This window comes from Pseudoalteromonas sp. H71 (assembly GCF_001468485.1).
Lineage (GTDB): Bacteria > Pseudomonadota > Gammaproteobacteria > Enterobacterales > Alteromonadaceae > Pseudoalteromonas.
The window spans coordinates 1-93554 of the sequence record NZ_LODI01000035.1; the positions used below are offsets into that span (position 1 = coordinate 1).

At 38.5% G+C, this 93554-nt stretch carries 81 protein-coding genes and 5 pseudogenes; 49 read left to right on the forward strand and 37 right to left on the reverse strand.

What is annotated here, in order from left to right:
- Positions 1-11: 11 nt before the first annotated feature.
- Positions 12-272: pseudogene (locus tag ATS71_RS13425) on the reverse strand (transposase); the annotation flags it as partial.
- 70 nt (positions 273-342) lie between these two features.
- Between ATS71_RS13425 and ATS71_RS13430 the strand changes: the two are divergent.
- Positions 343-684 (forward strand): annotated as a pseudogene (locus tag ATS71_RS13430) (PLP-dependent transferase); the annotation flags it as partial.
- 68 nt (positions 685-752) lie between these two features.
- A pseudogene (locus ATS71_RS19120) lies at positions 753-872 on the forward strand (NADPH-dependent oxidoreductase); the annotation flags it as partial.
- A gap of 36 nt (positions 873-908) precedes the next feature.
- Here the strand turns inward: ATS71_RS19120 and ATS71_RS13435 are convergent.
- From ATS71_RS13435 to ATS71_RS13445, 3 genes are read right to left on the reverse strand one after another with little or no spacing between them, the layout of a single operon-like run.
- Positions 909-2615 carry a sensor domain-containing protein gene (locus ATS71_RS13435; RefSeq protein WP_058405282.1) on the reverse strand — a complete coding sequence of 569 codons (1707 nt, stop codon included), beginning with the start codon at positions 2613-2615 and terminating at the stop codon, positions 909-911.
- Positions 2612-3595 (reverse strand): ATP-binding protein, encoded by a 984-nt coding sequence (locus tag ATS71_RS13440; RefSeq protein WP_058405283.1) that lies wholly within the window; start codon positions 3593-3595, stop codon positions 2612-2614. The genes ATS71_RS13435 and ATS71_RS13440 overlap by 4 nt, the downstream gene beginning before the upstream one ends.
- Positions 3596-3597: 2 nt before the next feature.
- Positions 3598-4029 carry an STAS domain-containing protein gene (locus tag ATS71_RS13445; protein ID WP_058405284.1) on the reverse strand — a complete coding sequence of 144 codons (432 nt, stop codon included), beginning with the start codon at positions 4027-4029 and terminating at the stop codon, positions 3598-3600.
- Between the two features lie 385 nt (positions 4030-4414).
- On the opposite strand from ATS71_RS13445, the gene ATS71_RS18510 reads away from it, so the two are divergent.
- Positions 4415-4573, forward strand: coding sequence for a hypothetical protein (locus ATS71_RS18510; RefSeq protein ID WP_235591490.1), 159 nt, complete (start codon positions 4415-4417; stop codon positions 4571-4573).
- 17 nt (positions 4574-4590) lie between these two features.
- On the opposite strand, the gene ATS71_RS18515 is transcribed toward ATS71_RS18510, so the two are convergent.
- From ATS71_RS18515 to hisG, 10 genes are all read right to left on the reverse strand, one after another.
- A complete protein-coding gene (locus ATS71_RS18515; RefSeq protein ID WP_082653630.1) occupies positions 4591-4779 on the reverse strand; it encodes a DUF1289 domain-containing protein in 189 nt (62 codons plus the stop codon).
- Positions 4780-4793: 14 nt separating this feature from the next.
- Positions 4794-5309, reverse strand: coding sequence for a hypothetical protein (locus ATS71_RS13450; protein WP_058405285.1), 516 nt, complete (start codon positions 5307-5309; stop codon positions 4794-4796).
- A 142-nt stretch (positions 5310-5451) separates the two neighbouring features.
- Positions 5452-6066, reverse strand: coding sequence for a bifunctional phosphoribosyl-AMP cyclohydrolase/phosphoribosyl-ATP diphosphatase HisIE (hisIE, locus tag ATS71_RS13455; RefSeq protein ID WP_058405286.1), 615 nt, complete (start codon positions 6064-6066; stop codon positions 5452-5454).
- Positions 6057-6836: an imidazole glycerol phosphate synthase subunit HisF gene (hisF, locus tag ATS71_RS13460; protein ID WP_058405287.1), complete on the reverse strand. Its 780-nt coding sequence runs from the start codon at positions 6834-6836 to the stop codon at positions 6057-6059. The genes hisIE and hisF overlap by 10 nt, the downstream gene beginning before the upstream one ends.
- Positions 6818-7552 carry a 1-(5-phosphoribosyl)-5-[(5-phosphoribosylamino)methylideneamino] imidazole-4-carboxamide isomerase gene (locus ATS71_RS13465; protein ID WP_006793444.1) on the reverse strand — a complete coding sequence of 245 codons (735 nt, stop codon included), beginning with the start codon at positions 7550-7552 and terminating at the stop codon, positions 6818-6820. Before ATS71_RS13465 ends, hisF begins: the two co-directional genes overlap by 19 nt.
- Positions 7553-7585: 33 nt before the next feature.
- On the reverse strand, positions 7586-8176 hold the full coding sequence (gene hisH, locus ATS71_RS13470) for an imidazole glycerol phosphate synthase subunit HisH (protein WP_058405288.1): 591 nt from the start codon (positions 8174-8176) through the stop codon (positions 7586-7588).
- On the reverse strand, positions 8173-9234 hold the full coding sequence (gene hisB / locus ATS71_RS13475; protein ID WP_058405289.1) for a bifunctional histidinol-phosphatase/imidazoleglycerol-phosphate dehydratase HisB: 1062 nt from the start codon (positions 9232-9234) through the stop codon (positions 8173-8175). Before hisB ends, hisH begins: the two co-directional genes overlap by 4 nt.
- Positions 9231-10340 carry a histidinol-phosphate transaminase gene (gene hisC, locus ATS71_RS13480; protein ID WP_058405290.1) on the reverse strand — a complete coding sequence of 370 codons (1110 nt, stop codon included), beginning with the start codon at positions 10338-10340 and terminating at the stop codon, positions 9231-9233. Before hisC ends, hisB begins: the two co-directional genes overlap by 4 nt.
- Positions 10330-11631, reverse strand: coding sequence for a histidinol dehydrogenase (gene hisD, locus ATS71_RS13485; RefSeq protein ID WP_058405291.1), 1302 nt, complete (start codon positions 11629-11631; stop codon positions 10330-10332). The genes hisC and hisD overlap by 11 nt, the downstream gene beginning before the upstream one ends.
- Before the next feature lie 5 nt (positions 11632-11636).
- Entirely contained in the window at positions 11637-12536 is a 900-nt protein-coding gene (gene hisG, locus ATS71_RS13490; RefSeq protein WP_058405292.1) for an ATP phosphoribosyltransferase, read from the reverse strand.
- Positions 12537-12946: 410 nt separating this feature from the next.
- Here hisG and ATS71_RS13495 point away from each other — a divergent pair, with 410 nt between their 5' ends.
- Positions 12947-13195 (forward strand): hypothetical protein, encoded by a 249-nt coding sequence (locus tag ATS71_RS13495; protein WP_058405293.1) that lies wholly within the window; start codon positions 12947-12949, stop codon positions 13193-13195.
- Between the two features lie 22 nt (positions 13196-13217).
- Here the strand turns inward: ATS71_RS13495 and ATS71_RS13500 are convergent, their stop codons facing one another.
- The gene (locus tag ATS71_RS13500) at positions 13218-14168 is read right to left on the reverse strand and encodes a GlxA family transcriptional regulator (RefSeq protein ID WP_058405294.1); all 951 of its coding nucleotides are present in this window, start codon (positions 14166-14168) and stop codon (positions 13218-13220) included.
- Positions 14169-14364: 196 nt separating this feature from the next.
- Between ATS71_RS13500 and ATS71_RS13505 the strand changes: the two genes are divergently transcribed.
- From ATS71_RS13505 to ATS71_RS13520, 4 genes are all read left to right on the forward strand, one after another.
- Complete coding sequence (locus ATS71_RS13505) at positions 14365-14982, forward strand: transglutaminase-like domain-containing protein (protein WP_058405434.1); 618 nt, start codon at positions 14365-14367, stop codon at positions 14980-14982.
- Between the two features lie 200 nt (positions 14983-15182).
- On the forward strand, positions 15183-17099 hold the full coding sequence (locus ATS71_RS13510) for an ATP-dependent DNA helicase (RefSeq protein WP_058405295.1): 1917 nt from the start codon (positions 15183-15185) through the stop codon (positions 17097-17099).
- 9 nt (positions 17100-17108) lie between these two features.
- Positions 17109-17810: a tRNA (adenosine(37)-N6)-threonylcarbamoyltransferase complex dimerization subunit type 1 TsaB gene (gene tsaB, locus ATS71_RS13515; protein WP_058405296.1), complete on the forward strand. Its 702-nt coding sequence runs from the start codon at positions 17109-17111 to the stop codon at positions 17808-17810.
- 76 nt (positions 17811-17886) lie between these two features.
- The gene (locus ATS71_RS13520) at positions 17887-18216 is read left to right on the forward strand and encodes a hypothetical protein (protein WP_058405297.1); all 330 of its coding nucleotides are present in this window, start codon (positions 17887-17889) and stop codon (positions 18214-18216) included.
- A 64-nt stretch (positions 18217-18280) separates the two neighbouring features.
- Here ATS71_RS13520 and ATS71_RS13525 read toward each other — a convergent pair whose 3' ends face one another.
- On the reverse strand, positions 18281-19570 hold the full coding sequence (locus ATS71_RS13525) for an alkaline phosphatase (protein WP_058405298.1): 1290 nt from the start codon (positions 19568-19570) through the stop codon (positions 18281-18283).
- A gap of 360 nt (positions 19571-19930) precedes the next feature.
- On the opposite strand from ATS71_RS13525, the pseudogene ATS71_RS13530 reads away from it, so the two are divergent.
- The 3 genes and pseudogenes from ATS71_RS13530 to rnd all read left to right on the forward strand — a co-directional run bounded on the left by ATS71_RS13530 (position 19931) and on the right by rnd (position 23722).
- A pseudogene (locus tag ATS71_RS13530) lies at positions 19931-20772 on the forward strand (alpha/beta hydrolase).
- A gap of 115 nt (positions 20773-20887) precedes the next feature.
- Positions 20888-22540 carry a long-chain-fatty-acid--CoA ligase FadD gene (gene fadD / locus ATS71_RS13535; protein ID WP_058405299.1) on the forward strand — a complete coding sequence of 551 codons (1653 nt, stop codon included), beginning with the start codon at positions 20888-20890 and terminating at the stop codon, positions 22538-22540.
- Positions 22541-22591: 51 nt separating this feature from the next.
- Complete coding sequence (rnd, locus tag ATS71_RS13540; protein WP_058405300.1) at positions 22592-23722, forward strand: ribonuclease D; 1131 nt, start codon at positions 22592-22594, stop codon at positions 23720-23722.
- Between the two features lie 61 nt (positions 23723-23783).
- On the opposite strand, the gene minE is transcribed toward rnd, so the two are convergent.
- From minE to minC, 3 genes are read right to left on the reverse strand one after another with little or no spacing between them, the layout of a single operon-like run.
- A complete protein-coding gene (minE, locus tag ATS71_RS13545) occupies positions 23784-24047 on the reverse strand; it encodes a cell division topological specificity factor MinE (RefSeq protein WP_006793461.1) in 264 nt (87 codons plus the stop codon).
- Between the two features lies 1 nt (position 24048).
- Positions 24049-24858, reverse strand: a complete 810-nt coding sequence (minD, locus tag ATS71_RS13550) for a septum site-determining protein MinD (protein ID WP_006793462.1) — start codon at positions 24856-24858, stop codon at positions 24049-24051.
- Between the two features lie 5 nt (positions 24859-24863).
- Positions 24864-25568, reverse strand: a complete 705-nt coding sequence (gene minC / locus ATS71_RS13555; RefSeq protein WP_058405301.1) for a septum site-determining protein MinC — start codon at positions 25566-25568, stop codon at positions 24864-24866.
- 142 nt (positions 25569-25710) lie between these two features.
- Between minC and ATS71_RS13560 the strand changes: the two genes are divergently transcribed.
- Positions 25711-25992 (forward strand): YcgL domain-containing protein, encoded by a 282-nt coding sequence (locus ATS71_RS13560; protein WP_058405302.1) that lies wholly within the window; start codon positions 25711-25713, stop codon positions 25990-25992.
- A complete protein-coding gene (locus tag ATS71_RS13565; RefSeq protein ID WP_058405303.1) occupies positions 25985-27001 on the forward strand; it encodes a lytic murein transglycosylase in 1017 nt (338 codons plus the stop codon). Before ATS71_RS13560 ends, ATS71_RS13565 begins: the two co-directional genes overlap by 8 nt.
- Positions 27002-27035: 34 nt before the next feature.
- Here ATS71_RS13565 and ATS71_RS13570 read toward each other — a convergent pair whose 3' ends face one another.
- The 4 genes and pseudogenes from ATS71_RS13570 to ATS71_RS13580 form a co-directional block, all read right to left on the reverse strand.
- Positions 27036-27581 carry a GbsR/MarR family transcriptional regulator gene (locus ATS71_RS13570; RefSeq protein ID WP_058405304.1) on the reverse strand — a complete coding sequence of 182 codons (546 nt, stop codon included), beginning with the start codon at positions 27579-27581 and terminating at the stop codon, positions 27036-27038.
- A 187-nt stretch (positions 27582-27768) separates the two neighbouring features.
- Positions 27769-29846: TonB-dependent receptor (locus tag ATS71_RS13575; protein ID WP_235591491.1), on the reverse strand; the 2078-nt coding region annotated here is incomplete at its 5' end.
- 1 nt (position 29847) lies between these two features.
- Positions 29848-30180 (reverse strand): annotated as a pseudogene (locus tag ATS71_RS19125) (TonB-dependent receptor plug domain-containing protein); the annotation flags it as partial.
- A 383-nt stretch (positions 30181-30563) separates the two neighbouring features.
- Entirely contained in the window at positions 30564-31841 is a 1278-nt protein-coding gene (locus ATS71_RS13580) for a Xaa-Pro dipeptidase (protein WP_058405306.1), read from the reverse strand.
- Positions 31842-31984: 143 nt separating this feature from the next.
- Between ATS71_RS13580 and ATS71_RS13585 the strand changes: the two genes are divergently transcribed.
- The 18 genes from ATS71_RS13585 to ATS71_RS13670 all read left to right on the forward strand — a co-directional run bounded on the left by ATS71_RS13585 (position 31985) and on the right by ATS71_RS13670 (position 56395).
- Positions 31985-33814 (forward strand): DUF885 domain-containing protein, encoded by a 1830-nt coding sequence (locus ATS71_RS13585; RefSeq protein ID WP_058405307.1) that lies wholly within the window; start codon positions 31985-31987, stop codon positions 33812-33814.
- Between the two features lie 96 nt (positions 33815-33910).
- Positions 33911-34423: a YcgN family cysteine cluster protein gene (locus tag ATS71_RS13590; protein ID WP_058405308.1), complete on the forward strand. Its 513-nt coding sequence runs from the start codon at positions 33911-33913 to the stop codon at positions 34421-34423.
- Complete coding sequence (locus tag ATS71_RS13595) at positions 34423-34938, forward strand: RNA methyltransferase (RefSeq protein ID WP_058405309.1); 516 nt, start codon at positions 34423-34425, stop codon at positions 34936-34938. Before ATS71_RS13590 ends, ATS71_RS13595 begins: the two co-directional genes overlap by 1 nt.
- Before the next feature lie 156 nt (positions 34939-35094).
- On the forward strand, positions 35095-36000 hold the full coding sequence (locus ATS71_RS13600) for a substrate-binding periplasmic protein (RefSeq protein WP_058405310.1): 906 nt from the start codon (positions 35095-35097) through the stop codon (positions 35998-36000).
- An 85-nt stretch (positions 36001-36085) separates the two neighbouring features.
- Positions 36086-37336, forward strand: coding sequence for an L-fucose:H+ symporter permease (gene fucP / locus ATS71_RS13605; protein ID WP_058405311.1), 1251 nt, complete (start codon positions 36086-36088; stop codon positions 37334-37336).
- Positions 37337-37598: 262 nt separating this feature from the next.
- Positions 37599-39488 carry a methyl-accepting chemotaxis protein gene (locus ATS71_RS13610; protein ID WP_058405312.1) on the forward strand — a complete coding sequence of 630 codons (1890 nt, stop codon included), beginning with the start codon at positions 37599-37601 and terminating at the stop codon, positions 39486-39488.
- A gap of 2 nt (positions 39489-39490) precedes the next feature.
- The gene (locus tag ATS71_RS13615; protein ID WP_058405313.1) at positions 39491-40579 is read left to right on the forward strand and encodes a GGDEF domain-containing protein; all 1089 of its coding nucleotides are present in this window, start codon (positions 39491-39493) and stop codon (positions 40577-40579) included.
- Positions 40580-40587: 8 nt separating this feature from the next.
- A complete protein-coding gene (locus ATS71_RS13620; RefSeq protein ID WP_058405314.1) occupies positions 40588-41202 on the forward strand; it encodes a DsbA family protein in 615 nt (204 codons plus the stop codon).
- Between the two features lie 222 nt (positions 41203-41424).
- Positions 41425-42177, forward strand: a complete 753-nt coding sequence (locus ATS71_RS13625) for a DUF3450 domain-containing protein (RefSeq protein WP_058405315.1) — start codon at positions 41425-41427, stop codon at positions 42175-42177.
- A gap of 10 nt (positions 42178-42187) precedes the next feature.
- Entirely contained in the window at positions 42188-43555 is a 1368-nt protein-coding gene (locus ATS71_RS13630) for a MotA/TolQ/ExbB proton channel family protein (RefSeq protein ID WP_058405316.1), read from the forward strand.
- Positions 43556-43558: 3 nt separating this feature from the next.
- Positions 43559-44086: a MotA/TolQ/ExbB proton channel family protein gene (locus ATS71_RS13635; protein ID WP_058405317.1), complete on the forward strand. Its 528-nt coding sequence runs from the start codon at positions 43559-43561 to the stop codon at positions 44084-44086.
- 52 nt (positions 44087-44138) lie between these two features.
- Positions 44139-44549: an ExbD/TolR family protein gene (locus ATS71_RS13640; protein ID WP_006793481.1), complete on the forward strand. Its 411-nt coding sequence runs from the start codon at positions 44139-44141 to the stop codon at positions 44547-44549.
- 9 nt (positions 44550-44558) lie between these two features.
- On the forward strand, positions 44559-45136 hold a 578-nt coding region (locus ATS71_RS13645; protein ID WP_235591492.1), incomplete at its 3' end, for an energy transducer TonB.
- 58 nt (positions 45137-45194) lie between these two features.
- Entirely contained in the window at positions 45195-46523 is a 1329-nt protein-coding gene (locus ATS71_RS13650; RefSeq protein ID WP_058405319.1) for a CDC27 family protein, read from the forward strand.
- A gap of 305 nt (positions 46524-46828) precedes the next feature.
- Entirely contained in the window at positions 46829-50917 is a 4089-nt protein-coding gene (locus ATS71_RS13655; RefSeq protein ID WP_058405320.1) for a hypothetical protein, read from the forward strand.
- A gap of 63 nt (positions 50918-50980) precedes the next feature.
- Positions 50981-53683, forward strand: a complete 2703-nt coding sequence (locus ATS71_RS13660; RefSeq protein WP_058405321.1) for a TonB-dependent receptor domain-containing protein — start codon at positions 50981-50983, stop codon at positions 53681-53683.
- Positions 53684-53893: 210 nt separating this feature from the next.
- Complete coding sequence (gene asd / locus ATS71_RS13665) at positions 53894-55033, forward strand: aspartate-semialdehyde dehydrogenase (protein WP_058405322.1); 1140 nt, start codon at positions 53894-53896, stop codon at positions 55031-55033.
- A gap of 246 nt (positions 55034-55279) precedes the next feature.
- Entirely contained in the window at positions 55280-56395 is a 1116-nt protein-coding gene (locus ATS71_RS13670) for a DUF748 domain-containing protein (RefSeq protein WP_058405323.1), read from the forward strand.
- Positions 56396-56447: 52 nt separating this feature from the next.
- Here the strand turns inward: ATS71_RS13670 and ATS71_RS13675 are convergent, their stop codons facing one another.
- Positions 56448-57251 carry an ion transporter gene (locus ATS71_RS13675; protein ID WP_058405324.1) on the reverse strand — a complete coding sequence of 268 codons (804 nt, stop codon included), beginning with the start codon at positions 57249-57251 and terminating at the stop codon, positions 56448-56450.
- Positions 57252-57352: 101 nt separating this feature from the next.
- On the opposite strand from ATS71_RS13675, the gene ATS71_RS13680 reads away from it, so the two are divergent.
- The 6 genes from ATS71_RS13680 to ATS71_RS13705 all read left to right on the forward strand — a co-directional run bounded on the left by ATS71_RS13680 (position 57353) and on the right by ATS71_RS13705 (position 65819).
- The gene (locus ATS71_RS13680) at positions 57353-57565 is read left to right on the forward strand and encodes a hypothetical protein (protein ID WP_058405325.1); all 213 of its coding nucleotides are present in this window, start codon (positions 57353-57355) and stop codon (positions 57563-57565) included.
- 9 nt (positions 57566-57574) lie between these two features.
- On the forward strand, positions 57575-57856 hold the full coding sequence (locus ATS71_RS13685) for a hypothetical protein (RefSeq protein WP_058405326.1): 282 nt from the start codon (positions 57575-57577) through the stop codon (positions 57854-57856).
- A 68-nt stretch (positions 57857-57924) separates the two neighbouring features.
- Entirely contained in the window at positions 57925-58116 is a 192-nt protein-coding gene (locus ATS71_RS13690) for a YwbE family protein (protein ID WP_006793492.1), read from the forward strand.
- Positions 58116-58631 carry a DUF4240 domain-containing protein gene (locus ATS71_RS13695; RefSeq protein WP_058405327.1) on the forward strand — a complete coding sequence of 172 codons (516 nt, stop codon included), beginning with the start codon at positions 58116-58118 and terminating at the stop codon, positions 58629-58631. The genes ATS71_RS13690 and ATS71_RS13695 overlap by 1 nt, the downstream gene beginning before the upstream one ends.
- A 278-nt stretch (positions 58632-58909) precedes the next feature.
- Positions 58910-65221 carry a M4 family metallopeptidase gene (locus ATS71_RS13700; protein WP_058405328.1) on the forward strand — a complete coding sequence of 2104 codons (6312 nt, stop codon included), beginning with the start codon at positions 58910-58912 and terminating at the stop codon, positions 65219-65221.
- Between the two features lie 130 nt (positions 65222-65351).
- A complete protein-coding gene (locus ATS71_RS13705; RefSeq protein WP_058405329.1) occupies positions 65352-65819 on the forward strand; it encodes a hypothetical protein in 468 nt (155 codons plus the stop codon).
- Here the strand turns inward: ATS71_RS13705 and ATS71_RS13710 are convergent.
- The 3 genes from ATS71_RS13710 to ATS71_RS13720 form a co-directional block, all read right to left on the reverse strand.
- On the reverse strand, positions 65814-67076 hold the full coding sequence (locus ATS71_RS13710) for a Y-family DNA polymerase (protein WP_058405330.1): 1263 nt from the start codon (positions 67074-67076) through the stop codon (positions 65814-65816). The two genes, ATS71_RS13705 and ATS71_RS13710, sit on opposite strands and share 6 nt — an antisense overlap.
- Positions 67064-67477 carry a translesion error-prone DNA polymerase V autoproteolytic subunit gene (gene umuD, locus ATS71_RS13715; RefSeq protein WP_010556176.1) on the reverse strand — a complete coding sequence of 138 codons (414 nt, stop codon included), beginning with the start codon at positions 67475-67477 and terminating at the stop codon, positions 67064-67066. The genes ATS71_RS13710 and umuD overlap by 13 nt, the downstream gene beginning before the upstream one ends.
- An 83-nt stretch (positions 67478-67560) precedes the next feature.
- Positions 67561-67980, reverse strand: coding sequence for a MarR family winged helix-turn-helix transcriptional regulator (locus ATS71_RS13720; RefSeq protein ID WP_058405435.1), 420 nt, complete (start codon positions 67978-67980; stop codon positions 67561-67563).
- A 122-nt stretch (positions 67981-68102) separates the two neighbouring features.
- On the opposite strand from ATS71_RS13720, the gene ATS71_RS13725 reads away from it, so the two are divergent.
- Complete coding sequence (locus tag ATS71_RS13725) at positions 68103-68846, forward strand: siderophore-interacting protein (protein ID WP_058405331.1); 744 nt, start codon at positions 68103-68105, stop codon at positions 68844-68846.
- Between the two features lie 329 nt (positions 68847-69175).
- A complete protein-coding gene (locus ATS71_RS13730) occupies positions 69176-70168 on the forward strand; it encodes a patatin-like phospholipase family protein (RefSeq protein WP_058405332.1) in 993 nt (330 codons plus the stop codon).
- A gap of 278 nt (positions 70169-70446) precedes the next feature.
- On the opposite strand, the gene ATS71_RS13735 is transcribed toward ATS71_RS13730, so the two are convergent.
- From ATS71_RS13735 to ATS71_RS13755, 5 genes are all read right to left on the reverse strand, one after another.
- Entirely contained in the window at positions 70447-70920 is a 474-nt protein-coding gene (locus tag ATS71_RS13735; protein WP_058405333.1) for a YfbM family protein, read from the reverse strand.
- A 123-nt stretch (positions 70921-71043) separates the two neighbouring features.
- Positions 71044-71592 (reverse strand): hypothetical protein, encoded by a 549-nt coding sequence (locus ATS71_RS13740; protein ID WP_058405334.1) that lies wholly within the window; start codon positions 71590-71592, stop codon positions 71044-71046.
- Between the two features lie 109 nt (positions 71593-71701).
- On the reverse strand, positions 71702-72097 hold the full coding sequence (locus tag ATS71_RS13745; protein ID WP_152995686.1) for a hypothetical protein: 396 nt from the start codon (positions 72095-72097) through the stop codon (positions 71702-71704).
- 154 nt (positions 72098-72251) lie between these two features.
- Positions 72252-72539, reverse strand: coding sequence for a hypothetical protein (locus ATS71_RS13750; protein WP_058405336.1), 288 nt, complete (start codon positions 72537-72539; stop codon positions 72252-72254).
- A gap of 469 nt (positions 72540-73008) precedes the next feature.
- Positions 73009-73440, reverse strand: a complete 432-nt coding sequence (locus ATS71_RS13755; RefSeq protein WP_058405337.1) for an Lrp/AsnC family transcriptional regulator — start codon at positions 73438-73440, stop codon at positions 73009-73011.
- A gap of 166 nt (positions 73441-73606) precedes the next feature.
- Between ATS71_RS13755 and ATS71_RS13760 the strand changes: the two genes are divergently transcribed.
- The 5 genes from ATS71_RS13760 (at position 73607) to ATS71_RS13780 (ending at position 78955) form a co-directional block, all read left to right on the forward strand.
- On the forward strand, positions 73607-74677 hold the full coding sequence (locus ATS71_RS13760; RefSeq protein ID WP_058405338.1) for an ornithine cyclodeaminase: 1071 nt from the start codon (positions 73607-73609) through the stop codon (positions 74675-74677).
- Positions 74674-75585: a citrulline utilization hydrolase CtlX gene (gene ctlX / locus ATS71_RS13765; protein ID WP_058405339.1), complete on the forward strand. Its 912-nt coding sequence runs from the start codon at positions 74674-74676 to the stop codon at positions 75583-75585. Before ATS71_RS13760 ends, ctlX begins: the two co-directional genes overlap by 4 nt.
- Before the next feature lie 120 nt (positions 75586-75705).
- Positions 75706-77112, forward strand: coding sequence for an alanine/glycine:cation symporter family protein (locus ATS71_RS13770; protein WP_058405340.1), 1407 nt, complete (start codon positions 75706-75708; stop codon positions 77110-77112).
- Between the two features lie 137 nt (positions 77113-77249).
- Positions 77250-78293, forward strand: coding sequence for a patatin-like phospholipase family protein (locus ATS71_RS13775; RefSeq protein WP_058405341.1), 1044 nt, complete (start codon positions 77250-77252; stop codon positions 78291-78293).
- Complete coding sequence (locus ATS71_RS13780; protein WP_201020876.1) at positions 78278-78955, forward strand: DUF4145 domain-containing protein; 678 nt, start codon at positions 78278-78280, stop codon at positions 78953-78955. Before ATS71_RS13775 ends, ATS71_RS13780 begins: the two co-directional genes overlap by 16 nt.
- Before the next feature lie 158 nt (positions 78956-79113).
- On the opposite strand, the gene ATS71_RS13785 is transcribed toward ATS71_RS13780, so the two are convergent.
- Entirely contained in the window at positions 79114-79677 is a 564-nt protein-coding gene (locus tag ATS71_RS13785) for a YSC84-related protein (protein WP_058405342.1), read from the reverse strand.
- Between the two features lie 139 nt (positions 79678-79816).
- On the opposite strand from ATS71_RS13785, the gene ATS71_RS13790 reads away from it, so the two are divergent.
- Together ATS71_RS13790 and ATS71_RS13795 are read left to right on the forward strand one after the other, a co-directional pair.
- Positions 79817-81022, forward strand: a complete 1206-nt coding sequence (locus tag ATS71_RS13790; RefSeq protein ID WP_058405343.1) for a tyrosine-type recombinase/integrase — start codon at positions 79817-79819, stop codon at positions 81020-81022.
- Positions 81022-82221 carry a cation:proton antiporter gene (locus tag ATS71_RS13795; RefSeq protein WP_058405344.1) on the forward strand — a complete coding sequence of 400 codons (1200 nt, stop codon included), beginning with the start codon at positions 81022-81024 and terminating at the stop codon, positions 82219-82221. The genes ATS71_RS13790 and ATS71_RS13795 overlap by 1 nt, the downstream gene beginning before the upstream one ends.
- Before the next feature lie 64 nt (positions 82222-82285).
- Here the strand turns inward: ATS71_RS13795 and ydiJ are convergent, their stop codons facing one another.
- Entirely contained in the window at positions 82286-85333 is a 3048-nt protein-coding gene (gene ydiJ, locus ATS71_RS13800; protein ID WP_058405345.1) for a D-2-hydroxyglutarate dehydrogenase YdiJ, read from the reverse strand.
- A 144-nt stretch (positions 85334-85477) separates the two neighbouring features.
- On the opposite strand from ydiJ, the gene ATS71_RS13805 reads away from it, so the two are divergent.
- Complete coding sequence (locus ATS71_RS13805; RefSeq protein ID WP_058405346.1) at positions 85478-85690, forward strand: PGPGW domain-containing protein; 213 nt, start codon at positions 85478-85480, stop codon at positions 85688-85690.
- Between the two features lie 63 nt (positions 85691-85753).
- Here ATS71_RS13805 and ppsA read toward each other — a convergent pair whose 3' ends face one another.
- Positions 85754-88129 carry a phosphoenolpyruvate synthase gene (ppsA, locus tag ATS71_RS13810; protein ID WP_058405347.1) on the reverse strand — a complete coding sequence of 792 codons (2376 nt, stop codon included), beginning with the start codon at positions 88127-88129 and terminating at the stop codon, positions 85754-85756.
- Positions 88130-88283: 154 nt separating this feature from the next.
- On the opposite strand from ppsA, the gene ppsR reads away from it, so the two are divergent.
- Complete coding sequence (gene ppsR, locus ATS71_RS13815) at positions 88284-89093, forward strand: posphoenolpyruvate synthetase regulatory kinase/phosphorylase PpsR (protein WP_058405348.1); 810 nt, start codon at positions 88284-88286, stop codon at positions 89091-89093.
- 62 nt (positions 89094-89155) lie between these two features.
- On the opposite strand, the gene ATS71_RS13820 is transcribed toward ppsR, so the two are convergent.
- Positions 89156-90505, reverse strand: a complete 1350-nt coding sequence (locus ATS71_RS13820; RefSeq protein WP_058405349.1) for a class II 3-deoxy-7-phosphoheptulonate synthase — start codon at positions 90503-90505, stop codon at positions 89156-89158.
- 583 nt (positions 90506-91088) lie between these two features.
- On the opposite strand from ATS71_RS13820, the gene ATS71_RS13825 reads away from it, so the two are divergent.
- On the forward strand, positions 91089-91964 hold the full coding sequence (locus ATS71_RS13825) for a DNA replication terminus site-binding protein (protein ID WP_058405437.1): 876 nt from the start codon (positions 91089-91091) through the stop codon (positions 91962-91964).
- 64 nt (positions 91965-92028) lie between these two features.
- Here ATS71_RS13825 and ATS71_RS13830 read toward each other — a convergent pair whose 3' ends face one another.
- Complete coding sequence (locus ATS71_RS13830; RefSeq protein WP_006793243.1) at positions 92029-93243, reverse strand: hypothetical protein; 1215 nt, start codon at positions 93241-93243, stop codon at positions 92029-92031.
- Between the last annotated feature and the right edge of the window lie 311 nt (positions 93244-93554).

A 93554-nucleotide genomic window follows, 5' to 3' on the forward strand; every position in this document is an offset into this window, starting at 1 on the left:
AGCCTTTACCACTTTTTTGCCATTGCCTCTTGAATGACCTCGGATTTTAGCCGCTCTTCAGCATACATTTTCTTTAAACGGCGATTTTCATCTTCAAGCTCTTTCATTCGTGTCATTAAAGACGCATCCATACCGCCGTATTTAGCGCGCCATTTATAAAAGGTTGAATTGCCCATGCCATGTTCGCGGCACAGCTCAGGAATAGGCACGCCGCTTTCTGCTTGTTTTAAAATGGCAAGGATTTGGTTGTCTGTAAAATGTGCTTTTTTCATAATTTTCTCCTGTGTTTACAATAAGAGAAAATTCTACGCTTGGCTTCTATTATTTTTCGGGGGGATTACCGTGCTTTGGGTTAATTATGCGGGATTAAAATCAAGCCCGTATAACGAAATGAGCCAAAAAATTACCAATGGTAAAGCGTCAGGTATTTTAAGTTTTGGTATTGCCGGTGGCCTTGAAGCCGGTACGCGGTTTATTGATGCTCTAAACATGATTTTACGTTTGGTAAATATTGGCGATGCTAAATCGCTTGCTTGCCACCCAGCATCTACCACTCACCGCCAATTAAATGATGAAGAGCTGGCCAATGCTGGCGTTAGCCGCGATTTAATTCGTTTATCGGTGGGTATTGAAAACATTGACGATATTATTGCCGATGTAAGCCAAGCGCTCGATAAGGCCTAAATCGTACAGTAAATACCTCAAACTTTTTTGAGGTATTTATTTTTGCAATTAAAAAGGAGTGCCGATACATGAAATTTTTAATTTTTCTCGGTTCGGTTAGAAAAAGTACCCCACCTAAACCTGCGCGTTTAGGGGAAAGGGTAGCGAAAGCATGTGAGCGATATTTGCTTGAGCATTACTCTGAGCACTAAACGTAGTAGTCAACTAATTTAAAAGTATTACCTCTACAATCCATTGTTTGCACTGGCTTTAGGATTAGAACTAACTTCATAGAACCCTTTTGGCCTAAGCTGTATTTCGTTAATCAATTCTGCTAAAAGTTGCGGTTTATGGATAAAGAAACCTTGGGCAAAATCTACTTTCATTTTTTTGAGTTCTTCCACGATGTCATTGCTAGAGGCGAATTCAGCAACAGTTTTTAAACCTATCTTGTGGGCAAAATCATTTATTGAGCATACCATTGCATGAGAAAAACTATCATCATTTATATCTTTTACAAACATACCATCAATTTTTATATAATCAACGCGAAGACTTTTTAAGTATTGGTAAGAAGAAAGGCCTGTTCCAAAATCATCTAATGAAAATGTATATCCATTTTCTTTAAGCGAGCTAATAAAGTTTTGAGTTTTCTCAATGTTTGAAATTACTGCTGTTTCTGTAATTTCAAACGTAACTTGTTTAGGGTTGACCTGATATCTATGAGACATACATATTATGAATTCAGCTAACGTCATGTCTGAGAGCGATTGACCGGATAAATTAATTGAAACATTAACTTTTGAATTAATTTTTGAAAAGGTTTCTGCGATTACCCAACGATCTATTTTTGCCATTATTCTAGCTCTCTCAGCAACTGGTATAAATAGGTTAGGAGGAATATTTGTACCGTCTTCAGATTTTAACCTAAGCAAAATTTCATAATGTTGGTGTTCCGAATTGCAAACCAGAGGTGATATTTCTTGTGCAACAAGATAAAAACTATTGTTAGCAATAGCAAAATTAATTGTATTTAAAAGATTGGTATCTTGTAGATAACTTTCAAATTCACCATAGTAACTATCAATAATATGAATTCGTTCTTCATTATCTCCTTTTGCTAATCGGCAAGCTGTATCTGCAGCATTAATAACTTGGCTAACATTGTCATACTTGCTAGGGTCAATAGGGGCTATTCCCGCGGATAAACTAACACCAAGTACTTTCCCTGAGCTTATTAAGTTAATATTTTCAACTTTTTGCAGTATTACATGAACTATGTCCTTCGCGCGATTTAGGGAACAATTTCTGATCAACAATGCAAATTCATCCCCGCCAATTCGAGCAATATCATCCGAATCTCTTACACAGCTGACAAGGGAAGTTGCTACTCGTTTTAAAACCTCATCACCATAAGCATGTCCTGCAATATCATTAATGAGTTTAAATCTATCTAAATCTATAAATACAACGACCGCGTTGTCGTTTATATTACTTTTTTGGTATGTTGTTTCTAATATTTTTTCAAAACTTTGACGATTCAATAATTGCGTTAAGTGATCATGTGACGTTTTATGAATTAATGCTTTTGTTTCAGTTCGGTCTTCTATTATGAATAACGTACCCTTTAGCATTTTCTGACAGGTAACATAAATGTTTAGGTTATGTTGTTCGCTGTCGCAAGGGAGCGCAAACTTTCTTCGCTTACCTGCCACAATTAAATTCTCATACTTGTCAACCAGAACTGGAATATTCATAAAGCTATCTTTATAATTTTGATCTATAACATCTGATGGACTTTGACTTGTTAAGCCAAGAAACTGGGTAGCGGAGGCGTTAATAATCTCAATTTCGTGAGAATCTGAAAGCACAACAACACCAAATGGGATGGCAGAAATAATTCCTGTCAGCTGCTCGTGTAGAGTCGTAAATTGATCAAATTGAATAGTCATAAAATCTTATCTCTTATAACAATTAATGTCGCATCATCATCTGGTAAAGCGGCTTCATTAAATAGTAAACATGCACTACGTTCTAAAGAACTAGCTTCTCTAATTTCTTTGAGATCTTGAGGCAGTATTATTCCGTCAGAATATAGAAAAAGAGTCATGTTCATAGGACGGTTAACTCTTATATTGTGGATTTTTGAAGGAAGTGTTAAACCTACACTGCCGTCATTTACTGGAAATGCTAATTGAGAGTCCGAAATAATTTTGATACCTAAATCTCCAACAACACAATATTCCAACCAATCAGGTGAGATACGTAATAATGCAATCTGCACAGGGCGATAGGGATAATTGTCTTTGAGGCTCGAGTGGCATAGGCTAATAATGGTCTTCAAATCATCAGTATAATGTTCTTTGACTATATTGAGTGCGCACTGCGATGAATTCGATGCATTGATGCCTTTTCCCGATCCATCAATTAAACAAACAAAAAGTTTATCGCTATGATATTGTTTCAGAAAATATTTATCCCCGTTGACACTGTTCCCAATAGCAGGAAAGGATATCGATACTTTCTCTAATTGATTTTCGGGAGTTGTTAGATAGTGCCGTAATGTAATTGAAAGGCCACTGGGATCATTTTTGTTGACTATAAATTCTTCAACGCACCTTTTAGCTGACCCTAGACCCTTACCTATACTTGGCTCTGAGTGAGTGCTAAATCCATCTACCATAGCTTTTTCAAGATCTGTAATGCCTGGTCCATTGTCTTTTATGGTAACTTGAATACCTCTGCCTCGCTCTATAACTGTCAAAGTAGCGACGCCCGGTAAAGCATAGCGAACTACATTTGTAGTAATTTCTGCAACAGCGATTGTTATCATACCAGCTTCAAATTCATTAAAGCCCAATTCAAAAGCTAATTTGCGTGCTTCTTGAGCAACATAATAAGCATCAACAGGCTCTTCGATAGCAATGTCCATTTTTATTTAGCAATAACATTTACTAACTCTAGGCCAGATGAGCTATAGAAAAAAGTCAATGCAGATTTTAAATCTTTAACCGTATCAAATTGGTCAAATTCCACGCCAGCAGTAACCATAGTTCGTGCTATATTCCCTTTTATCCCACAAAAAACAATTTTCACGCCTATAAGTTCAAGCACTTTTCCTAATCGAACCAAATGTGTGGCCACAGCAGTGTCAATCGCATCAACATTACTGAGGTCAACAATGGCTACGCTATAAGTTTCTTTTTCACATCGAAGTGTCAATGACTCTGTAATTTGTGCCATTCTGCCAGAGTCAATAGATCCAAAAAATCCAGTGTATAGACATTTTTCTGCAATTTCACACGCTATCATAGGAACTTCACCTATTATGTGCCTACGACTAATTGCGACATTTTCTTTAGACATTTTATGTTCCTTTTAAAATATAAAACTAATTTACTCAATGTCTAAACTATAATTTATAAAGGCAAAGAGTGATTAAAAACGTAATTTAATATTGTTAGTGAAATATGCTAAAGATTAACGTTTTTAAATTATGTTTCTTTTTTAAACCGTAAATATTCTGGGCTGGTGTTTTCTTAATAATAGTTTATGAAATAGATTAAGCAAAAAAATTCTTGTATTTTCGATCTTTTACGTAAGTCTTCAAATTGTAGTGGCACACTAACTTTAAATATAAGTGGCTCAATTTGTAATTGACCAAGGCCATTAAGATAATAAGTCAACAGTAGGTAAATGTGGTACTCAATTAAATCAAGTATTTAATAGCCTAGCACCACCCGTTTCCCCCATGATGCCTGAGCAAACATCGTGGGATAGCTATTTTTCGCGCACCTTTAATCAATTAATGTGGTGGGCTGAGGGCTCCAGCAAACAACGTGAAGCGTTAGATCCTAAGCAATTAAGCAAAGATTTTAAACGAGACCCATCACAACGTAATGCGCCCTAACAGTTGATAAATTTATGCTAGTCTTTGTTTGCGTCTTCGCGGGGGGAGGCCAATATTGCTTGCTTTTGTTCGTCAGTTAAAATAATCCAGTCGAATATTTCGTCGCTAGTGCGCCCGCACCCAGTGCAGTAGCCATTCATTCTATAACATTCACCGATACAGTCTGTTTTTAAATGAGTGGATTGTTTACTGGGTGTTTGGCGCATACATTCTCTCGTTATTATTTAGTGGCGACGGGCTTTCCTACTTCTAAATAGGTCGACCAAGTTTTAATTTTTGATAACGTCTTACTGGTATAAACAGAAATAACCGGCGACTTATCATCAAGTACAAAGGTGGTATGCAGCGACGTTTCTGACTCTTTTTGTGTTTCTAACCAGTTGTTTGTTTTAGTTAAACATTGGCGAGTGAGTTCAACTGCTTGTTGATGCATAGCTACCGCTTGTTGTTGATCTTTGTAGCTTTCTTGGCATTGATAGGTCACAGTTTTATTGTTAAAACTAGTCACTTGGCAGTTATCGCCAAATACATTGTACTTTGCAGTCCACACATCTAAATATGAGTTTTGTACTTTGGTGTCTTTTAATGCATCAAAGCGATTATCGAATTCGGTTATTAAGCCATCCATTTTTTCACAGGGCGTTAAGCTGTCTAATTTGGCTTTTTGTTCGCTGGTTAAACTGCTACAGCCAGATAAAATAAGGCCCGTGAGTATAAGCGTTAGATAAGTTTTCATAGTGCGCTATCCTTTTGTAATTGCTACCAAGGATACTTAAGGTAGAGAATAAATGCTATTGAGAGTCTGAATTAAAAAAGAAAAATTATGGCTTGTTATAACGATGTACGCCACATAATGGCGCACACAGTAATCGTTGTATTTACTTATGACGACCTTGTAGGCAAGCAACTACATCAGTGAGTTCTAACCCTTGGCGTTGTAATAGTACAACAAGGTGATACAACAAATCGGCCGATTCGTTGGTAAGCTCATCGTTATCGTGTTTCATTGCGGCAAGGGCAACTTCTACGCCTTCTTCACCTACTTTTTGACAACTACGGCTTAAGTCTTTAGCAAACAATGAAGCGGTGTAGCTTTTTGATGGGTCATCATTTTTACGCTCAACAATGACATCTTCTAATTGTGCTAAAAAGCTTAAGCTTGGTTTAGCATCATCGCCAAAGCAGCTTTGTGTGCCTAAGTGGCACGTTGGGCCCTCAGGGTTTGCCAGTACTAAAATTGAGTCGTAGTCACAATCGGTATGAACCGACACCACATTTAAGTAGTTTGCTGATGACTCGCCTTTAGTCCATAAGCGCGATTTAGAACGCGAATAAAAGGTTACTTTGTTGCTTTCAAGCGTTACCTTTAGTGCTTCGCTGTTCATAAAGCCTTGCATTAAAATAACACCAGAGCGAGCATCTTGAACAATAGCAGGGATCATTTCGCTTTTAGCAAAATCAACTTGAGTTTGGTTTTGTTGTGTTAATTGCATAATCTTGCTGCCACTTGGTTATCGGTTAAAAATTGTTTTAGTTCGCCAATGTTAATCACATTTTTGTGAAAAACACTGGCTGCTAATGCGCCATCTACTTCGCTTTGTTTAAATACGTCTACAAAGTCTTGCATGCTGCCTGCACCGCCAGAGGCGATAAGTGGGATATTACATAATGCACGCATTTTACTTAGTTGCTCGTTGTCGTAACCGTTGCGAACACCATCTTGGTTCATACAATTTAAAACGATTTCGCCTGCACCTAAGTCTTGTACGCGTTTAACCCATTCTTCGGTTTTATAACGGGTGCGGCTTGATGCATTAGGATCGCCGGTTAATTGATACACTAAGTATTCGCCGGTTACTTCATCGTAAAAGCTGTCAATACCTACAACAACACATTGCTTACCAAATTCATCGTGTAGCTCTTTTATGAGTTCAGGGCGTGCAATAGCAGGGCTGTTGATACTTATTTTATCGGCACCACGCTCTAAAACCCGTGCTGCATCGGCTACCGATTTAATACCGCCAGCCACACAAAATGGAATATCAATGTGGCGGGCAATGCTCTCTACCCAGTTAACATCAAGTAAGCGTTTTTCAACACTTGCGCTGATCTCGTAAAAAACCAGTTCATCAGCACCAGCATCGCTGTATGCTTTTGCCATTGTTAAAATATCACCAACAACTTCATGGCCTTTAAATTTAACGCCTTTTACTACTTGGCCGTCTTTAACATCTAAACACGGAATTATGCGTTTTGATAACATGCCAACGCCTCCTCAACACTAAATGCGCCATCAAGCAGTGACTTACCTAAAATAACGCCGCCTACGCCAAGCTCTTTAAGTTTTTTAATGTCATCAAGTGAACTTACGCCACCAGAAGCTTGTACTTTAATGGTGCTGTTGTGACGAGTTAAATCTTCATACAATTCAAACGATGGGCCTGTCATGGTGCCATCTTTACTGATGTCCGTACATAAAAAGTCAATAACGCCCAAGCTTACATAAAAATCAACAAGCTCAAGTAAACCAAACTCAGATTCACTTAACCAACCGTGCGTAGCAGGTGCCCAGCCAGTGGCTGTTTTATTTACATCAAGGGCAATAACAAAGTGCTCTGCGCCAAATTGTTCAATCCAGGCTTTTACTTGCTCACGTTTTTCTACCGCCATTGAGCCAATAACAACTTGGTTAGCGCCGGCTTTTAGCCAATCACTTACATCTTGCTCTGAGCGAATACCGCCGCCCACTTGGTACGGTACGTTAAGCGCTTTAGTTGCGGCTTGAATATGTTGCCACTGCTTTTTACTTGGATCGCGTGCGCCCTCTAAATCTACAAGGTGTAGCTTACCTGCGCCGCTGTCGGCGTATTCTTTTAAACGTGCACCAAGCTCAAAAGGGTAAAACTGAGCGGTGTCGTATTTACCTTGGTATAAACGAACAATTTGATTTTGTAATACGTCTAATGCTGGAATAATCACAAATAATCTCTTTATTGTTAGTTAATGGGCAGTTTATAACTGCCAATCAACAAAATTTTGTAATAAACGGGTGCCTACTTTTGCACTGCGCTCAGGGTGAAATTGCATGCCAGCGTAGTTGTCTTTAGCAACAATAGCTGAAAAGGTTTGGCCGTACTCGCCACTTACAAGTGTTGCGTCGTTTACAGTGTGCGCAAAGCTATGTACAAAGTACACTTGCTCGTCTTGTGTTAGCCCTTTAGTAAGTGCATGCTCTTTATTAATACTTAAGTTATTCCAACCCATGTGCGGCGACGTTAAACTGCCAACATCGAGGGCTTTTACTTGCCCAGGTATTTTACCTAAGCACTGTACGTTACCTTCTTCTGTGCTTTCGCACAGTAACTGCATACCTAAACAAATTCCCATCAGTGGGCGCTGGTATTCGTTTATAGCTTGTTGCCAGCCGTTATCTACTAGGCGTTTCATGGCAACAGATGCATGGCCAACGCCAGGTAATATTGCCCGCTCAAAGCCTTTTAATTGCTCTGGCGAGGTAATGACTGTCGGCGTTTGCCCTAAGCGTTCAAAGGCAAAACGTACTGAATTTATATTGGCACAACCTGTATTTATTATGGCAATCATAAACATCCCTTAGAGCTGGCTGTTTGTTGGGTCGTGTCTTGTGCTACTGCCATACGAAGGGCACGTGAAAACGCTTTAAATAAGCCTTCTACTTGGTGATGACAGTTACCGTCGCTCACCGATAAAATAAGGCTAATAGCAGCATTATCGCTTAAGCTTTTGAAAAAGTGCTCAACCATTTGTACGTCTAAATCGCCTGCTTTTTCGCGGCTAAAGTTAGCGTTTAATACAAATGATGCACGGCCCGATAAATCAATTTGTGCCTCTGCTTTACATTCATCCATTGGCAGTGCAAAACCATAGCGCGCTATTTGCGATTTAGTACCAAGCGCTTGCTTAAGCGCAACACCTAGGGCAATGCCAATGTCTTCAACAAGGTGGTGCTCGTCTATGTGTAAATCGCCTTTGGCTTTAATGTTTAAACCAATGTTGGCGTGCGTGCGAATTTGATCAAGCATGTGATCAAAAAAGCCAAGGCCAGTATCTATGCTGCCATTTTTAGTTTGATCTAGGTTTATGGCTACATCAATTTGGGTTTCTTTGGTGTTACGCGTAACACGGCCTTCGCGGTTGGCTGTGGTTAGCTTGGTAACAATGGCAGGCCAGCTGCCATCGTACAAAATGCCTTCACAACATAAATTTTGTGCAAGGCCAATATCTGTTTGGCGATCGCCAATTACATATGAACGTGCTAAATCAACTTTGCCAGAGCGCATAAGCTCAGTTAATAAACCTGTTTTAGGTTTACGGCAATCACAGTTTTGCTCGTCAAAGTGTGGACAAATTAATACCTCGTCAAAGCTAATGCCTTGGCTTTGCATAATATCCATCATTTTATCTTGTGCTATATCAAAGTCAGCAGTCGGGAAGCTGTCTGTGCCTAAGCCATCTTGATTCGATACCATTACTAAACGGTAACCGGCGGCTTGTAATTGTAATAAAGCCGGAATTACACCTGGTAAAAAGGCAAGTTTTTCTAGGCTGTCTACCTGTTTGTCGGTAATTGGCTCTTCAATTATGGTGCCGTCGCGGTCAATAAATAAATAGGGGTTACTCATGATACTTCGTTTCCTGCTAATGGTGTTGTGGTAGTCGGCGTTTGTAAGCCATCTAACCAAATTTTAACTTGTTCGAGCTCTTGTTCACTACCAATTGAAATTCGTAGCCAATCGTCTTCACCGTATAGGGTAAACGCGCGCATTACTAAACCTTGCTCAAGGGCTACTTTAAAGTAGTTTTTGTTGGCTAATTTTAAGGTAACAAAGTTACCTTCACCAGTGAGGATTTTTAATGCAGCGGGGGAGGCGTTTAACCACTGTACAAGTTTGGCTTTTAAGCTATTTAAAATAGTCACTTGGCGGCGCATTGATGTAATTGCATCAGGTGCAATTGCCTGAGCTGCAATACTTGCCACCACACCCGATACCGGATACGGCGCAATCACTTTACGAATTGGCGCAAGTACACTTTCTTGTGCAAGTGTAAAACCCGTTCTAAGGCCTGCAAGTGCAAACGCTTTAGATAATGTGCGTAGTACCACTACATTACTAAATTCGTTTATAAGTGCTGTGGCGCTTTGCTCTGGGCAAAATTCAATATAGGCTTCATCAACAATGACGAGTGCTTTTCCCGCAAGCGCTGTTGCAATTGCTTTTACTTTATTAAGCGGTGTTAGGCTACCTGTTGGGTTATTTGGATTACAAATAAACACCAGTTTCGAGTTGCCCGCAGCCTTTACTATTTCATCTACACTACCATCAAGTAATAGCGCTTGCGTTAGGCTATTAATGGCAACGTTATGAGTATCAGCCGTAACTTTGTACATACCGTATGTTGGTAAAAATAACGCAATGCTGTCTTTAGCTGGTTCACAATAAGTGCGAACTAAAAGCTCAATGCCTTCATCGGCGCCGCGCGTCATTAATACGTTTTCGCTTTCAAGATCTGTATAAGCAGCGTAGCGGTCAATCACTAGTTGCGGTTGGGGATCTGGGTAGCGATTTAAATCTTCAATACTCAGTTCAAGGTTTTTAGCATAAGGGCTTTCGTTGGCATTTAACCACGTTGTCCCTGATAGCTTTTCACTTTTAGCAGAGCTATAGGCAGCAAGTGCTGCAATATTTTGTGGTAATAAGCTTGTCGCTTGTGCGCTCTCATTGCTCATTTTTAATTGCCTCTAAACGAATTGAAACCGCATTTGCGTGTGCATCAAGGCCTTCTGCATCTGCAAGTGGTAAAATAGCTTTTGACAGCTGTGTTAAGCCACTTTTACTAATAGTTTGCACTGTGTACGTACGGAAAAAATCAAGCAAGTTTAAACTCGAGTAAGTTGCACTGTAACCGTAGGTAGGTAAAACGTGGTTAGTACCCGATGCATAATCGCCCGCTGACTCTGGCGTGTAGTCGCCTACAAATACTGAGCCTGCATTTTTTACTTTATCTAAATAAGGTGTTGAATCTGCTAATTGCAAAATTAAGTGCTCAGGGCCGTATTGCGCTGATACGTCAAATGCTTGTTCAACAGAGTCTACTAAAATAAGTGATGAATTAGCCAGTGCTTGCTCGGCTGTCTCTTTTCGGCTTAAGTTTGCAAGTTGGCGAGTAAGGGCCTTTTGCGTTTGCTCAATGATACTTTCGCTGTTACACAATAAAATAACTTGCGAGTCAGCGCCGTGCTCAGCTTGTGAGAGTAAATCTGCTGCTATAAATTCAGGATTTGCTCGCTCATCTGCTATTACTAATACTTCAGACGGGCCTGCTGGCATATCGATTGCCATACCAGGAATTGTTTGCGCAACAAGCTGTTTTGCCATCGTTACAAAGCTATTACCTGGGCCAAAAATTTTGTTCACTTTAGGCACTGATTCAGTGCCGTAGGCCATTGCGGCTATTGCGCCTGCGCCACCACTTTCAATTAAAGTTGTAATGCCACATAACTTAGCTGCATATAATATCGCAGGGTTAATGCTTTCATTACCTTGCACAGGGGTTGCAAGTACGACAGTTTTAGCACCACTTAATTGTGCAAGTACACCTTGCATAATAACCGATGATGGCAGTGGAGCACTGCCACCTGGTACATAAATACCCACAGCTTCGATGGCTTGATATTTCAGTTCACATACAACACCAGGTTGGGTTGATAACTTAATATCTTTAGGCAATTGCGCTTCGTGAAAACGTTTAACGTTTGCATAAGCGGTGTCAATTGCGTATTTAAGCTCTGCGCTTAGTGCTTGCTCTGATGCATTTATTTCATCAAGCGGTACACGTAAACGAGGGTTAGCTCTATTATCAAACTTTTTAGCCATATCAAGTAAGGCTTTATCGCCTTGCTCTTTAACATCGCTCATAATTGTTTGGCATATTGCTTCAACCTTTGCGCTGGCAGAAACCGCAGGGCGCATTAGCGCCGCTGCTTGTACTTGTGAAGATTCCTCATTCCAACGAAGCATGGTACTTACTCCATCATTTTTTCAATTGGCATTACTAAAATAGAGTTAGCGCCTAGGGCTTTAAGCTGCTCCATTGTTTCCCAAAATAATGTTTCGCTGCTTACCATGTGAAGCGCTACGTACTCTTCATTACCAGCAAGTGCTAGTAGGGTAGGTTGGCCTGAGCCTGGTAAAATTTCGCAAATTTCATCAAGTTTAGTTTTTGGCGCGTGTAGCATAATGTATTTGCTTTCTTTAGCTTGTTTAACACCACGAAGGCGCGGCATAAGCTTATTGATTAGCGCTAGTTTGTCTTCATCTTGAAGGTCTTTATTTTGAATTAAACAGGCGTTTGATTCTAAAATTGTTTCACCTTGCATCAAACCGTTCGCTTCAAGTGTTGCACCAGTAGATACTAAATCACAAATTGCATCAGAAAGACCGGCACGAGGGGCTACTTCTACTGACCCTGTAAGCATTACAGTGCTTGCATTAATGCCTTCGCGCTTTAACCACTGCGTTAAAATTTCTGGGTAGGTTGTAGCAATACGCTTACCTTCAAACCAGCTCTTATCACGTGGGCCAAGCTCTTGTGGCCATGCAAGTGCAAGGCGGCAGTAACCAAAATCTAGTTTAGCTAGTTTGCTAACTTCGCTTGGTACACCTTGGCGTTCACGTTCTGCTTGTACTTCTACTAGTACGTTTTCGCCAACAATACCTAAATCACATACACCGTCCATTACCAAGCCCGGAATATCGTCATCGCGCACACGTAGTACGTCAATTGGCATATTAGTTGAGTGTGCAATTAAGCGTTGCTCACGTAGGTTTAATTTAACACCTAGTTGCTTTAGTAAATCTTGACAATCTTTAGACAGGCGACCGCCTTTTTGGATGGCGATACGTAGACGATTTGTGTTACTCATTATTCATTTTCCTTTAATTTAAAAACTAAAAACCCCGAGGGGAACCTCAGGGCGAAAATGAATCAATATGTTTTGAATCGCCAGAGGTTCCTTTTAGGAATAACCTCTCAGCGAAAGACCTGACAGGTTATTCCGGTGAATGGTGGTGATGATGTACTGTTGTCAGGTTTAAGCGCATTTTAATAATCCTATTTTGCTTAGCGCTGTTTAGTGAGCGTTAAGCTTTAATCTGTTTCAATAATTTTCAAAGCTATAAAAACATATTATCTATGCTTATAGCAAGTTTTTTTTAGCTTAATTAAAGCATAAGTTATAACTGCCGATACTATGGATATAACGACATAAGTTTGTATTATATCAATTGTTTGATTTTTGCTCACAACTAAGCGATTGCCTTTAAGGATGTATGTATGGATATGATGATACCTTACTTGGGTAGAATTACCCGATTGTCACTTGAGTCAAAAGGTGCATTTTATATCGCGGGTGTGCAAAGCAGTGCTGCTAGCGAAAAAATAGAACGTGAAAACAAAAAAAAACGTGAATTACAAAAGAAGAAAAAACTCAGTGTCATAGAAGATCAAACCAAGCCACAAGTCAAAAAAAACAGTGTTACCCAAGACGATGATGGGATAGAACACTTAGATACATGGGCTTAGATTATCATTTAAACTAAGTAACTCAATCATTCTTACGCCACTTTGCAGGGGTTAACCCTGTACTTTTTTTAAATAACCGAGAGAAAAAACTACTGTTTTCATATCCTACTTCCTCTGATATTTCGTTCACTGTTTTATCTGTTGCTAATAACTGCTTTTTGGCTTTATCTATTCGTACTTCTTGCACATATTTATTGATTGATATTCCTGTTGCTTGCGTAAATCGTCTTTTTAAATTGCGTTCACTAAAATTAAATTGTTTTGCCAGCTCATTTATGGTGATTAACCCACTTGAATGGTTATGAATCCAATCTTGTATCTCATTAATTTTTTCGTCTTTATGATTATTAAATTGAGGCAAAATAAGATTTAACTTACCAGAGTCAGAAATAAGCAAATGAGTAGCGCATTGTTGAGAGAAGCGATCGCCTTTGTCTTTAGCAACAACACCTAAAAGCACGCTAATACCCGCCTCAAAAGAGCCTGTTGTATAGATATTCCCCATTTTTAAATACGATTTATGACTAATAAATTCACAATCAGGAAATAATCCACTGAGTGGTTTAACTAAACTCCAGTGAGTAGCTATCACCGTTTTGTTTAATTTACCTGTTGCTGCTAAAAAATATGAGCCAGTACTTAAACTAAGAATAGACGTATTACTCTGTATTTTTGGTTTTAGCCACTCAATAATTAGGTCAGTGCCCAATGGCATATTTTTTAATTTAGAGCCTTCTATAGGCGGAATAATCACCAAATCATAGGATTTGTCAGAAAGCGAATTATCGGCAACAACCAGTGAATTACTCGAGCTTGTTATAGGTGCACCATCGGTCGTTATTATTTCTATGTTATAACTTTGAGGCAATGAGTAATGCGAGTCGAGTAGAGAAACAATAGTAAAAAAATCTTTTGCTAAAAATACGCTAACGGCCCAGCAGCCTTCGTAGGCAATAATTGCTATATTCTTCATAATTTCATTTGGCCTAATCGGACTGTTATAAATACCTGTGCAGACATATTATTTTAATTTTTGTAGAAGTAACATTAAAACATACTTTAAAGACTAACTTATCTTTAAAGTTGTTGTTTTAAAATGTTTTTTACTATTGAAAGATATAGTTTAAATATAAGCAATTACAATAAATATATTTATTAAGGTGGCAGGTTTGAAGCAGTACTTACAAAATGATACTTTTTTTAATCAAAATCATCATGAAATAAGCAGCTGGTTAAAAATGGTAAAAGGCAGCGGTGAACGCGCTAAGGCCGTTTCAATTTATTACCTTGTAAGAGACGGAATTAAATATGATCCCTTTACACTTTTAGATGGTGCAAAGTCACTCAGCAGCGATTATTGCTTAGACAACAAAGCAGCATACTGTATTCCCAAAGCATCATTACAAATAGCATTAAGTCGGGCTTGTAACATTCCTTCGCGATTGGGCTTAGCTGATGTGCGTAATCATTTAAGTACCCCTAAATTAGATGAGTTACTAAAAAATGAGGTATTTACAATGCATGCCTATGTAGAACAGTTTATTGAAGGGAAATGGGTTAAATCAACCCCAGCCTTTAACAAGGAACTATGCGACTTAGTTAATATAAAACCGCTAGAATTTGACGGATTAAATCACTCTTTATTCCATCAATTTACCACTGATGGTAAAAAGCATATGGAATATTTAAAAGATCATGGTCACTATGCTGCAATGCCAACAGCGTTTATTAACCAAAACTGTGAGTTTTATTACCCACATTTAAATCTTAATTTCAACAATATTTAATAATACATAAACGAAAAGGGCTCAAACATACGCTCATTTGTTTGGGTAAAGCATAACCTGATTTTGAATAGGAAAGATTAACAGACAATGTTATTCAATTATGTTCAAAACCTAGACTAGTTTTATACCTTGCATAGGCTTGTATTTACTTGCCCTTGGTTAAAGCCTTACGTAAAATCACACTATTATTATTTTGAAAAGTGATTGCTGTTATCAAACAACTGTTTAGTGCAACCGGCCCTTTGGCGTTATCTTTTGATGGCTATACTCCGCGCCAACCACAAATTGATATGGCTGTCGCAGTTGCTCAAGCATTAAAAAACAGTTCACAACTCGTTGTTGAGGCGGGCACAGGAACAGGTAAAACTTTCGCTTATTTAGCGCCAGCCCTAAAATCTAAAGGTAGAACAATTATTTCTACCGGCTCTAAAGCACTTCAAGAGCAGTTGTATCATCGTGATCTACCTCAATTGGTTAAAGCGCTCAGCGCGACAAAAAAAACGGCATTGCTAAAAGGGCGTGCTAACTACTTATGCACATACCGTTTAAATCAACATGTTGCGCATGTACCAACAGACGATCCCGATGTAATGCATCAATTGGCTATGGTTGCAAAATTTGCAAGCGAAACACAATCAGGCGATTTAGCTGATTGTATTGGTATAGAAGACGACGCCAAAGTTTTACCTTATGTGAATTCAACTGCCGATAATTGTTTAGGCAAAGAATGCCCAGACTTTCAAGAGTGTTACATACGTAAAGCGCGTTTAACTGCTGCAGAGGCGGATGTAGTTGTTATTAATCACCATTTATTTTTTGCAGACATGGCAGTTAAAGAAAGTGGCTTTGCCGAATTGATGCCCACAGCCGACGCCTATATTTTTGATGAGGCCCACCAACTAAGTGAAATTGCCAGCGACTACTTTGGTGAAAGTGTGAGTACTAAAAAGCTGGTGGACTTAATTACTGATTTACGCGCTATATACAGAGCTGAAATTCCTGACATGTTACAACTCGGTAAAAGCTTAGATAAATTAGAAACCAGTGTTGCCGACTTACGTTTACAGTTTGGTGTAGATGGTAGCCGAGGAGATTGGCGAGAAAAGCTGAGTGATAAGCAAATATGTGCAGCACTGCATCGCGTTATCAGCGATTTGGACTTTGTTTATCAAGTGCTAAAACTGTGCTTAGACAGAAGCGATAAAATAGAACATCCATTCGAACGGGCTTTAGCATTTAAAGGGCAGTTAGAACGGGTTTTTGATACCGCACAAACTGGTTTTAGTTATTGGTATGAGACAACACGACGCTTTTTAACTATAAATATCACACCACTCAATGTGTCTGTAAAATTTGCGCAAATGATGCAAGATACCGGTGCTGCGTTTGTGTTCACCTCAGCGACGCTGTCGGTCGATAATAAGCTTACCCACTTTAATGCCAGCTTAGGCTTAAAGCCAGAGCAAAGCATGATGGTCGACAGTCCGTTCGACTACCCAAATCAAGCATTATTGTGTTTACCCAGGTACTTACCAGAATCACATGCTGATAATATGCCTCATGCTATTGTTAAATTAACCCTTGAGCTTATAAAGTCAGCACAAGGGCGCTGTTTTGTGCTTTTTACAAGTTACCGTATGATGCATTTAGTCGCTGAGGGGCTTACAACACAAATTGACTACCCCGTTTACATGCAAGGGCAAATGTCTAAGCGAATTATTTTAGAAAAATTTACCCGACATGGTAATGCCGTTTTATTAGGTACGGCATCATTTTGGGAAGGGGTGGATGTGAGAGGCAGTACGCTTAGCTGTGTTATTATTGATAAATTGCCTTTTGCAGCACCTGACGACCCCTTGCTACAAGCTAAAATGCAGGATTGCCAAATGCAGGGCAAAGATCCATTTGCACACATTCAATTACCGCAAGCAGTTATTGCATTAAAGCAAGGTGTAGGGCGTTTAATACGCGACAGCAAAGACAAAGGCGTACTTGTTATATGTGATAACCGATTAGTGACTCGACAATATGGCCAAGTGTTCTTAAAAAGCTTGCCTGCAATGCGTCGTACGCGAAGCTTAGAAGTCGCTAATACATTTTTACAACAAATTAATTAGAGTAATAAAATGATCAAAAGTAATATTCTTGCCCTTGATGCTTCAACAGAAGCACTATCACTTGTTTTACATTATAAGGGAGAGACATTTCATCATTTTGAAGAGTGCCCACAGCAGCACAGTCAAAAAATTCTACCTTTGATTGATGAGTTATTGACCAAAGCAAACTGTAAATTAAAAGAACTGGATGTTATTGGTTTTGGGCAAGGCCCCGGCAGCTTTACTGGCGTAAGAATAAGTGTGGCCATAGCTCAAGGGTTAGCGTATTCAACTAATTTACCTCTTGTAGGGGTTTCTACACTGGCAGTTATGGCACAGCAAGCCTATGAGCAAAACAACAACACACTTGTTTTTCCTAGCATAGATGCGCGCATGGGTGAAATTTACTTTGCACAATACAAATTACATAATGGTTTAATGGAATTAGTTAATAACGAGTGCGTTATTAAGCCTGCTCTATTAACTAGTGAGTATATAACAACCAATGAGGCATCAGTTGCAGTAGGCACTGGCTTTAAAACTTACCCTGATGCATTGTCAAACTTTGAAAACATTACGATTAATACAGATATAACATTACCAGATGCACGCTATATGCTTGCCTTTGTTGATGCAGCATTTATTGCAGGCAAGGGCGTTCGAGCAAGTGATGCCCAACCAAAGTATGTTCGTGATACTGTAACATGGAAAAAGTTACCGGGGCGCGAGTAATGCCGTGTTAGGTTAATTTGCAAATTGGCTATTTTTAAATCATAATTTTAGATATGTTCAAGGGTGGAGAAGCGTGATGACGCTGCCTATAGGCTCAGGTTTTTTTACAGGTGATATTCCAGGCAGAATAATCCCTGCGAAGGGAGTGACTGCAAAACCACAAGGTTTGGTTGAACAGGGTTCTGTTCAAAAAACAAATACTGATTATGTAAAAAGCAGTAAAGAGGGCGTTGAGCTTGCTAACCAATTGTTTAAAAGTACCGCCAAGAGTAACGACTACAGCCAAACAATTTACGACCAACCGACTGCAAAAAATAGTAAAGCAATTTCTACTTATACTGAATTTGCAAACTTAGAACGCAGAGCAGAAGTCCAAAACTTAATTGGGGTAGACATTTACGCTTGAACGTAGTTAATCTCCAATAATAAAAAACCCNAACAATGTTCGGGTTTTTTGTTTTACTAACTGTTTAGTGTTTAATGAAATTGATTAACTTATCTGCGATGTCGGTGTTGTTTTGAGAACCAATAAATTGCTCACTCCCTTTGCCATAAGCAAAAACTTGAACATCTACTGCGGTATGTCCACCTGTTGTCCATCCTGTGAAGCTTGTATCACTTATAATACTTTTAACTGCTAAGTTAAGTGCTTTGTCGCCCATAGATTTAGCTTGTTCAAGCTTTATTTTATTTTCAGGGGTAAATTCGATATTTGTATATTTATTCCACACCGATTTTAGATCATCAGAGTCAAGTAACTGTTGAGTAATTTTACCTGCTGTTGCTTTTACACCATGAACAACATCAGCTTCCCACTTGTATTGACCATGTGCACCTAATGTTAACCCCCCCGTGGAGTGATCAGCAGTTATAACAAGTAGGGTGTCTTTATTTTTATCAACATATGCTTTTGCTTTTTCAATAGCAGATGCAAAATCATCCATTTCAGCCATAGCACAGGCAATATCGTTTGCGTGCCCACACCAGTCAATTTGACTGCCTTCAATCATCACAAAAAAGCCATTTTTGTTTTGATTGTCTAATAAGTTGAGTGCTTTGGAGGTAAGTTGCGTTAACCTTGTTGGGTTTTTGTCTAACGCAAAAGGTAAGCCTTTAGCGGCATATAAACCAATGGCAGGAATTTGCGTAATTTGATCAAGGTTTTGAATGCTATCGCCATATTGGTAACCAGCAGCTTTAAATTCGTCTACCAAATTTCTGTCATCACGTATAAAGTATTGAGTCCCGCCGCCTAGCATTAAATCAACAGGTAACTTACCTGCAATTTTATTATCTATATAGTCATCAGCAATATCATCGTAATTATTACGTGATTTATTATGGGCTGCAAAGCTTGCTGGTGTTGCATGGTTTATTTGTGATGTAGCTACTAAAGCTGTGGTCATGTTACGTTCTTTGGCAATTTCTAGCATTGTTTTAAGCGGCTTTTTATCGGTATCGACTGCAATTGCGCCATTATAGCTTTTATGTCCGCTGCTCAATGCTGTTGCACTTGCGGCGCTATCGGTTACCACTGTGTGATCGTCAGGATAAGTGCGTGCCATCCCTGTGAGCATGGTATCAAAAATGGTTTGCTCAACATTTTTTGTTGTTGGGTCATCTTTAAAATAACGATAAGCCGTTGTGTAGGCGGGCCCCATGCCATCGCCAATCATATAAATTACATTTTTAGGTGCGGTTTCGGCCATTGCACCAGACGCTGTACACATTAGTGCCAGCATACTTATCTGTTTTTTCATTTTTTTCGTACCTTATGAATGTACTTTATTAATAGCTAAATTATTGTATACCTTAACTATGATAAATAAATTAATAGATTGGGACAAATCACTGATTAGTGCGATTAAACATTGTTTTGATGCGTTATAGTCTAACGTATGGATACAACAACGCCTATATTGAACTCTCAATGAGTAAAGTTTATTCGCACTGAGTAAATAGGGCACTTTATAAAATTAACATTATGAATAAAAAGGTTTTTATTCATAATGTTGTTTGCACTTGTGCTTTTGACTACTAAAATAATAAACATTTAGGTAAACTATTTAGTGGTCTGACAACTTGTATGTTATATATTTATAAAATAAGAAGGAGCCTTTGTGCAGCCATTTAATATTCAAACACGTAATTTAAATATTCATGGCTTAAAAATAGGTTCCGGAGAAGAGGTGGTTGTAGCGCTTCACGGTTGGTTAGACAACTGCAATAGTTTTACTCCTATGCTTAATGGGCACACTCCTGAACAAACATGGTACTGTATTGATTTTTCAGGACATGGATTAACATCGTGGCGAAGTGATGATGCACATTATTATTTTGTTGATTATATTGACGATGTTTATCAATTTATTGAAGCTATTGGTGTAAATAAAGTTCACCTTGTTGGGCATTCTATGGGGGCTATGGTCGCTGGCCTTTTTGCAAGTTGTTTTAGTGATAGGGTAAGAACAGTTAGTTTTATTGAAGGTATTGGCTGTGTGACAACACCTAGCGAGCAAGTCACTGAGCAACTGAAAAATGCAGTTCTCAATCGTACTAGAACGCATAATAAAAAAGCGCGAGTTTACCAAAGTAAAGCGCATATTTATGAGGCACGTGCTAAAACAACTGATTTAAATAATGAACTAATTTCGCTTTTAATGCAGCGAAACATAAAAGCACTTCCCAGCGGTTTTACATTCCCAAGCTCAAAAATCATTCAGGTTTTAGGTTTGATGAAGTGCAATGTATTGGTGCAATAAAAGAATTAATTGCACCATGCCAATTAATTTTAGGTAACCAAGGTTACCCATTTGTAAAACAAAATTTAGAAAAGTATATTAATTATTACAACCACTTGAGTGTAATTAATGTAGAAGGCGGACACCATTGCCATATGCAAAGTAGCAAAGAATGTTATGAACACATTCAAGCATTTATGGTGCAAAGTGGTGCACGTTAATTGTATATTGACGTTAAATGTGGGATTATTCTCGCATTAGAGTATTTGCTCAATTGTTAAAGTGCCTTACTTAGATTAAGGTTAATAAAAATATAATTATAAACAGGGGCTAAGAGTGGAAAAAATCTGGCTTAAGCGCTACCCAGAGGGTATGCCTGAAACAATCGATCCTGAGCATTACAACTCGTTACTCGAAGTGTTCGAAAAAAGTTTTTCTGATTACAAAGATTTACCTGCATTTACAAACATGGGTAAAACCTTGTCATATGACGAAATTGATACAGCAACTAAAAAAGTCGCCTCGTATATCCAAAATGATTTGGGTCTCAAAAAGGGCGAAAAAGTTGCCGTAATGATGCCTAACTTGTTACAAACACCTATTTCTATTTTAGGTATTTTACGTGCCGGTTGTGTGGTTGTTAACGTCAATCCTCTTTACACTGTTCGCGAATTAGAACATCAATTAAAAGACTCAGATACAAGCGCCATATTTATCCTTGCAAATTTTGCAGACACGCTTGAAAAGTCACTTGCTAAAACAGACGTAAAACACATCGTTGTTACTCAAGTTGGTGACATGGTGGGTGGTCTTAAAAAGCACATTGTTAACTTTGTTGTTAAGCACGTTAAGAAAATGGTGCCTAAATACAACTTACCAAACACCATTAAATTTTCAGATTTGTTAAATGCTGACGAAAATGCGTACACACGCCCTGAATTGAATTTATCTGACTTAGCTTTTTTACAATACACAGGCGGTACTACCGGTGTATCTAAAGGCGCTATGCTGAGTCATGGTAATATGGTGGGCAACCTTGAGCAGGTTTCTGGCTGTTTAGATAAAGTGTTAGACCGTGGTACTGAAGTTGTTGTTACGGCACTGCCGCTTTACCATATTTTTGCACTTACAGCTAACTGCTTAACGTTTATGAAATATGGTGGTTTGAACTTATTGATCACTAACCCGCGTGACATGCCGGGTTTCGTTAAAGAGTTAAGCCAAACTAAATTTACAGCAATCACTGGTGTAAACACATTATTTAATGGTTTATTAAATACCCCAGGTTTTGATGAGCTTGACTTTAGTCACCTCAAAATGTCACTTGGCGGTGGTATGGCAGTACAACGTCCTGTTGCCGAAAAGTGGCAAAAAGTGACGGGTTCAAAACTAATGGAAGGCTACGGCCTTACTGAGTGTGCACCGCTTGTAACAATTAGTCCGTACGACTTACAGTCTTACAATGGCTCAATTGGTTTACCTGCACCCAATACTGATATTAAGCTAATTCTTGAAAATGGAGAAGAGGCAGCTAAAGGTGAGCCTGGTGAGTTATGTGTTAAAGGTCCCCAGGTTATGCTTGGTTACTACAAGCGCCCAGATGCAACTGCTGAATGTTTAAAAGACGGTTGGTTTGCTACAGGCGATATTGCAACATATGATGATGAAGGTTTCTTTTACATTGTAGACCGAAAAAAAGACATGATTATAGTATCTGGCTTTAATGTTTTCCCAAATGAGATCGAAGAAGTTGTTGCAATGCACGACGGAGTGCTTGAAGTAGCAGCGGTTGGCATTCCTCACGATGTAAGTGGTGAACAAGTTAAAGTTTTTGTTGTTAAAAAAGACCCTTCTTTAACTGAAAAAGATATAATAAACCATTGTCGTGATAATTTAACTAATTACAAGGTTCCAAAACTCGTTGAGTTTAGGGATGAGTTACCTAAAACTAACGTAGGTAAAATACTCAGACGAGCCTTGAAAGATTAGAAAACTATAAAAAAGCCGGCATTAGCCGGCTTTTTTATTGTAGGAGACTAAGTGCAATACCAATTAATTCAAACACAAGTTCAGCTCAATACTTTTGTTGAGCAGATCCAAAGTAAGCCTATTTTAGCTATTGATACTGAGTTTATGCGTCGTCGTACTTTGTATCCAGAAGTTGCACTCATTCAGGTTTTTGACGGTGAGCACCTAGCACTTATTGATCCCTTAGCTGAATTATCGTTATTTGATTTTTGGCAGGTATTAAAAGATCCAGCAGTTTTAAAAGTATTGCATTCACCTTCTGAAGATATTGAAGTATTTCAAAAATATGCTGGGTTTGTTCCTGCTCCTTTATTTGATACTCAATTTGCTTTGCAATTGTTGGGTGAAGGTAATTGTATGGGCTTTGCCCTTATGGTTAAAACATTACTTGGTATTGAAATAGATAAAAGCGAATCACGTACTAATTGGCTACAGCGCCCGTTAACCACTAAGCAGCTAGATTACGCCGCCGCTGATACATTTCATTTATTACCGTGTTTTGAATTGATCATAGAGCGTATTAAAAAAGCCGGCTTTTTTGAAATTGTTTTGGATGAGAGCGAATTAATTGCTAATAAACGCGCGTTTCAAACACCAGATGAATTGCTCTATAAAGATATAAAAAATGCGTGGCAATTAAAGCCACACGAACTAGCAGTGTTAAAAGAGTTAGCCGTTTGGCGCCGTAATAAAGCAATTCGCAAAAATTTAGCTCTTAACTTTGTGTTGAAAGAACATAACATGACTGAAATTGCTAAGCGTGGGCCTTCTAGTTTAAATGCATTACGTCAAATACCGGGCGTGGAGTCGATTGAAGTTAATCGCTCAGGCGTTGAGATTTTAAAGTGTATAGAAAAAGCGAAGGCAATTGCTGTTGACGAGCACCCGCAAGCATTAAAACGGTTAATTGATTTTACTAATTACAAACAAACAGCAAAAGATATTAAGCAAAAAATAACCAAAGTTGCTAAAGCTAACGCTATTCCTGAAGATGTTATGGCATCTAAAAAGCAAGTAAATCAGCTAATTAGCTGGAACTGGAAGCTAACAGAAGAGCAAAAAAAGGCGCATATAAAGCCAGACTTACTGAGTTCTTGGCGTTATAACTTTATTAAAGACGCGCTAAAAGAGTGGGATACCTAAAGGGTTAACCTCTCAGTTGTTATTATTTATAAAGAGGGCGCTTAGTGCGCCCATTCTTCATTTATTTTTTCTCTTCGTCAGGTAAAGTAACGTTTAGCTCTAATACAGCTAAATCGTCTTCATTTTGATCAAATTGTACCTGAACTGCATCACTATTAACGTTCACATATTTTCGAATTACATCCAAAATATCTTGTTTTAATTGTGGTAGGTATTCAGGTGTTCCACGCTGCGAACGTTCGTGTGCGACAATTATTTGCAATCGCTCTTTTGCAAGAGACGCACTGTTTTTCTTTTCTGAGCGGAAATAGTCAAGTAACGACACATTAGCCTCCAAAAATCCGTTTAAAAATGCCTTTCTTCTCTACATCTAAGAAGCGAAAATCGACGGTTTCACCAAGTAAGCGGTTTATGGCATCAGCATAAGCTTGGCCAGCATCTGATTCACCATCTAATATGACCGGTTGGCCTGAATTTGATGCACTTAATACTGCTTGTGACTCAGGAATAACACCGAGCAAATCGATTGCTAATATGTCTTGTACGTCTTCTACAGAAAGCATTTCACCTTTAGCCACACGCTCAGGGTTGTAGCGTGTTAATAGCAGGTGCTCTTTGATGTTTTCTAGGCCTTCTTCAGCGCGTTTAGATTTGCTATGCAAAATACCTAATATACGGTCAGAATCTCGTACAGATGAGACTTCTGGATTGGTGGTTACAATCGCTTCATCAGCAAAGTACATTGCCATCATCGCGCCTGCTTCAATACCTGCTGGCGAGTCACATACAATATAATCAAAATCTTCTTTAAGCTCGTTTAAAACGCGTTCTACACCATCGCGAGTTAGTGCGTCTTTATCACGAGTTTGCGATGCTGGAAGCAAAAATAACTTTTCTACACGCTTATCTTTAATAAGTGCTTGGTTTAAGTTTGCTTCACCATTTATAACGTTAACAAAGTCATAAACAACACGGCGCTCACACCCCATAATTAAATCAAGGTTACGTAAACCGATGTCAAAATCGATAATAACCGTTTTGTAGCCTTTTAATGCTAAGCCTGTGCCTATTGCGGCGCTTGATGTTGTTTTACCAACACCACCTTTACCCGAGGTAACGACAATTACTTTTGCCATGAGATTTATCCTTTAACCAAAGCTGAAATTTCTAATGATTCATTTTTTTGTTGTATTTGCACAGCACTGCCCCAAAACTCACCTTGTAGAGAGTCACTGATCCAGTAGTTGCCATTTATGGAAACAAGTTCCGCTTCTAGCTTTTGGCAAAATATATGTGCGTTTTCTAATCCTTTTGCGCCCGCTATAGCGCGACCGCGAAGGGTCCCGTAAATATGTACGTTGCCATCTGCTATTACTTCTGCACCATGACTAACAGCGCCTAGTACAATAAGGTCGCGGTCTTTTGCATAAACCTGTTGACCTGAGCGCACTGTGCCGTTAATTATTTGTGCAGGAAGTATAATGTTTTTTTCAACAATTGATGTGTTTGGTTGTTTTTCAACGGGCTCTGCTTTTACGTCTTGCGAGTAATTTAAAACTGAGAAGCCAGCTTTTTTTGCACTTGTATGTTGCTCTTCAGAGCCATTACATATACCCACTGCGTTAAAACTCATTCGCTCTATAAGTGACTTTAAATGAACAAAGTCCAAAGAACTGCTTTTTACTTCTTCTAAATTAACAACAATAGGCGCTCCCTCAAAAAAACGGGGAGCTTGGGCTATTTTTACGTAGAGTTGCTCTGCTAAAAGGTTAATATCAGCACTATAAAGATGTAAAACTGATAACGTAAAAAGATTCCCTTTTAACTCAAAAATTTGGTCCGACATACACGCTCAATTGAATTGTATGATAAGAAATTGTAATTAGATAAACACAGGCTGAATAAGGCGCTAATCTAAATTTTCTAACTTATTATTACTCTCATGGTATAGTGTGCGGCATTGTTGTGCAAGAATTTATAGGGTCATAATGTTAACTGCGGTGTATAAAAGTAAGAAAAAAGCGGATACCTTCTTATTTGTTGAAAAAAGAGATGATTTTAGCAAAGTTCCAGAACCTCTAATGGCTATGTTTGGCAAACCCCACTATGTGATGATTATTAATTTGGCTAAACGTGAACACCTAGGTGGTGCTGATTTAGAGACTGTTAAGGGTGCATTAACCGATCAAGGTTACTATTTACAGCTTCCACCACCGGAAGATAATTTGCTTACTGAATTAAGAAAACAAAATGGAGCCGATCGTGATTAAAAAACTGGCAGTTGTATTATGTGGTTTATGTTTAAGTTCGTCAGTGGTTGCAAAAACACAAGCCGAATTTAAAGATTACTTAACAAACTTAAAAAAAGAAGCAATCGCAAAAGGCTACGAAACATCGTTAATTGATAGTGCGTTTGCAACCGCGACCTACAAAGAAAAAGTAGTATCGGCTGACAAAAACCAGCCTGAAGTTAAAGAAACACTTGAAACCTATTTACCAAAACGTGTTCCGCAATGGAAAATTGACCGTGCTCGTAAACTGTATGCTGAAAATAAAGACATTCTTGAGCAAGTAGCTAAAGAATTTGGCGTACAAGCGCGTTTTATAGTGGCTTTGTGGGGGCTTGAAAGTAACTTTGGCACCATTCAAGGGGGGCACAATGTTATTTCATCATTAGTTACGCTTGCTTTTGATGGCCGCCGTGAAGCTCTGTATAAACGCCAATTATGGGCAGCTTTAGACATTTTAAAATCGGGCCATATTACCTTAGATAAATTTAAAGGCTCTTGGGCTGGCGCAATGGGGCAAACTCAATTTATGCCTACGTCTTTTAATGCTTACGCCGTTGACTATAACAACGATGGTCGCAAAGATATTTGGACTACTAAAGAAGATGCGTTTGCTTCTATTGCTAATTATTTAAAGCAAGAGGGCTGGAACGATTCATTAACTTGGGGCCGTCAAGTCAAACTTCCAGATGGATTCGATAACAAATATACCTTAGTACGTGGTACCAAAACGCGTAAGCAATGGCTTGAATATTGGGATGATTCAGAGCGTTCACTTGCTGATTGGCAGGCACTAGGGTTGAGAAAAGTCGACGGCAGTGCTTTACCTAATGTAAACGTACGTGCTGCGTTAGTGATGCCTGATGATATTAACGGCCGTATGTTTTTAGCCTACGATAACTATAAAGTGTTAATGCATTGGAACCGCTCGTATTATTTTGCAACGAGTGTCGGTTATTTATCTGATCGAATTGGCTATCCAAAAATATAATATTTAATTAATAATAAAGCCGCACAGTGCGGCTTTATTCTTTTTTAAAAATCTTATCTTTTAGGTCTATTACCTTGCCAATGCCTGAACCGAGTTTCATTAGTTTATTGAGTTGCTCAGGGGTTAAACGTTGTAACTCAGAAGACCATTTAGTCACTGTTTCAAGTAAGTTGTGAATTTCCCCCATTTGTTTTTGTGCATAGATTTCTTCTTCATTACTTGCTTCGTCTAATAAGTTGTCGCGCAATAGGCTAAGTGTTGGATCGATTTCACGTTTTTTACGCTCTTCAAATACACGATTTGCCATATCCCAAATATCGCCTGCGGGTGCATAATACTCTTTACGGTCACCAGGAATGTGCTGAACTTTAATTAATTGCCAAGACTGAAGCTCTTTAATGCCCATACTCACATTGCCTCGTGAAATACTCAGTGAATCGGCAATTTCATTCGCGGTCATCGGGTTTTTAGTAATGATTAGTAAACCACACATTTGGCCTATTGTACGGTTAAAGCCCCAACGGCTTCCCATTTCGCCGCAATGCATTACAAAGGTAAAGTTTTTCTCAGATAAAGTCATATCATTAACTTTCAGTAATTTCAGAAACTAAATGCTAGCATGTTGGTTAGTGATAGCAAGGAATTAGACTCATTAAAATACAGCTTAAGGTACAACCTTAAACTTAACCAATGTCCAATGCCCTTGGCTAATCTATCCGTTATGATTAAAAAGCGCTCACAAATGCAAGCGCTTATACATGAGCAAACTACAGTGTATAGCTAAAGCTTAGCTTAGCGTTACGTTCTTCACCCGGCATACCACCTAAAAACATCGCTTTAGAATAATATTGCTTATTGAATATATTGTTTAAGTTAAGTTGCATATGCCATTTGTTTGTTGTGTATGAAACAGCCGCATCATGAACCGTGTAACTTGGTACATAGCCATCAGGAATACCAAAACTTGATGAGTTGGTACTCCTATCATCAACATAAGTTACACCTGCACTTATATTTAGCGTTTCAGGCAAACTAAAAACAGTTGCGTAATAAGTTACCCACGTACTGGCAGTTATATAAGGAACCCCTTTTTTACGTGTAGCGTGATTGTTTATATTAGGGTTTAGTTGGTTTCTTGCATCTTGATAAACACCATTTATATTTACTTTCCATTGCTCATTTAAATGCGCATTTAAATCAAGCTCAACCCCTTTTGTTTTTTCTTCCCCATCATAAAAGCTTTTAACTACATCTGGTGCCGAAACGCCCGCTTCATAAAGTGGATTGCTGTATTCTAGGTTGGTTCGCGCACTTTCAAAAACAACGAAAGAGGCAAGTAGTTGGTCGTCAAACGCTTTATATCTAAATCCTAAGTCGTTGCTCATTGATTCTGAGTCTTCTCTATCCGCTTCGTTACCAGCAATGGACCCTAATACACTATATGCAGTGCGGCCTTTAGCGTGATTAGCAAATATAGAAAAGTTTTCAGTGGGTTGATATGTTGCGCCTAAATTATACGTTAAACCACTGTCTGAAGTGTCAGCCTCTGGTGTTGGTTCTGCTCGACTTGCGCTATAACGCTCATCTACACCAAAATGTTCATAACTTTGTTTAATGCGGTTATAAGCAACACCTACGCGTGTTGTTAATTGCTCATTAATATAGGCAACATGTTGGAGGCCCAAACCCCAGGCCTTTACTTTTTTATTGTAGTCACTGGTTTTAAGAGGATCATAATCGTAAAAATTACCTGTTGGCCAATTGGGATCTCGTATATCAAATATATAGGGTAGGGAACCTTGATATGTTACTTCGTTGTTTGTATCTGTAATAACGTAATCTTTATCCCATATAGAATATTGTTTAAAACGAATATCGCGATCTTCATAATTAGCATTAACCAAAAGTTCGTTATCAATATCACCCAACATAAAGTCGTAGCGCAAATCTAAAAAGTACTGCCATGACTTTTCATCAGCCTCAACTTGGCGGTATTCTTGGCGACGAGCAGCAAAAGGGTAAAGCACATCGTCAACGACTAACGGTGAACGTGGATCTTGATTAATAACACCACGACGATCCCAATAAACATAGTTATAAGCCCCCGTTTGACGTGCGAAACTTGATGTGTAATTACGGTATTGTAACTGTTGATTTAAAAATAAGTCGTCAGTAATAAAGTAATTATGAGTAAGCTTAAAGCGCAACTCTTCACCTTCGTTATCATCAGCCATTGGCGAAATAATTCCGTTAGTTCCAAATTGATAAGGTGTTAATCCGTCGTTATCTGACAATGAGTTTGCCAGTTCATTGCGCTGAGATTCACTAAGCTGTAAACCACTACCCGTAGGATCGTTAACTAAATCAGATCCTGTTACTTTTGAGGCTGTTAAACCATTAGCAGAGTCTGCATTATAAATTCGAATAGGGTGACCAATAGAGTCCACCGCTATTGAGTCTTTAATGTATGCAGCAGAAACCATAACGTCTTGTTGATCACTCAAAATGTATTTAAGTGATGTATATATTTCGTCTCGGTCTTCTTTTAAATCACGAAAACCATCACTTGATGCTGTTTTAGCCATCACGCGGTATGCTAAGTCATTGGTAATTGCATTGGTGCTATCAAAGGCAAGTGAATAGCTATCCCACTGACCAAGCTCTATGGCTACTTTATGCTTTTCTTCAAACTCTGGCTTTTTTTCAATTAGGTTAATTACACCACCAGCGCTGCCAATACCATACAAGCCTGTTGCTGGACCCTTTAACACCTCGACCGACTCAACATTGGTTAATGAGCGCGTTGGATTAAAGGTGTTACCAAGGCCTGCTCCGCCATACATCCNAGTATAATTAGCATCTAGACCTCGAATAACTAAGTTATCGCCAATCCCGTAGTTATTACCTGCTTGGGTTAATCCACTTACATTACGTACAAGCTCTTGCAGGCTATCTATACCTTGGGATTCAATCAGTTCACGGTCAATAATAGCGACAGGTGCTGGGGTTTCCATTAACGACATATCTGACTTAGTTGCAAGCCCTGAGCTCATAACAACTTGGTTTTGTTTTTGATAAACACTTATATGTTCGATATCTTGATTTGCAGTGGCTTGTGCTAAAACGGCTTGCGCATTTAAACAAGCGAGGGTAAGTAATGAGTAATTGAAACTTTTCATTATGATAATCATTCGCATTTAATAAGGTGCGGCAATGGTAATGATTATTATTTGCAAAATAAACTAAAAGTTCAATTAATATTAGATTTAAACAACTGCTTGCGTGTTTTTTAAACAATCGAGTAGATTTAGAGGATGTAAATCAACCAAATATAAAAGAGGTGGGAGTTACGTGGCGATCATAATAAATAGATTGCAACATCCCTTGGCTAAAACAACCTCTCAATGAAGGGTAATCAGTTAAAAATGACAATAGAGCTCAGCTAAAGTAATGCTATTTAAGTGTTACCTTTAACATATTGTTTAGCTAAGGCCCTTAATTTTTTAACGTTAAAGGTAAAGGCTAACACTATAAAGTCAGCCTTTACTTGGATTAAAATTTTTTATTTTTCAGCTTTATAAACAATACCCGCTTTCATAACGAATGGGATTTGCTCTAATGTTGAAATGTTTTTTAATGGGTTTCCCTCTACTGCAATAATATCTGCAGCAAACCCGGTTTTTATTTGTCCGAGCGTATTTTGCATTTTTAAAAGCTTGGCACTGTTTATAGTTGCTGATTGAATGGCTTGCAGTTCAGTCATGCCAAATTCAACCATGCGTGAAAATTGCTTTGCATTATCACCATGTGGGTAGATGGCCGCATCGGTTCCAAAGACCATATTTACACCGGCTTTAACTGCTCTGCTAAAGCTATCTCTTTGTTTTTTTGAAACTTGACGTTCTTTATTTAAGTTTTCTTCGTCTACACCATTTTGTTCGCCAAAGCTTAATGTATATTCTGTGTTGTATATGTCCATTGAAAGCCAAGTCCCATGCTTTTTAGCCAAGGCAATGGCTTCATCGTCTAAAAAGCTTGCGTGTTCTACGCTGTCAACGCCTGCAATAATGGCTGTTTTAATCCCACTTGTACCATGTGCATGAGCAGCAACAGGAAGGTCGCGCATGTGTGCTTCTTCAACAATGGCCTTCATTTCTTCAAGTGAGTATTGTTGTACTCCTACTTTTGTGCCCTTTGAAAATACACCGCCTGTTGCGCAAAACTTTATAGCATTGGCTCCATACTTTATATTTTCACGCACTTTTGTCCTTACGGCCCATGGCCCATCGGCTACGCCGGTTGAGGTATATTTTAACTCAGGCGGTAAGCGGTTATTGTCACAATGCCCGCCTGTTATACCAAGAGATGGACCTGCAGCCCAAATTCTTGGGCCTATAATATCACCTGCATTAATACCGTCACGCACCGCAATAACACTATAACCATCTGCGCCAACATTTCTCACAGTGGTAAAACCGGCTTCGAGCGTTTTTTTAGCAAAATAGGCCGATTTAACGGCCATGCGTGGGATTGACTGACCTAACCGCTCACTACGTGAAACAGTAGGATCACTTGTTAAATGCACATGCATATCCATTAAGCCAGGCACTAATGTTAACTGCGGTAGATTTATATGTTCATCACTTTTGCCAAGTTGCGGCTTTTTGTTGCGTTCTATCGAGGTGATCACGCCGTTATCAACAGTAATAAGAGGGGATTGAATAAGTGTGCCATTTTCTACATCTAACATGGACTTTGCAGAAATGTAGGTGACTGCTTGGGTGGGTAAACTACTCAAACTTAATATTGCGACTGAGGCTGATAACAAGTGCTTTTTCATTTTTTAATTCTTTTATATGACATTAAAGTTGTTTTGACTTTACCAAGCTTAAGTAAAAGTGCAATAAAATAACGACTAAGTTACTACTTTATTTAGCTTAATTTAAAGCTCATAATCGGCTTGTATTTTTTAAAAGGATTAACATGAAATTATTAAAATTAGCACTTGTGGCTACATCAGTGATAGGTGCTTTAACGGGGTGTAGCAATACTGCGCCTCAACAAAGCAATAGTAAACCGGTTTCTTCATCTATAAATGCTGTGGTGTCAGAGCTATCTTCTAAGCAACAACTTGATGTGCTAGTTAACCAATATTATGAAGAGTCACTCACGTTTGCACCAATTCGTGCTACATACAGCGGAAAAAATGAATTTAATGATGTATTCACGCCTGAGATCTCAGTTTTAAACCGTGATAAGAAAGCGGCTTTTTATAAAAAGTATCAACAACGCCTTGGCAACATTGATTCCGAGCAGTTAACAGGGCAAGCGCTATTAAGTTATGAAATTTTAAAGCGCGACTTAGCACTTAATTTAGAAGGAATGCAGTTTCCTAGTTATCTTTTGCCAATAAATCAAATGTCGGGTGCGCATAATATTTTTGCGGGCTTTGGCTCTGGCCAAAGTGCACAACCTTTCAAAACTATGAACGATTACGCTAATTTCATAAAACGTAGTGGTGGGTTTGTTAAGTGGCTTAAAAGTGTTGAGCTTTCTATGGCTGAAGGTATAAAACAAAATATTGTTTTACCTTCTCCACTTGCCAAAAAATTAGCGCCACAATTTAGTGCGCATGTTGTCAATAAGGCTGAAGACTCACTGTTTTGGGGGCCTATCAACAATTTACCAGACTCGTTTACAGCAGAGCAAAAACAAGAAATAACAGCCCAATACCGTGATTTGATCATGACGCAATTAGTCCCAGCTTATCAAAGCATGCACACATTTTTAATTAATGACTATATTCCTAATAGTCGTGCTTCAGTAGGCTACAGCGATTTTACCAATGGTAAAGCTTGGTACGAATATCAAATAAAGAAAAACACAACACTTAGACTGTCTGCCGATGAAATTCATGATATAGGTTTAAGTGAAGTATCTCGTATTTTAAGTGAAATGAAACAGGTCAAACAAACAGTCGGCTTTGATGGCGATTTACCTGCATTTTTTACTCATTTACGTGATTCTGATGAGTTTTACTTTAATACCGCTGAAGAGCTTGTTGAAGCGTACGAAAACGTTAAGAAAAAAATAGATGCTAAAGTACCGCTGTTATTTGATGTTGCGCCTAAAGCCCCTTACGTTGTTAAACCAGTTGAAGCGTACCGTGCGCAATCTGCGGCAGGTGCTTCTTATGCTGCTCCAGCCCCAGACGGTTCTCGCCCAGGTATTTTTTATATTAATACATTTAATTTAAAAGCACAGCCTAAGTTTTTGCTTGAAACACTCTCCATTCATGAAGCGGCGCCGGGTCATCACTTTCAAATTGCTCTTCAACAAGAAATTGACGGCTTACCTGATTTTCGTAAATTTGGAGGGTATACGGTTTTTGCTGAAGGGTGGGCGCTTTACGCTGAAAGCTTAGGAAAAGAGCTTGGTTTATTTACCGACCCGTATATGTGGTACGGGCGTTTAGCCGACGAGCAATTACGAGCTATGCGCTTAGTACTTGACACCGGTTTTCATGCAAAAGGATGGACACGCGAGCAAGGTATACAATATATGCTTGCCAACTCTTCAATGGCTAAAAGTGATGTTGTTGCAGAGGTTGAGCGTTATATTGCGTGGCCCGGGCAAGCTCTCTCATACAAATTAGGGGAGTTTAAAATTAAAGAACTTCGCGATTATTGTAAAAAAGAGTTAGGAAACCGGTTTGACATTAAGGCGTTCCACACGCAAATATTAATAGATGGCGCATTACCAATGCCTATTTTAGAGAAAAAAATTAAACGTTGGGTGCAGTCGCAGCAATAAACTACGCGCAAAGCGAGTATCGTTTTAAGGTATTGGCTTTGCGCCATTTAATGCATTGCGGTAGAATGCGCGCTCTAAAAGGGGCGTGAGTAAACTATGTTTGATCAACAGTTAGCAAATACACAATTTTGGCTTAAAAAAAGCCTGAGCGAAATGAGCCAAAGTGAATGGGAAGCTATTTGTGATGGCTGTGGTAAGTGTTGTTTAAATACATTTATAGATAGTGAAGACGAAGATGATTTTGCCCCAACCGATCAGCTACGTGAAGGTGAGCAGCTTATTTTCACTAATATTGTTTGCCAGTATCTTAATAACAATACCTGTGGGTGTAGTGAATACGAAAACCGACAAACTTTGGTGCCCTCTTGTGTAAAACTTACTAAAGAAAACCTTAAAGATATATTTTTTATGCCGCAAAGCTGCAGTTACCGACGTTTACACGAAGGACGAGGCCTTGCATCGTGGCATCCGCTAGTGAATAACGGCGATAAAAGTCACATGCACGAACTCGGTATTTCAGTGAAAGACAAAACAGTGAAAGACTGTGATGTAAAATTAGATGACTTTGATTTATATATTGCAGAATGGCCAACAAAGGATTGCGATTAATGAGTAAGTTACAAGCAAGTATTGGCTTAATAAACCCAAAAAGTCCCACCAACGTTGGCGGCGTTTTGCGAGCTGCAGGGTGTTACGATGCAAATCAGGTTTACTTTACGGGTAATCGTTATCTTAACGCAAAAAAGTTTCATACCGACACTAAAAATGTGGTTGAGCGTATTCCATTAACACCTACGGATTGTTTGGAACAATGTAAACCGCAAGGAGCTACTGTCGTTGTTATTGAGCTCATTGAGGGGGCGACCCCTTTACCCGAGTTTGAGCACCCAGAAAATGCATTTTATGTATTTGGCCCTGAAGATGGCTCAGTTTCAAAAGACGTACTAAAGTGGTGCGACGAAGTCGTGTATATACCGACCATTGGCTGTATGAACCTTGCAGCAACCTGTAATGTCGTGCTTTATGATAGGCTTGCTAAATTAGGTGGCGTTAAAAGTAGTGATGACACCATAATAAGCTCGCGCGATACCAACAACAAAATGAAATGGGTAAAGCCAGCTTAATACCTTCCTTTAAACGCCAATAAACCTTATTAATTGGCGTTTAAACTTTGTATAAATTCCCCTTTTAACGCTTACTTAGAGTCATTTTAATTAAATTTTATTTCACTGCTAGTATGTGAACTACACTTAACTAAATAAATTTTTGATAATTTTAATATGTATATTGTTATTATTTTATTAGCGTTAGTTAGTTGTTTTAGTGCTGCAAGCACATCAGTGAGTTATCTTAACAAAAGCATACTTACCACTGTTGAGGGTCAGCGTTATAAGTCAGGAGTATTATATAAATCACCTAACAATAAGCGTACTTTGCATATTGCTACTTTGAACTGGCCGCCTTACATAAGCGATAGCCTTTGCAATAAAGGTTGGGTTTATCATTTTGCTGTTGCTTTACTAAATAGCCGAGGTTATGACGTTTATATCGAGTTTTTACCTTGGGCGAGAGCTGTACGAAATGTCGAAATAGGGAAAGCCGATATTTTAATGCCTGAATATTTTATAGAAGACACAGCCCCTTCTGACTTTGTTGAAAACAAAACCAGACGAGAGTTATTAGGTATTTCAAATACATTTAAAGGTGGGAATATTGCTTTTTTAAAACGTAAAAACTCACCGGGTATTTTTACAGGCAACTTAAATTCGTTAAAAGGTGCAAAAATTGGCGTTGTTAGAGGGTATCAAAATACCCCTGAGTTTGATGCAATGATGGATAACAATGAATTTAGTGTTATAGGTGCTGTAGATGACCTACAACTAGTACAGCTACTCGCTGCAGAACGTGTGGATCTTATTATTGGCGATCCAGTTGTATTGGCGCATTCAGTCAAATACTCAACATTGAATGACAATGCTAAATCAAAGTTGCTTAATTTTATAGAGCAAGATGGCAAGCCACTTCGTTATAACCCATTGTATTTTGCCATTAGTAAGCAAACACCTAATTGGCGTGAAGTTCTTGAAGATATAAACCAGGCTTTATATCACTTTAATAATAGCGGCGAAACTAAGCGATTAATTGATGTAATTTCAGCTGAGTGTCCGAGCACAAGTTTGAATTGAATTGGAACGTTCTTAATTTGGTGTGGTAAAAAAACTTATTAACAATGTAGAATCAGTTTAACTTGTTAATGGAGTGAAAATAAAAATGAGCACACTGAACACTAATCAACCCTATGGCGTGAATGAACAGCAAAAAAATAATTATCTGTTTCCTTTGACTGCCATGACTACCTTATTCTTTTTATGGGGATTTATAACCGTTTTAAACGACGTGCTTATTCCTAGATTAAAAGGTGTATTTGATCTCACATATTTTGAAGCAATGCTGGTGCAGTTTTGCTTTTTTGGTGCCTATTTCATTGTATCTATCCCTGCTGGTATTTTAGTTAAACAACTAGGCTATAAAAAAGGAATATTAACGGGGCTCATTGTTGCCTCTATTGGTTGTATGCTTTTTTACCCTGCCGTAGTGGTTCATGAATATTGGTTGTTTTTAGGCGCATTGTTTGTACTTGCTGCAGGTATAACGGTGTTACAGGTGTCTGCCAACCCATACGTAGCGGCTCTTGGTCCTGACAAAACCGCCTCTTCACGATTAAATTTAGCACAAGCGCTTAATGCACTGGGCACTACAGTAGGGCCTTATGTAGGAGGGATTCTATTTTTCGGAACGGCAGGCACATTAGCAGCATCTGCTGCATCTGCAGAATCAGTAAAAGCACCTTACCTAATGCTAGCTGCGGCACTTTTACTTATTGCTATTGTGTTTGCATTTATTAAGTTACCAGAAATAGAAGCCCACAAAGAAGACAGCACTGATACCGAAACGCGCTCATTAATGCAAGCACCGCATTTAACCATGGGGGTTATTGCTATTTTTTGTTATGTAGGTGGCGAAGTGGCCATCGGTAGTTTTTTAGTTAACTATTTTGGTGAAGCACACATTGCCGGGCTTGAAGAGCATGCAGCCGCTGCACTAATTAGTTATTACTGGGGTGGCGCTATGGTAGGGCGTTTTATTGGCTCTGCTTTATTACAAAAAATTGCGCCCTCTAAGGCTATTGCTTTTAATGCGATAAGTGTTATTGCTCTGTTATTAATCACTATCTTTACACAAGGTGACGTGGCTTTATATTCAGTACTGGCAATTGGTCTATTTAATTCAATTATGTTTCCGACTATTTTTTCTGTCGCAATTGAAAAATTAGGCGCGCTAACAAGTAAAGGCTCTGGTTGGTTATGCTTGGCTATCGTAGGTGGAGCTTTGGTTCCATTATTACAAGGATATATTGCTGATACTGTGAACATTCAAGATAGCTTTTTTGTTCCTATGCTATGTTATGTATTCATCGCTTGGTATGGTTTAAATGTCGTTCGTTTAGCTAAAAAGTGGTAAAGAGCAGGCTGTATAATAATGACTGAATACGTATTCAGTCATTATTAACCCTCATTTTAACTGGAACATTCCAAAATGAGTTCTTATCTAAAAATAAATATGTAAAATTAATTACTTAAAATTTACAATCAAATTTACCTAATCCTTTTTTATTGTTTTTAAGTGGTATTTTCGTAAAAAGCGAAAATTGCTAAGACAATCCTCCCAATATTTGCTAAAACTAAACTGCTAAAAATTAAAAATTAAAAAATAAAGGGCATTTATGTTTGGGGCACTTAAGTTCACAACAAAAGTTACAATAGCAGCGTCAGTAGTACTTGTTTTGGTGTTAGGCTTATTTACCGTAAATAACTACACCACTTTAAAAAACCAAACACAAACGCAACTTGCTTTGGTGCTTCAACAAAACTCAGAGTCAGTGTCGCAAAACATTGCAAGCTGGCTAAATGCCAAACTATCAATCGTCAATGCGTTTGCCCAAACGCACAAACCATCTGATTCAAACACATTGACGCTTTCTCAATTAAATACGGCTGAATTAGCAGGTGACTTTAAAAATACTTATATAGGCCAATCAAACGGTAATTTTATTTTAAACGACCAAACAGTAGTTTTACCTCCTGATTTTGATGCGACGTCGCGCCCCTGGTATAAATTGGTTGAAAATAAAACCAACACCGCTTTTACAACTCCTTATATAGACGTAACAACCAATGAGCTAACTATATCTGCCGTTGTGCCTATAAACCACAATGATCGCTTTGTTGGGGTTGCAGGCGCTGATATAGACATGCAAACGGTCACAGACATTATTAACGACATTGACTTTTTAGGGTTAGGCTACGGCTTTTTGCTCGATGACAACGGTCAAATATTAAGCCACCAGCAAAGCAGCTTTAATTTAAAAAATATTTCAGCGCTTTTTGGCACTAAGCCACCTCTGAGTAGCGAGTTTGTTGAATATAAAATTGCAGGCGAAACTAAATTGGTTTCGTTTAATAAAATCAGTGGAATCGAAAATGTAAATTGGTATTTAGGGGTTGTTATAGATCAACAAAAAGCATTTGAGAGTGTATCCAGTTTTGGTAAAACAGCATTTATATATTTAATTGTAGGTACGATAGTCATTGTAATTTTAATGCAATTTTTGCTTCGTTACTTAATGCGCCCAATGAATAGGTTAAATGATGCTATTAAAGATATTTCTCAAGGAGAGGGCGATTTAACACGTCGTTTAGAAATAGAAAATGACGATGAGTTTGGTGAGTTAAGTCATTCATTTAATGTGTTTATCGAAAAAATTCAATCTTCAATAGGGCAAGTTAAAGATACAACTGTCCTTCTTGATGGTGTTATAGCAAGCCTTCTAACGCAAACGCATTCATCACTTGCTATGTATGACGATCAAAGTATGCGTACTGATAGCGTTGCAGCTGCAATTAATCAATTTACAGGGATGACATCAGATATATTCAATAGTGCGTCTGACGCATCAACACTTGCAAAAGATGCAAATCAACACTCGACAAAAAATCAAGAAATATTAAGTAACAACGTTGCTGGGATTCACGAACTGTCTGCCAATATAGAGCAAGCTCAACAAACTATTAATAGCTTAAATGCACATACAGAAAGCATTGGTAATGTTTTAGAAGTGATTAAAGGCGTGAGTGAACAAACCAACTTACTTGCATTGAATGCGGCTATTGAAGCAGCTCGCGCAGGTGAAGCAGGTCGAGGTTTTGCAGTAGTGGCAGATGAAGTTCGACAATTAGCTCATCGCACCAAAGAATCAACACAAGAGATAGAAGAAACAGTTATAGAATTGCAAAAAGGGTCAACTTTGGCGGTTGAGTTAATGAAAACAAGCTTGCAAGGCAGCGAAAAAAGCGTGTCAGAAGCGGATGCTGTTGGTGAATTAATGCAGCAAGTAATAGAAGATATAAAACAAATAAGCGCTGCCAATCATGTTGTTGCAGGCGCTACAGAAGAGCAAAATCAAGTTGTTAAATCACTTGATGCGGATATACAAACCATTAGCGAGTTGTCGATTCAAAGTAAAACCAACCTAAATAATACGCTAAACGAATGCACAAAACTGAGGCAACAATTCGGTGATTTAGAACAAATGGTTAAAAAGTTCAAAGTATAAATATGGAAAAGGAAACCTTGAGTAAGTCGAGCTGGCGCAATTTAATTAACATAGATAGCGTTTACAATTCTGACAGGCAGCGTCAAGCATTTTCGTTATTTGCAATGATAGCCTTCGCAATTGTTGTGTTAGTTTTTTTACTTTTAGCTAATTATGATGTTTATTCACCTATTCTCAGTGTCGCTTTGCTCGTTGCTAATATGACGATTATTGCCTGTACCGTTTACTTTTTTAAAACAGGTAAACTAGAGGTTGTATCTATAACGACCATGTCGATCATATTTATTATGTGTATTGCGCTGATATATACGGGAGGGAAAGAAAACACGGCGCTTTACTGGCTTATGTTTTACCCAGTTGTTACTTTTGCAACGTTAGGAGTAAGATTGGGGTTTTGGCTAAGTTTTAGTCTGATCCTTTGCTGTATAGCGCTTTTATATGGTCCTAATTTTGGACAAGTCGATTACGGCATTGTTGAAAAATCACGCTTTATGGCTTCGTTTAGTTTGGTATTTACGTTTTCGTTTATTGGTGAATTTTTTAGGCAAAAAAGTCACGCGTCTATTGCTGAAATCACATTGGCACAAAAAAAGGATGCGTATACCGATCAGTTAACAGGAGCTGCTAACAGACGCTTTGTTACATCTCATTTTTTTAAACTGGTTAGCGATAATCCCGATAATTATTTACCGTTCTCAATTTTACTTTTGGACTTAGACCATTTTAAATCTATTAATGATAACTATGGCCATGACAGTGGTGATACGGTATTAATTGAATTTACTAAAATGTTAGAGTCACAATTTAGCCGTGATTCAATAAAGGCGCGTTATGGTGGGGAAGAGTTTGTGGTGATATTACCTAAAGAAACAATCGAAACCGCTGAAAAAGTTGCTAATAGTTTTAGAGAAAGTGTCGCCAATACAACGCTTTTGAATGTTGACAGCAAAAACGTAGCACTTACCTGCAGCATAGGTGTAGCACAAGTTAATAAGCTAGCAGACTACAATGATGCGCTAAAACAAGCCGATCGATGCCTTTATAAAGCAAAGGAAACGGGTCGAAATAAAGTTGTCTCAGCTTTTACTTAGGAGTTGTTATGTTTCAAAGTAAGTTAATTTATATACACGATCCAATGTGTAGCTGGTGTTGGGGCTATGCGCCTACGTGGCTAAAATTAAAAGAACAGCTTGAGCACAAGATTATTGTTGAATATAAAGTGGGTGGTTTAGCACCCGATAGCCAGCAACCCATGGAAAAAGCAATGAAAGCAATGCTTGAAGAAACGTGGCATAAAATACAAAAGCAGTTAGGCACAGAGTTTAATTATGACTTTTGGCGTAATTGCGAGCCTCGTCGTTCTACTTATCCGGCTTGTAGAGCAGCTCTTATCGCGCGTAAAACCAATAAAGAAGCACAAATGATAGAAGCAATTCAGCATGCTTACTATTTAAATGCGCAAAATCCATCAGATGAAATCACGCTAGTAGAACTAGCTGAAGGAATCGGTTTTGAAAAGACTGCGTTTGCAGATGAGTTAGCGTCATTATCATTAAATAATGAATTAAGTGACGAGCTTAATTTTATAAAAACGTTGCCTATTAACGGTTTTCCTTCTTTAGTGTTAATTCATAACAACAGCTACTACCCCATTGCGGTTGATTACACAGATTGGCAAAGTACCTATGACAAAATTAGTAGCATTATTGATTAATCGCTCTTCAACAGCCTGCTAGTTTATTTATTTTTAATTTACAAAACCTCTTTAATACCAAATTATGACAGCTGTCATAAAAGCGACTTTTTTGCGCAACATCCTTGTCATCTTTTATCTATAAACTTCCTTTCATTGAATTATTCAAACCAATAAATCTCTGTTTATTGGTTTGAAATACAACCTAGCAAATCCGCTAATTAACGAGTAAAGGTGTATGCGATGAAAGGGGTTAAACCATTAATCTTAGCTGGTATTGTGGCCGCAAGTGCAGCAGTACACGCTAACGATTTAGACAAGGTTATTGATAAAAGCAGTGAAATAAATATATCAGCTGCGCAATCACAAACAAAAATAGACAAGATTGCAGATTCAATGCAAGGTCGTTTACAGCAGTTTAAAACACTCAATAAAGAAATTGATGGTTTAGCTGTATACAACGCGCAGTTAACTAAACAACTTAATAATCAGATTGAAGAAATGGAATCGCTTAACCTATCAATGGACCAGGTTTCTATTATTGAGCGCCAAATTACCCCGCTTATGATGCGAATGATCACCGGTCTTGAGCAATTTGTATCGTTAGACATTCCTTTTTTACAAGACGAACGCGCAAAGCGTTTAGCATCACTTAAAGCCATGATGGACCGTGCCGACATTACGTCTAGTGAAAAATTTCGTCGTGTACTTGAAGCTTACCAAGTAGAGGTCGATTACGGGCGCACTATTGAAGCTTACACTGCATTGCTAGATGTAAACGGTAAAGAGCGTGAAGTTGATTTTTTACGCATTGGCCGATTAGAGCTGATTTACCTAACGCGTGATGGTAAACACGCTGGTAGCTACAACACAGAGACCAAATCGTTTGAAGCTTTACCTGATTCAACAATAAGTCAAATAAATAAAGGTTTACGCATAGCGCGTAAACAACTTGCCCCAGACATGCTAACTCTGCCAGTACATGCAGCAGAATAAGAGGTTAAAAATGAAATTGTTTACTCAAATAACAAAAGTGGCGCTGTTTGCAACAAGCATTAGCTTTGCAGGTGTTAGCACTGCGGCAGAAACAATGGATCTAGATTCATTATTAAAAGCATTAGAGAGCGGTAAGTCTGCACAAAGCGAGCAAAACAAACAACGTGAACAAGAGTTCGCGTCTCGTCAAAGTGAACAAGTGCAAATGCTTAAAAACACACAAGCTAAACGTAATCAAATGCTTGTTGAATCAGAGCGACTTGAAACACAATTTGAAGAAAATGAAGTTAAACTTGCTAACTTAACCGATACCTTGTCAAAACGTATGGGGTCACTTAAAGAATTATTTGGTGTTCTACAGCAGGTAGCTGGAGACTCTAGCAATAAATTTGCAACGTCGGTTGTATCCGCTCAATTACCGGGTCGTAGTGACTTTATGGATGAGTTAGCTCAAAAAATGGGTTCAACGTCTAAACTAGCGTCAATTGAAGATATTGAAAAAGTTTGGTTTGAGCTACAACGTGAAATGACTGAACAAGGAAAAGTAAGTCGCTTTAATACAACCGTTATTATAGAGGGTGGTAATAAAGCAGAGCAAGAAGTTGTACGCGTTGGTGCGTTTAACTTAATTTCTGAGGGGCAATATTTAGAGTACAGCCCTGGGACAAATACACTGAGTGCGCTTACTCGTCAGCCAGTATCTCGTTATACCTCTACGGCTGCTGATTTACAAAATGCCAAAAGCGGTGTTGTACCGTTTGCATTAGACCCAACTGGCGGTTCTATTTTAGGCTTACTTGTTCAAGCACCTGATACATCAGAACAAGTACACCAAGGTGGTGCAGTTGGTTATGTTATTTTAGGTGTTGGCTTATTGGCTTTATTAATTGCTATTGAGCGTTTTATTTCATTGTTGCTTGTTGGCGGAAAAATTCGTCGTCAGCTAAAGGATTCGGTTGCTCGCGACGACAACCCATTAGGTCGTGTAATGAAAGTAAAAGACGACTACCCAAATGTAGCGTACGACACGCTTGAGCTTAAATTAAGTGAAGCAATTTTACGTGAAATGCCAAAAATTACCCGTAACTTAACGCTGATTAAAATCATCTCAGTGGTAGCCCCCCTGCTTGGCTTACTAGGTACCGTCACGGGCATGATCAACACATTCCAAGCTATTACATTATTTGGTACGGGCGACCCTAAACTAATGGCTGGTGGTATTTCTCAGGCACTAGTTACGACCGTACTTGGCTTAGTTGTCGCAATCCCAACTGTGTTTATTTATACATTACTAAATACACGTTCAAAAGGCTTATTGCTTATTTTACAAGAGCAAAGCGCAGGTATTATTGCAGAGCGAAGCGAGAAGGGAGAATAAACCATGGTGCTATTGATTGACTCAATCAATGCTATCCGTGATTTTCTCGACACCGGTGGCCAAGTCCTCTTGGTCATTGGAGTGTTAATCTTCGCGATGTGGTTATTGATACTCGAGCGATTTATATATTTTTTTAATGGTTTTCGTGGATATAAAAGCAGCGTTAAAGGCACATGGTCAACGCGTACCGAACGCAATAGCTGGAACGCGGAACAAATACGACAGGCTATGATTTCGCGAGCAAGTATGCGCTTGAATGCAAACCTTTCGCTTATAAATGTAATGGTGGCTTTATGTCCGCTGCTGGGCTTACTTGGCACAGTAACGGGCATGATAGAAGTGTTTGATGTAATGGCTATTACAGGTACAGGGAGTGCACGTTCAATGGCGTCAGGCGTATCTAAAGCGACAATTCCGACAATGGCGGGCATGGTCGGGGCGTTATCTGGGGTATTTGCCTCAACCTACTTACAACGTAAAGCCAAACGCGAAGTAGAACTACTTGAAGACAGCATGTTGCTAGATCACTAAATAAATTTTATGGGCGGCAAAATAAATCCCGCTCATATTAGGAGAATAAAAAATGAGAGCCCCTTTAGGTAACTTAATGCAAGAAGACGAGGCAGAAGAAATAAACATGACGCCTATGTTAGATGTTGTATTTATTATGCTTATTTTCTTTATTGTAACGGCATCGTTTGTAAAAGAAGCAGGCATTGACGTTAACCGCCCAGAAGCTGCAACTGCGGTTAAAAAAGAAAGAGCCAACATTTTAGTTGCTATTTCAGACAAAGGTGAAATTTGGATTAACAAACGCCAAATAGATGTTCGCGCTGTGCAAGCGAATATTGAACGCTTAAAAGCTGAAAACCCACAAGGTAGTGTTGTAATTCAAGCTGATAAAAAAGCGACTACCGATACGTTAATTAAAGTAATGGATGCCGCACGCGCTGCAGGTGTGTTTGATGTTTCAATTGCGGCTCAAGAAGCATAAGGGTAAGTAATGCGTTATTTAGTAGCATTAATAGTAGCCGGTGTAGTCACGTTTATGCTGTTTTTGGGCATGCAAGCGCTTATAACTGGCGGCGAAGGGGCTATGAGCGAGCCTGCAAAAGGTAATGTACTTGATTTTGTTCGTTTGAAAAAAGAAGAAAGTGTTCAAAAGAAAGAGCGTAAACCACAAAAGCCACCTACGTCAAAAGAGCCACCACCACCCATGGAGTCGCCACAAATGCAAAGTAGTGATGCCAATGCCAACGCCAATAATTTTGATTTTGGCGCAAATGTTGATGCCGATGTTAATTTGGCGGGTGGCTTAGCACTGGAAACCAGTGATGGCGAATACTTACCTATTGTAAAAGTTGCTCCGGTTTATCCGCGTCGTGCTTTATCACGTGGCATTGAAGGGTATGTAATTGTTGAATTTACTGTTACAAAGCAAGGCACAGTTCGCGACCCTCAAGTATTAAAAGCTGAGCCTGAGTCGTTATTTGACCGAGCTGCAATGGATGCAGCCCTTAAATTTAAATACAAACCTCGTGTTGTCAATGGTGAAGCTGTTGAAGTGGCGGGTGTTCAGAANAAAATATCTTTTCAAATAGGCGGATAACAGCCAATTTTTAAAGTCTGTGAGGCGATTATGAAATTACTAACTACAGCTCAATTTTTAAAAGTAACACTACTTTGTACCACTGCGATAGGCATGAGTATTGTTACACCGAGTGCACTAACGTTGTTACCTAGCGTATCTATTACAAGTGCGCAAGCGGCGCAGCAGCAAAAAACTAAACGCGTACCTGCACTACGTGAAAAAGTGTACAGCCAATTAGCGCGTGCACAAAAACTGGCAGACGACGGAGATGTTAAAGCGGGACTTGAAGCGCTAGATAGCATTAATGAACGTTCTTCAAGTATGAACTCATACGAAATAGCCATGATGCATAATTTTTATGGGTTTATTTACTACAATCAGAACGACTTACCAAAAGCGATTGCTTCTTTCGAAAAAGTAGTAGCAGAAGAGGGTATCCCTGAAACATTACGTTTAAGTACCACTTTTAGCTTGGCGCAATTGGCTATGGCAAACAGTGATTACGACAAGGTTATTGCGTTTTTAGATAGTTGGGATGAAATTAACACTCAGCCAATCCCTGAAGGGTATTACTTACTTCGCGCCCAAACGTATTATCAATTAAAAGACTATAAGCAAGGGCTTAGCTATATAACGAAAGTTATCTCATTAAGTGATGACGAAGGCAAAACGCCAAAAGAAAACTGGCTTGTGCTGCAACGCGCAATGTTTTACTCATTAAATCAAACCAATAAGGTTGTTGAAGTACTTGAACGTATGGTTAAACTTTACGCCAAACCAGAGTATTGGGTACAACTTTCAGGTATGTATGGTGAAACCGGGCAAGAGAAAAAACAATTAGCCATCATCGAGGCAGCATACCAACAAGGTTTTTTAACTTCTAGAGCTGATTTACGCCAACTTGCACAAGTTTATTTATACAATGGGCTTGCATATAAAGCGGCACAAGTAATGAGTAAAGCAATTGATAAAGGCATTGCCGAACAATCAGCTAAAAACTATGCGTTTGTCGCTGAAGCAATGATCCAAGCAAAAGAAGATGAAAAGTCGATTACTTATTTTGTAAAGGCGGCTGATTTATCAGAGCATGGTAAATATGACCAACGTTTAGCTGAAGTTTACGTAAACATAGAGCAATACGACGATGCTGCTGATTCAGCTCGTAAAGCCCTTGATAAAGGCGGCCTTGATTTTGAATCAAATGCATTTGTTGCTTTAGGGATGGCGCAGTACAACCTACAAAATTTTGATGCGTCTATATTAGCGTTTGAACAAGCTGAAAAACACAAAAAATCTCAACGTTTAGCACAACAGTGGATCAAGTATGTAAAGCGTGAAAAAGTGCATGCAGAAACCCTAAAAACTGCGCTGCTTTAAATTTAAAACAACCAAACGCCAAAATTTTTGGTGTGTAATACCTATTTCATAATCGCACTACGCAAGCCGACTCAATAATAATTGAGTCGGCTTTTTTATTGTTTCTACAATTAAGTTGTTGAATTTTAATAATATAGTTTTGTCATGTTATGTTTATTAAAGTGTAACTCCAGTGTCATATAGCTCCCGTAAGGTAAGCCCTGCTGATAACTCAAGTGACCTTAGCGCATTACTCAGTGCTTTAAAGTGACTTGAGTTTTTATAAAGCGCTAACAAAATAATTAAATACTTTAACGGAGTGAACAATGAAATTATCTGACTTATTCAAAGTTAGTTTGATTGCAACTGCAGTATCTTTAGCGGGTTGTGGTGGTGACTTAGTAGTATCTGAAGGCGACACAACAATTAATGAAGGCGATACAATAACAAACGTTGTTGAAGGCGGCTCAGACACAGGCGGTGAAACGTCATCTCGCGATGACTCACAAAACGGCACAACTGGTTTTCCTACCACTATTGATAACGCATTTGTTCAAGGTTTAGCTACTGATGTTTCTAGCGAATTTCCGGCAATTACAGACAAGCCAGTATATCGTCTAACAGCAGATACAACGTTCACTACTGATGCAACATTTACAAATGATGCACATTGGATTTTAAATGGTCGTACAGCGGTAGGTAATGACCGTGCAGATAACGCAAAGCTATACATTCAGCAAGGTACAACAATTATTGGTGAATCAGGGGATGACTTTTTAGTTGTTCGTCGTGGTTCACAACTTGAGTCGGTTGGTACTGTAAGCCAGCCAATAACAATGACCTCAATTCAAGATGTAACAGGCGGCGAAACAGCCATTGGTCAATGGGGTGGTTTAGTATTATTAGGTAATGCACCTGCCAATTCATGTGGCGACCAAGAAGGTGAAGCAACTGCAGATGAACTTGCTAACTGTGGTGTGTCTGCAGAAGGCGATGCAGGTCAATTTGGTGGCGATGTTGCAGACGATGATTCGGGTACATTAAAGTATTTAATCGTTAAGCAAGCGGGTAAAACATTAGGTAACGGTGATGAGCTAAACGGTATTTCGTTTGCTGGTGTCGGTTCAGCTACAACAGTTGATTACATTCAAGTACACGAAAACCTTGATGACGGTATCGAGTTTTTTGGTGGTACAGTTAATGTAAGTAATGTTGTATTAACCAGTATTGGTGATGATTCACTTGATTGGTCGTTCGGTTGGACAGGCTCTGCAACAAACGTATACATTCAGCAAGCTGCAAACGTGGGTGATAACGCAATTGAAGCTGACAACTCTGAGTTTGATTCAAACGCTACACCATTAACTATGCCTACAGTATCTAATGTAACAATTGTAGGTGCAGAAGGTAATAATGGTATTCGCTTGCGTGCAGGAACTGCAGGCGCATTAAGCAATGTATTCGTAACTGGTCCCGCTACTTACGAAAATTGTTTACGTGTGGGCTCTGACTCTGTACCTCGCGCAGAAGACGGCACACTGACTATTACTAATTCAATTGTTGCATGTCAAACAACGGCTAACAATTTTGGCAGTGAAGCGATTAATGGCGGCGATGTTAAATCGTGGTTTGAGTCGCAAGACGGCAACCAAACACTAACTCCAGCAGACTTAATGCTTGACGATAATGGTTACACACCACTTCCAGGTTCACCGCTTATTGCGAATGGACAAATTGGTGCATTTAATGGCACAACCAATTGGATGGAAGGATGGACTGTAGGTATTAATGGTGGCTTCCCAACAGATATTTCAAATGCATTGGAGCAGGGTTTAGCGACTAATGTATCAAGTGAATTTCCACAAATTACCTATAAGCCTGTTTACCGATTAACTGAAGATACTACATTTACAGCCGATGTAACGCTTACAAACGATGCTCATTGGATTTTAAATGGTCGAACTGCGGTAGGTAACGATCGTGCAGATGAAACAACGCTTTACGTTCAAGCGGGTACTACGCTAATTGGTGAAACAGGTGATGACTTTTTAGTTGTGCGTCGTGGTTCGCAAATTAACGCAAATGGTAATGCAACAGCGCCTATTACCATGACATCTATTCAAGATGTAACGGGTGGTGAAACAAATATTGGTCAATGGGGTGGTTTAGTATTACTTGGTAATGCACCTGCTAACTCATGTGGCGACCAGCAAGGTGAAACAACACCAGAAGAGCTCGCTAACTGTGGTGTATCGGCAGAAGGTGATGCCGGTCAGTTTGGTGGTGATATCAGCGATGATAACTCAGGTGTTCTTCGTTACATTGTTGTAAAACATGCTGGTAAAACGCTAGGTAATGGTGATGAACTAAACGGTATTTCGTTTGCGGGCGTGGGCTCACAAACTAAAGTTGAATATATTCAGGTTCATCAAAATCTAGATGACGGTGTAGAGTTCTTTGGTGGTAGCGTTAATGTACGTAACATTGTACTGACTGATATTGGTGATGATGCATTTGACTGGTCGTTTGGTTGGACAGGTCGTGCACAAAACATCTACATTCAACAAAGTGCTGTTGAGGGCGATAACGCCATTGAAGCTGATAACTCTGAGTTTGATTCAAATGCAACGCCTTTGACTAAGCCACTTATTTCTAACGTCACTATTGTAGGTGCCGATGGTACTAACGGTGTTCGTTTACGTGCAGGTACAGCGGGTGTGCTTCGCAATGTTGTTATCACTGGCCCAGATGGATATTCAAACTGTTTACGTGTAGGTTCTGACTCGGTAGCTAATGCAGAGTCGGGTGAGCTTTCTATTGAGAACTCAGTAGTAGCCTGTAATGAAGATAATAACTTCGGTAGCGAAGCGATTGCTGGTGGCAACGTTCAATCGTGGTTTGAAGGCCAAACGGGCAACCAAACACTCACCGCTGCAAGCTTAAGCTTAGCAACAGATGGATTTACACCTAAGTCTAGTTCACCTTTACTAGGCGCAGGTGTTGATACCTCTGACCTTGATTCGTTCTTCACTAAAACCGATTACATTGGTGCGTTTGATGGCGATAACAACTGGATGGAAGGGTGGACCGTTGCTATTAAACCTAGCTTTCCAACTGATATCCAAAACGCATTAGAACAAGGCCTTGCAACAGATGTCTCTGCTAGTTTCCCAGCTATTACCGATAAGCCAGTTTATCAGTTAAATTCTGATGTGGTATTTACCGCTGATGTGACACTAACAAACGATGCGCATTGGATCTTAAAAGGACGTACAGCTGTGGGTAATGACCGCGCTGATAACACAACATTGTATGTTCAGTTTGGTACAACATTAATTGGTGAATCGGGTGATGACTTCTTAGTTGTTCGTCGTGGTTCTAAAATTGAGGCGGTAGGCACAGCAACGCAGCCAATTACCATGACGTCTATTCAAGATGTGACGGGTGGCGAAACAACAATTGGTCAATGGGGTGGCTTAGTATTATTAGGTAACGCACCGGCCAACTCTTGTGGCGACCAAGAAGGTGAAGCAACTGCGGATGAACTTGCAAATTGTGGTGTATCTGCGGAAGGTGATGCTGGCCAATTTGGTGGTAATGACCCAGAAGATAACTCAGGTACGTTAAAGTATGTTGCTGTAAAACAAGCGGGCAAAACGCTAGGTAACGGTGATGAGCTTAACGGTATATCACTGGCTGGTGTAGGTAGCCAAACAGAGCTAGATTACATCCACGTTCATGAAAACCTAGACGACGGCGTAGAGTTTTTCGGTGGTACTGCAAACATTAGCCACTTAGTGCTTACAAACATTGGTGACGATTCTCTAGATTGGTCATTTGGTTGGACGGGTAAAGCGCAATACGTACTTATTAAGCAATCAGGCTCTGAGGGCGATAACGCGATTGAAGCTGATAACTCTGAATTTGATTCAGATGCATCACCACTTACTATGCCTACTATTTCTAATGTAACCATTATTGGTGATGCAGGCGTAAACGGTATTCGCTTACGTGCAGGTACTGCCGGCATACTTAAAAACGTAGTGGTCACCGGCGGCGCAGATTACGCAAACTGTTTGCGTGTAGGTTCAGACTCAGCACCACGTGCCGAAGACGGTTCACTTAGTATTACTCACTCAGTGGTTGCGTGTGAAACAGCAAACAACTTTGGTACTCAAGCAATTGGTGATGGCAATGTTGAGTCTTGGTTCTTAGGTCAAGCTGGTAACTCAGTACAAGCTGCTGCAAGTCTTGCACTAGCGAGTAACGGTTACATGCCTTCAAGTGAGTCATTATTACTGGGTGCTGGTTTTGATTCGTCTAGCTTAGATAGTTACTTTGATAAAGTAGATTACATTGGTGCAATGGATGCACAAACAGACTGGACAGCGGGTTGGGTAAAAGTAGGTCTTTAACCTTAAACGCTTTAGGCCGGGCGAAAGCCCGGCTAATGTCTTGTTTTGTTTCGGAGTATAAAAATGAATTCTTATAAACCCTCTAAACTTGCCCTATCAACATTAAATTGCGCCGTTTTGGCTGCACTATTTGGTTGGTCGGTAAATACTGCCGCTGCTGCAGAAGCCGACATTCAAGAGCAAGAAATAGAAGAAGTGGTTGCAGTAGGGCAACGACTCAAAGGGAGCGCAGGTGCAGTACTGCAAGAACGCCAAAATCAGGCGTTTGTTGCTGATATTATGGGTGCCGACCAAATTTCACGTACCGGCGATGGTGATGCAGCATCGGCTCTTCGCCGTGTTACAGGCTTAACCTTAGTTGATGGTAAATTTATATATGTGCGTGGTTTAGGTGAGCGTTACTCAAGTACACAATTAAATAGCATGTATGTACCAAGTCCCGATCCTACCCGCTCGGTTGTACCTCTTGATTTATTTCCATCTGAAATAATCGAAAGCTTAAGTGTACAAAAATCTTTTTCACCCGACATGCCAGCGCACTTTGGTGGTGGTAATGTAAATATTCGTACTAAATCAATTCCTTCTGACTTTTTATTTAAAGTACAAGTAGGTACTGCGTACAACACATCAAATAGTGACACGGGTTACTTTTACGAAGGTGGTGATGATGACTGGATGGGGCGCGATGATGGTACGCGAGCTTTATCAGGTGTTTTTACTGATGCACTTACCAGCGACGTAGGCCTTGAAGGTAATATTAACTCTACGCTAGATGAGCGTAAAAACCTGATTCAATCGCTTGATTGGAATGTGGGTATTAGCAAGGAAGATGTTGACCCAGCTATGAGCTTTTCTGTTGCCGTGGGCGATAGATTTGAAAGCGAAATAGGTACGTTTGGTGTGCTTGGTGCTGTGTCCTATGACAACGAGTGGGAAGTTGTTCAAGAACAAAGTGGTTCAAGCTTAGGTAGTTTGGGCTGTGAGAACAAATGTTTTGCACAATATTACGATGGTACATCGACTGAACAAAATGTTCGTTGGAGCGGTACATTAAATTTAGGGTACGAACTTAATTCAAACCATAAGTTTGAGTTAACCAATATAGCTTTGCATGATATGAGCGATCGTGTTCGTAACCGTAGCTACTACGACGCTAACGAAACCGAAGAAGGTGAGACTGAACTTCGTCGTGTTGATATCAGCTATGAAGAGCGTGAAATGTTTTCTTCTCAGCTAAAAGGTACGCATAACTTTCCAGATTTAAATAACTTATTTGTTGATTGGTATGGTGGTTTAAGTCGCGCAAATCGAAACGCACCTGGTGGCTTAGATGTCGTTTTTCAACAAAACTTTAATAACGGCGTATTTGAGTCTGAGCAACTTCAAGATGTGGCTGCGACCAATATTACGCGTGAATACCAAGTACTTCACGATGACGTAGAAACGTTTGGTTGGAATATGGGGTTACCTTTTTATGGCGATGGTTACGAGCTTGAACTTAAAATTGGTGGAGATTTTTCAGAAAAAACGCGAGATGCAAGCAATGTTAAATTTGGCATAACGCACCGTGGTATAAGCGATGAGTTTACGTTTGGTAATAACATTAGCGATATTTTTGCCGATGCAAACACATCAAACGACGCCTTTTATACAAGTAGCACAGGCGCTGGTATTTTTGACGATGGTACAACTGACGGCGACAAATACAGTGCAGCGCATAAGTTAGATGCTTATTACTTTATGGCTGACTACTTTTTTGAAAATACGTGGCGTATTACTGGCGGTGTTCGCTGGGAAGATTTCAAGCAAGTATCGGTAGGGTATCAGGCACATAGCAATTTATTTGAAAATACCCTTGAAGAAATTCAAGACGTTGCGATAAACGAAAATAATTTTTTTCCATCGCTTGCTGTTACGTACATCATGGATGAAGAAATGCAGTTTCGTTTAAACGTGAGCGAAACCACCATTCGTCCTGACTTACGTGATGTAAGTACCTCGTTCTTTGTTGATCCACTAACTGAATTTTTGGTTCGTGGTTCGCCTAGCTTACAAAGCTCTGAATTAACGAATGTTGATTTTAGGTTTGAATGGTATATGCCAACGGGTAACAACCTATCGATTGCCTTATTCTATAAAGATATAGAAAACCCAATTGAAATGGTCGAGCTTGCAGGTGTTGGTGGTGCGTCACCGCAATTACTTACGGCGAATGCGCAATCGGGCAAACTTTCAGGTATTGAGGTCGACTTTTTAACAGACTTTGGTTTTATTAATAAAGATTGGTCGTCTGCATTTTTGTCGGGTAACGTAACGCTATCTGATTCGAGCGTTAATTTAGGTATAAATGACTCAGATAATGTTGATTCGTTATTTGAAGCTCAGCTTAAAGAAGCGCTAGAGGCTGATACTGTATCAAACATTGTTACTAATAATAAACGCCGTTTGGTAGGCCACTCTGAATGGGTTGCTAACTTACAAATGGGTTACGACTCAGATGATGGTTTTCATTCAACATCAGTTATTTATAACGTTTTTGGTCCGCGTATTATCGTACCCGGTACGCGTGGAAATGAAGATGCTGAAGAAAAGTCGTTCCATTCTCTTGATTTAGTTTATTCTTACTTTCCTAACTTTAACTCTAAAGTTAATTTTAAAGTGAAGAATATTTTAGGCCAAGAAAAGCAAATAGAGCAAGAAGGGTTAACGCTTTGGGGTCAAGAAACAGGCACTGAGTTTAGCTTAAGCTACAGTTACGAGTTTTAACTTTTAGCTTTATTGATTCAAACATAGTTTATTTATGTTCTTTATAGCCCTGTATTTTATACAGGGCTTTTTTATACCTTATTGATGCATGAAAAATATTTAAGTTCTATTTTATTCACTAGTTTTAGCCGTCTAGCAGTGTTAGTTTGTTAACTTGAAAATTAGATCTCACGCAATGAATTTAATTTTTAATGTATTAAGGCATTTTTTATGAACAAAACAGTGGGAAAAACAATGAAAAAAGTAGGTTTAGTCGGTTGGCGTGGCATGGTTGGCTCTGTGTTATTAGAGCGTATGAAAAAGCAAAATGATTTTGCCAACATAGACACCACTTTTTTTACCACCTCACAAGCCGGTCAACTTGGTCCTGATTTAGCCGGTGACGCAAAACCGCTACTTGATGCAAGTGATGTATCTGAACTTGCAAAAATGGACATTATTGTTACTTGTCAAGGGGGCGATTATACCAAAGCGGTTTACCCAAAACTTCGTGAGTCGGGCTGGAATGGTTACTGGATCGATGCAGCTTCTGCACTTCGTATGAGCGACGACAGCATTATTGTACTAGACCCTGTAAATAAAGATGTAATTACTCAAGGCTTAGCGCAAGGCGTTAAAACCTTTGTTGGCGGTAACTGTACGGTATCGTTAATGCTACTTGCTTTAGGTGGGTTGTTTGAGCAAGACCTTATTGAATGGGTTAGCCCAATGACTTACCAAGCGGCTTCGGGGGCGGGCGCACGCAACATGAAAGAGCTGATTGCACAAATGGGTTCTATTCATTCAAGTGTTGCCGAGCAATTAAATAACCCAAGTTCAGCTATTTTAGAAATTGATAAAATAGTTAGTGAAAAAATGGCTTCAAGTGACTTACCACAAGATCAATTTGGCGTGCCATTAGCCGGTAGCTTGATCCCATGGATTGATGTGCCAATGCCAAGTGGTCAGTCTAAAGAAGAGTGGAAGGCACAAGTTGAAGCTAACAAAATTTTAGGTTCTACCCATCAGCCTGTCCCTATTGATGGTTTATGTGTTCGCATTGGTGCTATGCGTTGTCATAGCCAAGCAATGACCATTAAATTACGCGAAGACATTAGCGTTGAAAAAATAGAAGAAATATTAGCTTCGCACAACGAGTGGGTTAAAGTTATTCCTAACGAGCGTGACATTACATCCACCGATTTAACACCGGTTAAAGTAACGGGCACATTAAGCATCCCTGTTGGGCGTATTCGTAAACTTGCAATGGGGCCTAAATATATTAGTGCTTTCACCGTGGGTGATCAGCTTCTATGGGGCGCAGCAGAACCCCTTCGTCGTATGCTTCGTATCATTGTAGACGCTGAGTAATTTCAGTTTTTTAATTTATTTATTTTATAGGGTTAGCATAGCGCTAACCCTTTTTAGTTTTTATTCCTTCCTTTCACACTTTTTTGTGACCTTTAAATAACCGTCTGTGTGGCATAGCCATTGCAAAGTTAAAATAGTATTTTGCGTGCACCTAGTAATTTAAGTACTTAACAGCTTAGTTGTGCTTATTTTTGTGTAGTTTTTACACATCGTCATGCTAATAATTACACAAATAAGGATGGTTATATGGCGTTAATTTCAAAGGTTACTCAAGCTAAATGGTTTACTACTTTTGTTTTAATCATTGTGCTTTTATTACTATTGCGCGTTGCTGCGCCCCATGCTATTCAATATTATGTTAACCAACAAATTAAACACACGCAGGGAATTACAGGCCACGTAGGTGACGTAGATTTATATTTATACCGCGGTGCGTATGCTATTGACGGCATAAAAATTTATTCAAAAGAGGATAATTTAACCCCTAAACCGCTACTTAGTGTTGCAACACTCAATTTTTCACTTTCATGGTCAGCACTTTTAAAAGGGAATTTAGTAACTAACATGCAATTTACCCATCCTGAAATTGTTGTTTACGACAAAGCCCCTAATAAAATGGAGCAAAACAAACAAGTTAAAAACGAAACAACATGGATTGGGCTTGCTAATAATTTAGTCCCTTTTTCAATTGATACATTAATTATTGATAACGGTAAGGTTTCATTAGTTAATGCCACCCGCGAGGGTGATAAACCTACTTATATTTCAAATATTAATGCTGATATTAAAAACATTACCAATGCCCAAAACCTAACTAAAACGTTAGTAACTTCTTTAAACGTTGAGGGGGATTTAATGGGCGAAGCTGCACTTTCTTTAACGGGGAAATTAGATCCATTTAGTGAAAAAGCAAACTTTGACTTTAATGTAGAGGTCCAGCGCTTTTCTGTTAAACACCTCGAAACTGTTTTTAAAGTCTATACCCCGTTTGATATTGAAGCGGGCGGAATAGATGGAGCAATGGAACTTGCTGCAAAGAACAATGTTTTAAACGGTTATGCAAAAGCTGGCGTGTATAATTTGAGTGTTTTTTCTTGGCGTGAAGATATAGAAAAAGACGATGACGGACTGTTAACCGCTATTTTTGAAGGCAGTATTGATGCTGTCAGTGCTTTACTTGAGAACGCTGAATCAGAGTTAGTTGCTGCGCGTATACCGATCGACGGCACATTAAACAATACCGACATATCAACGTTTCAGGCAGTGGTATCAGTATTAAAAAATGCGTTTTTAGACGCGTTTAAAATGGAAGTGGACGACGTGATATCGTTTGAAACAATAGAAAACACATCAGATGAATAACAGGTTAAATGAGTTTTAAGCCCCGCAAACATATTTTGTGGGGCTTAAAGTGTTACTTTTTACTCAGCAATGTTTTTAACTCTGCTATTTGCGCTTGTAACTCGTTAACTTGCCCTTTTGTTGCAGGAAGTGAGTCGTTATCAGCTTGCTCTTCTCGTGCATTTCGGTGTTCTTCACCCATTACCTCTAAAATAGCGCCAACCATCATGTTTAAAAATACAAAGGCGGTTAAAAATATAAAGGTCAGGTAGTAAATCCAGCTTAGCTCGTACACCGCCATTGTTTCGTACATTATGTCGGTCCAATCTTCAAAGGTCGCTATTCTAAATAGTGTTAGCATTGAAATAGACACATCTTGCCAAAGCACAGGGTTAATGTCGGCAAACATCATGCTGCCCATCGCTGCGTAGATGTAAAAAATAACAAACATAAGCAGTGCAATGTAGCCCATTTGTGGGATTGCTTTAAGTAACGAGTTTACTAATAATCGAAGCTCAGGGATCATCGACACTAACCTAAGCACTCTGAATATACGCAGTAAACGTGCTATTAGCATTGTAGAGCCCGCGGCGGGGTACAAGCTACCCAATACAATAATGGTGTCGAATATATTCCATCCCTTTGAAAAGAAGTCTTTTATGCCTTTACTTGCAACAAAGCGAATAATAAGTTCAATTAAAAAGAATGCGGTTATGCCAATATCCATCCAGTTAAGAGCAAGCTCAACCGTAGGATGAAGACTATAGGTATGAGCGCCTACAGTTAGGGCAGAAACAATAATGACAGCTATAACAAATGATTGAAATATCTTGCTTTTGTCTATACGCTGAAACAAAGCTTGTAACTGCGACATCATAATAAGTGGTCCTGTAAATACAAAGATTTTTATGGCGCTAATATACAATATAATCGTCATAAATTAACGTCTTTTTAAACGCAATTGTGTAAGGAAATTTAATGGTTATCAATAAACTAAAAACCGCGGCTGTTTTTATAATCGGATTACCTATTTTAGCTGGGTGTAGTTCCGATGCACGCTTTGAACAATTGCAGTCAGCTCGCCTTAACGAGTGCAATTACAAAGCAGATAAAGAGTATTATGAGTGCCTTAAAGAGCAAGACTCAAATTACGAAGAATTTAAAAAACAACAAGCAGAAAAAAGTAAATAATTTATCCTCATGACTAAAACACAAAAGCAACGAGATAAACAAATACGCGCTGCGCTGACTAAAGCGTGTGAGTCCATTAAAGACTCAGTGGCCGGTTTTTCATACCTTACTCACACCGTTGATTTAAATAACGAAGCCAACACCTTAAAAGTTAACTGCTATTTTGAAGACACCATAGCGCTTAATAACGTTGACTCTGAGATTGAACACCTTAAATCTATAATACTTACGCAACTTGCGAGTATTAAGTTGCCGATAAAACCGTCACATATTGTGTTTTTTGCTAATTAAAATGGGTTTTGTTGGTTTGCCTGCTGTTGGGCGGTATAATTAAGAAAATTATATATAGGGTTTAAATAATGGCTGTTCCTTCTCGTTCGCAAATATCACCAGGTACTGTAGTTAATATCGTTTTAAAAGAAGACCAACGCAGCGGTACATTAACCGAAGGCGTAGTTGAGCGTTTATTAACTAAATCGCCAAACCACCCGCATGGTATAAAAGTGAGATTAGAAGATGGCCAAGTGGGCCGAGTAAAAGAGATTTTATAATGGCAGCGTTATCAGAACAGGCTTTTTGGGAGTTAGTAACTACACCCGGCTTAGGTCTAGATCCAGAAAGTGTCAGCGAGAATTTAAAAGCTAAACTAGGTGATTTAACTGACGAGCAGCTTATTGCCTTTGACAAATTTTTTGGTATTAACATGCGCAAGTGTTTTACCTGGGATTTATTTGGCGCGGCATTTGTTATGGCAGGCTGTAACGATGAATACGGCTTTAGTGAGTTTAGATGTTGGCTTATTTCACGCGGTAAAGCCGTGTTTGATAATGCACTTGTTAATGCCGACTCCATTGCATTATGTACACCTGTTTATCACTTAAATGAACAGCCTTACCCATATATTGACGAGTACGACCTTATCGCCGGCTTATTATATGAAGAGCGCAACGAAGATGAACTTCCCTTCGTGCCATCAGGCGATCAACCCGCAGGCAAACGCTTTAAAGACAAAGCAAAATTTTTAAAACAAGCCTATCCACAATTATTTGCAAAGTATTGGCGTTAATACGCTAATTTTGCATTACTCTTAACAACTTTTTGAAACAGAAATCTGCGTAGATGTTTAATTTTTATGCAGTCTTTTGTATGCTTATTATTTATTTTTCTCACCTTTAAAATTCAAATCACAGTTTCAATTAATTATTTAGTTACCTTTTACATTAGTTAACAATTGTACCTATTAAACTAGTTTTTTGAATGACTCTCCATTATCAAATATGTTACATTTGACTGTTTTTAAATGAATAAACACTGAATAATTACAATATACGACATAGGAATGTTATGTATAAAACACTTTCATCAGGATTGATAGCATTTTGCTTTTTGAACACGCTAAGTTCTCAAGCTGCTGTTTCACAGCGAATAAATAAATCATCCACCCAAGAAGTTAAGCAACTTTTAAATCAAAACCCTTCTATTGCCAATACATCTTCGGCAAGTTCTTATTTTGTAGAATTAGAACAACCTCAATTGAGCCTTTCACAACAAGTTAATGCATCTTCTAAAAAGATGCAGCAATACTTTTCTGGGGTTCCAGTATGGGGGCAGCAAATTAGAGTTCAATCTAACTCTGAACATATTAGTGGTTTTTTTGCTAAAAACATTAACTTTGCATCTTTGAATAAAACCGCGAGCACCACTTTTGATCAGTCAAAGGCGGTTAAATCGTTGCTGACTAAGTCTAAATTAGATGATTCACTAGAGAGTGAAATAATAAATAATAAGCGCTACATTTATATTCATGATGGAAAAGCTTACTACGTTCGCTTAATTGAACTCAAAGTAACTGAGAATGGCATTGAAAAAATGCCAATAGGTTTAATAAGTGAATCGACTTATCAGATTTTTGAACTGTGGGACAATATTCAAAGTGTTGACGGGACAGGACCTGGTGGTAATCAAAAGATTGGCCAGTATGAATACGGTACAGATAAAGACGCCTTTAATGTTACTCAAGTTGGTGAGACCTGTTTTTTAGAAAATGACAAAGTAAAAACGGTCACCATGGAGTCGGGCTCTGAGCCAAGTGAAGCCTTTTCATTCATATGTGATCGTAATACACATAAGGAAATAAATGGTGCTTTTTCTCCATTAAATGACGCTCATGCATTTGGAACCGCTGTTTTTGATATGTATCAGCAATGGTACAACACTGCACCGCTTACATTTCAATTGTTAATGCGAGTTCACAGTGGGGATAACTGGGAAAATGCCACCTGGAATGGCCAAGCAATGACCTTTGGTGATGGCGCTGATAGGTTATACCCGCTGGTTTCACTTGATATTGTATCTCATGAGGTTAGCCACGGCTTTACTAGTCAAAACTCCAATCTTATTTACTCTAATCAATCAGGCGGAATTAACGAGTCTTTCTCTGATATGGCAGGTGAAACTGCAGAGTATTTTTTACGTGGTGAAACCGACTGGTTATCAGGGGCGGATATTTCAAAAGTAGATCCAGCTCTTCGTTACTTTGAAACGCCTTCATTAGATGGTGTTTCTATTGATAAAGCCAGCGATTTTTACCCGGGCATGGATGTTCACTTTAGTAGTGGTGTTTTTAACCGTGCTTTTTTCCTGCTTTCAAATACTGATGGCTGGGATCCTCAAAAAGCGTTTGAAATAATGCTAAAAGCAAATCAAAACTACTGGGTTAATTCGAGTGGTTTTATCGATGGTGCATGTGGAGCAATCAACTCTGCAATTGACTTAAACTATAATGCATCTGATGTAATTTCAGCATTTAATGAAGTAGAAGTTATTTGCGATAATATTAAGTTTGTCGATACTGATTCAGATTTAATGGATGATAACTGGGAACTTTTATACGGACTAGACCCTTCAGATGCCGATGACGCCAATTTAGATTTAGACCAAGATGGCCTTTCTAACTTGGAAGAATACTTGGCAAATACTTTTCCAAACTTAGTTGATTCTGATGCTGATAGTTTATCTGATTACGATGAATTAAACGTCTACATGACACTGCCTAACAATGCGGATTCAGATTCCGATCGTATGCCAGATGGTTGGGAAGTCACTTTTGCTTTTAATCCACTTGATGCAGCTGATGCAGAACTTGATTTTGATGCCGATAGCTGGGTTAACTTAATTGAGTATTATGGTAACAGCGACCCAACTGATCCAAACTCTGAACCTTCTGTTTTTCCTGAAACTACCTATAATTTTGATGACGCAGTTGTCCCTGAATTATTAGTTTCTTCAAATCCTCAAGCGCCTTGGTTTATTACTAATTATGACGGTCATGATGGCTTAGTGTTATCTAGCAGTGATATTCCTGATTCGCAACAAACGAGCATTGAGTTTCAATTTTTAAGTGACGAACAACGTTTTGTTAACTTTAACTACCTATTGGAAACTGAAGCAACTTATGACTTTTTCAAAGTTTATATTAACGATTCATTAGTGCTTAATGAGTCAGGCCTAACTGACTGGAAGGTGGCTTCTTTTCCAGTTCCTGCTGGGTTCAATACAGTTAAGTTTGTGTACACTAAAGACGTTATAGTGTCTGAAGGTTTAGATGCTGTATTTATCGATAATTTATATATTGGGCCTAGCTTCCCTGATTCTGACGGTGATGGTATGTCAGATATGTGGGAATTATCTTATGGTTTGGATATAAATACTGACGATTCAGCACTTGATTTAGACAACGATGGTTTATCTAACCTTCTTGAGTTTTTAAATAATGGTTTACCTAACATCTCAGATACTGATGGCGATTTAATGCCTGATGGGTGGGAATATAACAACAGCCTAAATCTTACGGATGCCTCAGATGCGTCACAAGATGCTGACAATGATGGATTTACTAACCTTACAGAGTTTCAAGCAAATACAGACCCTCAGTCAGATACCTCTTACCCTGTTGCTTTAAATATCACAACGTCATTTGAAAGCGATACACTTCCAACATGGATGATTGAATCAGCAAACTCAAGTGCGCCGTGGTTTATCACAGACGACTTTGCCACACAGGGCTCACAAAGTATTCGTTCAGGAGATATCTCTGATTCTCAGTTTAGCGGGTTTACTGTCACGGGTTTATTTGAAGAAGGGGTTTTAGCGTTCGATTATAAAATTGATTCTGAATATTGTTGTGACTTTTTTATGGTGACTATAGATGGCCAAGAAGTTATTGGTTTTGCTGAGCGTGGAAATTTAGAAGCACCTGAACCAACTTCATTTTTAGTTAATATTAGTGAAGGGGTGCATAAGATTGAGTTCAAGTATACCAAAGACGGATCAGTATCAACTGATGCTGATGCAGTATGGCTTGATAACTTTGTTATGCTTCCAGTCGGTGATCAAACCGATACTGATAACGATCAAATACCAGACTACTGGGAACTACTAAATGGTTTAAATCGTTTTGATGCAAGTGATGCACAATCTGACAATGACGCTGACAGCCTTTCAGCCCTTGATGAGTATAACCTAGGAACAAATCCAAATTCAGCTGACACAGATTCTGATGAGTTAAGTGATGGCTATGAAGTTAATAATGGCTTGCTACCACTTGACCCTTCGGATGCAAGTTTAGATTTTGATGCTGATGGTTACACTAATATCCAAGAGTTCTATGGGCAAAGCCTTGCTAATGACGCAACATCAACTGTGCAGTCTTTTTCTCAGCTAAATGAAAGCTTTGAAGAAGGGCTTTTGCCAGCTATATTTACAGAGCTTGCAGAACATACTACACAATGGCAGCTTAATACCAACTGGTCTACGGATGGTTCATCAAGTTTAAGCCTAAATACTTCTCCAGCAGGTAGTATAAGCGGCTTTGCAATTGCAGGGTTATTTGAGGCAGGGTTCATTAATTTAGATTACTTTTCAAACAATAACTCATCATTCCAAATTAGTGTTAACGGTACTCAGTACAATATTAAGCATTATCGCTCTCGCTTGTTAATTCCGGTAAATGATGGTTTTAATATTGTGAAGGTAAAATACGAAAGCCCTTACTTAGCAGATATGCCTTTTTCAGTTGATAATATTTCATGGACTGCTGAGCTGGATGTAGTTAGTGACTTTGATGGCGACGGTATTCCAGATTATTGGGAAGCACAGAATGGACTAAATGCACTTAATTCTAATGATGCATCAAATGATTCAGACTACGACGGTTTATCTAATTTAAACGAGTATCAGATGTCTAGTAATCCGCTTTCTACAGATACAGACGGCGACGGTGTGCAAGATAGTGAAGATAGTCACCCAACTGATTCTAGCTTGGGTGAAAATATAGCCCCTGTTTTTGTATCAAGTTTAGAGCCTATTACTCTTGAAGCAACGTCTCAAAATACTAACCTTATAAATATTTTTGTTCCTGAGGCGACTGATAACGGACATTTAGAACCTTATGTTTATACTTTCTCTGGCTCATGGTTGCCCCTTGGTGAACATCAAATCACATGGGTTGCTCGTGATTATGTTGGTAACGAAACGACGGCTATTCAAACGGTAACCTTAGTTGACACAACGCCACCTGTTATACAAGACTATTACTCAGTTAATGTTTATGGAAGCTCAATCGATGACATAAAAGCGGCATTATTTAACTCTAATGCTATCTACGATAGTGTATCGGGTGTAGCTATTATCGATATTGATAGTAACTTTGTGTTTAGAACCGGGGATATTTTAATTCCTGTTTCTGCCGTTGATGGAGCGGGTAATACTTCTACAGGTGAAATAAATGCTTATGTTTTTCCTAAAGTCAGTATCCAGCCTACTACGTATGTTTACCAAAATGGTAATGTGGTTATTGATGTACTCATAAGTGGTAAAAGCCCATACGGTTCAGTAAGCTTTGATCTTATTGGCAATAATACTAGTAAATATATATCTACAAACCATCATGGCCTTGTCAAGGTAGAGCTAGAACGTGAGTTCTTTGAAAATGCGTCGAATATTCGCATTAATACGACAAACAATTCATTTACCGATGGAAATGATACTAGCCAGTTAGTTTTTCTAAATGAAACTGCAAAACCTGAATTTATTACTAATCTATATCAAAATGGAAAAGTAATAAGCAAGATGGTTCAACGTGATTCGTCAGACTTTATTGTTGATGTTCATGCAGTTAATTTACCTAGTCCAGAAGCTGATAATTCAATAGAGCTCCAGCTATCTTCACAAGGTGATTATTTTGTAAATAAAATTGGTCCCTCAAAGTGGAATATTACTTTTACGCCTCAATTGCTCACGGACTCTAACAATCTAGACATTACGTTTACTATAAAACAAAATAGCGAAGCTGTTGCAACGGATAAAATTAGTTTACGTGTGATTGACGCAGTTACTTTTAATGATCCTGAGTTAGATACTGATGGTGATGGTATTCCTGATGCTGAAGAAGGTGTGAGCGATGGCGATAAAGACGGCATTGTTGATTACTTAGATAGCTCTTCTATTACGCATTCAGCTGTTTTAGATTCAGGTAATATGGTTCGTAGCATCGATGAGTTTAATCACTTGTCAGTAGGTAACATTAAACAGACTACTGTAACGCAAATGATTGCTGATATGTCTATTTCAGAGCAAGACTTAAGTACTTACTTTGATAGCTTAGATATTACAGAACCTCACTTTCAAGCTAAAAGTGATATTGTAAATATTCATATTACCCTTTCAAATTCATCGGGTACCGCTGAAATTGCGATACCAGAGTACGTTAACTCTATTTTAAGTTCAGAAATGCAAATTCGTTTGTTATCTAATACAGGTTGGCAGTCGGTTGCAAAGCTAACTGGTAACGTGTACGAGCAAATTTGTTCAGGTTGCTTTACTTTTGCAGTAACAGACGGCAGTGAATTTGACTTAGACGGTGAAGTTAATGGTGTGATTGAATTAGTTGCTAAGTTAGCTGAAGAAAGTTTAAACCAAGCGCCTGTTTTAGATATAACAATTCCAGCAACCATTGAAGAGCTTTCAACTACTGAGCTTGATGCGTCAGGAACAACAGATCCTGATGGTGATTTGCTAAGTTTTGAGTGGAGTATTGATCATCCTCAATTATCACTGGCGCCTTTAGAGACAGACAGTAAAGCGACACTGACTGTAGGTGAATTAGAGGAAACGTTCACTACAGATATCACTTTATTAATCTCAGATGGTTACGAGCAGTTCACAGAGGTATATACAGTGACCTTTATGCACGTTAATCAATTACCAGCAGTTGAGTTGAGCTCATCTTCTTTATCGGTTGATGAGGGTAAAGACGTTAGCGTTACAGCAACTGCAACAGACAAAGAGTCATCTGAACTTACTTACAGCTGGGTTCAAACACAAGGTATAGAAGTCGCAATTGAAGATGCTAATTCAAATACATTGTCGTTTATCGCACCAAGTGTATCTGTAACAAGTGAACTTGGCTTTAAACTCAGCGTTTCTGATGGTGAAGGGGAGACAGAGCAAAGTGTTATCGTTACCGTTAATGATGTACCTGTTGCACTGCCAACACCTAAAGAAGGTGATAAAAGTGGAGGAGGTTCTTTCAGTTTCTTCTTATTACTCTTAACCGCTTTGTTTGTTTACAGAAGAGCACAGTTGTTTTACAAATAACAACAGTCTAATTGTATAACTATTAAATCCCTTGATTGCTATCAAGGGATTTTTTTCGCATAAATTTTAAAATAAGTAAGTAGGTTTAATGTGTTAAGCTAATTGTATTGTGACTTGTTAGGTTTCTTTAATGAAAAATTATAAAGTTTTACTATGTGTTTGTTGTTTATTTTTTGCTAATCAGTCTTTTGCTAAAACGATTTTACCTAGTAACAAAACTAAGTTTGTTAGCTTGTTTAATAGTAAAGTTGGCGATTATGAATTAGTTTCTGGCGATGCTCGCTATTGCGATTCAGGCTCATTAATGTGGCTTGATAAAAATAATACTGATTTGGGTTTTAGACTTGGCAGTTTAATTTCTTTTATTGATTTACATAATGGCACACAAACTAATAAAGTCCCTGATTTTTGCCTAGTAACTACAAAGTTTAAATATACGAGTATTGGCTTAACAATGGATTTACGCCAAGACCGGTGTGACAGTAATAACGATATATTAGATGTTAGCCGCACGCTAAATTTTGTTTCTGATACACAGTTAGAATACTTGATTAAAAATGCTAATGTTCAGTGCAAGTTTGAATTAAAGCGTCTATAAATCGCATTTTATTTTTGGTATATCGCGCCAGCGGGTTGTGTACTGAGGCGATAAAAAATCTCTGTTCATATGCCAGCGATCGTTTAATTTACTACTTGCTAAGCCCAACATACCCTTGCCGTATCGGGTATTAATAGCATCTAAACAGCCCATCAACTTTGGGTTATCTTGTTGTGGTGCAAATAAGTCACTTTGCTGAAATTGCTCAGCGGTGAGTTCTAGTGCACCTACACCACACTTATAAAACCGCACGCCAGGTTGGTAAATTTTTTCAAATACCTCAGACACCGCATTGGCCATAACGCAGGTATCGTTTGTTGGCATGCTAAACTGATACATATAAGACTTTTTATAAAATACGTCTTCATGGGATGAACTCGATGCAAAAATATATAATTGCTTTGCAAGCGACTTTTGCGATCTTAGTTTTTTACCCACAATAGTAACATGGTTAATTAAAGCGGTTTTAAGAGCGGTTGGTTCACAAATACGCTCTCCAAAGCTGCGAGTTGAGTAAATTTCGCGTTTATCTTGGCGTACATCATCCCAGTTTAAACATACTAAGCCATTAAGCTCGCTTACTGTGCGCTCTACCACCACACTAAAAGCGCGGCGCATAGTTTTTGGGTTTTGCTGGGCAAGCTGCCATGCGGTATTTATGTTCATTATTTTTAGCTTTTTAGCTAAGCGTTTGCCAATTCCCCATACATCTTGGCAGTCCATGCGTTGTAAAATTGCACGGCGGCTTGCTTCGTCATTTATGACAGCAACACCGTCAAAGCCTGTTAATTTTTTAGCTGCATGATTTGCTGCTTTTGCAAGTGTAGGCGTTGGCCCAAACCCAACGCCCACGGGGAGCTTTGTTTCTCGCCATACGGTTCGTCTAATAAGGTGCCCGTAAGTATGCCAATCTTTTACAACGTTTTCATAGCCGCTAAAGTGCAAAAACGATTCATCAATACTGTAAATATGCTGGGTATCACAAAAGCGACCAATCACACTCATCATTCGGTCGCTTAAATTAGCGTATAGTTCATAGTTACTAGAGCGTACAACCACATTGTTTTGTTCTAATAACTGCTTAACTTTAAAGTAAGGGCCAAATTTAGGAATATTAAGCTTACGCGCAATAGGGCATACCGCACACACGCAGCCATCGTTATTGGTAAGTACTACGACAGGTTTTGAGCGAATGGCAGGATCAAATACTTTTTCGGCGCTGGCATAAAACGCTACTGCATCGACTAAGGCATACATGAAAGTAACTCAGGGCTTTGGCGATGCATACGAATAGACAAACTGACTACGCCTTCAAGCTGAAATTCATCGCTAGGCGTAATATTTACGGGTTGATATAAAGGCGAAGCCGATAGCAATCGAGCGTTTGTTTTATCAAGTAGTTTACACACAAATAAGCCATTTAAATTAGCCACAATTACATCGCCATCTTTAGCGTGCTCTGCTCGGTCTACTACGAGTAAATCACCCTCAAAAATCCCTACTTCTTGCATAGAGCTACCCGACGCAATACCAATAAATGTGGCATCAGGGTGCTTTATTAATAGCTCATCAAGGGAAACGCCAAGCTCAGTGTATTGTGCTGCAGGAGATTCAAACCCGCAAATACCTGCTTCTATATAAATAGGAATAACAAACATAAATAAACAACCAAAACACATATACTGTATAAGTGTACAGTATATGTGTTTTGTATTCGTTATGCCAAGTAATGAATGGCAGATCAATCCATGTTTTTGATCATTTGTTGGGCCGTGTGTAAAAAGTCATTGATTTGCTGTGAGTTTAAATTTTTACACATTTGTGCATTTACTTGCTGTTCGGCAGCTAATAGCTTGTCATAAAGCGTACGACCTTCAGAGGTAAATGACAAAATAAAACAACGCTTGTCGTGTTCACTGGCCGTTTTATTAATCAAGTTTAACGCGAGTAGTTCTTTCACTAACCGTGCTATTTGGGCTTTATCGCGCTGAGTTTGATTCACAATATCGTTTGCTGTGCACTGAGTTGTGGTTGCAATAATATGAAAGCAGCGTACGTGCATTGCGTTTAATCCAAGCTCGCCCGCATTAATCGCTTCGCGTATGGTAACGCGGTAATTTTGCATTAAAGTAAATAATGTATTGGCTAATGAGTTATACATAATAAATCCATAATGGTTGACAATGTCAATTAAATTGCTATAGTTGATTTTATCAACCAATGGGGCGTTGTGCAACATCTGCTTTATAAAGCAGTAATTTTTAATCAATGAGGTTAGTTTATATGGCAAAAAAAATACGCAAAGTAACAGTATTAAGCACAAAGCAAATAACCCCACATTTACAACGTATAGTTTTAGGTTCTGAAGAGTTTACAGATTTAACCTCTGATCACATTGGCAGTTATGTAAAAGTGCTTATTCCAAAAAACGGTGTGGCCGACTTCAATTTAAAAACGGCGTGTATGCGTTCGTACACAATACAAAATGTAAATAAAAGCAATGGTGCAATTACGCTCGATTTTGTTATTAATATGCACCAAGGCCCTGCGACTAATTGGGCAAAAGTTGCCAAAGTAGGTGATGAACTAGCTATTGCAGGCCCTGGTCCTAAAAAGCTTGAAAATTACCAGCACTCACATTATGTGTTACTAGGCGATTTAACCTCGGTGAATGCTATTAAAGGGTATGTTCAGCAATTGCCAATAAACGCTAAAATTGACGCGTTTATTCATACCCCGAATAAAGCGGATATTATCAGCTTAGATTCAACGCGCCAGGTCAATTGGTTAATAACTACAACGCCAGAGATTGAGATGGCTAATGCCTTAAGCACACTACAGCAACATGAACAGCCACCTATTATATTTATGGCACTTGAAGCAGGGTTAATACGTGAGCTGAAAACGCTATTAACTAGTAAGCTTGCTGTACCGCGTACTAATATCGTGTCATCAGGTTATTGGAAAAAAGGCTTAAACTCAGAAAACTATAAGTTAGAGCGCCAAGCTAATACACAAACGGCTTAATTTTTTATAGCTAAGTAAAATAGGTTACTTAGTTATTTAATACACTCGTTAACACTCATTTTTATTTTAGTTAAGCAAGCGTACACCTAAGGCTTGTTAAAGTAGTGGCATCAATCAGTAATTTACAACTTAAATTAATTGATGTGATGCCTAAACATTTAAAATAAAACAAAACGCATTAGTAACTATTAGTTAAGTGTATTAATAGATGGTTTATCGTTCTGTTTTATCAATCAAATTGATTTAAACAATCAATTTTAAAGCATTACTTTAATTCTATAAAATGTATTTATTGAAACAAACATTATTAAATTAAAGGCAGGTATCCCGTGAACTCTCTAAACAGCGCAACAGCTTCTTCAGTAACTAAACTAGCACAGCCTAAGGTTGCGTTAATTGCTGAAGGTGGCGGACAGCGAGGGATTTTCACCGCAGGTGTACTTGATGCGTGGTTAGAACAAAACTACGACCCATTTGATTTATTTATTGGCACATCGGCAGGTTCACAAAACTTAACAAGCTATTTAGCTCGTCAAAAAGGTTACGCTAAACGCCTGATTAGAGGGCTGTCTCGTAATAAACGTTTTTTTCAACTAGGTCGTGGCTTAATGGGAAAACACATTGTTGATTTAGACTGGTACTTTGATAAAACCAAAGAAGTAAATAGAGCAATTGACTTTAAAACAGCTAAAACATCACTAGGTAAACGTGAGTTACTTATTACTGCTACAAACGCACGTGACAGAAAAGCGTATTACTTATCACCAACAGGTGAAGAGCATCAATGGCGCGAGCTATTAAAAGCGTCAAGCGCATTACCCTTTTTGTACAAACAAGGTGTTAAATTAACACCTTGGCTAAATGCACAAGCCGCTAACGAAACAAATACAATTACCGAACCTCAAGAAGACTTTTTTCTTGATGGGGGGCTAGCTGCACCATTACCAGTCCGCGAAGCGTACAACCGTGGCGCGCGTAAGATTGTGGTTATAAGAACGGTAGACGCTGATTTTCAAGCGCAATCGGCATGGGTTCAAAAGCTTAGATCGCTTGCTACGGCAGCAGGTTACTGCCCAAAAACGCTCGACTACCTAATTCAGCATGAACAAGCTTACCTAGACGAGCTAAACTTTATGACAAACCCGCCTAGTGATGTAGAAATTATACAGATTTTTGCAGATGAAACACTGCACAGCAAATTGTTAGGCAGTACAAACGACGATTTACGTAAAGATCATAAGCTTGGTGTAAAAGCAGGCCGTGAATACTTAAAAAGCCAAAATGCACGCATTGTAGATTACGCACACAGCTACGCTATGTAGCTGTAAAAAAATAGTTTAGAAACAACCGTAAAGAATTACGGTTGTTTAGCTGAATAAGTCTAAGCTAAATCTGATAGTCATATATGTGCTGCGAGAAAACATTGAAGGTTTTTAATGTATGAAGTCAAGATTTGACCCCATTAGCTTTAACAGCCGTATCGACAGACGAAGTAAACGAATTTGTTTATTGGTTTAGAATTGACCGTCAATTTATAAAAACGGTCAAAAAGAACACTAATGCCTATTGACAGAGTTAAGGCTCATATGTGTTATGATTTTTAGCACATATACGTAATTATACTGTTTCCAGACTTAACCACTTCCGAACAAAACTCTTTTAAGTGTGTAAAATTCTGAGCGATGTACTCTCTATCTTCTTCATTATCTGAAAATCCTGGATAAATTTCTGATTCAGATACCAAAGCCTCAAAATGTTTCAGAAGAGTAACATCAGAAACTTCCATTAATTCTTCTGAGATTGCGGCGCTCTCTTCCGCGGTAAAGTATCGGGCTGGTCCATATCCAACATCTTCATCTGAGATCGGAGTTCCACCTAAAAAAACAGAACCACCAATAGATGAAAACTCCCATACAGCCTTATTTAATAGGAAATGAATGGCATGCCAAGCTTTATCAACATCACAAACTTTCCCATCTTCTTCATATAAATATGAAGTTAATCCATCAGGGTTTGATAACAAACTCTTTAGTTTATTTTCATTTACACTCTTCAATGACGCAATCATTGACATGTCCAGCACTCCTTACTTGAGAAAAACATAACGCCGCAAATAAACGGCAAAAATTAGTTGGCTAAAATTTGTGAGGTACGAACAAAGCCAACTGGTTTTTGTCCGCACTTTTAATTTGTTTTGTTAGAAAGCCTGGATTCTATACTCAAGACTTTTATTTCTAAGTTGAAAAGTTACAACACGGCTATGTTCATCATAACTTACGATTTGATTCATAGCCTTACTTTTAAAATAGTCACCAATCTCACTAGCTAAAATATCTCTAGAAAATAAGACTGTGTGACTAACTGAGCTTTCCTTACATGCTGGTATGTCAGAGTTACTCCTGCATCTATCATCAAAAGTTGGCATTGAAACAGAAACCGAGTAAAAGTTATTAGCTTGTTTGTCAGTATCCAAATAGACTCTTGTGCTTACTGAAGCAACCATACAGCCAGAACCCAAATAGTGTTTATGAGAACGGCCGGAAATAGAACTTTGTCCAATCCTAAGGCTTTCTCCACTATCTGTCGAAATTGGAAAAGACTGGTAATACTCGTGAGCACATTGTTCTCGTTTAGAGTTCGATATTTCTGACGAAGGTAAATACCCCCAATCCCAAACAGGATCTGGCTCTTTCTTCCCACAACCAAATAAAAACAACAAAGCTAAAAGGTAACTCAAATTCTTCATAGGCTTTCTAACGCCTTACTAAGCGGCGCGAAATTGTTGGCTAAAATTGCGAGGAACGAGCGCTAGCCAACTGTTTAGCGTCCGTTTGAGTAACTTGTTAGCTGTACGTTCAACTTGCATTCTTTAAAACAGATACTAGTAGATTTTTACAAGCTTCAATTTTTTCTGGTTTACTTGCTGCCTTAAAATATTTTATTTCTGCGTCTGTTTTCCATTTGAAAACTTCGTTTATCTCCAATTTTTGAGATGAGTAATGACGCGATAAAATACTCTGTCCTTTTTGAATATCATTTTGGTTTATATTAGTCCACTGTTTGAAAGCATCTTTATAAGTGTTAACCGCTTCAAATTTTGAACATAGTTCAACAAATGCTTGGCTAGAAACATAATTAGCATAAACCTCTGCTTTCTTTTGCTCTTCTAATGTCAATGGAGTCTGAGAAATAGCATTTCCACTGAACATTAAATAAGTTAATAGGGTCGTGACACGCCACATATGTTTCAAGTATCTCCATGCTTAAGTACAGCTAACTTTTAAATAAGGGGCGCAGGCGCGTAGGGCATAATGGCGAAGCCGCCCTGCGTGTATGCGTCCCAGCGAACGAAGTGAGTGACTTAATTTTTTTGTTATATGAACCTACCTAAAACAACCACGAGTGTTATTTTTCTTTGTTTTTGGGTTTTGCTTTAGGTCGCCAAAACCTAGGTTTTCTGACCACCGCTGGCCTTTCTAGCTTGATTGCAGAAGTTAAAAGCTGCTTGAACCAAAGCAATAACCATACAATAAGCTCCGCTAGTAGAACAAAAACAAGTAGGAAAAAATCAAATACGCCAATGGTGGAGCCTGCTGCGACAAAAACACCCGAGACTAATTCAATAATAAATGTGCAGACAGCTATAGCAGCTTCAACAATCATTATTACTAAAGAAAAAAGAGCTTCTATCACTAAACATTCCTGTTCTTATAACATGTTTATAGCGAGCTAATCGCGCGTATTTCTACCACAGCGTAGCTCGTTTTCTTATTGGTTTATTTTTAACAAACTTGTCAACTAATTGCCAGTGTTATTAAAATTCATCCGTGCTCGCTTTTCTTCTCATTATAAAACGAGCGACTGGGTCGTTTTCTTGACTATGCGAGCGACTGAGCTATTACTGTGCATACATACATCATAAATTCGACGGATTGAAAATAAAAACTCGCTCTGCGTATTTAAATTACATTGCCGACTATATGCTCACTCGACAGTATTCATTAAAAGCCTAGGGTCAAATCTTGACTTCAGACATTAAGATTTTTGACTAACTACTTCTTGCTAATAGCTGTCTGTTAAATGAGGTCTAAATCTAATTACTTAAACTGTAAGATCAAACATGAGCAAGGCGATATCAATATTCACGTGTTAACATTAATGCTTAAGTAGATGACAATAATATACTGGTTTCGCTATTTAAAATGCCATCTATCTCGCGTACTTGCCTAAGTACGCCATCAAAGTCACTTAGGTTTCCTGCTTGTATTTCTGCTACTAAATCCCAAGCGCCGTTGGTGGTATGTAACTTAGTGAGCTCGGGTATGCCGCGCATTGTTTTTATAACTTGCGAGGTCGATTTACCCACCACTTCCACCATCATTATTGCTCTTACGGCTTCGGTTTCTATGTGTTCGTGCACCCGCACAGTAAAACCTAATATAGCGCCCGATGAAACTAACCGATCCAAGCGGTTTTGTACTGTCCCGCGAGACACGTTTAATATATCAGCTAAAGCAGAAATAGATGCACGGCCGTCTTTTCTTAATTCGGCTATTAGGGCGTTATCTAATGAGTCATAAATATAAGGGAGCATACGCTTACCTTTAACTAATTTTTATACAAAATACTAAAAATTTATATTTATGCCTAGCAAATAGCTAAAAAATACCATTATTTGTATAAAGTATTGGCATTTTAAGTGGCATCTGTAGTCGATAAACTTATTTTAATTAGTTTATATTGTTATTACAGAGGTAGTCATGAGTCATTTTATAGCGCAGCCAAAACACGGTGTTCCATTTGTAAGTGTTCAAGCTATGGCCAAGCTAATAAACACATTAGGAATAGAAAATGTATTAGTTAGCCTAACTAATAAACTAAAACACGACTTTGCTCGTTGGCACGAATTTGATAAATCGCCGCGTTATGCAGCACATTCTCCCGATGGTGTAATAGAGCTTATGCCGGTAAGCGATGGCAAAATGTTTAGCTGCAAATACGTAAATGGTCACCCAAAAAATACCTTTAAAGAACTTCAAACGGTGGCAGCATTTGGTATTTTGTCGGATGTGGATAGCGGTTACCCGGTGATGATCAGCGAAATGTGCCTATTAACCGCACTACGCACTGCTGCAACATCAGCGCTGGTGGCTACTTATTTAGCACCAAAAAACTCAACCACCTTAACCCTGATTGGTAATGGAGCTCAGTCTGAGTTTCAGGCTTTAGCGTTTAAAGCGGTATTGGGTATTACACACATTCGTTTATATGATATAGACCAAGCGGCCTCTCTAAAAGCGTTTAATAACTTAAGCACTAAAGGTTTAAACGTGACTGTATGTGAAAGTGTTGAAGAGGCAATAAAGGGCGCACACATAATTACCACTTGCACGGCCGATAAAACAAACGCAACCATTTTAACAAACGATATGATCCCAGAAGGCGTTCATATTAATGCGATTGGTGGCGACTGCCCTGGCAAAACCGAGCTTGATTCTGCTTTACTCGAACGCGCTAATGTATTTGTAGAGTACGAACCACAAACCAGAATCGAGGGCGAAATTCAACAAATGAGCAAGTGCTTTGCTGTAACCGAGTTTCATAAAGTCATTAATAAACAGCACCTTGGTCGTATAAGCGAAAAAGAGCTTACTATTTTTGATGGTGTCGGCTTTGCAAGCGAAGATTTTACCGCGTTAGTGTATATTCGCGAGCAACTTATTAAATCAGGAGAATACGAAATACTCGACCTGATCACCCAGCAGCGCGACCCGCGTAACTTATTTTCAGTTCTTGAAGTACCGCGTATAGATAAAGAGAGCGCAGCATGAGCCTAATACAACAAGCACCGAGCGCAGTTGTGATGGTGCGTCCGCATCACTTTACGTCTAATCAACAAACTATGCTCGACAATGCGTTTCAAAGTGAATGTGCAGCAAAAAATGAAAGCGAACAAGCCTTTAAAGAAGTTACCAATGCGGTTGAGTTATTACAAAATGAAGGTGTAACCGTTCATTTATTTGAAGACGAGCAAACACATACGCCCGATTCTGTCTTTCCAAATAACTGGTTTTCTACGCATGAAAATGGGCAATTAATTATTTACCCAATGTTTGTAGAAAACAGAAGATTAGAATATCGTAAAGATATAATTGATTATTTAACAGATCACTATAAAGTGTCGGTAGTGACTGATTATGCACATTTAGCGAAAGAAAATGCATTTTTAGAAGGCACCGGATCATTGGTACTCGATCACCACTATAAACTTGCTTATGCGGTAGAATCTAAACGCACAACAAGGTCGGTAGTAAATACTGTGTGTAATTTACTTTCGTTTAAGCCAGTTGTGTTTAACGCCGCTGATGAGCAAGGTATAGCGGTGTATCACACTAATGTACTAATGTGCGTAGCCAGCAAGTTTGTAATGATTGGCTTAAGTATGGTGCCCGAAGCGCAGCGCAGTGCGCTGGTAGGGCATTTTTTACAAAGCCATCACGAAGTAATCGACCTGTCAGTTGAGCAAATAAATAAATTTTGCGGAAATGCCATTGAATTAAAAGGTAAAAACGGCCGAATTTTAGCGCTGTCGCAAACCGCTTACAATGCGCTAACAGGCGAGCAAATAATTGCGATACAAAAAACGGCTAAACTAGTGGCTTTGCCTATACCTAGCATTGAATCTGCTGGTGGCTCTGTAAGGTGTATGATTGCAGGGGTGCATTTACAAAGCAAATAAGGCGAAATTTAAAGGCAACATGGTTGCCTTTATTGCATATGAAAGAGTAAGCGTTGCCAGTACATTTTAAAATGACTATGTTAAAGCGCATAGCTATAAAAATATAATAAGGAATTCGCAATGTTCGATACGGTAGTAAAAAGTGTAAATAACCTTTTGTGGGGAGAAGGTCAGGTACTCATTTATATTTTACTTTTCACCGGCGTATGGTTTTCTGTGCGTTTAAAAGCAATTCAAATAGTTAAATTTAAACATATGTTTAGCCTGTTAAAAGGCAGTAGTAAATGTAATAAAAACGATATTTCGTCATTTCAGGCATTGTGTACCGGGCTTTGTGCTCGGGTAGGAACGGGTAATTTAGCCGGTGTTGCCGTGGCTATCTCGCTTGGCGGCAGTGGTGCCATATTTTGGATGTGGGTTATTGCCATACTTGGCATGGCAACCGGGTTTGCCGAAAGTATATTAGGCCAAGTATACAAAATTCGCGATAGTAACGGTGAATTTAGAGGTGGTCCTGCGTATTACATTCAACAAGGGTTGGGCAGTCGTGCCTTTGCTATAGTATTTGCCGCGTGTTTATTTTTAGGTTATGGCTTTACCTTTAGCGCAATGCAAACAAATACAATTACCGATGCACTAAACTATGCATTCGAAGTACCCACTTTTTATTCAGGTTTAGTTATTACGGTATTAGCAGGGTCAATTATTTTAGGCGGCTTTAAAGCCATTGCCCGTTTTGCGGAGCGTGTAGTGCCATTAATGGGCATATTGTTTGTAGCAGCTGCCGTTATTATTACAATTATGAACTTACCGCAAGTACCTGCCATGTTAAAAGATGTGTTTTTGTCAGCTTTTGGTTTGCAAGAAGCGGGCGCAGGTGCAATGGGCGCAGCCATTAAAAATGGTATTCAACGCGGTCTATATTCTAACGAAGCGGGTGCGGGTAGTGTGCCGCATGCCGCAGCAAGCGCAAGCCCCATTCCTAATCACCCAGTAACACAAGGCTACATACAAATGCTTGGCGTATTTTTCGACACCATTGTACTTTGTAGTTGTACCGCCGTCGTTATTTTATTAGCCGATGTAGACATAAGCGGCGAAATGGAAGGCATACGTTTAACGCAAAGCGCCATGACCGCGCATTTAGCACAAGGTGGTGTGTACTTTGTAGCAGCAGCTATCACGCTATTTGCATTTACCTCGGTGGTAGCTAACTATGCCTATGCTGAAAGTAATTTACATTTATTTAAGCTCGATAACAAAGTAGGGCGCGGTATTTACACGTTACTTTATTTATCAATGATGCTTTGGGGCGCATCGGCCACATTAAAAGAAGTATGGGATTTAGCCGATATTGCCTTAGGATTAATGACAGTGGTTAACGTAATCGCTATCATACTGTTAACGCCAACTATTCTGTCGGTAACACATGATTACCATGCACAAAGAGACAAAGGTATAGAACCCGAATTTAAAGTAAAAGACGTAAAAGTACAGGGAAAATGCGAAGACGGCATTTGGGATTGATTCGCGTATTTTAAGCAACTTTAACGATAAAAAGCGGTTTTATGGCAGCATAAAGTCGCTTTTTAATTTTGCATAACTATTCATATTTAGAGCGTGTTAAAGTTTAAAATAGATATATAAAAGGTAAAAATACAGACATGATCGACATTGTCGCAGGGAAGAACGCAGCAAAAATAATAAACGAACAAGGTTTTAAACCCGAGCTATTTACCTCTTTTTTAGGGGCAAGTGGCGGGCCTAAATGGTTTACCTTATTTGGATTAGACAAATATATTTTTGGCGAATTTTTTAAAAACCGCACTCAACCCCTTAACTTAATTGGATCATCGGCAGGTGCTTTTCGATCTGCGTGTTTTGCCCAAAACGATTCGGTTGCTGCCATTGAGCGGTTAGCAAAATCGTATTCGCAAACGCGCTATTCTAGTAATAAACCAACACCTAGCGAAATCACAATTAAAGCCCGCGCATTACTTGAAGATGTATTTGGCGATAATGGCGTAACCGAAATAATAAATAACTCCGTTTTTAAAGCGCATTTTATAGTGGCTAAATCGAATGGCTTTATTGCCAGCGAAAATAAATTAATACAGCTACTGGGTTTATCAAAAAGTTATATGCTCAACCGTGTTAACCGAAAATTATTAGGCTCGCAATATGAGCGTTTTATTTTTGGCGCGCCAAACAGTAACTTATCAATAACCGACAGTTATAATTTTAAAACGCAAAACATAGCACTTAGCCAAACTAATTTAAAAGACGCCTTACTTGCATCGGGCTCTATACCACTTGTAATGCAAGGCATAAAAAATATTGCAGGCTCGCCACAAGGCATGTACCGCGATGGCGGAATAATCGACTACCACTTTGATTTAAAAATTAATAACCCAGGCTTAATTTTATATCCGCATTTTAATAGCGAGCCAAAAGCAGGGTGGTTTGATAAAAATTTAAAACGTAAAGTGGCACCACAAAATTACGATAACGTGGTGATGATCACCCCATCAAAAGAATTTATAGCCGGTTTACCTTACGGAAAAATCCCAGACAGAAACGACTTTACCGATCTTGATGCAGACACGCGTATTAAATATTGGAATACTGTTTTTAGTGAAACTGAAAAATTGGCTGAAGCGTTTGATAAAAAATTAAAAAAGGAAACAATAAAATGCATAAAAGGATAGAGTTAGGTAACGGCATCACGGTTGATATAGATAGAGCGCCAGATAAATGCCCTATTTGTAATCAAGCACAATTACCGGCGAATATTTTTGCTAAACTAACTGGTGATGTTGAGAATAACAAAACGAAGTTAGAGCTTGCTATGGAATGTATGAACCTTAACTGCGCACGGTTATATATTAGTCGTTATAGTAAAACTCGTAGTACATACAATTATAATTTTAAATTTGAACAATCAATACCAGAGTCTTTTAATGCTCCTAATATTTCCCAGGAAATAATAGAAACCTCGGAATCATTTAAAAAAATATTTACTCAAGCTAGTGAAGCTGAATTTAAGCAATTAGATGAGCTAGCTGGTATTGGCTATAGAAAAGCTCTTGAATATTTAATTAAAGATTATTGTATAAGTATAAAACCAGATAAAGAAGAAGAGATAAAATCAAATCAATTAAGTCGTGTTATAAATAATTATGTAACAGATGAAAATCTAAAAAACTGTGCAAATAGAGCTGTGTGGCTTGGTAATGATGAAACACACTATGTTAGAAAATGGGAAAACCATAATCTTGAAGATTTAAAAATCTTAATTCAATTAACTTGTACGTGGATACAAAGCTCAATATTAACAGAGAAGTATATGGATGAAATGGAACGTAATTAGGCATAGATAGTTGTAGAAGAAGAGTATTAAAGGATCAGTGAAGGATATTGGGTATATAGCTAAGCAACCCATAAATTACGTTATGTTAAATTAAATGGTAAGTAATAAAGCGAGCGTGATTATTCAAACCAGCCCGCTTTTAGGAGAGTTATTAATAGTTAATTTAGCTCAGAATCTACCCAAAATTTAGTGCCTTTTAGTACAGCTTGTAGTGCAAGGCCATTTTCGGTTACAGAATATACAGTAACTTGGTCTGCAATGGCTTCGGCTACCAATGCTCCACCTTTATCTTCGTATTTTGCTGCTGCATCTGCGTTTCCGCCAAAAGCCCAACCGTGTTCAATGAATCTATTTACTGCTGCTTGGGTATGAAAAACCATAACTACGTTAAAATCTTTAACACCTAAACCTAACCCTAAACCAGCTTCACCCATGTTCATGTAAGTAGATTTACCGGTTAAGTTATTTTTTACTACGCCATAACCACCACCAAAACTAGCAAGAATAACGTTAACATTCGCGTTATCAAAAACTGCATAGCCTGCTGAATTTGCTATTTGCGTTTTAACATCAGGCTTTTTAGTATAAAGTTTACTAAGCGTGTTGCTTTTCATACTTTGTACTAAAGACCGTTTTTCGCTTGGTGATGCACTACCGGTAGTCGCACAACCTGTAAGTGCCAACGAGAGTGTAAGTAAAAATAATATACTAAGTTGTTTCATAATTTTTCCTTAATAAGATTTGGCATGGCAATTTAAGCATAGTCTAAAATAAGTATTTAATTACTATGTCCAATACTAGACAGTATCGGACTTAAAGGTTATTCTGTAACTAACTTATTTAATTGAATATTTATATACTATGCTTGTTGCGTTAGTCGATACGTTAAAACAATTAAGGTATCAAATTGCTCATCTTGATGATGGCACTCTCAATTCAGAATACCCAGAACTTGCTACCTTTATACAGCAAGTTAGCTTGACTGTAACAGAATCTGATCTTAAATTTTTATACCAATTTTTATATGTGTATGGCCGAAAATCAGAGGCAACATACAGTCGTTTTAGAAACGAACTTGAACGTTTTTATTTATGGTCATGGTTAATTTCCGAAAAATCAGTGTTCGATTTAAAACGTGAAGACATAGAAGCTTATGTAGATTTTATGGTTGAGCCTGACAAAAAATGGGCATCAACATCAGTGCAATGGCGCTATAAAGATGAGCAAGGTATTCGCCGATTAAACCAAAATTGGCGCCCTTTTATGTTAAAAGAATCAACGGCAAGTCAGCAAACATTATCGGCTATGTTTACTGCACTCAATGTTTTTTATAAATTTTCATTATTAGAAGAAAAAACCTTTGCTAATTTTGTTCCTGTTGTGAAAAAAAATAGCCCGTATTTAGTTGTGCAATCTCAAATTCAGATCCCAGACACCTTAAGCGATATACAGTGGGAATATGTGTTTGGGGTTACTCGCGATTTATGCGAGCAAAAACCAGATCTAGAACGTAATTTATTTACCTTAGCTTGTTTAAAAGGTTTATATTTACGAATTTCTGAATTGTCAGAGCGCCCGCAGTGGTCGCCAGTTATGTCGCATTTTTGGCAAGACAATGACGGCTTTTGGTTTTTACGCATTATGGGTAAGGGCAATAAATTACGAGATGTTACATTAAGTGATGATTTTGTTGAATATTTAAAACGTTATAGATTATACAGAGGGTTACCCGCCCTTCCCCGCGTTGACGAATCCGAGCCTTTGGTCCATAAAATTAGGGGCCAAGGTGGCATGACTGTTAGGCAAATTAGGCGTTTAGTACAACAAAGTTTTGATTTGGCTCAACAATCATTATTAGATGATGGTTTTAAAGATGATGCCGAACAACTTGAAGCTGCTACTGCACATTGGCTTCGCCATACTGGCGCAACACATGATGCGCAAACGCGGCCGCTTAAACATTTATCTGAAGATTTAGGCCACGCAAAAATTGCGACAACAGATCAAATTTATATTCAAACTAATATTAAAGAACGAGCAAAGTCTGGCGTTAAAAGGAAAATTTAATGACCTATTTAATTATCGCCTTTATAGGTGCATTATTTTTAATTTATTCATTAACATTTAGACAGTTAGAAAAAACAGAAGTCACCGGCCCAATGTTTTTTGTAATGGGCGGCATTGTTTTAGCTAACGTATTGCCTAATAACGGCGGTGAATTAAAAGCTGGTGTAGATTTATTACTTCCGTTTATAGAGTTAACCTTAAGTATATTTTTATTTTCGGATGCGGCAAAATCTAAGTTGAGCGTACTAAGGCATAGTTTTCAATATCCAGGCTTATTGTTATTTATTGCTCTCCCCTTAACATTATTGTTGGGGATAGGTGTTAGCTTGTTTATATTTTCTGAACTTTCATTAATTCAATCTGCATTAATCGCAATTATATTAACACCAACCGATGCGGCATTAAGCAAAGGATTATTAGCAAGCACACAAGTTCCTGAAAAAATTCGCGAGGGTATTAATACCGAAAGTGGATTAAACGATGGGTTATGTGTTCCAGTATTTTTAATATTTATTTTGTTAGCTAAAAACCCTGAGTCAGCTATTACCGCTTCTCATGTTATAAATGTATTTTCTCGAGAACTTGGATTAGCACTGTTTGTTGCTGCAGTTAGTATTAGTATTTTTATTCCCGCTTTAAACTTTGCAATGAAACGACATTACTTTGCACAAAACACTAGCCCATTTTTATTGTTAGGTTTTGCAATGGCTGTATTTTCTATTACACAGTATTTTCATGGTAGTGGATTTATAGCTGTGTTTGTTGCGGGTTTATTGTTTGATAAGTTTTCAACTAAAGCGGTTAGTACAGAGTTAATTGAGGATTCAGAACATATTGCTGATTTTACGTCGCTGATGATTTGGTGTTTATTTGGCTATGCATGTGCGTATTTAGTTTTTCCGAAAATGAATTTTGAAATTGTAGTTTATGCGTTGCTAAGTACTACGCTAATCAGAATTATTCCGGTTATGTTATCGCTACAATTTACATCTTTAAATCTAAAAGAACGATTTACCTTTGCATGGTTTGGACCACGGGGACTTGCATCGATAGTATTTACTTTGATGGTGATTGATACGCAAATAGAAAATAAATTTCAAATTGCGAGTATTGCTATGAGCACAATATTTTTTAGTGTGTTTATTCATGGCATTAGTACAAAACCAATCGCGCAGAGTTTTAAAAAAGCATCAAAATAAACGTATAAAAAATTTAAATAAAAAGGCAGCGATAAATTTATTGCTGCCTTTTTATTTGATTAAATTATTTGAGCACTTGTGCTAGTAATTCAATTGGGTGTTTAGGTTTAAATTTCTCATAGCGCTTTACTTGGCTACGACATGAAAACCCGGTTGACAAGAGTTGTTCTGATTTAGTTTTATCAACAATGGGCTTCCAACTCATTTCGTATAATGCACGAGAGTTATCTTGGTTTTGCGCTTCGTGTCCGTAAGTTCCCGCCATGCCGCAACAACCTGTATTGGTTGTGTTTAATGTTAGTCCAATATCGGAGAATATAGTTTGCCAAACATTGGCTGCCTTTGGCAGTGATGTGGTTTCAGTACAATGGCTCAATAATGTAAATTCGGTTTCATTATTTTTGTTTGCACTTAAGCCTTTAAACGATTGAGTTTCTAGCCATTCGTGGGCAAGTTGCACATTAAAATCACCGCGGTTATTTTCTAAAATTGTATTATATTCATCTCGGTAACACATAACCAACGACGCATCTAATCCTACTAATGGCGCATTAATATCGTTTAGTTTATTTAAAAATTCAGCTGCGTTTTTGGCGGTTATTTTAAATTCGTGCAAAAACCCTTTTACATGTTGTGGTTTACCATTGGGTTTAAACGGTAACAACATTGGTTTTTTGCCAAGTTGAGTTATTAGAGTAATAAAGCTTTCTACTAATTCAGCTTCATAAAAACTAGTAAATGGATCTTGTACTATTAAAACGTATTCGCTTTGTTGCTGGGCATTTAAGTTAGTTAAAAGCTCAAAGCTAAATTGCTGTGCTTTGTTAATTCGTTTTGAAAGTGCCGGAATGCTCAGTTGGGGTGTATCAACATAGCCAACTGTTTTTTTAATTAAGCTGCTAACAAACGTTGTATTTACAACTGGGTTAATTATTTTCCCAAACTTGGCCATCATTGGCGCGCTACTTTCTATGTTACCCACTAAGTAATCCTTAAGTGGACGTGCATAGTAACTGTGGTAGTAATTTAAAAATCGAGCACGAAAAGTAGGAACATCAACTTTTATAGGGCAAGCCGTTGTGCAAGCTTTACAGGCTAAACATTCATCCATAGACGCTTTTACTTCGTGAGAAAAATCGTAAAGACCTTTCTTTTTCTCGCGGCTATGTACAAATCGTTCCCACCAAGTAATGACTTCGCCTTTGTTTAATTCTTTTTCTACACCAAGCAAATCTATGTTTTTAGATTCTTGCAAACGCAGCCATTCGCGCATTAAACTCGCTCGTCCTTTTGGAGAATTCCGACGATCACCTGTCACTTTATAAGACGGACACATTGGCGAATTTTCATCGTAGTTAAAACAAATACCATTACCGTTACAGGTCATGGCGTTGTTAAAACTGGTTTTTACATCGATTGAAATTTGTTTATCAAACCACGATCTTTTTTGCCCATCGACACTGACTAGTGAGTCTTCGCTATCGATTGGGGTACATATTTTACCTGGGTTTATTCGATTGTATGGGTCGAACGCTGTTTTAATTTTTCGTAGTTGAGTAAATAAATGTTCGCCAAAAAACGCCGGTCCATATTCACTACGGTAGCCTTTACCATGTTCGCCCCACATTAAGCCGCCGTACTTTGCAGTGAGTTTAACTACTTGGTCTGAAATTGTACGTAGTAGTTTTTCTTGTTCTGGATCGCACATATCGAGTGCGGGCCTAACGTGTAAAACGCCGGCATCTACATGACCAAACATACCGTACTGTAGATTATGACTGTCGAGTAAAGCTCTAAACTCAACAATGTAATCGGCTAAGTTTTCTGGTGGTACTGCAGTGTCTTCTGCAAAAGCTAATGGTTTTTGACTACCTTTTACATTACCAAGCAAACCAACCGACTTTTTACGCATTGCATAAATTTTTAAAATGTCGCTTTTGTTACTGGTAAGCTGATAGCCAATGACTCCATTTGTTTGATTAGCTACACAGTCGTCTAGTAATTTACAAAGGGAGTCTACTTTATCTTTTATGTCGTCGGCGGCCACAGCATTAAACTCAACCATATTGAGTCCTTGCATGTCTTTATGTGGAACGTCGGTAATTAAGTCCGATACTAAATTCCAAACAATATCTTCACGTGCAAGGTTTAATACTTTGCTATCGACAGTTTCCACTGAAGTTGCACGGGCATCAACTAAAAATGGAGAGTGTCGAAGTGCTGAATCAAAGCTATCGTACTTAATATTTATAAGTGTTTTGAATTCTGCAATGGGTGTAAGATTTAATTTTGCCTCGGTGACAATACCAAGTGAACCTTCAGCACCGGTTATTAAGCGGCTCATATCAAAAGTAAGTAAGTCATCACTTAGGACATGCTCTAAGTCATAGCCGGTTAAAAAACGATTTAAACGTGGAAATTTAGTTAAAATAGCATCACGTTCATTAATGGCAATATTAAGTACGGTTTTGTATATAGAGCCGACTAAAGTGTCTTGCTCTGCAATAATTTTTGCTTTTTCGACATTAATTGGAGCGGTACTCATTGGTGTACCGTCTACTAAATAGGTTGTAAGGCCTAATACATGATCGCTAGTTTTACCGTAAACGAGTGAGCCTTGACCTGATGCATCGGTGCTTATCATACCGCCTATGGTTGCACGATTACTGGTCGATAAATCGGGAGAAAAGAAAAACCCATAAGGTCGTAAAAAGTCGTTTAACTGATCTTTTATTACGCCGGTTTGAACCCGAACCCACCCTTCTTCTACGTTAATTTCGAGAATTTCACGCATATAACGGGATAAGTCAACAACGATACCAGGCGTTAAAGACTGGCCATTAGTGCCAGTACCACCACCGCGAGGTCCAAACGTTAATGATAAAAAAGGGTCTCGTGATGCTGTTTGCAAAGCTAGTTGAATGTCTTTTTCGTTTTTGGGAAAAATAACACCTTGAGGCAGTTGTTGGTAAATACTATTGTCGGTTGACGCAGTAATACGGGTTGCATAACTTGCATCGGTATCGCCCGTAAAGCCTTGCTTTTGTAATGTATTTAGGTAATTTGCGACAAGGTCTGACGCGGCATCTTGCTGAGTAATTGTTGCGATCATAACGGCATACTTTTAGACATTTGATTAATTATATCATGCTGATTGCTAATAGAAATTGAAGAATTTACAGTTTGTAACACTCTTTTTGTCGATTTGAGCGCTGCTGTAATTATAATCAAGTTAACTACACGAGAGGTCATTTATATGAAAAAAATTGTATTACAGATCATGGGGGCGTTATTTATTTTATTAGGATTAATATTTGCGGTTGTACCTGGTCCATCACTAATATTTTTTATGGCTGGTTTATTGTGTTATTCGTTTTATTATCCAAAAGCGCGGTATTATTTGTCGCTTTGCCAAAAAGCATTGACTAAATCTTGTCAGTATTTAGATAAGAAATTAGCACGCTATTAAAACAAATTCAATTTAGCAACAAAAAAGCCAGCAAAAAATGCTGGCTTTTACATAGTTACACGGTTATTTAGCTAATTTTTTAGCTAAATATAACCAAGTTTCGATTACTGTGTCTGGGTTTAATGATACAGAGTCTATGCCTTGGTCTACCAACCATGCAGCAAAGTCTTCATGATCTGAAGGGCCTTGACCACAAATACCTACATACTTTCCTTTTGCTTTAGCTGTTTGAATTGCCATAGAAAGCAGCTTTTTGATTGCAGGGTCGCGCTCGTCAAATAAATGAGCAATTAGACCTGAATCTCGGTCTAAGCCTAGAGTTAACTGTGTTAAATCGTTAGAGCCGATTGAAAAGCCATCAAAGTGTTCTAAAAATTCTTCAGCAAGTAATGCATTTGACGGAAGTTCACACATCATAATTACTTTAAGACCATTTTCGCCACGTTTAAGGCCATGCTCTTCTAGTAATTCGATTACGCGCTTACCTTCTTCAAGTGTGCGTACGAATGGAATCATGATTTCGATGTTAGTCATGTCCATGCTATTACGTACACGCTTAATAGCTTCACACTCTAGTGCAAAACAGTCGCGGAAGTCTTCAGATATGTAACGTGCTGCACCACGAAAACCTATCATTGGGTTTTCTTCTTCTGGCTCGTATTGTTGGCCACCCACTAAGTTAGCATATTCGTTTGATTTAAAATCAGACATACGAACAATTACACGCTCTGGAGCAAACGCACAACCTAATGTCGAAATACCTTCAACGAGTTTTGAAATGTAAAATTCGACAGGTGAATCGTAACCGGCAATCATGTCAGTTATTTCAGCTTTAAGGGCATCTGTTTGTGCATCAAAATTTAATAACGCTTTTGGATGCACACCAATCATACGGTTAATAATAAACTCAACACGAGCAAGACCAACACCTGAATGTGGTAAACGTGCAAAGTCGAATGCGCGGTCTGGGTTACCTACGTTCATCATCACTTTCATTGGTAGGTCTGGCATTTCGTCAACACGTGAAGTGAGCACTTCAAAGTCTAAAATACCTTCGTAAATGAAACCCGTATCGCCTTCGGCGCATGATACAGTTACTTCCTGCCCTGCTTTGATTAGGTCGGTTGCATTACCACAACCTACCACAGCAGGAATACCAAGTTCACGAGCTATAATTGCTGCATGACATGTACGGCCACCACGATTAGTTACAATCGCTGCTGCACGTTTCATGATCGGCTCCCAGTCTGGGTCGGTCATGTCGGTAACTAAAATATCACCAACCTGTACTTGATCCATTTCGTCAATCGAGTCGAGCACACGCACAACACCGCTACCAATTTTATGGCCAATTGCGCGCCCTTCTACAACAATGTTGCTTGAGCCGTTTAATTGAAAACGTTCCATTACGTTGGTGTCTTCGTTTGAACGAACCGTTTCTGGACGAGCTTGCACTATATATAGTTTGCCGTCGTTACCGTCTTTTGCCCATTCGATGTCCATCGGACGGCCGTAATGCTTTTCAATGATTACAGCTTGCTTGGCAAGGTCTTGTACTTCTTCGTCTGTAATTGAAAATTTATTAGAAAGTTCTGGATTAACATCCACTATTTCTACTTGTTTGCCGTGTGCTTTGTCGTCTGAGTAAATCATTTGAATGGCTTTAGAACCAATATTACGACGAACTACAGAAGGCTTCTCTTTTAATAATGTTGGTTTATGTACATAAAATTCGTCTGGGTTTACAGCACCTTGTACTACCATTTCACCTAAACCGTAGCTTGAAGTAACAAATACAACATCTTCAAAGCCAGATTCAGTATCTATACTAAACATAACGCCAGATGCTGATTTATCTGAGCGTACCATACGCTGGATACCAGCTGATAAAGCAACACCACGATGATCGTAACCTTGGTGAACACGATAAGAAATTGCGCGGTCGTTAAATAACGAAGCAAAAACGTGTTTAATTGCAACCATAACGGAATCAATACCAACTACATTTAAAAATGTTTCCTGTTGGCCTGCGAAAGATGCATCGGGCATATCTTCAGCGGTTGCAGATGAACGAACTGCAAATGATACATCTGCTGAAGCGTCGCCATGAAGTTGGCTATATGCATCGCGAATGGCTTGGTCTAAATTTGGTTGGAATGGTGTATCGATTATCCACTGGCGGATATCGGCACCTACTTTAGCGAGTGTATTTACATCATCAACATCGAGTGTATCTAAGATGTCATGAATTTTGGCATTGAGTCCAGATTGGTCTAAAAACTCATTAAAAGCATCGGCGGTTGTTGCGAAACCACCCGGTACTTGTACACCAGCGTTAGCTAGGTTAGAGATCATTTCACCAAGAGAGGCATTTTTACCACCTACTCGAGGAACATCTTGCATACCAAGCTCTTGATACCAGAGAACGTATTCTTGCACGGGTCTTTCTCCAAAAAACAAATTGTAGTTGAAACTGTGAGAGTTAAGAAAGAAAACCTTTTATAAAGGCCACCTTCATTCTACACTGGCAACAGTCCTCGCGTAAACCGTGAGTAACCCATTTTAGGGATTAAAAGTAACAAAAAGGTTAATTATGAGAACTGCATTTTATATATCTGATGGAACAGCAATTACATCAGAAGTGTTTGGGCATGCAACGTTATCTTTGTTTCCAATCGATTTTAATCACAAAACTATTCCTTTCGTAGAAACAGAAGAAAAAGCACACGAAATTAAAGCGTTAATTAATGCAACGGCTGCAAAAACAGGTGAAAAGCCCTTTGTATTTTTTACATTTGTAAATCACAGTTTGAGCGAAATTATAAAGTCAGCAGATGCTATTCCGTATGATTTTTTGACCACGTACAGCGAAAAAATTGAAAAAGAACTAGAGGTAGCGCCTGTACCAAAAATGCACCGGACACATTCTATACACGAGAAAAGTTATGACTTTAGAATAGACGCGGTGAACTACGCTTTAATGAATGACGACGGCGGCAATATTAAAAACTTTTCTGAGGCTGATATTATTTTAATTGGTGTGAGCCGAAGTGGTAAAACACCAACTAGTTTGTACTTAGCTTTACAATATGGCATTAAAGCAGCCAACTACCCTATTACTGAAGAAGATTTAGAAAGCGAAGGTTTACCTAAATGCTTAGTGCCTTACAAACATAAATTATTTGGTTTAACTATTGACCCAGAAAGGCTCGCCGCAATTAGACACAGACGAATGGCCAATTCTAAATATGCTTCTATTAGGCAGTGCCGTATTGAAGTACGCGAAGTTGAAATGCTCTATAAACGCCATAAAATTGCGTACTTTAATTCAACCCATCATTCTGTTGAAGAAATATCTGCAAAAATACTAATGGATACCGACTTAGAGCGTCGTAAGTACTAACTTATTTATAATTAAAATAATAAAAAAAGCCGCTATTAAGCGGCTTTTTATATGAGTGCGTTTTATTTACGTGCGTCTTTTAATAAATCAGCAACTAAAAAGCCTAACTCTAGTACTTGGTCTGCATTAAGACGAGGGTCACATTGTGTTTTGTAACGCTGCGCTAAATCGTCGTCTGATAAACCATATGCTCCGCCAGTACATTCAGTAACATGTTGACCTGTCATTTCTAAGTGAACACCACCTGCGTATGAACCTTCTGCTTTGTGAACAGAGAAAAACTGGCTAATCTCACGCATTATATTGTCAAAGTTGCGAGTTTTGTAACCAGAGGTCGCTTTTTCAGTATTGCCATGCATAGGATCTGAGCTCCAAATTACCTTACGCCCTTCCTGTTGAACTTTACGTACTAGTGCTGGTAATTTTTCTGGCAGTATATCTGCACCCATGCGAGTAATTAATGTTAACCGACCTGGGATGTTATCTGGATTTAATGCATCAATTAAACGTATTAATTCATCTGGGTCCATACCTGGGCCAACTTTTACACCAATCGGGTTTTTAATGCCTTTAAAAAACTCAATGTGTGCGTGATCTAATTGACGTGTGCGTTCACCAATCCAAACAAAGTGCGCTGAACAGTCATACCAATCGCCCGATAAGTGATCACGTCGTGTTAGTGCTTCTTCGTAGCCCAGTAACAATGCTTCGTGTGATGTATAAAGGTCAGTCTCTTTAAGGCTAGGAGCAATAGTTGAATTAATACCACATACTTCCATAAATTCTAGTGCATCTTGAATCTTGTCAGCTAACTGTTGGTATTTTTGTTTTTGTGGATTGGCAGCTACAAACCCCATGTTCCAGCGATTGACCTGATGTAAATCAGCTAGACCACCCTGTGCAAATGCACGCAATAAATTCAACGTAGCAGCACTATGATGGTACGCCGTCATCAAACGCTGTGGATCTGGTATGCGCGCTTCAGCTGTGAAGTCAATGTTGTTAATGATGTCGCCACGGTATGATGGTAGTGAAACACCATCAATAGTTTCTAAATCTGCAGAACGTGGTTTGGCATATTGTCCAGCCATACGCGCTATTTTAACTACTGGGCACTTTCCGCCATAAGTTAAAACCACTGCCATTTGTAAAATTGTTTTAAACGTATCTCGAATATTGGCTGCGTTAAAATCACTAAACGACTCTGCGCAGTCTCCACCTTGAAGTAAAAATGCGCGGCCTTCACACACATCTTCAAGCTGTTTAAATAGACTACGCGTTTCTTCTGCAAAAACTAACGGTGGTGCTGTTTTTAATTGGCCTTCAACAGACTTTAATACTTCTTGATCTGGGTACTGTGGTTGCTGCAGTATTGGCAGTTCTCTCCAGCTATTAGGGTTCCACGATTGCATATTCTATCCTCATTCCTGCTTTACCTGATGTAGTGAAATTAACGTATGCAAGTACCTCTATTCAAGCACTAAATTCACTATTTACTAATTATTTTGTTATGGGGTAGTTATAAACAAACATTAATCACTTTATTTTTGCATTTATATGAAAAATAAACTTCATCAAGTTTGCAATATAAACGCTTAATATCAATAAATTACAAATAAAAACATTAGATTTATAGTGTACAAGAACTGTTAGCATAGTAAGGGATATTATTAGCAATATACATAGGAACACATCATACTCAATTACTACACATTGTAATCTTAACTTTACAGCGGGAGTTAAGTAATTGTTGGCGTTAGTATTGCGTTTGTAAATTATTGTGCTAGCAAAGCATACCCAAGGTTTAGGTACGACCCCCTAAGATTAATAATCTTATGCAAAAGAGCCACCTATGTACACAGCAGTAAAGAACACATCATACTAAAATGTATTAAAAATTTAATCTCAGCAACTATGTGTATATATAAACCGTTGCAATCAAAAGACAAGGTTAGTATTCTTATTCATAAATGTAAGATGTGTTCTTGGTGTGTTGTGGTCTCAAAAATTAAAATAAGAAGTCAGTTTGATTTAATGAGCGAGTTAACCTCATTATTGATTGGTGAACTCAAGCAGTGTGAATATTCAAAAGCTGAATACTATAAGTTGCCTGATGTGAGTGCTAGCGAAGAAGATAATGTGCCTCAAAGTATATCCGTTTCAAAGATAACGGGAGATGATGCTCAACGAGCTATTTTTAATTCATTTACCGATATATATACAAAGTCAGGGTTAAGTAGTCGAGTACTTAAAAGACACCCTGGTTTATTAATTATAAAAAACGCAGATAAACAGGCGCTTACTAATAGGATTGCTCAGGTAAATAGGGCTAAAGCAGCATTTAAAGAATGTATTCTGGGTATTGATAACAACGACGCTCGTTTTGAAGCTGTTCATAATGCTGTACCAAATTTAATTACCCTAGCCGCATACAGAAAAATACACAGTGAAAGTGAATCACCTTTTTCTGTTAGATTTACATGGATGCACAAACACGCAACCAAAACCCTCACTAAAAAAATGGCTCTCGAGATGTTAAGTAAATCTGCAGGTTATACAAACCCAAGAATGATCGACCAACAAAAATGGCAATCTCTGGTCGCTCAAGAACAAATGAGAATAGCAAGTTTAGGTGAAAAGGAAAAACTAAGAATAAGACGCCCTACTCGAGTAAGCCCGCAAGTTAATATCAGATACACTGCACAAAATCGTTACCACGTTAGTGCTGCATTACCATTTATTTTAATAAATCCCGAGCCCGATGTTAAAATTGGTACCTTACCAGATTACGAAAAGCCAGCTAGTCACCCTCGAAAACGAGAGTATGATTTCCTAGTAGATAGACTTTACCTTGAACAGGTAACAAATTAATTATGTTAAAAAGGCCACTTTAAGTGGCCTTTTAGTAAGTGTAATAGCAAAAATAAATTATTAACTATTTTTCGACTATTTCTTCTATTTTATCTTCATCAATTAAAACAGCGTTTTCAACGATGCGTTTACCGCCTTGAATTTCAATACGTTTATTATGCTTGTTCAATGTAAGTATTTCATCACAAAATTGATCAGAAGGGTGCATTTCATAGGTGTAATCTATAATATTGCCTGTTTTATCGTCTTTTACATTAGTAATACTGTATTCAGAGATAGCCCCCTTTTCAATAAGGTCTTTCATAGTCGTTGTCATATCACGACGTAATGCTTTTAATTTGTTTTCTGTAATGTTGTCGGTTGAGTATATCGAACCATATTTTTCCATAATAGAAAGCAATCTGAAATGATACGTTTTGCCAGGTGCCGCATAGCGCCAAAGGTGGTATAAACGTAACATCATCCAGCGTGATAATCCCCGCTTTAATTCTTGGGCACTATTAAAATAATAACCTTTATATTCAAGGTTATCGATCATGTTATGAACAAAAGCATTTAAACACGCAACGCATTTAACATTGCCTCCCTGCCCCTTTTTCCCGCTAAAATGTAAAGAAGATAAAAAATTCATATTTGATTCGTAGAACGAATCATCAATGTCTGAATTTTTAGTATCTGTTGCAGAATATTTAAACGAGAGTTTTGAGCCTTGAAGTGCTTCAAGCGATTCTTTAATAGCGGGGTATGGCATAGACTGACCAACCGCTTTGAGTTCTTGTGCTAACTCGTTCATAGAAAAAACAACGGCATATTGAATACCGGACTTAAAATTTATTTTTACTATTTTACCTTTGGAGGCTAAACGGATAAGAGCACGTTCTACTTTTTCTTCTCTATCTGATGGCCAGACTAGGTATTCAATATCTTCACCGTCTTTACGAGTACTAACAACTGCCGGTGTTATTTTTATTTCGCCGTCGTATAAAATACCATCTACTTTTTCTGATATCTTACGCGTAATAATTGTTTTTTTAGGCGCTTCTTCTAATGGAAGTTTTTTATGACCCGATCGAACAAAACGTCCCCATAAATCGTAATGATTAAATGTATTAGAATAAGCACGTAAGCCATGTGCTGCATTTTCAATAGAAATGCGAACATCTTTGTTATCTGTAAATAGTGCTAAACTTTCGTTATCAATTGCACTTTCCACCCCGTGAATTTGGCCTCTTAATGTATCAGGCAAGTTATCTACCGAGATGTTGACCTTTCGGCTCATTGTTCTTATTTCCATTTATTATTGCGACATCTAATAACAACACATAAAACAAAAAAAGTTAAATGTTTAAGTTAGTATAAAAGTGATCTGCCTTTAATTAATCGACTCAGATCAGTTTTATACTAAGTAGTCACGTTTTTCTTTAATTTAAGATCATCATTATACTAACAAAGGTGTTTCAAATCTCATTTTTACTAACTCAGTTAAAAATTTGTCCACTAGTATGCTAAATTTAGCGGGCAAAGCACGACAAATTTTGTATTTAATATACCAGCCTGTGGATAAGAGCATTGTCAGTTAGCATAGATCTG

Bases quoted from the DNA above. Each gene is read 5' to 3' on its own strand.
- ATS71_RS13435 (WP_058405282.1), bottom strand. From the start codon at position 2,615: ATGACTATTCAATTTGATCAATTTACGACTCTACACGAGCAGCTGACA.
- ATS71_RS13440 (WP_058405283.1), bottom strand. From the start codon at position 3,595: ATGGACATTGCTATCGAAGAGCCTGTTGATGCTTATTATGTTGCTCAA.
- ATS71_RS13445 (WP_058405284.1), bottom strand. From the start codon at position 4,029: ATGTCTAAAGAAAATGTCGCAATTAGTCGTAGGCACATAATAGGTGAA.
- ATS71_RS18510 (WP_235591490.1), top strand. From the start codon at position 4,415: ATGATGCCTGAGCAAACATCGTGGGATAGCTATTTTTCGCGCACCTTT.
- ATS71_RS18515 (WP_082653630.1), bottom strand. From the start codon at position 4,779: ATGCGCCAAACACCCAGTAAACAATCCACTCATTTAAAAACAGACTGT.
- ATS71_RS13450 (WP_058405285.1), bottom strand. From the start codon at position 5,309: ATGAAAACTTATCTAACGCTTATACTCACGGGCCTTATTTTATCTGGC.
- hisIE (WP_058405286.1), bottom strand. From the start codon at position 6,066: ATGCAATTAACACAACAAAACCAAACTCAAGTTGATTTTGCTAAAAGC.
- hisF (WP_058405287.1), bottom strand. From the start codon at position 6,836: ATGTTATCAAAACGCATAATTCCGTGTTTAGATGTTAAAGACGGCCAA.
- hisH (WP_058405288.1), bottom strand. From the start codon at position 8,176: ATGATTGCCATAATAAATACAGGTTGTGCCAATATAAATTCAGTACGT.
- hisB (WP_058405289.1), bottom strand. From the start codon at position 9,234: ATGAGTAACCCCTATTTATTTATTGACCGCGACGGCACCATAATTGAA.
- hisC (WP_058405290.1), bottom strand. From the start codon at position 10,340: ATGAGCAATGAGAGCGCACAAGCGACAAGCTTATTACCACAAAATATT.
- hisD (WP_058405291.1), bottom strand. From the start codon at position 11,631: ATGCTTCGTTGGAATGAGGAATCTTCACAAGTACAAGCAGCGGCGCTA.
- hisG (WP_058405292.1), bottom strand. From the start codon at position 12,536: ATGAGTAACACAAATCGTCTACGTATCGCCATCCAAAAAGGCGGTCGC.
- ATS71_RS13495 (WP_058405293.1), top strand. From the start codon at position 12,947: ATGGATATGATGATACCTTACTTGGGTAGAATTACCCGATTGTCACTT.
- ATS71_RS13500 (WP_058405294.1), bottom strand. From the start codon at position 14,168: ATGAAGAATATAGCAATTATTGCCTACGAAGGCTGCTGGGCCGTTAGC.
- tsaB (WP_058405296.1), top strand. From the start codon at position 17,109: ATGATCAAAAGTAATATTCTTGCCCTTGATGCTTCAACAGAAGCACTA.
- ATS71_RS13520 (WP_058405297.1), top strand. From the start codon at position 17,887: ATGACGCTGCCTATAGGCTCAGGTTTTTTTACAGGTGATATTCCAGGC.
- ATS71_RS13525 (WP_058405298.1), bottom strand. From the start codon at position 19,570: ATGAAAAAACAGATAAGTATGCTGGCACTAATGTGTACAGCGTCTGGT.
- minD (WP_006793462.1), bottom strand. From the start codon at position 24,858: ATGGCAAAAGTAATTGTCGTTACCTCGGGTAAAGGTGGTGTTGGTAAA.
- minC (WP_058405301.1), bottom strand. From the start codon at position 25,568: ATGTCGGACCAAATTTTTGAGTTAAAAGGGAATCTTTTTACGTTATCA.
- ATS71_RS13560 (WP_058405302.1), top strand. From the start codon at position 25,711: ATGTTAACTGCGGTGTATAAAAGTAAGAAAAAAGCGGATACCTTCTTA.
- ATS71_RS13570 (WP_058405304.1), bottom strand. From the start codon at position 27,581: ATGACTTTATCTGAGAAAAACTTTACCTTTGTAATGCATTGCGGCGAA.
- ATS71_RS13580 (WP_058405306.1), bottom strand. From the start codon at position 31,841: ATGAAAAAGCACTTGTTATCAGCCTCAGTCGCAATATTAAGTTTGAGT.
- ATS71_RS13585 (WP_058405307.1), top strand. From the start codon at position 31,985: ATGAAATTATTAAAATTAGCACTTGTGGCTACATCAGTGATAGGTGCT.
- ATS71_RS13590 (WP_058405308.1), top strand. From the start codon at position 33,911: ATGTTTGATCAACAGTTAGCAAATACACAATTTTGGCTTAAAAAAAGC.
- ATS71_RS13595 (WP_058405309.1), top strand. From the start codon at position 34,423: ATGAGTAAGTTACAAGCAAGTATTGGCTTAATAAACCCAAAAAGTCCC.
- ATS71_RS13600 (WP_058405310.1), top strand. From the start codon at position 35,095: ATGTATATTGTTATTATTTTATTAGCGTTAGTTAGTTGTTTTAGTGCT.
- fucP (WP_058405311.1), top strand. From the start codon at position 36,086: ATGAGCACACTGAACACTAATCAACCCTATGGCGTGAATGAACAGCAA.
- ATS71_RS13610 (WP_058405312.1), top strand. From the start codon at position 37,599: ATGTTTGGGGCACTTAAGTTCACAACAAAAGTTACAATAGCAGCGTCA.
- ATS71_RS13615 (WP_058405313.1), top strand. From the start codon at position 39,491: ATGGAAAAGGAAACCTTGAGTAAGTCGAGCTGGCGCAATTTAATTAAC.
- ATS71_RS13620 (WP_058405314.1), top strand. From the start codon at position 40,588: ATGTTTCAAAGTAAGTTAATTTATATACACGATCCAATGTGTAGCTGG.
- ATS71_RS13625 (WP_058405315.1), top strand. From the start codon at position 41,425: ATGAAAGGGGTTAAACCATTAATCTTAGCTGGTATTGTGGCCGCAAGT.
- ATS71_RS13630 (WP_058405316.1), top strand. From the start codon at position 42,188: ATGAAATTGTTTACTCAAATAACAAAAGTGGCGCTGTTTGCAACAAGC.
- ATS71_RS13635 (WP_058405317.1), top strand. From the start codon at position 43,559: ATGGTGCTATTGATTGACTCAATCAATGCTATCCGTGATTTTCTCGAC.
- ATS71_RS13640 (WP_006793481.1), top strand. From the start codon at position 44,139: ATGAGAGCCCCTTTAGGTAACTTAATGCAAGAAGACGAGGCAGAAGAA.
- ATS71_RS13650 (WP_058405319.1), top strand. From the start codon at position 45,195: ATGAAATTACTAACTACAGCTCAATTTTTAAAAGTAACACTACTTTGT.
- ATS71_RS13655 (WP_058405320.1), top strand. From the start codon at position 46,829: ATGAAATTATCTGACTTATTCAAAGTTAGTTTGATTGCAACTGCAGTA.
- ATS71_RS13660 (WP_058405321.1), top strand. From the start codon at position 50,981: ATGAATTCTTATAAACCCTCTAAACTTGCCCTATCAACATTAAATTGC.
- asd (WP_058405322.1), top strand. From the start codon at position 53,894: ATGAACAAAACAGTGGGAAAAACAATGAAAAAAGTAGGTTTAGTCGGT.
- ATS71_RS13670 (WP_058405323.1), top strand. From the start codon at position 55,280: ATGGCGTTAATTTCAAAGGTTACTCAAGCTAAATGGTTTACTACTTTT.
- ATS71_RS13675 (WP_058405324.1), bottom strand. From the start codon at position 57,251: ATGATGTCGCAGTTACAAGCTTTGTTTCAGCGTATAGACAAAAGCAAG.
- ATS71_RS13680 (WP_058405325.1), top strand. From the start codon at position 57,353: ATGGTTATCAATAAACTAAAAACCGCGGCTGTTTTTATAATCGGATTA.
- ATS71_RS13685 (WP_058405326.1), top strand. From the start codon at position 57,575: ATGACTAAAACACAAAAGCAACGAGATAAACAAATACGCGCTGCGCTG.
- ATS71_RS13690 (WP_006793492.1), top strand. From the start codon at position 57,925: ATGGCTGTTCCTTCTCGTTCGCAAATATCACCAGGTACTGTAGTTAAT.
- ATS71_RS13695 (WP_058405327.1), top strand. From the start codon at position 58,116: ATGGCAGCGTTATCAGAACAGGCTTTTTGGGAGTTAGTAACTACACCC.
- ATS71_RS13700 (WP_058405328.1), top strand. From the start codon at position 58,910: ATGTATAAAACACTTTCATCAGGATTGATAGCATTTTGCTTTTTGAAC.
- ATS71_RS13705 (WP_058405329.1), top strand. From the start codon at position 65,352: ATGAAAAATTATAAAGTTTTACTATGTGTTTGTTGTTTATTTTTTGCT.
- ATS71_RS13710 (WP_058405330.1), bottom strand. From the start codon at position 67,076: ATGTATGCCTTAGTCGATGCAGTAGCGTTTTATGCCAGCGCCGAAAAA.
- umuD (WP_010556176.1), bottom strand. From the start codon at position 67,477: ATGTTTGTTATTCCTATTTATATAGAAGCAGGTATTTGCGGGTTTGAA.
- ATS71_RS13720 (WP_058405435.1), bottom strand. From the start codon at position 67,980: ATGTATAACTCATTAGCCAATACATTATTTACTTTAATGCAAAATTAC.
- ATS71_RS13725 (WP_058405331.1), top strand. From the start codon at position 68,103: ATGGCAAAAAAAATACGCAAAGTAACAGTATTAAGCACAAAGCAAATA.
- ATS71_RS13735 (WP_058405333.1), bottom strand. From the start codon at position 70,920: ATGTCAATGATTGCGTCATTGAAGAGTGTAAATGAAAATAAACTAAAG.
- ATS71_RS13740 (WP_058405334.1), bottom strand. From the start codon at position 71,592: ATGAAGAATTTGAGTTACCTTTTAGCTTTGTTGTTTTTATTTGGTTGT.
- ATS71_RS13755 (WP_058405337.1), bottom strand. From the start codon at position 73,440: ATGCTCCCTTATATTTATGACTCATTAGATAACGCCCTAATAGCCGAA.
- ATS71_RS13760 (WP_058405338.1), top strand. From the start codon at position 73,607: ATGAGTCATTTTATAGCGCAGCCAAAACACGGTGTTCCATTTGTAAGT.
- ctlX (WP_058405339.1), top strand. From the start codon at position 74,674: ATGAGCCTAATACAACAAGCACCGAGCGCAGTTGTGATGGTGCGTCCG.
- ATS71_RS13770 (WP_058405340.1), top strand. From the start codon at position 75,706: ATGTTCGATACGGTAGTAAAAAGTGTAAATAACCTTTTGTGGGGAGAA.
- ATS71_RS13775 (WP_058405341.1), top strand. From the start codon at position 77,250: ATGATCGACATTGTCGCAGGGAAGAACGCAGCAAAAATAATAAACGAA.
- ATS71_RS13780 (WP_201020876.1), top strand. From the start codon at position 78,278: ATGCATAAAAGGATAGAGTTAGGTAACGGCATCACGGTTGATATAGAT.
- ATS71_RS13785 (WP_058405342.1), bottom strand. From the start codon at position 79,677: ATGAAACAACTTAGTATATTATTTTTACTTACACTCTCGTTGGCACTT.
- ATS71_RS13790 (WP_058405343.1), top strand. From the start codon at position 79,817: ATGCTTGTTGCGTTAGTCGATACGTTAAAACAATTAAGGTATCAAATT.
- ATS71_RS13795 (WP_058405344.1), top strand. From the start codon at position 81,022: ATGACCTATTTAATTATCGCCTTTATAGGTGCATTATTTTTAATTTAT.
- ydiJ (WP_058405345.1), bottom strand. From the start codon at position 85,333: ATGATCGCAACAATTACTCAGCAAGATGCCGCGTCAGACCTTGTCGCA.
- ATS71_RS13805 (WP_058405346.1), top strand. From the start codon at position 85,478: ATGAAAAAAATTGTATTACAGATCATGGGGGCGTTATTTATTTTATTA.
- ppsR (WP_058405348.1), top strand. From the start codon at position 88,284: ATGAGAACTGCATTTTATATATCTGATGGAACAGCAATTACATCAGAA.
- ATS71_RS13820 (WP_058405349.1), bottom strand. From the start codon at position 90,505: ATGCAATCGTGGAACCCTAATAGCTGGAGAGAACTGCCAATACTGCAG.
- ATS71_RS13830 (WP_006793243.1), bottom strand. From the start codon at position 93,243: ATGAGCCGAAAGGTCAACATCTCGGTAGATAACTTGCCTGATACATTA.